The 115343-nt window shown below is 68.3% G+C and carries 84 protein-coding genes and 1 pseudogene (2 of these 85 cut by a window edge); 39 read left to right on the forward strand and 46 right to left on the reverse strand.

What is annotated here, in order from left to right:
- From T333_RS28840 to T333_RS28875, 8 genes are all read right to left on the reverse strand, one after another.
- Positions 1–400, reverse strand: the start of a protein-coding gene (locus T333_RS28840) for an alpha/beta hydrolase (protein WP_357254960.1). 563 nt of this gene lie to the left of the window's left edge; the window shows 400 of its 963 coding nt (coding positions 1–400); its start codon is at positions 398–400; its stop codon lies beyond the left edge, outside the window.
- Between the two features lie 76 nt (positions 401–476).
- A complete protein-coding gene (locus T333_RS28845) occupies positions 477–983 on the reverse strand; it encodes a GNAT family N-acetyltransferase (RefSeq protein WP_496426455.1) in 507 nt (168 codons plus the stop codon).
- Positions 984–1064: 81 nt separating this feature from the next.
- The gene (locus tag T333_RS28850; RefSeq protein ID WP_496426456.1) at positions 1065–2528 is read right to left on the reverse strand and encodes an NCS1 family nucleobase:cation symporter-1; all 1464 of its coding nucleotides are present in this window, start codon (positions 2526–2528) and stop codon (positions 1065–1067) included.
- A 26-nt stretch (positions 2529–2554) separates the two neighbouring features.
- Positions 2555–4063: a CoA-acylating methylmalonate-semialdehyde dehydrogenase gene (locus tag T333_RS28855; RefSeq protein ID WP_496426457.1), complete on the reverse strand. Its 1509-nt coding sequence runs from the start codon at positions 4061–4063 to the stop codon at positions 2555–2557.
- A complete protein-coding gene (locus T333_RS28860) occupies positions 4060–5388 on the reverse strand; it encodes an aspartate aminotransferase family protein (RefSeq protein ID WP_496426458.1) in 1329 nt (442 codons plus the stop codon). Before T333_RS28860 ends, T333_RS28855 begins: the two co-directional genes overlap by 4 nt.
- Positions 5385–6410: a TIGR03842 family LLM class F420-dependent oxidoreductase gene (locus T333_RS28865; protein WP_355002614.1), complete on the reverse strand. Its 1026-nt coding sequence runs from the start codon at positions 6408–6410 to the stop codon at positions 5385–5387. Before T333_RS28865 ends, T333_RS28860 begins: the two co-directional genes overlap by 4 nt.
- Before the next feature lie 9 nt (positions 6411–6419).
- On the reverse strand, positions 6420–7841 hold the full coding sequence (hydA, locus tag T333_RS28870) for a dihydropyrimidinase (protein ID WP_496426459.1): 1422 nt from the start codon (positions 7839–7841) through the stop codon (positions 6420–6422).
- 13 nt (positions 7842–7854) lie between these two features.
- Entirely contained in the window at positions 7855–8703 is an 849-nt protein-coding gene (locus tag T333_RS28875) for a nitrilase-related carbon-nitrogen hydrolase (protein WP_496426460.1), read from the reverse strand.
- A 105-nt stretch (positions 8704–8808) separates the two neighbouring features.
- On the opposite strand from T333_RS28875, the gene T333_RS28880 reads away from it, so the two are divergent.
- Positions 8809–10185 (forward strand): aminotransferase-like domain-containing protein, encoded by a 1377-nt coding sequence (locus tag T333_RS28880; RefSeq protein ID WP_496426461.1) that lies wholly within the window; start codon positions 8809–8811, stop codon positions 10183–10185.
- A gap of 40 nt (positions 10186–10225) precedes the next feature.
- Here the strand turns inward: T333_RS28880 and T333_RS28885 are convergent, their stop codons facing one another.
- Positions 10226–10675, reverse strand: coding sequence for a DUF6463 family protein (locus T333_RS28885; RefSeq protein WP_496426462.1), 450 nt, complete (start codon positions 10673–10675; stop codon positions 10226–10228).
- A gap of 71 nt (positions 10676–10746) precedes the next feature.
- On the opposite strand from T333_RS28885, the gene T333_RS28890 reads away from it, so the two are divergent.
- Positions 10747–11313, forward strand: coding sequence for a TetR/AcrR family transcriptional regulator (locus T333_RS28890; protein ID WP_496426463.1), 567 nt, complete (start codon positions 10747–10749; stop codon positions 11311–11313).
- 96 nt (positions 11314–11409) lie between these two features.
- On the opposite strand, the gene T333_RS28895 is transcribed toward T333_RS28890, so the two are convergent.
- Positions 11410–12048, reverse strand: a complete 639-nt coding sequence (locus tag T333_RS28895; RefSeq protein ID WP_496426464.1) for a hypothetical protein — start codon at positions 12046–12048, stop codon at positions 11410–11412.
- Positions 12049–12085: 37 nt separating this feature from the next.
- Positions 12086–12985: a LysR family transcriptional regulator gene (locus T333_RS28900; protein ID WP_496426465.1), complete on the reverse strand. Its 900-nt coding sequence runs from the start codon at positions 12983–12985 to the stop codon at positions 12086–12088.
- A gap of 121 nt (positions 12986–13106) precedes the next feature.
- On the opposite strand from T333_RS28900, the gene T333_RS28905 reads away from it, so the two are divergent.
- Positions 13107–14528 (forward strand): MFS transporter, encoded by a 1422-nt coding sequence (locus T333_RS28905; protein ID WP_496426466.1) that lies wholly within the window; start codon positions 13107–13109, stop codon positions 14526–14528.
- Here T333_RS28905 and T333_RS28910 read toward each other — a convergent pair.
- Positions 14515–15129 carry a nucleotidyltransferase domain-containing protein gene (locus tag T333_RS28910; RefSeq protein ID WP_496426467.1) on the reverse strand — a complete coding sequence of 205 codons (615 nt, stop codon included), beginning with the start codon at positions 15127–15129 and terminating at the stop codon, positions 14515–14517. The genes T333_RS28905 and T333_RS28910 overlap by 14 nt on opposite strands.
- A 153-nt stretch (positions 15130–15282) precedes the next feature.
- On the reverse strand, positions 15283–16158 hold the full coding sequence (locus tag T333_RS28915) for a LysR family transcriptional regulator (RefSeq protein ID WP_357254984.1): 876 nt from the start codon (positions 16156–16158) through the stop codon (positions 15283–15285).
- Between the two features lie 79 nt (positions 16159–16237).
- Here T333_RS28915 and T333_RS28920 point away from each other — a divergent pair, with 79 nt between their 5' ends.
- Together T333_RS28920 and T333_RS28925 are read left to right on the forward strand one after the other, a co-directional pair.
- The gene (locus tag T333_RS28920) at positions 16238–17155 is read left to right on the forward strand and encodes an EamA family transporter (RefSeq protein ID WP_496426468.1); all 918 of its coding nucleotides are present in this window, start codon (positions 16238–16240) and stop codon (positions 17153–17155) included.
- Complete coding sequence (locus T333_RS28925; protein ID WP_496426469.1) at positions 17152–17403, forward strand: NAD-dependent epimerase/dehydratase family protein; 252 nt, start codon at positions 17152–17154, stop codon at positions 17401–17403. Before T333_RS28920 ends, T333_RS28925 begins: the two co-directional genes overlap by 4 nt.
- A gap of 15 nt (positions 17404–17418) precedes the next feature.
- Here T333_RS28925 and T333_RS28930 read toward each other — a convergent pair whose 3' ends face one another.
- Positions 17419–18207: an FkbM family methyltransferase gene (locus T333_RS28930; protein WP_496426470.1), complete on the reverse strand. Its 789-nt coding sequence runs from the start codon at positions 18205–18207 to the stop codon at positions 17419–17421.
- Positions 18201–42638 carry a non-ribosomal peptide synthase/polyketide synthase gene (locus T333_RS28935; RefSeq protein WP_496426471.1) on the reverse strand — a complete coding sequence of 8146 codons (24438 nt, stop codon included), beginning with the start codon at positions 42636–42638 and terminating at the stop codon, positions 18201–18203. The genes T333_RS28930 and T333_RS28935 overlap by 7 nt, the downstream gene beginning before the upstream one ends.
- A gap of 1135 nt (positions 42639–43773) precedes the next feature.
- Between T333_RS28935 and T333_RS28940 the strand changes: the two genes are divergently transcribed.
- On the forward strand, positions 43774–44112 hold the full coding sequence (locus T333_RS28940) for a histone-like nucleoid-structuring protein Lsr2 (protein WP_355002629.1): 339 nt from the start codon (positions 43774–43776) through the stop codon (positions 44110–44112).
- Between the two features lie 70 nt (positions 44113–44182).
- Here the strand turns inward: T333_RS28940 and T333_RS28945 are convergent, their stop codons facing one another.
- The 5 genes from T333_RS28945 to T333_RS28965 form a co-directional block, all read right to left on the reverse strand.
- Positions 44183–44647 (reverse strand): ATP-grasp domain-containing protein, encoded by a 465-nt coding sequence (locus tag T333_RS28945; RefSeq protein ID WP_357254996.1) that lies wholly within the window; start codon positions 44645–44647, stop codon positions 44183–44185.
- A 133-nt stretch (positions 44648–44780) separates the two neighbouring features.
- Positions 44781–45251 (reverse strand): GNAT family N-acetyltransferase, encoded by a 471-nt coding sequence (locus T333_RS28950; protein ID WP_357254998.1) that lies wholly within the window; start codon positions 45249–45251, stop codon positions 44781–44783.
- A gap of 106 nt (positions 45252–45357) precedes the next feature.
- Positions 45358–46512 (reverse strand): DJ-1/PfpI family protein, encoded by a 1155-nt coding sequence (locus tag T333_RS28955; protein WP_357255002.1) that lies wholly within the window; start codon positions 46510–46512, stop codon positions 45358–45360.
- A gap of 83 nt (positions 46513–46595) precedes the next feature.
- Positions 46596–47534, reverse strand: a complete 939-nt coding sequence (locus T333_RS28960) for a GlxA family transcriptional regulator (RefSeq protein WP_357255004.1) — start codon at positions 47532–47534, stop codon at positions 46596–46598.
- Between the two features lie 90 nt (positions 47535–47624).
- Positions 47625–48188: a PadR family transcriptional regulator gene (locus T333_RS28965; RefSeq protein WP_357255006.1), complete on the reverse strand. Its 564-nt coding sequence runs from the start codon at positions 48186–48188 to the stop codon at positions 47625–47627.
- Positions 48189–48313: 125 nt separating this feature from the next.
- On the opposite strand from T333_RS28965, the gene T333_RS28970 reads away from it, so the two are divergent.
- From T333_RS28970 to T333_RS28985, 4 genes are all read left to right on the forward strand, one after another.
- Positions 48314–48730 carry a nuclear transport factor 2 family protein gene (locus T333_RS28970; protein WP_357255008.1) on the forward strand — a complete coding sequence of 139 codons (417 nt, stop codon included), beginning with the start codon at positions 48314–48316 and terminating at the stop codon, positions 48728–48730.
- Positions 48727–50214, forward strand: coding sequence for a phytoene desaturase family protein (locus tag T333_RS28975; protein ID WP_355002636.1), 1488 nt, complete (start codon positions 48727–48729; stop codon positions 50212–50214). Before T333_RS28970 ends, T333_RS28975 begins: the two co-directional genes overlap by 4 nt.
- A gap of 13 nt (positions 50215–50227) precedes the next feature.
- On the forward strand, positions 50228–51364 hold the full coding sequence (locus T333_RS28980) for a 2Fe-2S iron-sulfur cluster-binding protein (RefSeq protein ID WP_357255011.1): 1137 nt from the start codon (positions 50228–50230) through the stop codon (positions 51362–51364).
- Positions 51365–51431: 67 nt separating this feature from the next.
- Positions 51432–52238, forward strand: a complete 807-nt coding sequence (locus T333_RS28985) for an SGNH/GDSL hydrolase family protein (protein ID WP_496426472.1) — start codon at positions 51432–51434, stop codon at positions 52236–52238.
- Positions 52239–52322: 84 nt separating this feature from the next.
- Here the strand turns inward: T333_RS28985 and T333_RS28990 are convergent, their stop codons facing one another.
- On the reverse strand, positions 52323–52541 hold the full coding sequence (locus T333_RS28990) for a hypothetical protein (protein WP_355002639.1): 219 nt from the start codon (positions 52539–52541) through the stop codon (positions 52323–52325).
- A gap of 140 nt (positions 52542–52681) precedes the next feature.
- Here T333_RS28990 and T333_RS28995 point away from each other — a divergent pair, with 140 nt between their 5' ends.
- Entirely contained in the window at positions 52682–53392 is a 711-nt protein-coding gene (locus T333_RS28995) for an alpha/beta fold hydrolase (RefSeq protein ID WP_496426473.1), read from the forward strand.
- Here T333_RS28995 and T333_RS29000 read toward each other — a convergent pair.
- Complete coding sequence (locus tag T333_RS29000; RefSeq protein ID WP_496426474.1) at positions 53374–53925, reverse strand: RsbRD N-terminal domain-containing protein; 552 nt, start codon at positions 53923–53925, stop codon at positions 53374–53376. The two genes, T333_RS28995 and T333_RS29000, sit on opposite strands and share 19 nt — an antisense overlap.
- Positions 53926–54210: 285 nt before the next feature.
- Between T333_RS29000 and T333_RS29005 the strand changes: the two are divergent.
- A pseudogene (locus T333_RS29005) lies at positions 54211–54426 on the forward strand (GMC oxidoreductase); the annotation flags it as partial.
- Complete coding sequence (locus T333_RS29010) at positions 54423–56129, forward strand: aldehyde dehydrogenase family protein (RefSeq protein ID WP_496426475.1); 1707 nt, start codon at positions 54423–54425, stop codon at positions 56127–56129. The pseudogene T333_RS29005 and the gene T333_RS29010, both read left to right, overlap by 4 nt.
- Before the next feature lie 139 nt (positions 56130–56268).
- Here T333_RS29010 and T333_RS29015 read toward each other — a convergent pair whose 3' ends face one another.
- Positions 56269–57246 carry a glycosyl hydrolase 53 family protein gene (locus tag T333_RS29015; RefSeq protein WP_496426476.1) on the reverse strand — a complete coding sequence of 326 codons (978 nt, stop codon included), beginning with the start codon at positions 57244–57246 and terminating at the stop codon, positions 56269–56271.
- Positions 57247–57618: 372 nt separating this feature from the next.
- On the opposite strand from T333_RS29015, the gene T333_RS29020 reads away from it, so the two are divergent.
- The 5 genes from T333_RS29020 to T333_RS29040 all read left to right on the forward strand — a co-directional run bounded on the left by T333_RS29020 (position 57619) and on the right by T333_RS29040 (position 63698).
- On the forward strand, positions 57619–58143 hold the full coding sequence (locus T333_RS29020; protein WP_496426477.1) for a helix-turn-helix transcriptional regulator: 525 nt from the start codon (positions 57619–57621) through the stop codon (positions 58141–58143).
- Positions 58144–58152: 9 nt separating this feature from the next.
- Complete coding sequence (locus T333_RS29025; RefSeq protein WP_496426478.1) at positions 58153–59019, forward strand: helix-turn-helix domain-containing protein; 867 nt, start codon at positions 58153–58155, stop codon at positions 59017–59019.
- Positions 59020–59146: 127 nt separating this feature from the next.
- Entirely contained in the window at positions 59147–60157 is a 1011-nt protein-coding gene (locus T333_RS29030) for an alpha/beta hydrolase (protein WP_496426479.1), read from the forward strand.
- On the forward strand, positions 60154–61986 hold the full coding sequence (locus T333_RS29035) for an ABC transporter ATP-binding protein (RefSeq protein WP_496426480.1): 1833 nt from the start codon (positions 60154–60156) through the stop codon (positions 61984–61986). Before T333_RS29030 ends, T333_RS29035 begins: the two co-directional genes overlap by 4 nt.
- Complete coding sequence (locus tag T333_RS29040) at positions 61983–63698, forward strand: ABC transporter ATP-binding protein (RefSeq protein ID WP_496426481.1); 1716 nt, start codon at positions 61983–61985, stop codon at positions 63696–63698. The genes T333_RS29035 and T333_RS29040 overlap by 4 nt, the downstream gene beginning before the upstream one ends.
- A 9-nt stretch (positions 63699–63707) precedes the next feature.
- Here the strand turns inward: T333_RS29040 and T333_RS29045 are convergent, their stop codons facing one another.
- A complete protein-coding gene (locus T333_RS29045; protein ID WP_357255033.1) occupies positions 63708–64226 on the reverse strand; it encodes a hypothetical protein in 519 nt (172 codons plus the stop codon).
- 82 nt (positions 64227–64308) lie between these two features.
- Here T333_RS29045 and T333_RS29050 point away from each other — a divergent pair, with 82 nt between their 5' ends.
- Together T333_RS29050 and T333_RS29055 are read left to right on the forward strand one after the other, a co-directional pair.
- A complete protein-coding gene (locus T333_RS29050) occupies positions 64309–65580 on the forward strand; it encodes a saccharopine dehydrogenase family protein (protein WP_496426482.1) in 1272 nt (423 codons plus the stop codon).
- 30 nt (positions 65581–65610) lie between these two features.
- Positions 65611–65778 (forward strand): hypothetical protein, encoded by a 168-nt coding sequence (locus T333_RS29055; protein WP_496426483.1) that lies wholly within the window; start codon positions 65611–65613, stop codon positions 65776–65778.
- Positions 65779–65787: 9 nt separating this feature from the next.
- Here the strand turns inward: T333_RS29055 and T333_RS29060 are convergent, their stop codons facing one another.
- Positions 65788–66708, reverse strand: a complete 921-nt coding sequence (locus tag T333_RS29060; RefSeq protein WP_496426484.1) for a universal stress protein — start codon at positions 66706–66708, stop codon at positions 65788–65790.
- A 269-nt stretch (positions 66709–66977) separates the two neighbouring features.
- Here T333_RS29060 and T333_RS29065 point away from each other — a divergent pair, with 269 nt between their 5' ends.
- Positions 66978–67649, forward strand: a complete 672-nt coding sequence (locus T333_RS29065; protein ID WP_496426485.1) for a maleylpyruvate isomerase family mycothiol-dependent enzyme — start codon at positions 66978–66980, stop codon at positions 67647–67649.
- Between the two features lie 4 nt (positions 67650–67653).
- On the opposite strand, the gene T333_RS29070 is transcribed toward T333_RS29065, so the two are convergent.
- Positions 67654–68106, reverse strand: coding sequence for a pyridoxamine 5'-phosphate oxidase family protein (locus T333_RS29070; protein ID WP_496426486.1), 453 nt, complete (start codon positions 68104–68106; stop codon positions 67654–67656).
- A 351-nt stretch (positions 68107–68457) separates the two neighbouring features.
- On the opposite strand from T333_RS29070, the gene T333_RS29075 reads away from it, so the two are divergent.
- Both T333_RS29075 and T333_RS29080 read left to right on the forward strand, forming a co-directional pair.
- Entirely contained in the window at positions 68458–69456 is a 999-nt protein-coding gene (locus T333_RS29075; protein ID WP_496426634.1) for a zinc-binding alcohol dehydrogenase family protein, read from the forward strand.
- Between the two features lie 117 nt (positions 69457–69573).
- A complete protein-coding gene (locus T333_RS29080; protein WP_496426487.1) occupies positions 69574–70599 on the forward strand; it encodes an Acg family FMN-binding oxidoreductase in 1026 nt (341 codons plus the stop codon).
- Positions 70600–70719: 120 nt separating this feature from the next.
- Here T333_RS29080 and T333_RS29085 read toward each other — a convergent pair whose 3' ends face one another.
- The 3 genes from T333_RS29085 to T333_RS29095 all read right to left on the reverse strand — a co-directional run bounded on the left by T333_RS29085 (position 70720) and on the right by T333_RS29095 (position 73312).
- Positions 70720–71199: a nitroreductase/quinone reductase family protein gene (locus tag T333_RS29085; protein WP_355001175.1), complete on the reverse strand. Its 480-nt coding sequence runs from the start codon at positions 71197–71199 to the stop codon at positions 70720–70722.
- A gap of 3 nt (positions 71200–71202) precedes the next feature.
- Positions 71203–71799: a PadR family transcriptional regulator gene (locus T333_RS29090; RefSeq protein WP_496426488.1), complete on the reverse strand. Its 597-nt coding sequence runs from the start codon at positions 71797–71799 to the stop codon at positions 71203–71205.
- Positions 71800–71974: 175 nt separating this feature from the next.
- On the reverse strand, positions 71975–73312 hold the full coding sequence (locus tag T333_RS29095; RefSeq protein WP_496426489.1) for a wax ester/triacylglycerol synthase family O-acyltransferase: 1338 nt from the start codon (positions 73310–73312) through the stop codon (positions 71975–71977).
- Positions 73313–73473: 161 nt separating this feature from the next.
- Between T333_RS29095 and T333_RS29100 the strand changes: the two genes are divergently transcribed.
- From T333_RS29100 to T333_RS29110, 3 genes are read left to right on the forward strand one after another with little or no spacing between them, the layout of a single operon-like run.
- Positions 73474–73644, forward strand: coding sequence for a ribbon-helix-helix domain-containing protein (locus T333_RS29100; RefSeq protein WP_355001178.1), 171 nt, complete (start codon positions 73474–73476; stop codon positions 73642–73644).
- Between the two features lies 1 nt (position 73645).
- Positions 73646–73987 (forward strand): VOC family protein, encoded by a 342-nt coding sequence (locus tag T333_RS29105; protein ID WP_355001179.1) that lies wholly within the window; start codon positions 73646–73648, stop codon positions 73985–73987.
- Between the two features lie 11 nt (positions 73988–73998).
- Positions 73999–74838: a class I SAM-dependent methyltransferase gene (locus T333_RS29110; protein WP_496426635.1), complete on the forward strand. Its 840-nt coding sequence runs from the start codon at positions 73999–74001 to the stop codon at positions 74836–74838.
- Between the two features lie 23 nt (positions 74839–74861).
- Here the strand turns inward: T333_RS29110 and T333_RS29115 are convergent, their stop codons facing one another.
- Positions 74862–75341: a GNAT family N-acetyltransferase gene (locus T333_RS29115; protein WP_496426490.1), complete on the reverse strand. Its 480-nt coding sequence runs from the start codon at positions 75339–75341 to the stop codon at positions 74862–74864.
- A gap of 92 nt (positions 75342–75433) precedes the next feature.
- On the opposite strand from T333_RS29115, the gene T333_RS29120 reads away from it, so the two are divergent.
- The 4 genes from T333_RS29120 (at position 75434) to T333_RS29135 (ending at position 78047) form a co-directional block, all read left to right on the forward strand.
- Positions 75434–76087, forward strand: coding sequence for a PAS and ANTAR domain-containing protein (locus T333_RS29120; RefSeq protein WP_355001181.1), 654 nt, complete (start codon positions 75434–75436; stop codon positions 76085–76087).
- 252 nt (positions 76088–76339) lie between these two features.
- Entirely contained in the window at positions 76340–77041 is a 702-nt protein-coding gene (locus tag T333_RS29125) for a ubiquinone/menaquinone biosynthesis methyltransferase (protein ID WP_355001182.1), read from the forward strand.
- Positions 77042–77088: 47 nt separating this feature from the next.
- On the forward strand, positions 77089–77673 hold the full coding sequence (locus T333_RS29130) for a TetR/AcrR family transcriptional regulator (protein ID WP_357255049.1): 585 nt from the start codon (positions 77089–77091) through the stop codon (positions 77671–77673).
- Entirely contained in the window at positions 77670–78047 is a 378-nt protein-coding gene (locus T333_RS29135; RefSeq protein ID WP_357255051.1) for a hypothetical protein, read from the forward strand. Before T333_RS29130 ends, T333_RS29135 begins: the two co-directional genes overlap by 4 nt.
- 297 nt (positions 78048–78344) lie before the next feature.
- Here T333_RS29135 and T333_RS29140 read toward each other — a convergent pair whose 3' ends face one another.
- Complete coding sequence (locus T333_RS29140) at positions 78345–78554, reverse strand: hypothetical protein (protein ID WP_355001185.1); 210 nt, start codon at positions 78552–78554, stop codon at positions 78345–78347.
- A gap of 218 nt (positions 78555–78772) precedes the next feature.
- Here T333_RS29140 and T333_RS29145 point away from each other — a divergent pair, with 218 nt between their 5' ends.
- Together T333_RS29145 and T333_RS29150 are read left to right on the forward strand one after the other, a co-directional pair.
- Positions 78773–79345, forward strand: coding sequence for a TetR/AcrR family transcriptional regulator (locus T333_RS29145; protein ID WP_496426491.1), 573 nt, complete (start codon positions 78773–78775; stop codon positions 79343–79345).
- A gap of 39 nt (positions 79346–79384) precedes the next feature.
- Complete coding sequence (locus tag T333_RS29150; protein ID WP_496426492.1) at positions 79385–80251, forward strand: SDR family oxidoreductase; 867 nt, start codon at positions 79385–79387, stop codon at positions 80249–80251.
- A gap of 129 nt (positions 80252–80380) precedes the next feature.
- On the opposite strand, the gene T333_RS29155 is transcribed toward T333_RS29150, so the two are convergent.
- The 5 genes from T333_RS29155 to T333_RS29175 form a co-directional block, all read right to left on the reverse strand.
- Entirely contained in the window at positions 80381–80734 is a 354-nt protein-coding gene (locus T333_RS29155; protein WP_355001188.1) for a hypothetical protein, read from the reverse strand.
- Between the two features lie 21 nt (positions 80735–80755).
- Positions 80756–81253 (reverse strand): TetR/AcrR family transcriptional regulator, encoded by a 498-nt coding sequence (locus T333_RS29160; protein ID WP_496426493.1) that lies wholly within the window; start codon positions 81251–81253, stop codon positions 80756–80758.
- 156 nt (positions 81254–81409) lie between these two features.
- Entirely contained in the window at positions 81410–82240 is an 831-nt protein-coding gene (locus T333_RS29165) for a hypothetical protein (RefSeq protein ID WP_496426494.1), read from the reverse strand.
- A gap of 74 nt (positions 82241–82314) precedes the next feature.
- Positions 82315–84546, reverse strand: a complete 2232-nt coding sequence (katG, locus tag T333_RS29170) for a catalase/peroxidase HPI (protein WP_357255062.1) — start codon at positions 84544–84546, stop codon at positions 82315–82317.
- 33 nt (positions 84547–84579) lie between these two features.
- Positions 84580–84984 carry a Fur family transcriptional regulator gene (locus T333_RS29175; RefSeq protein WP_174554798.1) on the reverse strand — a complete coding sequence of 135 codons (405 nt, stop codon included), beginning with the start codon at positions 84982–84984 and terminating at the stop codon, positions 84580–84582.
- A gap of 401 nt (positions 84985–85385) precedes the next feature.
- Between T333_RS29175 and T333_RS29180 the strand changes: the two genes are divergently transcribed.
- A complete protein-coding gene (locus tag T333_RS29180; protein WP_496426495.1) occupies positions 85386–86879 on the forward strand; it encodes an alpha/beta hydrolase in 1494 nt (497 codons plus the stop codon).
- A gap of 45 nt (positions 86880–86924) precedes the next feature.
- Here T333_RS29180 and T333_RS29185 read toward each other — a convergent pair whose 3' ends face one another.
- Positions 86925–88247: a family 1 glycosylhydrolase gene (locus tag T333_RS29185; RefSeq protein ID WP_357255065.1), complete on the reverse strand. Its 1323-nt coding sequence runs from the start codon at positions 88245–88247 to the stop codon at positions 86925–86927.
- A gap of 394 nt (positions 88248–88641) precedes the next feature.
- On the opposite strand from T333_RS29185, the gene T333_RS29190 reads away from it, so the two are divergent.
- Positions 88642–89169, forward strand: coding sequence for a L,D-transpeptidase (locus T333_RS29190; RefSeq protein WP_355001194.1), 528 nt, complete (start codon positions 88642–88644; stop codon positions 89167–89169).
- 136 nt (positions 89170–89305) lie between these two features.
- On the opposite strand, the gene T333_RS29195 is transcribed toward T333_RS29190, so the two are convergent.
- The 3 genes from T333_RS29195 to T333_RS29205 form a co-directional block, all read right to left on the reverse strand.
- A complete protein-coding gene (locus tag T333_RS29195; RefSeq protein WP_355001195.1) occupies positions 89306–89641 on the reverse strand; it encodes a DUF3140 domain-containing protein in 336 nt (111 codons plus the stop codon).
- A 19-nt stretch (positions 89642–89660) separates the two neighbouring features.
- Complete coding sequence (locus T333_RS29200; protein ID WP_355001196.1) at positions 89661–89879, reverse strand: hypervirulence associated TUDOR domain-containing protein; 219 nt, start codon at positions 89877–89879, stop codon at positions 89661–89663.
- 71 nt (positions 89880–89950) lie between these two features.
- Entirely contained in the window at positions 89951–90619 is a 669-nt protein-coding gene (locus T333_RS29205) for a fasciclin domain-containing protein (RefSeq protein WP_355001197.1), read from the reverse strand.
- A gap of 159 nt (positions 90620–90778) precedes the next feature.
- On the opposite strand from T333_RS29205, the gene T333_RS29210 reads away from it, so the two are divergent.
- Positions 90779–91750: a MerR family transcriptional regulator gene (locus T333_RS29210; RefSeq protein ID WP_496426496.1), complete on the forward strand. Its 972-nt coding sequence runs from the start codon at positions 90779–90781 to the stop codon at positions 91748–91750.
- A 3-nt stretch (positions 91751–91753) separates the two neighbouring features.
- Here the strand turns inward: T333_RS29210 and T333_RS29215 are convergent, their stop codons facing one another.
- The 3 genes from T333_RS29215 to T333_RS29225 all read right to left on the reverse strand — a co-directional run bounded on the left by T333_RS29215 (position 91754) and on the right by T333_RS29225 (position 96296).
- Positions 91754–93208 (reverse strand): SDR family oxidoreductase, encoded by a 1455-nt coding sequence (locus T333_RS29215; protein WP_496426497.1) that lies wholly within the window; start codon positions 93206–93208, stop codon positions 91754–91756.
- A gap of 271 nt (positions 93209–93479) precedes the next feature.
- Positions 93480–94607 carry a metallophosphoesterase gene (locus tag T333_RS29220; protein ID WP_496426498.1) on the reverse strand — a complete coding sequence of 376 codons (1128 nt, stop codon included), beginning with the start codon at positions 94605–94607 and terminating at the stop codon, positions 93480–93482.
- 429 nt (positions 94608–95036) lie between these two features.
- Positions 95037–96296 (reverse strand): MFS transporter, encoded by a 1260-nt coding sequence (locus tag T333_RS29225; RefSeq protein WP_496426499.1) that lies wholly within the window; start codon positions 96294–96296, stop codon positions 95037–95039.
- Positions 96297–96423: 127 nt separating this feature from the next.
- Between T333_RS29225 and T333_RS29230 the strand changes: the two genes are divergently transcribed.
- Positions 96424–97092 carry an ArsR/SmtB family transcription factor gene (locus T333_RS29230; RefSeq protein ID WP_357255077.1) on the forward strand — a complete coding sequence of 223 codons (669 nt, stop codon included), beginning with the start codon at positions 96424–96426 and terminating at the stop codon, positions 97090–97092.
- A gap of 104 nt (positions 97093–97196) precedes the next feature.
- Complete coding sequence (locus T333_RS29235; protein WP_496426500.1) at positions 97197–98228, forward strand: endonuclease/exonuclease/phosphatase family protein; 1032 nt, start codon at positions 97197–97199, stop codon at positions 98226–98228.
- A 13-nt stretch (positions 98229–98241) separates the two neighbouring features.
- Here the strand turns inward: T333_RS29235 and T333_RS29240 are convergent, their stop codons facing one another.
- The gene (locus tag T333_RS29240) at positions 98242–98877 is read right to left on the reverse strand and encodes a hypothetical protein (protein WP_496426501.1); all 636 of its coding nucleotides are present in this window, start codon (positions 98875–98877) and stop codon (positions 98242–98244) included.
- A gap of 111 nt (positions 98878–98988) precedes the next feature.
- Here T333_RS29240 and T333_RS29245 point away from each other — a divergent pair, with 111 nt between their 5' ends.
- Positions 98989–102189 (forward strand): ATP-binding protein, encoded by a 3201-nt coding sequence (locus T333_RS29245; RefSeq protein WP_496426502.1) that lies wholly within the window; start codon positions 98989–98991, stop codon positions 102187–102189.
- Positions 102190–102292: 103 nt separating this feature from the next.
- Here the strand turns inward: T333_RS29245 and T333_RS29250 are convergent, their stop codons facing one another.
- Positions 102293–103612: a cytochrome P450 gene (locus T333_RS29250; RefSeq protein ID WP_496426503.1), complete on the reverse strand. Its 1320-nt coding sequence runs from the start codon at positions 103610–103612 to the stop codon at positions 102293–102295.
- 101 nt (positions 103613–103713) lie between these two features.
- Entirely contained in the window at positions 103714–104085 is a 372-nt protein-coding gene (locus tag T333_RS29255) for a hypothetical protein (RefSeq protein WP_496426645.1), read from the reverse strand.
- Positions 104086–104667: 582 nt separating this feature from the next.
- On the opposite strand from T333_RS29255, the gene T333_RS29260 reads away from it, so the two are divergent.
- A protein-coding gene (locus tag T333_RS29260) for an amino acid adenylation domain-containing protein (protein ID WP_496426504.1) crosses the window boundary here: on the forward strand, positions 104668–115343 show its 5' portion. The gene runs 7501 nt beyond the window's last position; only the first 10676 of its 18177 coding nucleotides appear in the window; it begins with the start codon at positions 104668–104670; its stop codon lies beyond the right edge, outside the window.

Genomic DNA, 115343 nt, shown 5'->3' on the forward strand with positions numbered 1-115343 from the left:
CGTACAGCACGATCGGACGGTCGTCGCGGGTGCTTTCGTAGGCGAGGAAGTCGGTGGTGAGCTGGATCCAGTCGTGATAGCCGGGCGCGGCGCCGTCGGCGACCTGGGTCAGGCCGTAGCCGAGGTTGTCGAGCGCGACGGTCTCGAAGCCGCGCTGGGCCAGCGTCGCGCCCGCGACCAAGCTCATCTGCCTGCCGTTGGTGCCGACCCCGTGGTGCAGCACGACCTTGGCGGGAGCGTCGGGCAGGGGATACCGGTCCAGGTGCACGTGATGGCCACGCCAGTCCCAGTACTCCTCGGCGGGCTCGTTGTCGCCGGTCAGTCGGAGGCGTTCGGGCAGGAACTGCTGTAGGTCGCGCCACGCCTGTTGATCGCGATACCACCGCGGACGCTCGCTCATGGCAACTCCTCGCTCACTCAGCTAAATTTTGGCTAACGACTGAGTTGGAGTGTATTCCAGCGGGCGATCTGGATCTTCACGCCGGGACGGCCGGATCCCAGGTGTATTCGTACTCCGGCAACTCGAACCCGGCCTCGAACCGCCCGATCCGCGCGTCCGTCCGTCGTCCGCCGCGCCGTTCGTAGAAGGCGATCGCGGCGGTGTTGTCGCGCAACACCTCCAGATACACAGCGCGGCGGGGGAATTCGGTCGCCGCCCACTTCAGACCGTGCTCGAGCAGGCGGCTGCCGATCCCGCGGCCACGACTGTCGGGCCGGGCGTGCAGGTTGTCCAGCAGCACCCGGCCGTCCGCCGTGGGAACGAGATAAGCGAAGCCGAGCAACGCCGCGGCATCCTCGGCGACGAACAGTCCCGGCGTCACCGCCTCGGTCAGGCGTCGACTCCAGAGCTCGGCCCGATCCGTCTCGAGCGGCCCGCTCAGGTACTCGTCCGGCATGATGCCCGCATAGGCCGTCCGCCAGCTCGCGGTGTGCAGCTCCGCGATCGCCTCCACGTCCCCGGCGCCGCCGCTCCTGATCGACATGCGGCCAGCATCATCGTCGCCGCCCGCTTTGTCACGTCGATTTCCGACCGCTCCCGCCGCGCCAACCGACCCGACTCATGATCACTCCGCGTGCGCGTCAGCGGGCACGGACGGGCGGACGGCGTCGAACGCGTACATCAATACCGCGCCCAGCGCCGCGCCGACGGGCCACGACAGCGCCGTCACCTCCTGGGAATCCGGAGCCAGCGCGACGATCACCGCCACCGTCCCCGAAATACCCAGCGCCGCCAGGGCTTTCGGGTTGAACCCGCGGGAGAAGTAGTAGCGCCCCTCCGCGGTGTCGGAGTACAGCTCGGCGACCGCCGTGCGCTGCCGCCGCACCAGGTAGTAGTCGACGATCAGGATGCCGAACACCGGGCCCATCAGCGCGCCGACCCCGCCGAGGAAGTAGATGATGAAATCCTGGTTCTCCCAGAGCTTCCACGGCATCACCAGGATGGACAGCACGGCGGTGACGATGCCGCCGGTGCGGAACGAGATGTATCGCGGTGCGGCATTGGAGATGTCGTAGGCCGGGGACACGAAGTTGAGAACCACGTTGATGCCGACAGTCGCCGTCGCGAACAACACCGCGGCCACGACCACCACGACATCGCTGTCGATGTCGGCGACCAGCTGCACCGGGTCGGTCAGCACCTTCCCGTACACCTTCAGCGTGGCCAGCGAGATGACGATCGACAGCACGACGAACGCGGTCTCGTTGAACGGGATGCCCCAGGCGTTGCCGCGCAGCACCGCCTTCCTGCTGGGCGAGAACCGCGCGAAGTCGGCGTAGTTGACGAGCGGACCCGCCATGAACGACACCATCAGGAAGGCGACGCCCACGAACGCGGCCACCGTCGCACCGCCCGACAGCGGCGCACCGGCACGGGCGTTGAAGTCGATGCTCCACTCGGCCTTGCCGAGAATCCAGATCGCCAGCGCGATCATGCCGATCCACACCGCGGGACCCGCGAAGTCCGAGGCCTTGCGCACCACTTCCATGCCGTAGTTGATGATCGCCAGCTGCACCGTCCACAGCACGAGGAACGCGATCCAGCCCAGCGTCGACAAGCCGAGGAAACTGGATTCGGTCCACGACGCCAACCCCGGCGACACCCGCAGCAGCAGCACCATCAGCGCGGTGGACGCCAGATAGGTCTGGATCCCGTACCAGAACACCGCGACGATCGCCCGCAGCAGCGCGGGAACGTTGGCGCCGAACACGCCGAACGCGGCGCGGGCGAAGACCGGGAACGGCACCCCGACCTTCTGTCCCGCGACGCCGACCAGATTGCTGCCCAACCACAGCACGAGCACGCCGGTGAACAGGGCGAGCATGGTCTGCCACCCGGTCATGCCGAGCGCGAGCATGCCGACGGCGAACCCGTAGCTGGCGATGCTGTGCGCCGAGGTCATCCAGAGACAGAAGATGTCCCAGGTACGCCAGGTCGCCGTCGCCTCGGTGGTGGGGGCCAAGTCGTCGTTGACCAGCGTGGAACTGCCCGGCGCGCCGTCCAGCGGCCGTACCCGAGTGTCTGTCATCGAGTGTCCTTCGTGCTTCGGTGGTGCTAACTGTTCCGCGGAAAACCGAGGTCTATGCCGCCGTGGCTGGGGTCGAGCCAGCGGGAGGTGATCGCCTTCTCCCTGGTGAAGAACGCGAATCCGTTGGGGCCGTATGCTTTCGCGTCGCCGAAGAGCGACGCCTTCCAGCCGCCGAAACTGTGGTAGGCCACCGGGACCGGGATCGGCACGTTCACTCCGATCATGCCGACGTGCACCTGTCGCTGGAAGCGCCGCGCCGCGCCGCCGTCGTTGGTGAAGATCGCGACGCCGTTGCCGTAGGGCGAGGCGTTGACGATCTCGACGCCCTGCTCGAAGCCCTCGACCCGCACCACCGAGAGCACGGGTCCGAAGATCTCGTCGCGATAGACCGCCGAGGTCACCGGCACCCGATCGATCAGGCTCGGTCCGAGCCAGAACCCGTTGGGGTCGCCGTCGACGGCGCTGTCGCGGCCGTCGACCACGACCCGCGCCTGGTCGGCGACGGCGGTGTCGAGGTAGGCGGCGACACGGTCGCGGTGCTCGCGGGTGATCAGCGGCCCCATGTCGCAGCCTCGGCGGCCGTCTCCAGTGCGCAGGCCGGTCATCCGTGCCGCGACGCGTTCCACCAGGTCGTCGGCGATGGTGTCGACCGCGAGCACCACGCTCACCGCCATGCACCGTTCGCCCGCCGATCCGAAGCCCGCGTTGACCGCCGCGTCGGCGGCCAAGTCCAGGTCGGCGTCCGGCAGAACGAGCATGTGGTTCTTGGCGCCGCCGAGCGCTTGCACCCGTTTGCCGTGCGCGCCCGCGGTCCGGTAGACGTAGTCGGCGATCGGGGTGGAGCCGACGAACGAGATCGCCGCGACCCGCGGATGGGTGAGCAGCGCGTCGACGGCCTCCTTGTCCCCGTGCACGACATTCAGCACGCCCGCGGGCAGACCGGCGTCGGCCGCGAGTTCGGCGAGCCAGTTCGCCGCCGACGGATCCTTCTCGCTGGGCTTGAGCACCACCGTGTTTCCCGCGGCGATCGCGATCGGGAAGAACCACAGCGGCACCATGGCCGGGAAGTTGAACGGACTGATGATGCCGACGACGCCGACCGGTTCGCGCACCGAGTACACGTCGATCCCGGTCGAGGCGTTCTGGCTGAACTCGCCTTTGAGCAGATGCGGCATGGACAGCGCGAACTCGACGACCTCGAGCCCGCGGGCGACCTCGCCCGCCGCGTCGGCGAGCACCTTGCCGTGCTCGGCGGTCAGGATGCTCGCCAGTTCGTCCTTGCGTGAGTTGAGCAGTTCCCGGAAGTTCAGCAGGAACCGGTGCCGGGTGGCGATGGAGGAGTCGGCCCAGCCGGGCAGCGCCGCCGCGGCGGCGGCGACGGCGGCGCCCACGTCCTCGGCGGTGGCCATCCGGACGCTGCGCTGCGCGACGCCGAGCGCCGGATCGAAAACCGGTGCGGTGCGTTCGGATTCGCCGGTCCACGGCTTGCCGTGGACCCAGTGGTCGACGATGTCGGTGGTCGCGGGATTCGTCATCGGATCTCCTCGGCTGGCAGGGCGGTCAGTACGTCACGCAGGATGGCGGCGCCCTCGGCGATCTCGGCCTCGGTCACCACGCAGGGCGGCGTGACGTGAATGCGGTTGTCGGCCAGGAACGGCAGGTAGCCCCTGGCGATCAGGTCGGATTTCACCCGCGCCATGGTGGCGGCCGACACGGGTTCGCGGGTGGCGCGATCGGCGACGAGTTCGACGGCCCAGAACACGCCTTCGCCGCGTACCTCGCCGATCACCGGGCAGTCGTCGGCCAGTCGCGCGAGCGCGGGGCCGAGCACGGTGCGGCCGATGCGTTCGGCATGGGCGACGATGCCCTCGTCGGCCATCACGTCCAGCGCGGCCACGATCGACGCCGCGGCCAGCGGATGCCCGCTGTAGGTGAGGCCGCCGGGGAAGACGGTGTCGTCGAAGGTGCGAGCGATCGCGTCGGAGATGACGACGCCGCCCACGGGGACGTAACCGGAGTTGACGCCCTTGGCGAAGGTGATCAGATCGGGCGTCACGTCGTAGCCGTCGAACGCGAACCACCGTCCGGTGCGGCCGAATCCGCACATCACCTCGTCGAGGATCAGCACAATGCCGTACCGGTCGGCGATGGCACGGACGCCGGCGAGGTAGCCGGGCGGCGGCACCAGGATGCCCGCGGTGCCCGGCACGGTCTCCAGCAGGATCGCGGCGATGGTCGCGGGTCCTTCGCACTGCACGACCCGCTCCAGGTGCCGCAGCGCGCGTTCGCTCTCCTCCTCGGGGGTGCTCGCCCAGAACTCGCTGCGATACAGGTAGGGGCCGAAGAAATGCACGTGGCCGCGCGCGTATTCGTTCGGCATCCGCCGCCAATCGCCGGTCGCGACGATGGCGGCGCCGGTATTGCCGTGGTAGGAGCGGTAGGTGGAGAGCACCTTGTCGCGGCCGGTGTGCAGCCGTGCCATCCGGATGGCGTTCTCGTTGGCGTCCGCGCCGCCGTTGGTGAAGAACACCTTGTCCAGACCGTCCGGCGCGAGGGCCGTGATCCGCTGGGCCGCTTCGCCGCGTCGCAGGTTGGCGGTGGCCGGTCCGATGGTGGCCAGGCGCGCGGCCTGGTCGGCGATCGCGGCCGTGACCACCGGATGCTGGTGGCCGATGTTCACATTGACCATCTGACTGGCGAAATCGAGGTATTCGCGGCCCGCGTGGTCCCACACCCGGCAGCCGCGACCGCCCGCGAGCACCACCGGCTGCAGCGCGGCCTGCGCCGACCACGAGTGGAACACATGGCTGCGGTCGAGTTCGTAGGCGCGCGCGTCCAAGTCGACGCGCACGGCGGTCATGCCGTGACCTTCGTCGCCGTAATAGCTTGCCGCAGTTGCGGAATGATGGTTTCGCCGTAGACGCGCATGGTTTCCTCTTTGTTGTCGTGTTGCAGGTAGCCCGCGAACTGATCGACGCCGAGGTCGGCGAGCCGTCGGAGTTTGGCGATGTGCTCGTCGGCGGTGCCGAGCAGGCAGAACCGTTCGACGATGTCGTCGGAGACGAAGTCGGCGTGCACGTTTCCCGCCCGGCCGTGCTGGTTGTAGTCGTAACCCGTTCGGTCCGCGATGTATTCGGTGAACGCGGGCGGCACCGCACCGCTGGCGCCGTAGCGCGCGACGATGTCGGCGACGTGGTTGCCGACCATCCCGCCGAACCAGCGGCACTGGTCGCGCATGTGCTTGCGGTCGGTGCCGATGTACATCGGTGCGGCCACGCAGATCTCGAGCGAACCGGGGTCGCGGCCCGCCGCCTCCGCCGCCTTCCGCACGGCGCCGATCATCCACTCGGCGATGTCGAGGTCGGCGAGTTGCAGGATGTAGCCGTCGGCCACCTCGCCGGTCAACGCCAGCGCTTTCGGTCCGTAGGCGGCCACCCAGACGTCCAGCGTCGAGCCGACGCTCCAGGGGAACTGCACGGTGCTGCCGCCGTATTCGACGGGTCGCGAGTTGGCCAGTTCCCTGATCACGTGGATGGATTCGCGCAGCGTGTTCAGTGTGGTGGGCTTGCCGCCGCCGACGCGTACCGCCGAATCGCCGCGCCCGATGCCGCAGATGGTCCGGTTGCCGTAGGCCTCGTTGAGTGTGGCGTACAGCGACGCCGTGACCGTCCAGTCCCGGGTCGCCGGGTTGGTCACCATGGGCCCCACCATGATTCGCTTCGTCTCGTGCAGGATCTGGCTGTAGAGCACATAAGGCTCCTGCCACAGCAGGTGCGAGTCGAAGGTCCACAGATGGCTGAACCCATGCGCCTCGGCCAGTTTCGCCAATTGGACGGTGCGCGCCGCCGGGGGATCGCACTGTAGTACCGCTCCGAATTGCATGGCGTCTCCTCAGATCAAGTACTGGCACGGATCGCGGCGCACGAACTGCCCGTCACCCTTGCGGCCGCGATACTCGCCGTCCGCGACCACGACCTTGCCGCGCGAGAGCACGGTGTCGACGCGGCCGTCGATCTCGTAGCCCTCCCACGCCGAGTGGTCCATGTTCATGTGATGGGTCTTGCCGAGGCCGATGGAGGTGTGGCCGTCCGGGTCGTAGACCAGGATGTCGGCGTCCGCGCCCGGTGCGAGCACGCCCTTGCGCCCGTAGAGGCCGAACATCCGGGCCGGGGTGGTCGAGGTGATCTCCACCCAGCGCTCCAGGGTGATGCGGCCCTCGACGACGCCCTGGTACATCAGGTCCATACGGTGCTCGACGGTGCCGATGCCGTTGGGAATCTTGGAGAAATCGCCGATACCCATGTCCTTCTGTCCCTTCATGCAGAAGGGGCAGTGGTCGGTGGACACCATCTGAAGGTCGTTGGTGCGCAACGCCTGCCACACCTGGTCCTGATGCTCTTCGCGCCGCGAGCGCAGCGGGGTCGAGCACACCCACTTCGCGCCTTCGAAACCGGGCGCGCCGAGGTTGTCCTCCAAGGACAGGTACAGGTACTGCGGGCAGGTCTCACCGAAGACGTTGCTGCCCCGGTCCCGAGCCGCGGCCAACTGGGCCACGGCCTGCTTCGCCGACACGTGCACCACGTACAGCGGTGCGCCGGTGAGATCGGCGAGCATGATCGCGCGGTGCGTCGCCTCCTCCTCCAGCTGCCAGGCGCGTGCGATGCCGTGGTAATAGGGGTCGGTCTTGCCCTCGGCCAGCAGTTGCTCGACGAGAACGTCGATGGCGGGGCCGTTCTCGGCGTGCATCATGGTGAGCAAACCGGTGTTCGCGCCGATCTGCATGGCGCGCAGGATCTGCGCGTCGTCGCTGTAGAAGACTCCCGGGTAGGCCATGAAAAGCTTGAAGCTGGTGATGCCCTCGTCCGGCATCCTGCGCAGCGCGGCCAGGGATTCGTTGTCGACGTCGCCGATGATCTGGTGGAACGAATAGTCGATCGCGCACTGGCCCGACGCCATCTTGTGCCAGGTGTCCAAGGAATCCTGCACGCGCTCACCGAACTTCTGCACCGCGAAGTCGATGATCGTGGTGGTTCCGCCCCAGGCGGCGGCCCTGGTGCCGCTCTCGAAATCGTCGGAAGCCGTTGTGCCGCCGAACGGCATCGACATGTGGGTGTGCGCGTCGATGCCGCCCGGGACGACGTACTTGCCGGTCGCGTCGATGACGGTGTCCACCGTTTCGGCCAGGTTCGCGCCGAGCGCCGTCGTGCCCGGCTCCAGCAGCGCGACGATGCGTTCGCCGTCGACCAGGATGTCGGCCGCGCCGCGCCCGGTCGCCGAGACGACCGTTCCTCCGGTGATCAGTGTGGTACCCATGGTCCCTCCTGGTTCAGGGCGCCACGATGGCGTCGTAGGAATCCGGTCGCCGGTCGCGATAGAACTGCCAGTCGCCGCGGACTTCGCGCACCAGGTCCAGATCGAGTTCGCGTACCACCAGTTCGTCGGTGTCGGTGGAGGCCCGCTCGCCGACGTAGCAGCCGCGCGGGTCGACGAAATACGAAGTGCCGTAGAAGGTCACGGCGTCGTCGCCGAACTCCTCCGTCTCCGTACCGATGCGGTTGTTCGCGCCGATGAAGTACTGGTTGGCGGCCGCCGCGGCGGGTTGCTCCAGCTCCCACAGTCGTTCGGACAAACCGGGTTTGGTCGCGGACGGATTGAAAACGAGTTCCGCGCCCGCCAATCCGTAGGCGCGCCAGCCCTCCGGGAAGTGGCGGTCATAGCAGATGTAGACACCGACCTTGCCCACGGCGGTGTCGAAGACGGGGTAGCCCAGGTTGCCCGGCCGGAAATAGAACTTCTCCCAGAAGCCGGACAGCTGCGGAATGTGGTGCTTGCGGTACTTGCCCAGGTAGGTGCCGTCGGCGTCGATCACCGCGGCGGTGTTGTAGAGCACGCCGGGCTGGTCTTCCTCGTACACCGGAAGCACCATCACCATCCGGTGCTCCCTGGCCAGTTCCGCGAACCGCTCCGTCGTCGGACCCGGCACGGATTCGGCGTACTCGTAGTACTTCTTGTCCTGCACGTTGCCGAAATACGGTCCGTAGAACAGTTCTTGGAAGCAGATGATCTGCACGCCCGCGGCGGCGGCCTGCTCGACGAAACCTTCGTGCTTGGCCAGCATCGACTTCTTGTCGCCGGTCCACGTCGCCTGGGTGATGGCGGCTTTGATTGTCGTCACCTGTCGATCTCCCTACCGAAGTTGGTTATGTTATCTTCGAAGGTAAACATTTCCTGAATATTTCAGTCGGTGCCGAAAGTGTAAATCTCGCGAGGTGATCGAGGCATGGAAACGAACGACCGAATCCAGATCGATGACCCCACTCCCGCGGGTATCGCGGGCGCCATCGCCCGGCTGATCACCAGCGGCGAGCTACGCGCCGGTGACCGGCTGCCCACGGTGCGGGAGCTGTCGAGCCGTCTCGGGGTCAGTCCGGCGACCGTGAGTCACGGCTGGCGGGCACTGGCGCAGGCGGGGCTGGTGGTGTCCCGCGGTCGGAGCGGGACGTTCGTCGCCGACGGCGGGGCCAGGGCGGGGTCCTCCCGGACCGACAGCATGACACGCGGCGCGAGCTCCGCCCGGCTGGACCTCTCGCTCGGCACGCCCGATCCGGCGCTGCTGCCCGAGATCGGATCGATCCTGTCCCGGCTGGCCCTGAACGCCGAGACCACCGACTACCACCAGGCGCCGGTGGTTCCCGAGCTCGGGCGGTTGTTGCAGGCGGACTGGCCCACCGGGTCCGGCGCGCTGACCGTCGTCGACGGCGCCATGGACGCGGTCGCCCGCAGCCTGCAGGCCGTCGTTCGATTCGGTGATCGGGTGATCGTCGAGGATCCCACCTTCCCGCACATTCTCGACTACCTGGAATCCATTGGCGCACAGATCGTTCCGGTGCGCATGGACGCGGAAGGGGTGCTGCCCGACGAGTTCGCGCGGGCGGTGGCCACCGGCGCGACCGCGGCGGTTCTGCAACCACGCGCGCAGAATCCCACCGGCGCGTCGATGAGCACCGAGCGCGCCGAGGAGCTCGTCGCGATCCTGCGCCGCGGCGATCACCGCTGCATGATCATCGAGGACGATCACTCCGGAGCCGTCGTCCCCGCCGAGGACATCAGCCTCGGCCGCTGGCTGCCCGACCGGGTGCTACACGTCCGCAGCTACTCCAAATCGCACGGTCCCGACCTGCGGATCGCGGCCCTGTCCGGTCCCGAGGAGATCATCGACCGGATCGTCGCCACTCGGGTCCTCGGGCCGGGTTGGACGCCGCGCATCCTGCAGCGCCTGCTGCACGAGATGCTTCGCGACGACACCGTCACCCGCACCGTCGACCACGCGCGCGAGCAATATCAGGTCCGCCGCCGCGCCCTCGCCGACGCGCTTCGGCATCACGGCGCCCGGCTCGCCGAAGGGCAGGGCCTCAACGCCTGGCTACCGGTCGCCGACGAGCGCACCGCCCTGATCCACTTGGCGGCCAACGGAATCCGCGTAGCCCCCGGCGGCCCCTTCTTCGTGGCCGATCGCGGTCATCCGGAAGCGGTGCGCGTGACCATCGCGCCGCTGTCGGGCGGCATCGACGAGGTCGCCGCCGCCCTCGCCTTGGCCGCCCGCCCGCGGCAGTCGGAGTACTTCTCGCTCGACCCGGGGTCTCGGGACGGTCGATAGCCTCCTCGCCACCGCCCGGCCGTGACGCTACCGGGCGACGTCAGGCCGGGTCCATCGTCCGCTCTCGTGCCGTGACCGACCGATCGCCCTGTCGCGCCGCCAAGACGACCAGGACTCCGGCGACTGTGCCGGCGAAGTACGGGGAGGGCACGAGAAGCACGCCGCCCACGGCACACCACACTGCCAAAGCCCAGCCGACCCAGGCGGGCACTGGCACGCCGCGCCGCGCGAGATGCCAAGTGAGACAGCCCAACAGAATCAACGGCACGGCGAAGCTGCCGGGACCGCTCCAGAAGGTCAGCGCGTTCTGCGTGGACGCGACCGTCTCCTCCTCGTCGGTGAGGCCGAGCGGGACGGCCGCCCACACTCCGCGATCCACCCAGTCGGTGATGTCGCTCCACGCGAAGAGTGCCAACAGGATGAGATGGCCGGTGCCGAGGACGATCATGATCCCGCTCGCCCAGCGCAGCAACGACTTTCCGGCGTTCATCGGTTCGCCTTCCCTTTTATACGGTACCGTACAGTTCGTTTGTACGGTACCGTATAAACGAGAGGCGATCAATGGAGGTGACCCCGATTCCCGCTGTGGCCCGCACGACACGCGCCCGCTGGATAGCGGCGGGTCTCGACGCGCTCGCCGGGGGAGGCCCCGACGCGGTCCGTGTCGAAACGCTCGCCGCCGCACTCGGAGTGACGAAGGGCGGGTTCTACGGGCACTTCGACGGCCGCGCCGCGTTTCTGGCGGAGATGCTCGACGAGTGGGAACGCCGCTGCACCACAGAGGTCATCGCCCAAGCCGACGCCGAGGGCGGCGACGCCGCCGAGCGCATCCGGCGCGTCGGCCAACTGACCTTCTCCGAGGACCTGCACCGGATTGATCTCGCGATCCGGGCCTGGGCCAACCGCGACGAATCCGTCGCGGCGCGGCTGCGGCGCATCGACAACAAGCGAATGGACTTCCTGCGCAAGATGTTCGGCGCCTTCCTCGACGATCCCGACGAGATCGAGGCGCGATGCATGCTGACCTTCGCGCTGGCCATCGGCCGCCACTTCATCGTCGCGGACCATCCCGGGTACACCAAACTCGAAGCGATTCACCTTGCCGGAGAACATCTTTTGCGTCCGTAGTGCCGCGCTGGTCTGCCGGGTTTCTTTTGGTGGACCCGCCTCGATGTAGCGGCGGTGGGCTGCGCCGCCGTCGCGGTACCCTCGTCCAGCTTCGGATCAGAATGGAAACTCGGCGTAGGCTCCTCCCGCGAACCACGACCTGGCGTGCTGACGCAACCGCCTGCTGTAAGCAGCGTGATCGAAAAGCGCTGTGTAAGTAGGAAATTCGGTACGGATGAGTCCCGCCCGGTCGGCCAGGTAGACATCGATGCCGGGATACATCAAACCGACGAACGGCAGGTCGTCGACGTCCAGGGCGAGGACGGGATACTCGCCCTCCGAATCCGTTTCGCCGACGGCGAGGATCCGGCGCGAGTCCGAGCCGCCCGGGAGAAGGAAGCACTCCTCGAAACGCTCGGCGAGCGAGGCATAACACTCGGCCCATGGCTCGCCGAGTTCGTCGCGGACCAGCTCGTCGAGCCGCCGGGGTGCGAAGCCGCCGTCCGTTCCGAACCAGTCGCAGCGCTCCAGCAGGCCGATGTCGAAGGCCAGCCACGCCCGCAGACTCGGCGACAACGGATGCCCGGAGGGAAAGACGGTCTCGGCCAACACATCCGCCGCCATCGGCCGCGGGGCTCCCGTCACCCACGGCACGTGCCGGTGTGGGAGCATGGAAGCTCCCGGGTCTTGCCGCACCGCCTCGATCACGCGCTCCACCAGAGGCGCTCCGTGCGCGGAGCTTCCGTCGATCACCATGCCGCGGAAGGTAGCAGGTCGCGCCGACATCGGTGGGTCAGTCGTCCTCGAAGTGGCACACCGCCGAGACGCGATCGCGCAACCACCGGTGCGCCGGGTCCGCGCCGAGCCGGACGTGCCACAGCAGAGAGATCGTCACTTCCGGGGCACGGAAAGGCAATTCGAACGAGCGCAGTCCCGCACGCAGGTTCGCCGTGTGCCGCCGCGGCACCGTGGCGACGAGGTCGGTGGCTCGCGCGAGCGCCAGCGCCGCGCCGAAGCCGTCCACGACGGTCACGACGTCGCGGCGGTGGCCGGTCGGTTCCAGCGCCTCGTCCACGAGTCCGGCGGTCAGTCCGCGACGGGAGACGTGCACGTGGCGCGCCGCGGCGTACCGTGCGGCGGTCACCTTCCCGGTGCCGAGGGGATGCTCGGCGCGGACCACGCCGATGAAGCGGTCGGTGAACAGTGGTTTGCTGAGCACATCCGGGGGCAGCGCGTTCTCGACGACGCCGGTTTCCAGGTCGACGACGCCCTCGCGTAAGGGCGCGGTGTCTTTCTTGGTCTTCTGAAGGAACCGCAAGCGCACGCCCGGCGCCGCCTCGGCGACCTCGGCAACCAGCGCGGGCCCGAATCGCTCGACGAACCCATCGCTGCCGCGCAGCGCGAAAGTCCTTCGCAGCGTGGCCAAATCGAGAGTTTCGACCGGCCGCAACACCGCTTCGGCTTCCTGGACGAGCCCGCGCACCCGTTCGCGCAACTCGACGGCACGGGGAGTGGGGACCAGGCCGCGTCCCGCCCGCACCAGCAACGGGTCTCCGGTGGCGCGCCGGAGCCGGGCGAGCGCGCGGCTCATCGCGGACGGACTCAGTGCGAGCCGTTCGCCCGCCCGCGTCACGCTGCCCTCCTCGAGCAGAACGTCCAGGGTGACGAGCAAGTTCAGATCGGGCCGCGCCATGCGGACAGGATCGCACACCTGGCGTCCGGTGCACAGTTGGCTTTACTTCTTTGCGTCTTCCGCCAGTTCGGAACGGAACCTACGTTCGAGGCACACCGTCGAAGCCAGGAGGAAGACCTTCATGTCCAGATCAGCAACACCTCCCGGCGTCGGGCACGAGCCGGTGGGCCTTCGCGCACCGAGCTGGGTGCTCACCGCACTCTCGCTGTCGATGCTGCTGCCGTCGCTGAGCATCAGCATCGCCAACGTGGGCCTGCCGTCGATGGCGGTGGCGCTGGACGCGTCCTTCCACGAGGTCCAGTGGATCGTGATCGCCTACCTGTTGGCCATCACGACGCTGATCGTCGGGGTCGGTCGGCTCGGCGACCTGGTCGGCCGCCGTCGGTTACTGGTGCTCGGTATCGCGGTGTTCACCGTCGCGACGCTGCTGTGCGGTCTCGCTCCGAATCTGGCGCTCCTGATCGCCGCGCGGGCGCTGCAAGGGATTGGTGCGGCGTGCATGATGGCGCTGACGATGGCCTCGGTCGGCGCGGTCGTGCCCGAACATCGCACGGGTAGCGCGATGGGGCTGCTTGGCACGATGTCGGCCGTCGGCACGGCGCTCGGGCCGTCCCTCGGCGGTGCGCTGATCGATGTATTCGGTTGGCGAGCGATCTTTTTGGCTGTCGTGCCGGTCGGGGCGCTCGCGCTGGCGCTCACCCTCCGGTTGCCTGCGGACAGTGCGTCGGGAACCTCGGCCCGGCGTTTCGACACCATGGGCACCGTACTGCTGGCCGTGACGCTGGGGGCTTATGCGCTGGCCGTGACCGCCGGGTCGTTCGGGCCGCTCTCGCTCGGCTTGCTCGGCGTCGCCGGTGCGGGTCTCGCGCTGTTCGCGGTCGTCGAGAGCAAGGTGTCGTTCCCGCTGCTGACCCTCGGGATGTTGCGCGATCCGGCGCTCGCCGTCGGGTTGACGACGAGTGCCCTGGTCTCGGCCGTCATGATGACGACCCTGGTCGTCGGCCCGTTCCACCTGGGCGGTGCGCTCGGTCTCGGCACCGCCGCGGTGGGGCTCGTGATGTCGGCGGGTCCGGCGGTCTCGGCGCTCACCGGCGTGCCTGCCGGGCGCGCCACCGACCGCTTCGGGTCGGGAACGATGGTGATCGTCGGGCTCGTCGGCATCATCGTCGCCACGCTGACGCTGTCGGTGATGCCCGTGGCGGCGGGCGTCCTCGGCTACGTGCTGCCGTTGGTCGTCTGCACCGCGAGTTACGCGACGTTCCAAGCGGCCAACAACACCGCGGTGATGAAAGATGTTGCCGCGCAACAGCGTGGCTTGGTGTCCGGGATGCTGAACCTCTCCCGCAACCTCGGTCTGATGACCGGTGCGTCGGTCATGGGCGCGGTCTTCGCGCGCGCCGCCGGAACGCGGGACATCACGACGGGTACACCGGCGGAGATAGCGCGGGGAACGCACTGGACTTTCGCGGTCGCGGCACTGCTGGTCGGTGCCGGTTCGGTGTTGGTTCTGATGCTGCGCAGGCCTCGGGCTATGTCGCGCTGAGTCTTTCGAGCCACGGGTGCCCGGGATGAATCCGCGACAGCCATTCGGCAAGCCGAGACTTCTGCGCTGGGTTCATCGCGGGGAGCACTCGCTGGAAGTCGGCTTCGTCCTTGTCGCGCTGCGCTTTCGCCTTGAAGAGCAGCGCGGCTTCGGGCGTCGAGTACGGGATGCCCTCGGCGGTGCGCAGAATCAGGTCTGCGTACGGCAGCGTGATCGCCGGGTCGCGGCGGCACACCCAGCGATCACCGATATGCGGTTCGCGAAACACGTCGAGGTGATAGCGCCCGGTCGCCGGATTCCGCAGCCAGGTCTGATGCTGATTCTCGGCTTCCGCGGGAAACGGCCACACCCGTCCGTCGCCGACGACATCCCACTCGAAACCGGGAAAAGCGGCGACAACCTCGCCGAATCGCTCTCGCGGAATACCGATTTCGAGATCGCTGTGTTCGCGAGCATCACCTCCGGTGAACAGATCGAGCGCCCACCCGGCGGCCACGTACCACGGCGCCGAGACGCCCGCCATACATTCCGCGACTTCGGTGGGAGTCCACGCCGCCCACAGTTCGGCGGCCTCCTCGGCCGAAAGCGGATATCCGGTCACCTCGAGCAGCCTACCGTTCCTTCGAGTAGTGGCGTGGCTCGAAGTCTGCCGACGACGACCCGTACGAGCCTCGCTCTCGAGAGCGCCCCCGTCTTGCGCCGCGCGGTTCGATTGGCCAACCGGCGGCTTCGCGTGCCCGGCTGGTGAACTCGCTCAGGTTGGGATGTCGAGAACCGAGAGGAACGCAGTCGCCGCCGGGGTGCGGGTGGACTGGCCCCAGATGGCGTACTCGACGCGGGCGGGAGCGTCGGTGATCTCGAGGGTGACGACGCCGGTGAGCCGTGGCGCGTAGGACGAGGCGAGCAGGGCGATGCCGAGCCCCTGCTCGACGAGCCGCGACATCAGCGAGTCCGCGGTGCTCACTTCGAAGGCGACGTCCCGGGCGAGACCGGCCGCGGCGAAGGCTTGGTCGGACTGGGCGCGTCCGGCTGTCCCGGCCGGCAGGTCCACGAACACTTCGGAAGACAGCCTGCGTAGGTCGACCGCGGGTTCGCCCGCGAGCGGATGGTCTGGCGCGACCACGGCGACGAGCCGGTCGCGGGCGAGTTCGTGGGCGGCGACACCCCGCGGTTGCGTCGTGGTCGGCAGTCCTAGGAAGGCCACATCGATAGCTCCCCGCTCGACCTGCTCGGTCAGCTCCTCGCTCGCACCGACCCGCAGGTTGACGCGCACGTGCGGGTACCGCCCGCGAAATTCGCGCAGCGCCGCGGGGAGATCGACCGCGGCGACAGTCGGAATCAGCCCTACGGCGAGTCGTCCGCGCACCTCGCCGACGGCGGCGGCGACTTCGGCGGCCGCGCGTTCGGCGGCGTCCAGACACTGACGCGCGGCCGGGAGGAACGCAGCGCCCGCCGGTGTCAGCCGCACCCGGCGGCTGGTGCGCTCGAACAGCCGCGCACCGAGTTCCCTTTCCAGACGGGCGATTTGGTGACTGAGCGCGGACTGGACGACCAGACACCGTTCGGCGGCGCGGGTGAAGCTGGTCGTCTCGGCGACGGCGACCACGTAGCGCATCTGCTGAAGCTCCATGAATCAATCGTGGATCACGATCGATGAAGTGACAAACATGTGTTGGACTCATTGATTGCCGCCGGGTGAGACTGCGAACGTGAAAAGTCCAGCAGTACAGGAGGTTTCCCTGGGAGGTGCACCGCGGGGAAATCTGCGGCGGACCGCCCTGACGGCGCTCGCCCCCGCGGCATGGGGCACGACGTATGTCGTCATCACCGAGCTTCTGCCACCGGGACACCCGCTGTTCGCGGGTCTCCTTCGCGCGTTGCCCGCCGGTGTGATCGCGCTGGCCATCACCCGGACGCTGCCGCGCGGCGCGTGGTGGTGGAAAGCCGCGGCACTCGGCGTGCTGAACATCGGCCTGCTCACCGCGCTGCTGTTCGTCTCGGCCGAACGCCTGCCGGGCGGCGTTGCCGCCACCTTGGCCGCGGCTCAGCCGCTCATCGTCGCCCTACTGGCCGTGGCTGTGCTGCACGAGCGTCCGTCCGCTTGGCGCCTCGCGTGGGGAGTGACCGGCGTGGTCGGCGTCAGCTTGGTGGTGCTCGGTCCGAGTGCGGCACTCGACTTCACCGGGATCGTGGCGGGTCTGGGCAGCGCGGCCTCGATGGCGTTCGGGCTGACCCTCACCAAGCGCTGGGGACGCCCCGCCGAAGTCGGCGCCACCGCATTCGCCGCGTGGCAGCTCACCGCGGGTGGCCTCTTCCTGCTTCCCGTCACCCTTCTCGTCGAGGGCCCGCCTTCGGCGATCGACCCGACCGCCGCGCTCGGCTACCTCTGGCTGGGTCTGGTCGGCGGTCTGATCGCCTACGTGCTCTGGTTCCGCGGCCTCGGCACCTTGCCCGTCTCCTCGGTCGCGGTTCTCGTCCTGCTCTCGCCGCTTGTCGCCGCAGTGCTCGGCGCGGTCCTGCTCGGCCAGACACTCGGTCCGATTCAACTCGTGGGGTTCGGGCTCGCGCTCGCCGCGATCGTCGCTGGACAGCTGCCCGAACCAACAACCGATAGGACACCCGAATGAAGATCGCCGTCGTCGGAGCCACCGGCATGGTCGGCTCGCGCGTCGTCGCCGAAGCCGCGCGCCGGGGCCACGACCAGATCGCGGTATTCCGGTCCCGGCAGCCCACCGCCCTGCCGCCTGGCGTGCCGGCGGGTACCTCCCGATTCGTCACGGGACGGTCGGTCGGTTCGATGAGCATGAAAGATGTTGCCGCGCAACAGCGTGGCTTGGTTTCCGGGATGCTGAACCTCTCCCGAACGTCGGTCTGATGACCGGTGCGTCGGTCATGGGCGCGGTCTGGTCGCGAATACCTCGTGTATTTCGGTTCCGACCAAGCGTGGATCCTGCTGGGCTTGCACCGACATGCCGTGCTGATCGAACAGTTCGCGGACTTCTCGCAGGCGATCCTCGATGTCGTGGATCTCGGCGACGACGGCGTGAATACGTCGCCAGTCCGTGTCGGTGATGCCGCGCAAGACATCCAACTCCGCGCGCTCGACATCGACTTTGAGCAAGCCGATCTCCCGGTCGCGGCAGTGTTCGTCGAGGATCGCCGAGACGGTGGTGACCTCGACCTGCAAAGGCACGCCTTCGTGCAGCCCGTTGGTGATGAGCCCGATGGCTTTGTCGTCCAGGCCACAGTTGCGCAAATAGATCCGGGTGGCTTGATCGTCCGCCTCGCGGTCGGCGAAGAAACCGGAGTTCGCCGAAGCGCGCGGGTACCAGGTGAATGCTTGGGTACCCGGGCTGGCGCCGACCGCGAGTTCCAGGGAGAGCCCGGCCGGGACATGCGCCGCGATGTTGCGGTCCAGGCAGCGATAGGTCATCGGCGCGGGCTCGACGGCGATGACCTGGATTCCGGGGCAGATATCGGCGAACATCATCGCGGTCAGGCCGATGTTCGCGCCGATGTCCAGGGCGATATCGCCGGGTCGAAGGTGTTCGGCTGCCCGCCGGTAGAACCCGTGTGCCGAGGTCGTCTCACCCCACAACATGCGGGCCTCGGCCGGACTGGTGCAGGTCACCGTTCTGCCGTCGTCGAGCCGCAGTTGCTGCAAAGCTGTGGTCAGCATTGTTCCATGAACCTCTCCAGGACGGGGCCGATCACGGCCAGGGCATGCGGATGGCTCAGCTCGAGGTGACGGGCGTCCACGACGACGTTGTGCACCTCTCCGCTGACGTAGGGCCGCCACGTGTGGACGAGCCCGTCGTGGTCCGGGTGGTCTTTCCCGGCGGTGAAGAACACCACATCGCCGTCGAACACCTCGGGCCGGTGCGCGGCGGATATCTGGCTCGCTGTCTGGAAGCTCTCCATCACCCGATCGGTCTGCTCGGCGCTGAACAGGCCGGTCGCGACCACCTGATCGCGGATGATGTGCCAAGCCTGTTCATGACTGCCCGCCTGCACGTCGTCGTCGAGGCCGAACAACTCTCGCCAGCCACCGAGCAGATCGGCCATCAGCTGTCCCGGTGCGGGTTGGTCGGTTGGCGCCGATTGCGGCGGCGCGTCGGCCGCGCAGTCGAGCAGGGCCAGCATGCCGACCAGGTCGCCGTCGCGTCGTAGCCGGACCGCCATGGCGTGCGCGATCTGACCACCCAACGACCAGCCGAGCAGGTGGTACGGACCCGCCGGTCGCACGCGGCGAATCTCGGCCACATACCGGTCGGCCAACTCGTCGACCGACCGCGCATCCGGCTCGCCGGATACGACGTGGGGATCCTGCAACCCGAACACCGGCCGATCCGGATGCAAATGTTCGACGAGGCCGCCGTAGAACCACGCCAGACCGCCCGCCGGGTGCACGGCGAAGACCGCAGGTTCTGTTCCGCTCCCACGCAGCGCGAGCAGCACCTTCATCCCGGAGTGGCCGTCCGCGTCGTCGGCCCGGCGCGCCAAGGTTCTCGGCGTGGCATCCTCGAACATCCAGGGCAACTCGATGGTCACTCCGCGCGCACTCGACTCGGTCACCGCCATGGTGGCCAGCAGGGAATTGCCGCCCAAGTCGAAGAACCCATCGGTCGCCCCGACCCGCGGCACGCCCAGGACCCGCGCGTACACCTCGGTGAGCACCTTCTCGGTGTGCGTGCGCGGCGCGACGTACCGCTGGACCGATCCCTCGAAATCGGGCGCGGGCAACGCTTTCCGATCCAGCTTGCCGTTGACCGTCAGCGGCAGATCGGGCAGGACCATGACCACCGAGGGCACCATGTAACTGGTCAGCACTTCGGCGGCGCCCGCGCGGACCTGCCCCGGATCGAGCCGCTGCCCATTGCTGCTGACGACGTAGCCGACCAGCTGGTCCACGTCGCGCTCGTGGCGGTGCACCGCCACGGCGGCCCGCGACACCGCAGGATGGCGCAGCAGCGCCGACTCCACCTCGCCCAGTTCGATCCGGTACCCGCGTAACTGCACCTGCGCGTCGGCTCGGCCGAGGTAGGTCAATTCGAGCCCCTCGGTGGTCTCGTGCCAGCGCCCGACATCGCCGGTGCGATACAACCGCCCGCCGTGTGGATCGAACGGGTTCGCCACGAAGCGGCTCGCCGTCGACGCGGGCGCTCGCAGGTAGCCGCGCGCGAGTTGCCCTCCGGCAACATAGATTTCGCCACGAACACCGACCGGCACCGCTTGCAGTCGGTCGTCGAGCACGTAAACCCGCAGCCCCGGTAGCGGCGTGCCGATCCCGGCGGCGTCCGGACTGTCGACCTCGGCGAAGGTCACGTGCACGGTCGTCTCGGTGATCCCGTACATGTTGACCAATCGCGGCGATCCGGGCTGATGTGCGGCCAACCATCCGGTCAACCGCGCCGCATCCAGCGCCTCGCCTCCGAAGACCACATACCGCAGCGCGAGATCGCCGCAGCCGCACCCGGATTCGCGGTATCGACGCTCGGCGTCGACGAATCCGTAGAACGCCGACGGTGTTTGGCTCAACACCGTGACACGCTCCCGCGCAACCAGTTCCACGAATGCCTCCGGCGACCGGGAGGTGGCGTAGTCGACGACGACCACGCGGCCCCCGCTCAGCAGCGCGCCCCACATCTCCCACACCGCGAAATCGAAGGCGTAGGAATGGAACAACGTCCACACGTCGTCGGGGCGCAGGTCGAATCGCTCGGTGGCGTGGGTGAAGAGCGTGACAGCTTCGCGATGGCTGACGGCCACTCCCTTCGGCGTACCGGTCGACCCCGAGGTGTAGATCACGTAGGCGAGGTTGTCCGGCCGCGCGGCCGCGGGTAGCGGGCGGTCCGCGACCAGGTCCGGGGCCGCTTCGATCAGGACCGTCGGCGCCGCGTATTCCGGTATGCCCGTCGCCGACTCGGCCGATGTCAATACCGCTGCGGGACGCGCGTCATCGAGGATGAACCGCAAACGCTGCGGAGGGTTGGCCATATCCAGCGGCAGATATCCCGCCCCCGCGCGCACCACCGCGAGCAGCCCGACGACCAGATCGAGGGAGCGCGGCAATGCCACCGCCACCAGGGTTTCCGGACCCACACCGTGTTCGGCGAGCCGAACCGCGAGCCGGGTCGCGCGCCGGTCCAACTCCGCATAACTCAGCTGCGACACGCCGTCGGTGACCGCGATCGCATCGGGCTGGGCCGCGACCTGGGCGGTGAACAGCTCGGCCAGAGTCACTTCCGCGACCGGACCGCCGTCGACTCCGGCGGCCGCGAGCACTTCGTGCCGCTGGTCGGGGTCCACGATGTCGATATCGCCCACCGCGACAGCGGGATTCGCGGTCGCCTGCTCGAGGATTCGGCTGAACGCGCGCGCGAAACGAGACATCGTCTGCTCGACGAACAGATCGGCGGCGAAGGTCAAGCGGCAGGCCATGCCGCTCGGTGCGCCCCCGGCGTCGAACTGTTCGACGAGTTTCACGTTCAGATCCGCGCGGGCCTGGTCGAAGCCTGCTTCGATCGGCTCGACGGTGAGCCCCGGCAGTTCCAACGTGGCCGCGCTGAGATCCTGGACGTCGAGGGTCACCTGATACAGCGGCATGTGCGCGGTCGACCTGCGCGGATTCACCACCTCCACGACCTGCTCGAACGGCACATCGGCGTGCGCGAACGCGGCCAGGTCCGTCTCGCGAGTGGCGGCGAGCAACTCCTCGAACGGCTGCCGGGCCGACACCCGTGACCGCAACACCAGCGTGTTGACGAACATGCCGATCAGCTCGTCGAGTTCGCGATCGCCACGACCGGCCACCGGGGTGCCGATCGCCACATCGTCCACACCGGCCAGCCGTGCCAGCAGTACGTTCAACGCGGTGTGCAGGACCATGAACACCGTGGCGTTGGCCGCGCGTGCGAGTGCCTCGATGCGGACATGCAACTCGGCGGACAGCTCGAAGTCGACCGTGCTGGCGCGCATGGACGCGACCGGCGGCCGCGGCAGATCGGTCGGCAGCTCGAGCAGCTCGGGCACACCGGCGAGGTTGTCGGTCCAGAATCGCAGCTGCCGGGAGACCAGCGAATCCGGATCGGTCTCGGCGCCGAGCACCTCGCGCTGCCACAACGCGTAGTCGGCGTACTGGATACGCAAGGGCGGCCAGTCCGGTTGCCTCCCTTGCCGACTCGCCTCGTAGGCCACTGCCACATCCCGTGCCAGCGGCATCATCGACTGACCGTCGGAGCAGATGTGGTGCACGCAGATCACCAGCACATGATCGCGTTCGTCGAGGGCGAACAATTCGGCTCGCACCGGTGGCGCCTTGGTCACATCGAAGCCCGCGGAGACCACCGCCGCCGCTCGTTCGAGCACCTGCCGTTCGTCGACCCGGATCGGGCTCAGCGCCGGCGCCACCTCGGCGGTGTCGACCATGACCTGCCCGGGCATTCCGTCGATCAGTGGGAACTTGGTGCGCAGCGACTCGTGCCGGTCGATGACCAGCGCGCACGCCTGCCCCAACGCATCGATGTCGAGTTCGCCGCGCAACCGGATCACCAGCGGAATGTTGTAGCCGCCGACCGAGGTGTCGAACTGGTTGAGGAACCACATGCGCTGCTGGGCCGGGGACAGCGGCACCCGCGCCGGGCGGGGGCGCGGTGTCAGCGGCACGGCGAGCCGGCGCTCGGCTTCGCCGAGACGCGCGGCCAGCTCGGCGACGGTCGGTGCGTCGAAGAGGTCTCGGATACCGAGGTTCACCTCGAGTGCCGTGCGCAATCGCGCGACCGCCCGCGTCGCGGAGAGCGAATTGCCACCGAGGTCGAAGAAGCTGTCCGTCGCGCCGACCGCGCCGATACCGAGGACTTCGCCGAAGACATCCGCGATGCGCTGTTCGGTCTCGGTGCGCGGGGCGATCCGTTCCCGTTCGTCGGGGAACCGCGGTGCCGGTAGTCCCGCCCGATCGAGCTTGCCGGTCGCGGTGAGCGGGAGTTCGGTCAAGGGCACGAGCAGATCGGGCACCATGTGCGCGGGCAGGCGCCGCCGGGCCGCGGCCTTGATGGCGTTCACATCGATGTGGCTGTCGCCGACCAGATAGCCGACGAGCCGATCGGTGCCGCTCACATCGGCGCGCGGCACGACCGCCGCGTGGTCGACGCCGGGACAGTCGGACAGTACGGTTTCGATCTCGCCGAGTTCGATGCGTTGACCGCGGATCTTGACCTGGAAATCGCGGCGACCGAGATACTCCACGGTGCGGTCGGTGCGCCAGCGGGCCAGATCGCCGGTGCGGTACATGCGCGAGCCCGGCGCGCCGAACGGATTCGCCACGAACGACCCGGCGGTGGCGCCGGGGCGGTTCAGATACCCGCGGGCCAACTGGATGCCCGCGAGATACAACTCGCCCACCACCCCGATGGGCACCGGCCGCAGCCACCGATCGAGGACGACGGCCTCGACGCCACGAATCGGCCCGCCGATCGTCACCACATCACCGGGAAGCAACGCGTCGTTGATCCCGGCCAGCATCGTGGTCTCGGTCGGTCCGTATCCGTTCGACAACCGCCTGCCCGGCGCCCACACCGAGATCAACTCCGGTGTCACCGCCTCGCCGCCCGCCATCAGCACACGCAACGAATCCATCCCGGCCGGCGTCATGGTAGCCAGCACACTCGGAGTGAGGAACGCGTGCGAAACCTTTTGCGTGCGAATGAGTTCGGCCAACTCGTCCCCGGCGAACGCGTCCGGCTCCGCGACTACCAGCACTGCGCCGCTGGTGTGCGCGAGCAGAACTTCCAGGAACATCGCGTCGAAACCGACGCTCGCGGCGTGCAGCACACGCGACCGGGTATCCACACCGAAGCGATCACGCAGGACGGCGGCGAAATTCGCCAGCCCCGCATGGGGGAGTTCGACGCCCTTCGGAATCCCGGTGGATCCCGAGGTGTAGATGACATACGCCGTGTCCTGGATCCGTGGCGTCCGCGAGCGCTCGGTGTCGGTGACGGCCGCCGCGGACTTCGCCGCGATGGCGGCCTCGGTGTCCGGATCGTCGAGGACCAGCGGGCGCACCACGTCGGGAAGCAGATCCCGGGACGCCGTGGCGGTGAGCGCGACCCGCACGCGGGAATCCGTGATCAGATGCGCGACACGCTCTGCCGGATTGCGCGGATCGATCGGCAGGAACGCCGCACCGGTTTTGGTCACCGCCCACAGGCTGGTGACGAACTCGATCGACCGCCCCAGCGCCAGCGCGACCTGATCGCCAGGGCCGACGCCCCACTCGATCAATTGCCGCGCCAGCTGGTTCGAGCGGGCGTCCAATTCGGCGTAGGACATCGTGCGCGGACCCGAAAGCAGCGCCGCCGCATCGGGATTCACTCGCACGCCCGCGGCGAACAACTCGGCAGCGAGCTGCGGCGTTTCCGGACTGCCGCCCGTCGCGGGCACCAGCTCGCGTCGCTCGGCTGCCGACAGCAGATCCACCGAATCCAGCCGCGCGAACGGATCGGTCGCGATCGCGCGCAGCACGATGTCGAACCGGGCGGCGAGACCGGACGCCGTCTCGTCGTCGATGTGATCCGGCTGATAACGCAGGCGAACCCGCAGGAGGTCGGTGTGGTGTGCCTGCACGGTGATCGGATAGTGCGCGGCGTCGCGGCCGTCCGCCGCGATCACTCGCATCCCGTCGACGTCGGCATCGCCGAGTCCGCTGCTGTCGACCGGGTAGGACTCGAACACGACGAGGGTGTCGAACAGGGCGACGGCATCCGCAGCCGCCAGGATCTGCGGCAGTTCGAGATAGTGGTGGTCGAGCAGTCGGGTGTTGTCGGCCTGCAGTCGGGTCAGCGTTTCGGCGATGGTCCGGTCCCGGCGGACGTCGGCGGCGACCGGAATCGTGTTGATGAAAAGACCGATCATCGACTCGATCCCGGGCACGTCGGCGGGGCGGCCGGACACCGTGCTGCCGAACACCACGGTGTCGGTGCCGAGCAAGTCGCCCACCACCACTGCCCACGCGAACTGCACGATCGTCGCCATCGTGACCGAGTGTGCGCGGGCGAAGTCCGCCAACTCCGCTGTCGTATCGTGATCGAGATCGATCGTCAGATCGATCGGGATGGTCGCGGACGTCTCGGTGTGCGCACCGGCGATCAATGTCGGCTCGGTGACGTGGCGTAGCGCGTCTCGCCAGACCTCGATGCTCGCGGTGCGATCACGGCGCCCGAGCCATTCCAGGTAGTCGCGGTAGGACGCGGCAGCGGGCAGCGACTGCTGCTGGGCGTCCGCGGCGTACAACCCGATGAGCTCACGCCACAGCAGTGGCAGCGACCAGCCGTCGAGCAGCAGGTGATGCGCGGTCACCAGCAGCCGGAACTCGTTCGGGCGCACCGTGATCAGCAGGAACCGCAGCAGTGGGGGATCGGCCGGATCGAATCCGGTGGCCCGCTCCGCGTCGATCACCTCGTTCAGGCCCACCGCGTCCCCGGACAGCGTGATGCTGCGCCACGACACCGCCGTATCGGTAGGAATCACCTGCACCGCAACGCCTTCCGCGGTGCGAGTGAAGGCGGCCCGTAGGTTGGGGTGGCGGGCGAGCAGGGCTCGCGCGGCGCGCTCGAGCCGGTTCTCGTCGACCGCGCCGGTCAGGGTGAGCGCCGATTGCGCGAGGTAGACGTCGATCCCGCCCGCGGCGATCTCGGCGTGGAACAGCAGCCCCGCCTGCAGCGGCGCCAATGGCCACACCTCGCTCAGCGGTCCGTACCGGTCGGCGAACTCGTCCAGTTCGCGCTGGGTGAGGTCCACGAGCGGAACATCGGTCCGCGACAGCCCCCAATCCTCGGTCGCCAGCGCCGCGATCGCGGTCATGGCATCGACCCATTCGCCGGTGAGTTCGGCGACGTCGTCGTGGTCGAGCAGCCGCGAGGCGTAGCCGACGTAGGCCGAAAGCCGCGGCCCGGCAGCGCCGTCGATGACGTTCACATCGAACGTGAGCACCGCCGCCGCCGGCATATCCGGATCGAAGGCGGCTCGGCGGTCGAAGGACTCGTCGGTGGGTACCCACGGCAGATCCGACAGTGTCGCGAGGTCGACGCCGACCCGGCCGAGATAGTTGAGACTGATCTGCGGTTCGGGCAGCGCGGCGAGCCGGTCGGCCGTGCCGGGATTCGAATAGCGCAGCAGGCCGTAGCCGATGCCCTTGTCCGGGATGGCGCGCAGCTGGTCCTTGACCGATTTCACCGCCGCGCGCAGGTCCGCTGGATCGGTGTCGCTCAGGTCGAACGCGACCGGATAGCGGGTGGTGAACCAGCCGACGGTTCGCGAGAGGTCGGCGCCCGCGGCGAGCTGCTCTTCGCGACCGTGGCCTTCCAGCAGGACCTTCATGCCCGCGTGCGCGTCGCCGCGACGGCTACGCCAGCGAGTCAGCGCCACGGTGAGCGCGGCCAGTATCACCTCTTCGACGCTGCCGCGCACGGCGCGGGGCACCTCGTCGAGCAACGGCGAGCTCACCTCGACCGGGAGCGACACCGTCAGCCCACGCACGGTCGCCTGCGTATCTCGCGTGGGATCCAGCTCCGCACGCCCGAGGAGCGGATCCGATGCCGAAGCGATCCGCTGCCAGAGTTCGACTTCCCCGGTTCGCTCGGCCGCCGCGGCGGTCAAGGCGTGCGCCCACCGACGCATGGAGGTCCCCGGAGCCGCCAGTTCGACCGCCCGGCCCTGAACGACTTGCTGCCAGGCGGACACGAAGTCGGGCAGCAGGATTCGCCACGACACCGCGTCGACGGCCAAGTGATGGATGACGATCAGTGCCCGGCCCTCGGCGTCCACACCGGACTCGGGCAGCAGGCACACGACGTGTACCAGCCTGCCCGCCACCACATCGAGCCGGTCGTACGCCGCGGCGGCCGCCGCTTCCACCACGGCGGTGAAACCGGCGCTGCCCGGAGCCTCGTCGGCGCCGAAGGTTCCCATCGAGACCGAATCGGCGGCCTCGGCGGCGCTCGGTGGCGGCACCTCCCAGCGTTGCCCATCGACCCGCGACCGCAGCACGTCATGGTGTTCGATGATCACCCGTACGGTCGAGACCACGTCATCGATACGCGCGTCACGCGGCAGACGTACCAGCATCGACTGCGCGAACCGAGCCGGCGCCCCTAGGCACTCGACGAACCAGGACACGATCGGCGTCCACGGAAGATCGCCCACCGCACCGCCGGGCAGCTCGACAAGGCTCGCCCGTTCGGCGGTCTGCGCGACCCGCGCCAGCCCACGAACCGTCTTGTGCTCGAGAATATCCCGGGCCGTCACGGTGATCCCCGCCGCCTTCAGGCGCGCGGCCAGCTGAATCGACATGATGGAGTCGCCGCCGAGCGCGAAGAAGGAGGTCGTCGCCCCCACCGTGGACACACCGGTGACGTCGGCGAAGGCCTCGGCGATGGTGTGTTCCAGAGGGTTCGACGCGGCGACGGCGACGTCTTCGGTGGTCTGGAAAACCGGCTCGGGCAATGCTTCCCGATCCACCTTGCCGGACGAGGTGAGCGGCAGGTGGTCGAGCACGGCGATCGTCGCCGGCACCATGTGTGCGGGCAGGGCGGCGGCCAAGTGATCGAGCACCGCGCTCGGTTCGACGACCGTCGCGGGTTCGGCCGTGACGTACGCGGCCAGCACCGGGCGCCCACCGGGGCCTTCTCGACTCACGGTGACCGCGGTGGCGACCGCCGGATGGGTCAGCAGCGCGGCGTCGATCTCGCCCAGCTCCACGCGCTGGCCGCGAATCTTGATCTGGAAATCGAGGCGGCCGACGTACTGTAGCGTGCCCTGCGCGGTCCAGCGGACGATGTCGCCGGTCCGGTACATCCGCGAACCCGGCGCACCGTGCGGGTTCGCCACGAACGAACCTGCCGTTGTCCCCGGCCGATTCAGATAACCGCGAGCCAGTGCGGCTCCGGAGAAGTACAGTTCCCCGGGCACTCCGATCGGCACCGGCCGCAGCCTCGCGTCCAGTACCACCGCCTCGGCACCGCGAATCGGTCCGCCGATGGTGAGCACCTCTCCCGGCTGCACCGGGTCGCTGATCGTGATCACGATCGTCGTCTCGGTCGGGCCGTAGATGTGGTGCAGCCGCCGCCCGGCCGCCCAGGCGGCGATCAGATCCCGTGCCACCTTCTCGCCGCCGACCGCAAGCATCCGCACCGAATCCACCTCGCCGGGCGACATCGTCGCCAGCACACTCGGTGTCAGGAACGCATGCGTCACCTGATGGGCCCGGATCAGTTCGGCCATGGCCGGGCCGCCGAGCACCTCCGGCGGCGACACCACCAACGCCGCACCGGCCGCATGCGCCATCAAGGCTTCGAGCAGTACCGCGTCGAACGCGGGCGCCGCGGCTTGCAGCACGCGCGAGGTGGCCGCTACCTGATAACGCTCACGTTGCTCGGCCGCGAAGGCCGCCAGCCCCTCGTGGGTGACCATCACACCCTTCGGTGTCCCGGTCGACCCCGACGTGTAGATCACGTATGCCGTATCCCTGATCCGAAGAGGGCGAGGGCGATTCGCGTCCGACACGGCATGGCCGGGCCGCGCGGTGATCTCGGAGGCGGTGCCCAGGTCGTCGAGTATCAACCAGCGGACGCCATCCGGCAGGGACGGCCGCGCGGCCGCGACGGTGACGCCGACCTCGGCACCGGAATCATCCAGCAGATATGCGATCCGCTCCGGCGGATAACGCAGGTCCACCGGCACGAACGTGGCGCCGGTCTTCGTGATCGCCCACATCGCGACGTGGTAGTCGGCCGAGCGCGGCACGACCAGTGCGGCGCACGTCCCCGGACCCACGCCCCAGGAAAGCAGCTGCGCCGCGAGCTGGTTGGCGCAGTGGTCGAGCTCGCCGTAGCTGAGCGTGCGGGTGCCGTCGATCAGGGCGATCGCCCCGGGAGTCGTCGCCACGGCCGAGGCGAGCAGATCGGGTAGCAGACGCGGCGCTGGGGCGTCACCGCCGCGCGCGGGGAGCAGCCGTTCGGCCTCCTCGTCATCGATCAGTGACACCTCGCCTATCGGGCGGGCCGGATCGGCGACGACCGCGTCCAAGACAGACACGAACCGCTCGGCCAGCGCTGCTGCCGAAGGTTCCACGAAAAGATCTGTCGCATAGACGATTTCACCATCGAGACCGGCCGGTCTGGTACCGTCGAGGCGTTCGTTCAGCAACACCGTGAGGTCGGTCTTGGCTTGGGCGACATGGGGATCGAGCACTTCGACATCGACGTCGGACAGCTGGAAACCGGCAGCCGCGGTGTTCTGCAACCCGAACAGCACCTGATACAGCGGCGTGTAAGCCGTCGACCGTGGCCGGTCGAGCACATCGACCAATCGCTCGTAGGGGAGATCCGCGTGCGCGAGCGCCTCGAGGTCGATGTCGCGCAACTCGGCCACGAATTGCCGGAACGACCGGTCGTCGCGGACCGGCGTGCGCAGCACCACCGTGTTGACGAACATGCCGACCAGGTCCTCGAGCGCCGGGATGCCACGGCCCGCGACCGGTGTGCCGACCGACACGTCGTCGGTATGCGCGGTGCGCGCCAGCACGATCGCGAGCGCGGCGTGCAGAACCATGAAGACGGTCACGCCCTCGCGACGGGCCAGCCGCACGACCTCCTCGTGCAGCCGCTGCGGGATGTCGAAGCGGACACTGCCGCCGACCATCGACATGGTCGCGGGCCGAGGGTGGTCGGTCGGCAGGTCGAGCAACTCGGGGGCGTCGCCGAGAGTATCGATCCAATAGGGGATCTGCCGCGCGATCATCGATGCGGGATCGTCCTCGGCGCCGAGGATCTCCCGCTGCCACAACGCGTAGTCGGCGTACTGAACCGGCAGGGGTTTCCAGTGCGGCGCAGAGCCTTGCACGCGCGCGTGGTAGGCGGCGAAGATATCGCGCGCCAACGGCGCCATCGACGCGCCGTCGGCGGCGATGTGATGGACGACCAGCACGAGGACATGCGCGTCGGGGCCTGTCCGATACAGCCGTGCTCGCAGGGGCACCATGTGCGCGACGTCGAAGCCCATCTCGACGGTCTGCCGTATCCGCTCGGCCAGCACGGTCTCGTCGGCGACCGGCTCCGGGTCCAGCGCCGAGCCGTCGACCACCTGCGCCACATCCCGCACGACCTGACATGGCTCGCCGCCGATTGGGGGATACACCGTCCGCAACGGTTCGTGCCGAGCCACCACATCGCCGAATGCCGCGCGCAGCGCCTCGACGTCGAGCGCGCCGGTCAACCGGGCCGTGAAACTGATGTTGTAGGCCGCCGAGGCGGTGTCGAACTGGTTGATGAACCACAACCGGCGTTGCGCCGTGGCCAGCGGGACAGTCGCCGGGCGTGGCCGCGCTGCGAGCGGAATCAGCGCCGCCCGCGGCCGCTGCGCCAGCCGTGCCGCCAAACCGGCGATCGTCGGTTCCGCGAAGATGTCCCGGATGCCGACTTCGACGCCGAGCGCTGTCTCGGACCGTGCGGCGATCCGAACGGCCGACAGGGAGTCCACACCGATTTCGAAAAGGTTCGCCCGCACGCTCACTTGCCTGGCACCGGTGACCGCGGCGACGATATCGACGAGTGCCGCTTCGCTTTCGGTGCGTGCCGGGACGAATTCCTCGCCGTCGTCGAAGGTAGGCGCCGGCAAGGCGGCGCGGTCGAGTTTTCCGTTCGAGCTGAGCGGCATGGCGTCGAGCACCTCGACGCTGGCCGGTACCAGATACGACGGCAGCAGTCGCGAAAGCCGCTCGCGGATCGTGCGCCCATCGGTCACCGCCGCGGGCGCTAGCGTCACATAGGCGACGATGCGTTCGGAGGTCGCGACGATCGCGGCGCGGGCCACCTCCGGCAGCGCGCACGCCGCCGCTTCGATATCGCCCGGTTCCACCCGCTGACCGCGCACCTTCACTTGGAAATCGCTGCGGCCCAGGTATTCCAGCTCACCGCTGCGCGTCCACCGCACCAGGTCGCCCGTGCGATACATCCGCTCCCCGGGCGCCCCGAACGGGTGCGCGAGAAAGGCTGCGCAGGTGAGGTCGGCTCGCGCGTGATATCCGCGCGCCACCTGCACACCCGAGACGTACAGCTCACCGACGACCCCGACGGGCGCCGGTCGCAGCCGCTTGTCGAGGACGTAGACCCGCATCCCCGCCACGGGCGCGCCGATCGGGACCGTCGCCGAGGTCCGCGCACCCGGCAGGCAGCGCGCGGCCGTGACCACCTCCGCCTCGGCGGGGCCGTACCAGTTCACCACCTCGGCCTCGGGGAATACGCGCAGCGCGGCGTCGACGGTGTGCTGTGCCAGCGCCTCACCGGCGACGAAAATCCGTCGGACGGAGCGCAATTCGGTATCGCCCTCGGATTCGAGCAAGACCTCGAGCATCGACGGCACGAAGTGCACCGTGCTGACGTCACGACTCGCGATCAGGTCGGCGAGGTAGGCCGGGTCCCGGTGCCCGCCGGGTTCGGCCACCACGATCTGCGCGCCGACCTGCAACGGCCAGAACAACTCCCACACGGCGATGTCGAAGGTGATCGGCGTCTTGTGCAGGACCGTATCGGACGCCGTGTGCGGCCACTGCTGCTGCGCCCACGCCAATTGACTCGTGGTCGCGGCGTGGGTCAGGGATACGCCTTTGGGAACCCCGGTCGAGCCGGAGGTGAACAACACGTAGGCCACGTTCTCCGGCCGCAGCGGCGCGAGCCGTTCCGCGTTTGTGATCGGGAGGCCGGACACTTCGGCGAGTTCGAGTCGATCGATGCGAACGGAGTCGAAACCGGCGGGCAGACCATAGTCGTCTGCCGAGGTGGTGAGCACCAGCAGCGGACGTGCCGTGCCGAGCACACTGGCGATGCGCGCACTTGGTTGGTCCGGGTCTATCGGTAGGAAGGCGGCACCCGCCTCGACCACCGCATACAGTGCGGTGACCAGCTCGATCGAACGCCGAACACAGACCGCCACAATACTTTCCGGCCTTGCGCCGCAGGAGATGAGCCGCCTCGCCAACCGGTTGACGCGGTCGGCGAACTCGCGGTAGGACAGCGCCTCGCCGTCCGCGAGCCGAATCGCCGGGGCCTCAGGGGTGCGTTCGACCTGGTCGGTGAAGGCGTCGACCAGGGTCCGGCCGACCGAGGCGGGGTCGCCGGTGTCGTTCCAGTGGTCGAGCACCAGCTGCCGCTCTCCGGCATCGAGCAGATCGATAGCGCCGATCGGCGAATCGGCGTCGGTCGCGAGACCGTCCAGCACGCGCACGAACCGATCGGCGAAACGCTGCGCGGAGTCGGCGTCGAACAGGTCGGTGGCGTAGGTCAGGCGCAGCGTCATGCCGCTCGGCTCGTTGTCGGGCCCGTGCTCCTCGGTCATCATCAGCAGCAGGTCGTAGATCGCGGCGCTGTCCCCGGGATCGATGGTCTCGATGGTGAGGCCAGGAAGTTCCACGTGCGCCCGCACCATGTTCTGGTAGGCGAGCATCACCTGGAACAACGGCGCGTGTGCCGTCGATCGTGCCGGATTCAGCACCTCCACCAGTTGCTCGAACGGCACGGCGGCGTGATCGAAATCCTCGATGTCGTTGTGCCGCACCGCGTCCAGCAGGTCGATGCCGGTCTGCTCGAGCCCGACGCGGGTGCGCAGCACCAAGGTGTTGACCAACATTCCGACGAGATGGTCGAGTGCCCGGTGCCCGCGACCAGCGTGCGGTACGCCGATCGTGATGTCGTCGCTGCCGGACAGCCGCGACAGCAGCACCGCGAGTGCGGTGTGCACCACCATGAACGTCGTGGCTTTGGCTCGCTGGGCCAACGCCTCCACCCGGCCTTGCAACTCGGCCGAAATCTCGACCCGCAGCACCGCGCCGCGGTGGGACTGCTCGACCGGGCGCGGCCGATCGGTCGGCAGTTCGAGCAGTTCGGGGATACCCGCCAGTCGGGTTCGCCAGTAGGCGATATCGCGGAACAGGGGCGAGTCCGGGGTGTCGGGCGAACCGAGCACCTCGCGCTGCCACAGGGCGTAATCGGCGAATTGAACGGTGAGTGGCGCCCAATCCGGGAGATTTCCCCTGGTCCGTGCCCGATACGCGGTCACGATATCGGCGGCGAGCGGTGCCACCGAATAGCCGTCACAACTGATGTGGTGCACGGCCACCGCGACCACCCAGGCCGTATCCGACAGCTGATACAGCGCGACCCGAAGCGGCACGCCCTTCGAGACATCGAACCCGGTGCTCGAGAACGCGGCCAGCCGGGGGACCAGCTCGCGCTCCGCGATCCGCCGCGGGGTCGGATCCAAGCCCGCGACGACGTCGGCCGCGTCCAGCACCACCTGCGTGGGCATGCCGTCGACGGGCGGATACATGGTCCGCAAGCTCTCGTGACGGGCGACGACATCCCCGACGGCCGCGGCGAGCGCATCGACATCGAGCGCGCCCTCGAGCCGAATCGCCAGCGGCACGACGTAACCGGGCAAGGCCGGATCGAACTGGTTGAGGAACCACATTCGGGCCTGCGCCGTCGACAACGGCAGGCGCGGCGGTCTCGGTCTCGGCGTCGGGTCGGGCAGCGCGGGCACCCCACGCAGCTGTGCGATCCGTTCGGCCAACTCGGCGACGGTGGGCGCCTCGAAGATCATCCGGACCGGCACGGTCGCATCGACGACGGCCCCGATCCGGCTCAGCGCGCGCGTGGCCACCAGCGAATTCCCGCCCAGGTCGAAGAAGTCGTCGTCCGCGCCGACCGCGGGCAGACCGAGCAACTCGGCGAAGACCTCGGCCACGACTTGCTCCACCAGCGAACGCGGTGCCCGGTAGCCGGCCTCGTGGTCGCTCGGCTCCGGTTCGGGCAAGGCCCGATAGTCGACCTTGCCGTTGGCCGTCAGTGGCACGGTGTCGATCCGGACGATCGCCGAAGGCACCATGTACGCCGGCAGCCGCTCCAGCAGGAAGCGTCGAATCTTTTTGGTGTCCAGAGCTTCCGGGGAGACAACATAGGCGACCAAGCGGTGCTCGTCACGGCCGGGACGCACCCGGGCGACGGCCGCGCTCACCTGCTCGTGCGCGAGCAGGGCGGCCTCGACATCGCCCAACTCGATTCGCAGTCCGCGGATCTTGACCTGGTTGTCGGCGCGGCCGACATAGTGCAGGGCGCCGTCCTTACCCCAGTGAACCAGGTCGCCGGTGCGGTAGAGGCGGGTTCCGCGGGCACGGTCGAACGGATCGGCGACGAACGTCGCCGCCGTCAGCCCTGGGCGCTGGTGGTATCCGCGGGCCAGCTGGATGCCGCCCAGATACAGCTCGCCGGTCACGCCCGCCGGTACCGGATGCAGTCGCGAATCCAGCACGTGAACGATCACATTCGGCTCGGGAACACCGATCGGAACGGCGGCGCCGTTCATCCCGTCGACCCCGTCGACGTGGTACGCGGTGACGCTGACCGCGGCCTCGGTCGGCCCGTACAGATTATCGATGCCCGCGTCGCTGACTTCCCGCAATCGCCTGACGGTTTCGGTGGGCAGCGGTTCGCCGATGCACAGCACTCGCCGCAGATCCGGGAAGTCGCGGCCGGTGGCCGTCTCCTGGAACACCGAGAGCAGCGACGGCACGAAATCGGCTGTCGTCACATGATGTTCGGCGATCAGCCGGGCCACCGCATGCGGATCACCGCTTCCGTCGGGGCCTGCGATAACCACTGTCGCGCCGGATACCAAGGGGCAGAACAACTCCCACACCGACAGATCGAAGGTGACGGGCGTGCGCAACAGCATGACGTCGTCGCCGAGGTGGTAGTGCTCACGCAGCCAGCGCAGCTGATTGACCACCGCGGCATGCGCTATCGCCACCCCCTTCGGTACCCCGGTCGAACCGGAGGTATAGATGACATAGGCCAGATTCTCCGGTCGCAGCGGCTCGAGCCGATCGGCGTCGGTCAACGGCGAGGGATCCTCGTGCGCGGCGCCGAGATCCGCGAGCGTCCATACCGGAACGTGGCCGGGCAGATTCGCGTCGTCGCCGGGACGGGTGAGCGCCGCCCTCGGCCGCGCTGCGGTCAGCACGGCGCGCACGCGCTCGCGCGGATGGTCCTGGTCCAAGGGCAGGTACGCCGCGCCGGCCGCGTGGATGGCATACAGCGTGATCAGAAGGTCGACCGAGCGCCGCATGGCCACGGCCACAGTGGTTTCCGGGCCCACACCGCGTGCGATCAACGCGCGGGCCAGCGCGTTCACCCGTCCCGCGAACTCGCGATAGCTGAGCCGCGCGCCGGTCTCGGCGTCGAGCACGGCGGTGTTGTCCGGCGTCGCCGCGGCCTGGGCGGCGAACAGGTCCGCGACTGTCGTCGACGGCAGTGGGGTCCTCCGCCCGGTCTCTCGCGCGACGAGCTCGCGCGCTTCCCGGGCGGTCAGCAGCTCGACGTCGCCGACCGGCTGGGCGGGATCGGCGACCATCGCCCGCAGCAACAGCACGAAGCGTTCGAACATGGAGGTGATCGTCGCCTCGTCGAAAAGATCCGTCGCGTAACCGAATTCGACGGCCATCTCGCCCGGTTCACCGGCGCGCGCCGTGGTGTCGACGAGGTTGAGATGCAGATCGTACTTGGCCACACTCGGATCGGCGGCCCGCGCCGACACCGTCATGCCCTCGAACTCCACGGTGGGTATCTCGATGTTGTGGAACGAGAATCCGACCTGTGTCAACGGCGCGTGCGCCGTCGTGCGAGGCGGATTCAGCACCTCCACGATCCGCTCGAACGGGATGTCGGCGTGGTCGAAAGCGGCCAGATCCCTCGCTCGCACCTGCTCCAGGACTTGCAGGAAGGACGCGCCGGGCTCGATGCGGGTGCGCAGCACCAGAGTGTTGACGAACATGCCGATCAGGCGCTCGAGTCCCGGCTCGGCCCGACCGGCTATCGGTGTGCCGACCGCGATGTCGCCGGTTCCGCCCAGCCGGGCCAGCAGTACGGCATACGCGGCGTGCAGCACCATGAAGACTGTCACGTCGTGGCTGCGGGCCAGCGCGACTATGTCGCGACCGAGGTCGGCGGGCAGCGTCGCCGACACCGTCGCGCCGCGGAACGATTGCCGGGCCGGGCGCGGCCGGTCGGTGGGCAGGTCGAGCACTTCGGGCAGATCGGCCAGTGCCGTGCGCCAATACTCGATCTGGGTGGCGGCCGGGGAGTTCGGCTCGTCCTCGGCGCCGAGCCATTCACGTTGCCACAGCGCGTAATCGACGTACTGCACGGGTAACGGTGGCCACTGTGGCGGCCGCTGCCGGACGCGGGCGTTGTAGGCGGTCACCAGGTCCGCGGCCAGCGGTGCGAGCGATGATCCATCGAAGCTGATGTGATGGACGATGAGGACCAGGGTGTGCTGCTCGCAGTCCTTGCGCAGCAACGTGATTCGGAACGGCACGTCGCGGGTGACGTCGAATCCGGCCGCGGCGGCCGCGGCGATGTGCGCCGCTATGTCGTCGGCCGCCACCTCGATCGGCTCGAGCATGGACATCTCGGCTCGAACCGGCACGATCAGCTGGTGTGGTCCGTCGTCACTGTCCGGATAGATGGTGCGCAGCGTTTCATGGCGGCTGAGCACATCGGCGATCGCCGCGCGCAGGGCGCGCACGTCGAGTGGTCCCGCCATGTCCACGACCAGCGCGATGTTGTACAGCGCCGAGCTCGTGTCGAACTGATTGAGGAACCACATCCGAGCCTGGGCGGGCGCGAGCGGAATCCGCGTCGGCCGCTCCCGCGCGACCAGCGCTTCTCGCCCGGGTGCCTCGATGGCCTTCAGAGTTTGCGCGAATGCCGCGAGGGTCGACGCGTCGAAGACGGTGTGCAGCGGAACGTCGACGCCGAATACGGCGCTCAGCCGCGCCGCCAGCCGCGTCGCCGACAGCGAGTTGCCGCCGAGGTCGAAGAAGTTGTCGAGCACGCCGACGCGATCGAGGCCGAGCACAGCGGCGCATACATCGGCGACGATCTGCTCGGCCGCGTCTCGAGGCGCGACGAATTCGGTCTCGGTGGTGAATACCGGCGCGGGTAACGCCGCGCGGTCGGCCTTGCCCACCGAGGTCAGCGGCAGCGAGTCGAGCATTGTCAGCGCGTCCGGAACCATATGCGACGGCAGGTGTTGTGCGGCGTGGGCCCGCAACTGCGCGATGTCGACGGCCTCGGCCGCCGGCGTGACGTAGGCAGCGATTCGCGGCCCGCTCTCCGTGGCCACACTGACCGCCACCGCCGCCGCCACGGCGGGATGCCCGGCGAGAACGGCTTCGATCTCGCCGAGTTCTATGCGCTGGCCGCGGATCTTCACCTGGAAGTCGGTGCGCCCGTGGTATTCCAGCGTGTGCTCGGGCGTCCAGCGGGCGAGGTCACCGGTACGGTACATGCGGGTACCGGGCTTGCCGAACGGATCGGCCACGAACGCCGAAGCGGTCTCCCCGGGCCGATCGAGGTAGCCGCGAGCGAGGTGGATGCCACAGAGGTACAGCTGTCCCGTCACCCCGACCGGTACCGGCTGCAGATTCTCGTCCAACACCAGGGCCGCGACACCGCGAATCGGGCCACCGATCGTGACGCGGGCATCGGTGCGCAGCGGGTCGCTGATCGCGACCATGATCGTGGTCTCGGTGGGCCCGTAACCATTGAACAACCGACGGCCCGGACCCCACACCGCCGCCACCTCCGCCGACACCGCCTCGCCACCGGCCACCAGATCCCGCAAGGAGTCGGCACCGTCGGGCGACATGGTCGCGAGCACGCTGGGTGTGATGAACGCATGCGAAACGCGCTGCGTATGAATCAATTCCGCCAATCGGTCACCGGCGAAGACCTCCGGTGGCGACACCACGAGCGCGGCGCCGTTCGGATGGGCCATCAGCAGCTCCAGCACCAGCGCGTCGAAGCCAGGAGCCGCAACCTGCAACACCCGGGCGGAACTGTCGATCCGATAGCGGTGACGTTGTTCGGCGGCGAAATTCGCCAAGCCCGTGTGCGTCACAGTGACGCCCTTCGGCTCACCCGTCGACCCCGACGTGTACACCACGTACGCCGCATTCGAGACCCGGCAGGGCCGGATCCGATCGGTGTCGGTCACGGAGCCGGAAGATTGTGCGGCAATGCGGATCTCGCTGGCCGGATCGTCCAGCAGCAACCGGGGTGCCGTGGGAGGCAACAGATCCTGGGTGGCCCGCGTCGTCAGCACCACCCGCGCCCGCGCGACCATGAGCGCGACACGCTCGGCGGGATTGCGCGGATCCACCGGGACGAATGCCGCACCGGCCTTCGCCGTCGCCCACATCCCGACCACGAGTTCCACCGACCGACCGAGTACCAACGCGACCTGGTCGTCCGGACCTATTTCCCACTCGATCAACAACCGGGCGAGCTGATTCGACCGGACATCCAACTCCCCATACGTCATCGTGCGTTCCGCGGCCACGATCGCCACGGCGTCCGGATTCTCGACCGTCAGCAACTCTGCCAGCACCAGCGGCTGCTCGGCAGCGCCGCCCGACGCGGGCACCAGCGCGGCTCGCTCCCGCGGTGACAGCACATCGATCACACCGACGCACTCGTCCGGATTCGACACGACCGACGCGAGGATCCGATTCAGTCGCCCGGCGAAATCCTCGATCGTCGCCCGATCGAACAAGTCCGTGGTGAAGTTGATCCGCAGTCCGAGATCACCTGCGGCGCTGGTGTTCTCGGCGACGGTGATGACGAGATCGACCTTCGCCGGTTGCGGTCCCGGATCCAGGACCTCTACGGTGAGCTCGGACAGTTCCAGGCGCGGGCGGTGCATGTTCTCGAAGGCCAGGTACACCGAGCACAGCGGGTCGCGCGCCGCCGACGGCATCGCATCGACCACCTCCGTGACATGTTCGTAGGGCAGATCGCTGTGGGCGAAGCCATCGATATCGATGTCTTTGACCCGGGCCAGGAACTCGGCGAACGGCTCGTCGCCGCGGACCTGGGTGCGCAGCGGCACGGTGTTGACGAACATGCCGATCAGCGGTTCCAGCACGCGCTCACCCCGGCCCGCGACCGGCGTCCCGATGGTGACGTCCGCCGAGCCCGACAACCGGGCGAGCACGACCGCGACCGCGGCGTGTACGACCATGAAGCTGGTGGCGTTCGCCGCGCGCGCCAACCGCTCGATCCCGGCGCGTGTCTCGGCAGGGACGACGGTGTCGACGACATCGGCGAGCATGGATCGGCGAGCTGGGCGCCGACGGTCGGCGGGCAGTTCGAGCACTCGCGACATTCCCGCCAATCGCGTTGTCCAATAACGCAGTTGGCGTGCGGCGAGCGAGTCCGGGTCGTTGTCGTCGCCGAGCACGTCGCGGTGCCAGATGGCGTAGTCGGCGTATTGCACGCTCAGCGGTTGCCAGTCCGGCGCGTATCCCTGAGACCGTGCTCGGTAGGCGGCCGCGAAATCCGCTGCGAGTGGTGGCAACGACGATCCGTCACAGCAGATGTGATGCAGGACGACGACCAAGGTGTGTCGGCGACGGTCGGTGGATGCGAACAGCGCGATCCGGATCGGCGGACGTCGGCGCACGTCGGTGCCGGTCGAGGCCAACTCCCGGATTCGGTGCTCCAGTTCGTCCGGCTCGGTGACTCGCGGGGTCGGATCGAGATCGGCGGCGACCTGCTCGGTGGGCAGAATCACCTGCGTGCCTCGACCATTCACTGCCGGGTACACGGTGCGCAGGGATTCGTGTCGTCGCAGCAGATCGGTGAGCGCCGAACGTAGCGCCGTGGCGTCGAGCTGTCCGGTCAGCTGCAATACCAGTGGAATGTTGTAGGCCGCCGAGGTCGGATCCGCCTGATTGATCAGCCAGATCCGATTTTGCGCCGGTGCCAGCGGGATCGGCTCGACGCGTGGCTGTGCCCGCAGGGCGGGGCGGCTGTAGTGCGGCCCGACGTCGATATGGGCGGCGAGCCGGGCGACGGTGGGATTGGCGAACAGGTCGCGCACCGATACCTCGGCGCGGGTCAGCTCGGCGATCCGGACCGCGGCGCTGGTCGCGGTGAGCGAATTACCGCCCAGTTCGAAGAAGTTGTCCAGCACACCGATCCGCGGGACACCGAGAACTTCGCCGAAGACCTCGGCGACGGTCTCCTCCGCGACGGTGCTCGGCGCGACGTACGCCGCGACCGAATCGATGACCGGTTCGGGCAGCGCCCGATAATCCACTTTGCCGTTGACGGTCAAGGGAATCGCCGGCAAAACGACGATGTGTGCTGGGACCATGTACTCCGGCAGCAACGACCCGACGTGCGCGCGCACCGCCTCGGGTTCGAAGACCGCTTCGTCGGTGGGCACGACATACGCGACCAGCCGAGCCGCTTCCGTCCCCGGCAGGTGCACGATGACCACCGCCGCCGCGACCGCGCTGTGACTCAGCAGCGCACTGCGGATCTCGTCCAGCTCGATCCGGAATCCGCGCAGCTGCACCTGCTGGTCGGCGCGACCGCGATATTCCAGCTCGCCCTTGGTATTTCGGCGAGCGACGTCGCCGCTGCGATACAGCCGCTCGCCAGGGCGGCCGAACGGATCGGCGACGAAGCGTCCCGCGGTCAATCCGGGGCGGTCGAGATAGCCGCGGGCCAGTTGGCCGCCCGCGACGTAGAGCTGCCCCCAGGCGCCAAGTGGCACCGGGCGCAGGTGCTCGTCGAGAATGTAGACACGCAACCCCGACAGCGGCGGCCCGATCGTGCTCGGCGCGCCCGGCACGGCGATATCCGGTGTCAGCTCCAGATAGGTGACGAACACGGTGGTTTCGGTGATGCCGTAGCTGTTGGCCAGCACGGGCAGATTCGGATTGTGCCGGTACCAGGTCGACAAACCGGCCGGGTCGAGCGCTTCGCCGGAGAGCACGACCAGCCGCAGTCCGAGCGCGCCGTCGGGCTCGCCCGCATCCGCGTAGCGCCCCCGGGCGGTGACGAATTGATCGAAGGCCGAGGGGGTTTGGCTGAAGACGCTCACCCGCTCGCGCGCCACCAGCCGCACCACGTAGTCCGGCGAACGCGTGGCCAGGCTGTCCACCACGACAACGCGACCGCCGGTGGTCAGCGCGCCGAAAATCTCCCACACCGAATAGTCGAAGGCGAATGAATGGAACAGTGTCCAGACATCGTCGCGGCGGATTCCGATGCCGGCACACGCGTTCGTCAAGTAGGTGGCCACCGCGCGATGGGTGATCGGCACACCTTTCGGCCGCCCCGTCGACCCGGAGGTGTAGATGACGTAGGCGATGTTGTCCGGACGCAGCGGGCGGAGGCGCTCGGAATCGGTGATCGGATGCGCGGTCTCGACTTCCTGCTCGTCGCCGAACAACACCACTCGGCCCGGATCTCCAGGCACCCGCTCGCGCAGACTCCGTGTCGTCACGACCGCGATCGGATCGGCATCGCGCAGCACGTAGTCGAGTCGATCGATTGGGTGCGCGAGATCCAGCGGGAGATATCCGGCGCCCGACTTCAATACGGCCAACGCCACGACGATCAGGTCGGCATCGCGCGGCATCGCGATCGCCACCAGCGATTCGGGCCCAGCGCCGCGGGCGATCAGCGTGCGGGCGAGCCGGTTCGAACGCTCGTCCAACTCGCCGTAGGTGAGGGCGATCGTGCCCGCCGTGACGGCGACCGCGGACGGGGTGGCCGCGGCCTGCCGGGTCAGCATATCGACGAGCGTCGCGGTGGTCGCCACGCCGTCGCGGCCGGCGAGCTCGCCGAGAATGCGCTGCCGCTCCGCGGAAGCGGCGAGCGGGATGTCGAGCACGTGGGTGTCGACGGGCGCGGCGATGATCTGCTCCAGGAAGTCGACGAATCGGTTGATGTGCATGTCGAGTTCGTCATGGCTGTACAGGTTGGCATTGCCGTGCAATTCGATGAGCAGGGGCGCATCGGACCCGGAGCGGTAGAGGTTCAGCTGCAGATCGTCCAGGGCGCCGGAGGTCAGGGCACGATAGCGACCCACCGCCGAACCGAGGCGAATCTCGGAATCGAAGAACAGGATGTTGACGATCGGGCCGAACGAGGTCGCGGCCGGGTCCAAGGCGGCGGAATCACGGCGAAGATCCTCGAAGCGGTAGAGCTGATGACGCATCGCCAGGACGAACTCGGACACCGACGCGCGAATCAGTCCTTCCACGGTGGTCGTCGCGTCCACGGTGAATCGGATCGGCACCATGTTCGCCAACATCGCGGCGGCATTGCGCAGTCGCATGGTCACCCGTCCGGTCACCGGCAGTGACAAGACGACGTCGTCGGTGTCGGTCATGCGGGACAGGAAGGCGGCAAAGGCGGCTCCGAGCACCTGTGCGGGCGAAGCATCCAGATCCTCGGCGAAACGGTCGAGCCCGGCGGTCAGCCGTGACGGCAGCCGCCGGCCGGCGAAGCGATCGTCCTCGCTCCATTTGGCGGTGCGACCGGACAGACTCGTGGTCGGCGGCAGATCCGCGACCTTGTCGAGCCAGTACGCCTTGTCCTTGTCGAATCGGGCGCCGGCGCGATACTCCTGCTCCATGGCGATGATGTCGGCCAGCCGCGCCGCCACCAGCGGGGCAGGCGGCCTTCCCTCGAGCAGCGCGTTGTAGTGCTCGGCCACCCGGTTCAAGCCGTTGAACGCGCCGTAACCATCGATCACCAGGTGGTGGGCGCGCCCGTACCACAGATACCGGTCCTCGCCCAGCCGGATCAGGCGTGTCACGGCGAGCCGGTCCCTGGCCAGATCGACGATCTTGGTGTTGTAGTCCCGCCGCATCCATTCCATCGCCGCCGCGTAGGGGTCGTCTTCGGCGCTGAGGTCGAGCAACGGTTCGTCGTAAACGAAGCTGTGATCGACGAATTGATAGGGGTGGCCGGCGGATTCGACCACACGGACCACGAGCGACTCGGATTCGTGGGCGGCAATGTTTACCGCCTTGGTGAACGCGGGGTAGTCTATCGGTCCCTCGATCTCGACGTAGTGCGCGATATTGACGTTCGGACCGCCCGGCAGGTTGTTAGCGAGCCACATTCCGTACTGCGCCCTGGAAAGCGGAATCAGATCCGGATCTCGGTCCGCAGACGTGGCTGAATTCGAACTCATCGTCTAACCCCTCCTAGAATTCCGGACACGAGAACAGCGCACAACAAAACCCCGCCCGTGCCCGGGCATTTCCTGAACGTCCAGATGCACTTACATACGCACTTCATCTGCATTGTGAATGGCAGCACGAAGCCGCGGCCGCTCCTCGACGGATACGGCTCCAGGTGTCGGCGCCTTTCAAATGTATTTCGACCCCCTGTCCCCCGACCCTGTCTACAACAACTGTGCAACAAATTCGTCGTGAGGCGGCACGACGATGCCACTGTAAACCCGTTGCGGCCGAAAAACACCTGGCCACGCCGGTCGTTGCGGAACCCGTTAGACGTGTCGAACTAAGTACGTTTTGTCCGAATTCAAATGCGATTCGTGTTGTCGGCTCCGCCGATCCCTGTGCCACACCGGGTTCGCGACGTCAACCCAATGTTCGACTCCGACCCGCTCGGCTGCCGCTTCGAACATAGATATGCCCCTTCGTTCGTTCGAAAAGACAACATGCTCACAACATTCCCGCGCCGATACGGTACGGGAACCTGATGCGGCCGCGGTGTAGGTAAACCCGCTGCACCGTACCCATTTAATGCTACTGAATACCTGCTTTCTTGTCTCGCACTCCATGCGAATCGATCGGCTAACGAATGCCCTGGGCGCGGCGAGCGGTGCGCGTACGCGACTCGAACACCGGCGCGCCCGATGCCGGTGAAATTGCGACGATGTATTTCGGCTGTCCCTTATCGGTGAGACGGTGGAGTGCGAATCACGCGTATGGGTTCCCTGCCGGTGGGCCGCGCCCTGAACCGCCCCGAAACCTCACTGTCCCACTACGGGCCGACCGGTGGACCCGGCCGCTACACCTGAACGCGCCTGGCGGAATCGGAGCAGGCCAGCGGCGGCCCTCCGATAACCCTGTTGCAGCGCAACAACTCACACCGGCACGCGTACGACGAGACGCGCCGAGCGCCGGGCTCCGAGCCACTGCCAGCGGCCTCGATTCTGCGGAGCGGAAGAACGCGCGTACCATCCTGCGTCTGGATGAGGGGTCCGGGACAGTGGCGGTTTCGCCCTGTCTGGTTTGCGTTGCTTTCCCGATTCGTCAGGGGACGGTCGGTCGGTTCAATGAGTTGGGAGTGGATGTTCGGTGGCACGCAAAGTGGTAGTCACGGTCGTCGATGATTACGACGGTCGCTCGCCGGCGGTGGAGACGGTGTCGTTCGGCATGGACGGTGTCGGCTACGAGATCGACCTGTCGGAGGAGAACGCGGCCCTCTTGCGGGAGGTGTTCGCGGAGTGGACGCCGTTCGGCAGGCAAGTCGGCCGGGTCGGGCGTCGCCGCAGCAAGCCCGTCGAGCCGAGCGGTGCGCGGAAGCCGGAGGCGGGCGTGGTCCGGAAGTGGGCTCGGGCGAACGGTTTCGAGGTGCCCAGCCGCGGACGTGTTCCGTCGGAGGTCGTCGCGGCGTACGAGAAGGCCGCTTCGTAGGGCGTCGGCGAGTCCGCCCTCCGCGGGTCGTCGCGGAGGGTCGGTCCCGTCACCGGCGGGTCGCCCCCGTTCAGGTGGTAGGTCCCCACTGCGCGGCTTCGACCAACTCGCGCCACCGCCGTAGCACCAGCTCCGTGTAGTGGTCCGCGGCAATGTCATAGGCGCCATAAAAGCTCTTTCGCCGCTCCGACGGCTTCACGAATACCGCTGGGGCGGACCCGTTCTCTACCGCGCGCTCGATCTCGCCCAGTGTCGACGTCCACACCCTGCGCCGGAGAAACTCCCGCAGGCTCTCCGGGTAGTCGTCGGGTCGCGGGACCGGGATGCGCAGCTGCCGCATGGCGCCGTGCATCGCGTCCATATCGCCCGCGATGAACGTCTCCGGTCCCAACGGCAACTGTCTGCGATGGATATGTTTGACGCTGTAGTACCGGACCGGGATCCCGCGCCGACCCAACCCTTCCGCGAGCAGCTTCTCCTCGTGCCGCATCGCACCGGATCCGGCGTACTGCAGGAACGCGACGCTGAACATCATCTTTCCGATCGACTGTCTCCCACGAAAAGTCAGGAGGGAAGTTACCGTCCGGCACCGACAAGCGCCGTCGATATTCGAGTACGGGAATCCGGGGTCGGGGGAGCGGTGATCCAGATCCGCGAGGGAAACGCGCTCACCAGCGCAGGACGGCCTCGGTTTCGTCGTCGACCAACTCACCGGTGGGTTCGAAGCCGAGCGCCCGGTAGAAGCCCTCCGGGCTGCCGGGGCCGAGGCCGTAGCTCGTGTAGAGCGTGTTGGTGCCACGCGCTTTCAGGTGCGCCACCAGGCTCTCGATCGCCCGGCGGCCGTATCCCTTGCCCTGGTGCGGGCCCGCGATCATGAAGCGCCACAGGGACACGCCGGGTTCGTCGAAGTCCATACCGAGGTCGAGCATGAGGAAGCCGACCGGCTCGTCGCCGGAGTAGATACCGCGAAACCAAGCGGCATCCGCGAAGTGCGCCTCGGCGATCGATATGCCGTTGTCGGCCACCATCTTCCGCTGCTCCGGCGACAGCGTCTCGCTGAGCTTACACACTTCGTACACGGTCTCCGCGGTGATCCTTCGCAGTTCCACGGTTCGCTCGGCGACGGCTGATGGGCTCACCCGCTCTTCGTACCCCACCACGCCCGCGGGTTCAACGGAATTTGCGAACCACCCGAGGCTGCCGGAACGGCTCCGTCTCTTCGGGAAGCCGGTGACGGCGGACGTCCTAGGGGTAGGGAGTGTCGCCCTTCGCACGTGTCGTCACGGCGCGCAGGACCGCGGGCGTGCAGCCGACGGCGATCGACACCACCAGCGTCAGAGCCGCCAGGACAGTTGGACGCCAGGGCCATACGGCGCCGTCGAGCTGTAGGTGAGCGTCCGGATACTCGGTGAACTTCGCGGCGACCCTGGCGGTGGCGCGATCGGTGTGCGCCGCGAGGTCCCGGAGCGCCGGGTCGAAGGCGAAGTCACCCGGACGGCGATCCGCTCCGGGGCGGATCTCCCGATCGACCTGCGCGGCCGTGTGCGCGAGAAGGGTGAGACCGTGGCGCGAGGTGACGTGCGGTGTATCGCCCACCGGGACGAGGTGCGCGGCGAAGGAGCTGCCCGCGTAGACCTCCAGCACCGCCGCCAAGTCCAGTTCGCCGACGCCGTCACCGAGTCGGACTCCGATCCGCGGTTGGAAGTACGGGAACGCCACACCGAGGACGTAGGGCAGATCGGACAGTCGCCTGCCGTGCGCCGGAATGTCGGTCGTCCCCTCCGGCGTCCAGCCGGGAAAGGCCACCTCCGCGCCGATCCGAGCGGCCTCCGGGCGGCCCGCGAGGCGTTCGACGACCTTCAGCGCGCCGACGACGCCGGAGGTGACACCCGCGGTGCTGATGACGTTCGCGTCCTCGACATAGCGTTTCCCCGCCACCCACCGGGTGTCGGGGTACGCGTCGGCGAGGCCGTCGATCGAATCCCAGAACGAGGTCGCGGTGCGATCGCGCAGCACCCCGCTCGCGGCGGCGAGCTTTGCGCCCGCGCAGACGCTCAACACCAGCGCGCCTTGACCGGACCGATTCGAAATGTATTGGCGCGCCGCGGATTCCTCGGGATCAGCGACGGCGGGCACGACGACGACATCGGCGGGCGGTGCGTCGTCGAACGTCCGGTCGGGGACGATCGTCAGCCCGCCGGACAGCGCGACCGGTGTGCGATGCGCCGCCACGGTGAACACGGTGAACCCCGCCGACCGCGCGAACACCTCGAACGGCGCCAGCGCGTCGGCCGCGACGGAACCGCGGTGCCCCAGTACGACCGCGACAGTGATGCGGCCCTCGGGGAGCGGACGCGGCGCCGGAACTTGCCCGGGAGCGATCGTGTAGTTGCGAGACATCGATACATGGACACCGATCGCGCATACGCCTGCGAAAGTCGCTGCGGCGAGGACGATTCCGAGCACTGCTGTCAGCCCCTTCCTCATCGCCGCGCCGCCGGAGTGGTACCGAATCGGGTCGCGTACAACCGGCGCAGGTGTCGCGCATCGCCGAACCCGCACCGCGCGGCGACGGCTTGCACCGTCAGATCCGTCTGTTCGAGCAGATTCGCGGCCAACTCCAGACGCAGCCGCTGGCGATATTCCAACGGCGTGATCCCGATCGTGGACTTGAACGCACGGCTGAGCCCGCGTGGCGAAAGATGGGCGATGGCAGCGAGTTCGGCGAGGGTGTGACTGGAGTCGAGGTTCTGGGCCAGATGGTCCTGTACCCGGTGCACCGCCTCGTTCAGGTGGGCCCGATCCCGCAGAAACGGACTGAGCTGGGCATGGCGACCGTCGCGCCGCAGATAGACCACCAGTTGGCGTGCCACGGCGGCGGCCAGCGCGGCGCCGTGATCACGTTCGACAAGGGACAGCGCCAGATCTATCCCGGAAGCGATTCCCGCGCTGGTGCTCACCGGCCCGTCGTGCACGTAGAGCACCGAATCCGCCACGCGCGCAGCGGGATAGCGCGCCCGCATCGCGTCGAGCAGCTCCCAGTGGGTGGTGCACCGCCGCCCGTTCAGCAGCCCGGCGTCGCCCAGCGCGGCCGCGCCGCTGCACACCGAGGCGAACCGCGCGCCGCGCTCGGCCTGTGCCCGCAACCAGTCGGTCACCTTGCGCGACACCGGCGGGCGGTCGCCTCGAAGGCGAGGCCCCGGAACGAGAACGAGATCGCCCGCCGAGGTCGTCGGTAGCGGCGCGAGGTCCGACAGGACCAATCCCTGGGCGGATCGCACGCTCGAGTCGGCGCCGACGTGCTCGATCCGGTAGGCGCCGCCCAGCACCGTCGCGGCGTCGAAGACCTGCACCGGACCGGCGAGATCGAGCAAATTCACCTGGGGGAGGACGAGGACGACCACTCTGCGCGCTGTACTCACCCGCCCAACGTAAGCAAGAAGACCTGCGCCGACGAGGGCTAACACGGCCGAACGGCGGACGGATCAGGCACTCCAGTGCGCTGGCCGCGCTCACGCGTGCGCGGCGATCCTCTTGTCGATCACGGAGAGCGCGAACTCGCTCCAGCGAATGTTCTCCTGTTCGAAGGAGATTCCGCGCAGCAGCGTGAGATAGGGGCCGACCCGCTCGGCCTCCTCGAGGTACGCCTGCTCGCTGCGGCCGGCCAGCAGGCGGGTGCGCAGCCGCTCGTAGCGGGCCAGCTTGGCTTTCGACCACTCCAGTTTGTCCAGGACCGCGGCGCGCACGGCAGGCGCGTCCTCGACGTCCATGCCCTGCACCTTCACCATCATCTCGTCGCGAATGGCGGTGGGTTTGGGGGGCGCTTCGATGAATTCGCGCAGGACCGCTCGTCCGGCGGGGGTGAGGGCGTGCAGGCGCTTGTTGGGACGGCGTTCCTGCTGCACCACCCGGGTCTCGATCAGGCCGTCGGCCGCCATGCGCTCGAGTTCCTTGTACAGCTGCTGCGGGGTCGCCATCCAGAAGTTGGCCACCGAGGCGTCGAAGCCCTTGGCCAGGTCGTAGCCGGAGGCCTCGCCTTCCAGCAGGGCCGCGAGTACCGCGTTACGTAGCGCCATCAGCCCAAGATACCAGCAGGAATGACTAGACAAATAATTTACTAATCATCTCTGGACAACTATCCGCAGGATCATTATCGTCCATGGACGTAGTACTCAACTAGTTGCATATGAAAGGTGGGGACATGCATCCCTTCCGGGCAGCCGTGGAGGCCCGCGACGAGGCCGCCATCGAGGCACTGCTGGCCGACGACGTCGTGTTCACCAGTCCGGTGGCGTTCAAGCCGTATCCGGGCAAGGCGATCACCGCGGCCATCCTGCGCGCGGTGATCCGAGTCTTCGAGGACTTCCGCTACGTCCGCGAGATCGCCGACGCCGACGGTCACGACCACGCCTTCGTGTTCGAGGCCACGGTCGACGGCAAGCAGCTGACCGGCTGCGACTTCCTGCACTTCGACGAGGACGGGAAGATCGACGACTTCATGGTCATGGTGCGCCCGCTCTCCGCCGCGCAGGCCTTGGCGGCGCGCATGGGGGAGCAGTTCGAACGCATCGAGGCCGAAGCCACCGCGCAACTCCAGCGAGAGGCGACCGGCGCATGACCGACTACGACGCCATCGTCGTCGGTGCGGGCAACGCCGGTCTGACCGCCGCGGCGACGCTGCAACGCGCGGGCGCGCGGACCCTGCTGGTGGAACGCCACAACATCCCCGGCGGATGTGGCACCTCGTTCCGCCGCGGCCGGTTCGAGTTCGAGGTGGCGCTGCACCAGCTGTCCGGTGTCGGCGTCGAGGGACAGCCGATCTCCTTGCGCGAGGGATTGTTCCAGCAGCTCGGCATCGCCGACAAGCTGGAGTTCGTCCAGGAGCACGACCTCTACCGAGCGGTGATTCCCGGGCAGCTGGATCTGACCCTGCCCGCCGACTGGGATGCCGCGATCGACGCCATCGAGGCGGAGTTCCCCGGCAACCGCGATCGGGCGGCGAAGTTCTTCGAACTGCTGAAGCAGGTGAGCTTCTGGCAGATAGCCGCCATGCGCGGCATGCCGGTCGAGCAGATCGATCCGGTGCTGTTCCGGTACGGGCTGCGTCCGCTGAAGGACGTGCTGGACGAATACTTCGACGACGACCGCATCAAGGTCGCGCTCGGAATGTATTGGACCTACCTCGGCCAGCCGCCGTCGAAACTGCGCTTCCAGGACCTGGCGTTGACGCTGTTCGCCTACTTCGAGTTCAAGCCGTGGCACGTGCGCGGCGGTTCGCAGGCCATGTCCACCGCCATCCTGGACGCCTTCCTCGCCGCGGGCGGTGAAGTGCGGTTCAACACCGGCGTGGCGGCCGTGCTCACCGCGGGCGGCCGGGTGCTCGGCGTGCGGCTCGACGACGGTACCGAAGTGACCGCGCCCGACGTGGTGTCGAATGCCTCGCTGCCCACCACGTACGGAATGCTCGAGGGCATCGATATGCCCGCGGCGGTCCGAGAAGACTTGGCGACCAGGCGAATCGGCGTCTCCGGGTTCGTGCTGCACATGGGCCTGGACGCCACTCCCGCGGAGCTGGGCTTCACCACGAGCACCACCTTCGTCAACATGGACGCCGACGACGATCGCACCTACGACGCCTGGCGCTCGTTCGAACCCGCGCGTGGAATCTGCGTCAGCTCTTACGATGTAGCACCGATCGGCTTCGCGCCGTCCGGCGCCACCCACGTCAGCTTGATGACGCTGCAATACGCGGACATCTGGAGGAACGTCGCCCCCTCGGAGTACGCGCGCACCAAGTTCGCCTACGCCGAGACTCTGCTCGACCTGTGCGAGACCATCACCCCCGGCATCCGCGACGCCATCGAGGAGGTCGACGTCGCGACGCCGTTGACGATGATGCGCTACCTCGGCCACCCGGGCGGCGCGATCTACGGCTACGACCAGGACGCCACCGAAGGCTGGCTTTTCCGCGACAGCGAACGCCGAACCCACGTTCCCGGACTGCATCTGGCCGGTTCCTGGGCCGGTATCGGCGGATTCCAACCCACACTCGAGGCGGGCGCCCGCGTCGCCCGCCGCCTGCTGCGCACCAAAGCCGCCTGAACGGAGCATTCTCGTGAAACACCCCTTGGCCGAACGATTCGACGGCGCGAGCGAGATCCTCGCCGAGATCGACTCCCGCATCTCCGACACCCGCGATCACCTCGCCGAAACCCGGGCCACCGTCGACGCCTATCACCCCAAGCGGCTGCGGCTGGCGGTCACCGCGATCATCGATGAAACCCCGACTACCAAGACTTTCCGGCTGACGAGTCTCGACCGAGTCCCGCTGCCGCCGTTCCTGGCCGGGCAGTACGTCAACGTCTTCTTCGACGGCACCAGCCGCCCGTACGCCATCTCCTCCAGCCCCACCCGGCTGGATCACTACGACCTCACGGTCCGCCGGGTGCCCGGCGGCCGCGTCAGCAACCTGCTCATCGACACCGTCGAAGTCGGTCGAGTCCTCACCACCACCGGGCCGATGGGCACTTTCCATCACAACCCGCTCTTCCACGGCGACGACGTCGTGTTTCTCGCGGGCGGTTCCGGTGTCGCGCCCGCCATGAGCATGATCCGCGAGATCGGCGAGCTCGGCCTCGACCGCACCTTCCACCTGATCTACGGCTCTCGCGATGCCGCCGACGTGATCTTCCGCGACGAACTGGACGCGCTTGCCGCCGGGCATCCCGGCATCGACGTCGACCACGTCATCGCCGAGCCCGACGCCGAATGGACCGGCGCCACCGGGTTTCTCACCGCCGACACCATCGGCTCCCTCGCGGGCACACTCGACAACCGGATGGTCTATGTCTGCGGCCCGCAAGCCCTCTACCCCTACGCCCTCACCCAGCTGACCGCGCTCGGCCAGCCGCGCAAGCGCATCCGCTTCGAGGCCAACGGTGCTCCGAACGATCCCACCGCGCAACCGCATTGGCCTGCGGAGGCCGATCCGGCAGGCGAGGTCACCGTCACCGTCGGGACTGTGTCCTTCCGTACTCCCCGCAATCGTCCGTTGCTGGACGCTCTGGAGGACAACGATCTTCGTCCGGAGGCGGCGTGCCGCTCGGGCGAATGCAGTTTGTGCCGAGTGCGCGTCGTGAAAGGTCGGGTACACACCGCGGAGGAGGCCAAGCTCCGCCTCTCCGACGCGCAGTTCGACTACACCCACTCCTGCGTCGCCTATCCGATCAGCGATGTGGAGCTCGACCTGTGAGCGCGAGCAAGATGGCCGAGCTGTCGCACCGGTGCGAGGACGAACAGCGGCGCGGGAAGCGTGCCGCATGACCGCCTATTCGCGCTATGTCGCGCTCGGCGACAGCCAGACCGAAGGCGTCGGCGACGGCGACGACCGGACCGGACTGCGCGGTCTGGCCGACCGTCTCGCCGACCGGCTCGCCGCGATCGAACCGGAACTGCGCTACGCCAACCTCGCCGTGCGCGGCAAACTGGCAGGCCAGGTGCGCGCCGAACAGCTCGACGCCGCACTGGCGCTGCGGCCCGACCTGGCCACCGTGGTCGCCGGGTTCAACGACCTGCTCCGCCCCGGATTCGACGCCGACGAGGTCGCCGGACACCTGGACGCGATGTTCGCGGCGCTGACCGGCAGTGGCGCGGTCGTCGCCACGCTGACCTTCCCCGACGTCGCCCGCATCACCCCGCTCGCGCGTCCGATCAGCGGGCGGGTCACCGCGCTCAATCAGCGCCTTCGTGCCGCCGCGGAACGGCACGGCGTCATCGTCGCCGACACGACCCCCTACGCCGTCGTCACCGATCCCCGCCTTTGGAGCCCGGATCGGCTGCACGCGGGCCCGATCGGGCATCAGCGCATCGCCGACGCACTGGCCTACGCTCTGCGCCTGCCCGGTGCCGACGACCGCTGGACCGAAGCCCTGCCGCCGCTGCCCGCCCGCGCCGCGCTGTCCACCGCCGCGAGCGAATTACGTTGGGCCGCGACCTTTCTCGGTCCCTGGCTCGGGCGACGGCTGACTGGACGTTCCTCCGGCGACGGCCGCACCGCCAAACGCCCCGACCTGCTGGCGGTTCGGCGCCGTATGGACGCCGCGACCACCGATCGACCGCGGGCGTGATCACGGCGACCGTCCATGCCGTGGGGCGGTTCCCCGAACACGAACTGATCGTCGGCTCGGGCGGCGATACCGGGTCGATCGGCGCTACTGGGCGAGGTTCGGGCGCCGCTTCGCGCGGTACGGCAGCGCGAACATGTACAGACCGGTGCCCATGAGCAGGAAGAGCGGGGGCAACGGCAGGTAGAACAGCCAGACCGCGGACTCGGTCAGCCCGAGTGCGGCGGCTATGAAACAGAGGACGACGGTCGTCGTGAAGACGATGGACGTCCAGCGGTGCAGCTGCCGGTAGCGCTTGTTGTTCATCGGTATCTCCCTTTCCGCGCACGATCGAATCGGTGACGACTGCCCTGGCGGACGTCACCGTACTCGTGCGTTGGTCGATTCGCGGCGATAAGGTCGAGGCGGCGAGACCGGTGCTTTCGCCAGGGGGTGGAATGCGATCGATGAGGGTGCCCGCGGATGACGGGTCCTTGCTGCATGTCGGTGTCACCGGACGTGGGCCGGATGTCGTGGTGCTGTCCGGTGGGCCGGGGTGCGTTCATTACCTGGAGGACGACGCGCTGGCGCCGCGTGGGATGCGGGCGTGGTATCCGGAACCGAGGGGTGTCGGGCGGTCCGAGGGCGGACCACACGATCTCGCTCGGGCGGTCGCCGATCTCGAAGCGGTGCGGCGGGATGCGGGTGTCGACAGGTGGGTGGTGCTTGGCCATTCCTGGGGCTCGGATCTGGCGGTGCGTTACGCGCTGGATCATCCCGACCGAGTCCGTGCCGTGGTCGGCGTCGCGGGGCGCGGCTTGCAGAAGGACCGCACCTGGTCCCAGGTGTACGAGTCCTTGCGACATGTGGAAGACGACATCGAAATCGACTGGGAACCAGGCGTTCACGCCGCACTGAGTGCGTCGTTCGTGGAGTGGATCCACGAACCCGATCTGCTGCGCAGACTGGCCGACTCCGACGTCGCCATGACGTTCCTCGCCGCGCAGCACGACATCCGGCCGTCGTGGCCGCTGCGGCAGCTCGCCGCCTTGGTCCCGCGCGGCAGGTTCGAGGAACTGCCCGGTGTCGCGCACAACCTGTGGTCGACCGATCCGCACGTGTGGGTCGACGTCGTCACGAGAGTCTGCCGCGCGCAGGTTCAGGGGTTCGCGGTGTGATCGGCGTCCATGAGGCGGGCCGCGCGCAGGGCGATGTACAGCTCGGCGGCCGCCTTGGGGTCGGCGCACCGGCGGTGCACACGGTCGGCGAGGTAGTGCTCGTAGGAGTCGGCGGCCGCGCTGGAGTAGTCGTCGACGAGCCGCCAGATCTCCGAACCCAGCGCGGGCAGACAGTCCTGGGTGCTCGGCGCGGCGCCGCGCAACGATCGCTCCCAGATCAGCCGACCGGCGAGCCGGTACGCGTGCAGCAGCGCCGCGAGCGGTATCCCGAGCTCGGCTTTCAACCGGCCCGCGACTATCGCCGGATGCAGGCGCCGCGCCGCGGTGCCCGACAGCTGACCGAGGAGCGCGGCGAGATTGTCGTGGACCGTGCTGTGCAGCTGCTGATCGGTCAGCGATGTCGATTCCGCATAGATCTCGTCGCCGACGCGGATTCGGTCGACCAGGTCGTCGGTGAGCTGGTCGAGCTGGTCGAGCAGATCGCGGGCGAGTAGCTCGGCCCCCTCGGGCACCGATCCGATCACCGTCGTCATGCACCGATGATACGTACCGCCGTGAGCGCCGTGGATGTGCTGCAGCACATCGCGGGGCGCGGAATCGTTGGCTGCGGCCCATGGCGCGCCACCTCGGACTGATTGCAGGATCGACCTCGAAAGTGACCTGGGCCATACGTGGGCCGGGTCGATGGTGAATCGAGAGAGGTGCCGATCGTGTACGACTACGTCGTCGTAGGCGCGGGGTCCGCCGGATCCGTGCTGGCAGCGAGGCTGTCCGAGGACCCGGCCGTCCAGGTCGCGTTGATCGAGGCGGGCCGCACCGCACAGACGCTCTACCACCCCACCTCGACCTGCGCGATCGGCGCGGTGGTCGATCCCCGGCTGCGCGTGTTCGGCCTGCGCGGCCTGCGGGTCGCCGATGCCTCGGTGATGCCGAGCGTCGTGCGGGGCAACACCAACGCTCCGACGATCATGATCGGCGAGAAGGCCGCCGCGATGATCGCCGAGGAGCTCGAATCGGAAGGATCCGCACGATGACGATGACGACGGCACAGGAGATCGACTCGGCGATCGCGGCCCTGCGACTCGGCGAGATCGAATGGAGCAGGACACCCTTGCGCGGCCGACGGCAGCTGCTGGAGGAGATCCACGCCGCCACAGCGGAATTCGCGCGGGAATGGGTGGAGACCGCCGCCGGGATCAAGGGTCTGGCCGCGGACTCCCCGCTGCTCGGCGAGGAATGGGTCAGCGGCCCGTACTCGCTGCTGACCGGCGCGGCCGCTCTCGCGGAATCGCTGGCCGCTCTCGAAGACGGCGCGAGTCCGGTCGACGGATATCGGATCCACGAGGCGCCCGGCAACCGCACCGCGGTCGACGTCTTCCCGGCGAGCGGCTTCGACCGGTTGCTGCTCAACGGTTTCAGCGCTCAAGTGTGGTCGAAGCCCGGCGTGGACGCCGCCACGGTGCGGGCGCGCGCCGGACTGGGGCAGCGCACACCCGAACGGACCGGCGGCATCGCGGTGGTCCTCGGCGCGGGCAACATCTTCTCCATCGCGCCGCTGGACGTGCTGTACCAGCTCTACGCGGACAACAGGGTCGTGGTGCTCAAGCTGAACCCGATCACCGACCCCTTGCTTCCGGTCTTCGAGAAGATCTTCGCTCCGGCCATCGCCCGCGGTTTCGTGCGGATCGTCACCGGCGGCGCCGACATCGGCACCGCACTGGTGCACCACCCCGACGTCGAGTCGGTGCACATGACCGGCAGCGCGCTGACCCACGACGCGATCGTCTTCGGCGCCGGAGAAGACGGCGCCCGGCGCAAGGCCGCGCGAAAGCCGTTGCTGAACAAGCCCATCACCAGCGAGCTCGGCGGCGTCTCGCCGACCATCGTGGTGCCGGGCCGATGGTCGCGCGCCGATCTGCGGTTCCAGGCCGAGCACCTGGCGACCCAGCGACTGCACAACAACGGCTACAACTGCGTCGCCGCCCAGGTGGCGGTCGTCAGCGCGGACTGGCCGCAGAAGCAACAGTTCCTGGACGAGCTGCGAGCCGCCATGAACCGCGCGCCCGCGCGCAAGGCCTACTATCCCGGATCGGCGCAGCGGGTGGCCGCGGCACGAGCCGAATACCCCGAAGCGCAAAAGCTCGGCGCGCACGGTGAACGCACGCTCATCACGGGTCTCGCGCCGACCAAATCGGAACCCGCGCTGCATACCGAGTACTTCGCACCGGTTCTCGGGGTCATCGAGATCCCAGGAACCGCGGCGGAATTCCTCGCCGAGGCGGTGCGAGTGTGCAACGACGAGTTCGAGGGGACGCTCGGGGCCAACATCATCGCCCATCCTCGGACGATGAAGTCCTTGGGCGCCGATTTCGACACCGCCGTCGCGACACTGCGCTACGGCACCGTGGCGATCAACGCTTGGACCGGCCTCGGCTATCTCACGGCCCGGGCGAGCTGGGGCGCCTTCCCCGGGCACAGCGTCCACGACGTGCAGAGCGGAATCGGCGTGGTGCACAACGCGTTGCTGATCGCCGACCCCGAACGCACCGTGGTCCGCGGACCGTTCCGGCCGTCGCCGCGCTCGGTGCTGCACGGTGAGTTCACGCTGTCGCCGAAGCCCCCGTGGTTCGTGACGAACCGCACCGGCGCCACCACGCTGCGCCGGTTGACCGATTTCGCGAAGAAGCCCAGCGTGGCCGCCCTGCCCGGCATCTTCGCTTCCGCGCTCCGCGGTTAGGCGTACCTCCGCCTTCGCTCGGCGATGCGTAGGCGGAGCACGGACTTCGTCCGACAGCGCCCGTCAGGCGACGCGACACCCACGCTCGGCCGACACGGTGAGACACCGTGTCGGCCGAGTCGTGACCGATCTATTCCGGTCATGGGCGGCGGGTCAGAGTTGTTCTCCGAAAGCCGCGAGGGCTGGGAGGGGGGCGCCAGCGGGGGTCGAAGAGGGCGTGGGCGCGGAAGTAGTCGACGGAGGGTTCGACGCTGTCGTCGAGGAACCACGCTCCCCACCAGAACAATCCGCATCCGGTCGACAATTCCCGCACGGTGGACAGGGCGGAACGAAGGTATTCGTGTTGGCCGCGGGTGTCGAACGGGAACTCCCGCTCGGTGTCGGTGTAGACGCGGTCGTGGCCGACGATGGGACGGAAGGGGTATGCGGTCTCGCCTATCAAGAGTCGTTTGTCCGGTCGCGATGAGCAGAGCGCTTCGAGTTTGCTCAGACGCGCGATCGTGGCGTCGTCGTGGGCCAGCGGGTAGAACGACAGCGAGGCGGCGTCGTAGTCGAGGTCGAAATGGTCGGCATACCGCAACCACCACTCCGCGCCTTCGGCATCGGCGCCCCGGTCGAGATGAACGGAGACGAGTGCGGAGTCGGTGGCTTCCCGCGCACCGGCTGTCGCCGCGCGCAGGATTTCGGACAGGATCACCCACTGATCGGCCGAATTCCACTCGCGCCCGTCGTCGGCTGCGGGATGTAGCCGCGCGCCGCCGCGTGGGTCCTGCCCCGGTTCGGCCCAGAGCATCCCATTGGTGATCTCGTTGCCGATCTGGACCATCGCCGGCCGAATTCCGTGCCGCAGGAATTCGATGAGGACATCCCGGGTGTAACGCCGGACTTCCTCGATCAGCGAGCGAATCGGCAGCGCGGCCCACGATCTGGGCTTGACCTGTGTGCCAGGGTCGGCCCAGGTGTCGGAGTAGTGCAGCGTGAGACACACCGCGAGCCCGGCGGATCGGGCCGCCCGCGCCAGATGGATCGCACGTGCCAGGTTCATCGGCGACCTGTCGTCCACCCAGATGCTCAATCGCACGCTGTTCACACCGTGCTCGGCGAGCGTCGTCGTCACCGCGGACGCTCGCCGATCCGGACAGTGCGACACATCGACTCCGTGGAAAACATCGGACACGCACCGGGATTGGTGTCGTGCCGCGGAATCTCGGAGCGGCTCGGTCGCGGCGGGTTCCACGTTCGGATAGCCGCCCGATCCATATGTCCCGTCGTCGAAATCCAGACCGAGAAGGAGTCGGCAGCTGAACCTGGCACGCGGATGACGACTGTTCCCGATACTCGATTCCGCCCCGGCATGGCGCACGACAGCGGGAACGAGACGGTACGCGTCGAGCCGCACATGTGACGCGCCTCCAACGCCGCCCAAGGACCGAAGTCCCGGACGGCTTCGCCGTATTCGGGATCATCGAGATTCAGGGTGCGTCCGTCGGTGGCCGGCCACCGCTTGCTGCGGCACTACGCGCGGACCCGGGACCGGACGCCGCTGACGATGGACGAGGTCGCCGACGACCGCTGGTGGAAGGGCGAGGCCTACCGGGCGGGCAAGGACGCCATCGGCATCGACCGCCAGCTCGCGCTGCCGCTCGGCTCCGCACCCGGACGGATCCGCGGGGTCATCATGAGCCGCAGCGGACGCGGTTTCAGCGAGCGCGACCTCGAATACGCCGCGCTCGCCCGTTCGCTGCTCGACACCGTCGAAGCGCACGAGGCCGCGGCTTTCGCCCGCCCCGCCCTCGCCGATCCGGCCGACTACAAGATCACGCCGAGGGAGCGGGCGGTGCTGACGCTGCTGTGCGAAGGTCTGACCGCGCACGCGATCGGCACCAGGCTGGGCATCAAGCCGGCGACGGCGACGAAACACACCGAGAACCTCTACCGCAAGCTCGGCGTGCACGATCGTGTCGCGGCCCTGCGCAAGGCCCACTACCTCGGACTCGTCCCGCCGCCCTCGTAACATGGCGGCATGCGCGCTGTCGATCCGGTTCCCCACGCCGCGGAGTTGTGGGACATCACGGTCCCGGCACGGCCGGGCCGGATCGCCGGGGTGAGTATGGCCGGATTCCGCGGCCGGACGAAGAGCCCCGTAGACATGCAGGTGGTCCCTTACCCGTCGCTCACCGTGGCCATCGACTTCGGCGACGGCCTGCTCGTAGACGAGTCCAGTGGCCGGCGGTTTCGCGGCGGTATCGTCACCGGCCTCGCGCCCGACAGCGTTCGAGTGGGCGGGCGCGATATCGACTGCCTGCAGATTCGGCTGTCTCCCTCGGTCGCGCACGCGGTGCTCGGCGCGGCTTCGGAGCTGAGCGGGACGGTGGTCGGCCTCGACGAGCTCTGGGGCCCCGACGCAGGACGAATCCTGGAGCAACTGCACGCCGCCGAGTCGTGGGACGAGCGGTTCGCGATCGCGGAGGCCGCGCTCCGACGGCGGCACGGGCTGGGCCGGGTGGTCGACCCGCAGATCGAATTCGCCTGGCGGCAAATGGTATCGAGTCGAGGCTCGGTTCGGGTCGAGCGGCTGGCGGACGAGATCGGGTGGAGCCGTAAGCGGTTGTGGTCGCGGTTCCGCGCCCAGGTCGGTCTCACGCCCAAGCGCGCCGCTCAGCTGGTTCGTTTCGATCACGCGGCGCACCGCCTCGCCGCGGGGCACAGCGCCGCGCTGGTGGCGGCGGACAGCGGCTATGTCGACCAGTCCCACCTCCATCGGGACGTCATGGCCTTCGCCGGTGTGACGCCCACGGCCATCGCGGCCGCGCCGTGGTTGGCGGTCGACGACGTCGCGTGGGCCGACCCCGATCGGATCGGGACTCGCGGCGCGGCTCTTCGGCGCTGACCACCAGAGCGGAACATTTCTCCAATACACGCGGCGGCGCGCCCGGCGATGCTGGCAGTCGTACCCGGCGCGGGGTGCTGTCGAGCCGCGCGCCGGGACGGCAGGCGAGAAGCCCATGGGAGGAAACATGAACGACGTCACCGGCACCGAACGGCTGCCACTGGGTATCCGGCTGCTGCACGCCCTGGCGAAGGCGCCCGACCTGGCGACGATGACCGACGAGGAACTGGCCGCTTTCCGCGAGGCGGAGAACCGCAAGCGGGCCTCCCGCGCCGCGCGGGTGATCACCGGATTTCCGGATCGCGGCGTCACCATCGGCTGGCGCGACGTGAAGTTGCCCGATCGGACGATCCAGGTCCGGGAATATCGGCCGTCGCGCGGAGGTGCGAACCTGCCGCTGGTGCTGCACGTGCACGGCGGCGGATACGTCGGCACCGCGGCGCAATGCGATTGGGCGAACAGCCATTTCGCCGCACGCCTGCCCGCGGTCGTCGTCTCGGTCGAACACCGTCTGCTCGCTACCGGGACGCCGCTGGCAGCCGCCGTCGACGACGGTTGGGAGGTGCTGCTGCACGTGGTGCGGCACGCCGCGGAATGGGGAATCGACCGGGACCGCGTCGCGATCGCCGGTGACAGCACCGGTGGTCTGATCACCGCCGTCGCGGCGATCCGCGCCAAGGAGTCCGACCTGCACCTCCGGGCGCAGGTATTGGTCAATCCGGCCACCGATCTGACCGAGACGATGTTCGACTACGACTCGATGACCAGGTACGCGGACAGCCCGACCCTGAACACGGCGCGCCTGACGTTGTTTCAGCGGTTGTCCGTGCCACCGGGAACGAATGCCCGTGCCGTGTCGCCGCTGCGCGCCGACGACCTGAGCGGGTTGGCCCCGGCGCTCGTGGTGGTGCCCACCGTCGACCCGCTGGCCGATCAGGGCCGCCGGTACGCCGAACGGCTGCTCGAGTCCGGTACGCCCGCGCGGCTCACCGAACATCGCGGCGCGCCGCACGGGTTCCTGGCCATGCCCGGCGTGGTGCCGCAGGCGAAGGCGGCGCGTGCGGAGATCACCGAGTTCCTCCTGGATCACCTCGTCGAGTCACAGACCGTCGCGTCGAGGAAGACCGTCGGGCGATGACCGCGACCGAACCAGTCGAGGCGAGTGAACGTTCCGCACCGCCACCGAAGGTTGCTTCCGCGCCGGCGCAGAGCATCGTGCGGTTGCTGCGCCCGTACCTGGGCGGTTTCGCCGCCGTCGTGGCTCTTCAGGTTCTCGGCGCCGTCGCCGGTTTGGCTCCGCTGCTGGCGGTCGCGGAATTGGGCCGAGTCCTGTTGTCGCCCGGCCCGATCGATCACGACCATGTCTGGTTCGTGGTGGTCGCGGGCGCGGCCGGTTTACTGGTCCGGCTGCTGTGCACGGCCGCGTCGGCGGGGATCGGACATTTGCTCGACGACCGGGTGCAACTGTCGTTTCGCAGGCAGTTGGCCGAACGGCTCGGCCGGGTTCCGCTCGGCTGGTTCGCCCGGCGCCGGACCGGTGAACTGGCGAAGGTGGTGGGGGAGGACGTCAGCGCCGTGCACCCGTTCATCGCCCACACCCCAGGCGAACTCGTCTCGGCCTTCGTGGTGCCGCTGGTGTCGCTGATCTACCTGTTCACCGTCGACTGGCGGCTCACGCTGATCACGCTCGTCCCGGTGCTGCTCGCGGTCGCGCTCGTCCCGCTGATGATGACCCCGACCCGGCTGCGTGAGCAGGCGGATTTCGACGCGGCGATGGGACGGATCGCGAGTTCGGTCGTCGAGTTCGTGCAGGGGATCGCGGTGGTCAAGGCGTTCGGCGGATCCGGGCGCGCGCACCGCAAATTCGTCACGGCAGCCGACGATTTCGCCGACATCTTCCTGCGGATGGTGCGCGGTCTCGCCGGAGTCGCCGCCGGAATGCAGGTGGCGCTGTCGCCGCCGTTCGTACTGCTCGCCGTGCTGATCGGCGGTACGGCGCTGATCACCTCCAGTGGTATGGCCCCGGCCGATCTGCTGCCGTTCCTGCTCCTGGGACTGGGACTGACCGCACCGGTGGCGGCCCTCGGTCACGGTTTCGACGACATGCAGGCAGCCCGGCGCGCGGTCGACCGGATCCGGGACGTGCTCGCGGTGCCGTCGCTACCAGAGCCCGCGCATCCCGTCGCGCCGCAGGGGCACCGGGTGGAACTGCGCGACGTTCGATTCGGCTACGAAGACGGTCACGAGGTGCTGCGCGGCATCGACCTGGTGCTCGAGCCGGGGACGGTCACCGCGCTCGTCGGGCCGTCGGGCAGCGGGAAATCCACGCTGGTTCAGCTGTTGCCGCGGTTCTTCGACCCGACCCACGGTTCGGTCGTTCTCGGCGGCGTCGATCTCCGCGACCTCGGCAGCCGGGAGCTCTACCGGACGGTCTCCTTCGTCTTCCAGGACGTCCGGCTGCTGCGCGCGTCGGTCGCGGACAACATCGCGCTGGCCGTGCCGCACGCCGACCTCGACGATGTGGTGCGCGCGGCTCGGCTGGCGAACATCCACCAACGGATTCTCGAACTGCCGCGCGGCTACGACACCGTGCTCGGTGAAGACGCCGGACTGTCCGGCGGTGAGGCCCAACGCCTCTCGATCGCCAGGGCGCTGCTCGCCGACGCGCCCGTCCTGGTGCTCGACGAGGCGACCGCGTTCGCCGACCCGCAGACCGAACAAGCCGTGCGCCAGACCCTTTCGACGTGGGGTGGCGATCGGACGATCCTGGTGATCGCCCATCGACTGGAAACGGTCGCCGACGCCGACACCGTCGTGGTGCTGGAGAACGGATCGATCGTCGAGCGCGGCGAACCGGCCGAGCTGCTGGCGCGGAACGGAAAGTTCGCCGCGCTCTGGCAATCCCAGCGGAGCGCCGCGCACGCGAACTCCGCCGATGACACACCGCTAGGAGAGTGGCCCCGATGATTCGAATGCTGTTGCGGGTGCTCGGACCCGAGTACGCCCGGCCGGTGCGGCGCACCGTGGCCCTGATGACGACGACCGCGATCCTCGAGGGTCTGTCCTACGCGCTGCTGGTTCCGGTGCTGCGAGCCCTGTTCGGCGACACCCCGGCGGACGCGTGGCCCTGGCTGATCGCGTTCGGAAGCGTGGTCGCGGTCTACGCGGTGCTGCGCTATGTCAGCGATCTGTCCGGTTTCCGCGGCGGGACAACGCTGTTGCGTGGCGTCTACCACCGGCTCGGCGATCACCTGGCCCGGCTGCCCATCGGCTGGTACACGGCGGGCCGCGTCGGGGAAGTATCCGTGCTGGCCAGTCGCGGTGTGCTGCAGGCGATGAGTGTCATCGCGCATCTGCTGGCGCCGCTCGTCTCCGCCGCGGTGACGCCGCTGACGATCGTCGTCGTGATGCTCGCCTTCGATTGGCGCCTGGGGTTGGCCGCGTTGGCGGCAGTGCCGATCGTCGCGGCGACGCAGATTTGGACCGGACGCTCGACGGCCGCGGCCGATGCCGATCGTCACGAACGCGACAAGGAGGCGGCCGGCCGAGTCATCGAATACTTGCAGGCCCAGCCGGTTCTGCGCGCGGGCGGCCGGACCGTCGAACGCTTCCAGCTGCTGGACGACTCGTTGCGTGAAGTCGGGCGCGCGTCGCGCAGGCAGACGTTGTCGACGCTGCCCGGTGTCGTGGGCATGGCGCTCGTGGTGCAGGCGATGTTCAGCGCGCTGCTGGTTCTCGGCGCCTACCTCACGCTCGGCGGAAACATCGGCGCCGCAGAGGTTTTGACGATCCTGGTGCTCGCCGCCCGCTGCGCCGACCCGCTGCTGTCGCTGGCCGACATGGGTGGCCGGCTCCGTAGCGCGCGCTCCGAGCTGACAAGGCTCGAGGCGGTCTTGCGCACCGAGCCGCTGCCGGAACCCAGTGAACCCGTGCGGCCGCGCCGCCACGACCTCGAGTTCGATTCCGTCGTCTTCCGGCACGGCGACCGCACCGTACTCGACGACGTGTCGTTGACCCTGCCCGAGGGACAACGACTTGCCGTCGTCGGCCCGTCGGGCGCGGGCAAGAGCACGCTGCTGCAATTGCTCGCGCGGTTCTACGACGCGGACGCCGGTGCGGTGCGCGTGGGCGGGGTGGACGTGCGCGCGATCGACACCGAGGACTTGATGGCGCGGATCGCCATCGTCTTCCAGGACGTCTATCTCTTCGACGGCACGATCGAGGAGAACGTGCGCTTCGCGCGTCCCGACGCCGACGACGCCGAGGTGCGCGCGGCCGCGTCCGCGGCGCGACTCGACGACGTCATCGAGCGCCTGCCCGACGGCTGGGCCACCAACGTCGGCGAAGGCGGCGCGCTGCTGTCCGGCGGTGAGCGCCAACGTGTCTCGATCGCCCGAGCCCTGCTGAAGAACGCGCCCATCGTCCTGCTGGACGAGGTCACCTCCGCGCTGGACCCGGTGAACGAGGCGGCCGTCCACGCGGGGATCGAACGGCTGATGGCGGGACGGACGGTGGTGATGGTGGCCCACCGCCTGCGGACCGTCCAGCGCGCGGACCGCATCGTCTTCTTGGACGGCGGCCGGATCGTGGAGGACGGAAACCACGAGGAACTGCTGCGGCTGGGCGGGCGCTACGCGGATTTCTGGGGAGTGTCGATGGCGCCGGTCGTGAGTGGATGAGTCCCGAGGTCATCCGAGAGGTGGCCGCGGGCGCGCAGGCGGCCGGAACCGGCGCCGCGCGAAAGTAGTCGTCTCCCAACGCAGGACGACCAGCGACATCGTCGACAGGACAACGGTCGCGACTCCGAGTACGAACCAGAACCGCACCCAGGTGGGCGGAATCGGCAGCAGTACCACGGTCACACCCCCGGCCACGAAAGCGCCGAGACGTACTCGGCGTTCGTCTCGCCGCTGCTCGCGCAGCCGGGTCGAAACCGGTGTGGCCGAGCGCCGCAGCCCGTGCGTGATCAGCGCACGCCAGCATCGCAGCCGCAGCGCCAGCGCGCCGAGCAGCGTGGCCAGCCCGAGCAGCTGGGCCCATTCGGGTACCGCGCCCGCGGTCGCGGGCGTGAAGGGCAACGTCACCGAGCCGACGATGATGCCGCCCCACGCCTCCGCTGCGACAAGCTTGCGGGTCGGACGCGGTGGGTGGGGGCCGTTCGCGCCGCGGTGCGGTGCGCGTCGACCGGCCGCGAGGCGGGCGTTCATCTGTTCCTCCTAGGAAATAGTGATCATGCTACATTCGATCGTATAAGAAACGAACGATTACAGTTTGATCGTAGGAGGCTTGATGCGTGTTCTCGCACTGGGCGGGTCGGGGGCAATGGGAGCGGCGGCCGTCCGAGCGGCCGTCACGCTGCCCGGCGTGGCCGAAATCGTTGTGGCCGACCGGGATCTCGGCGCGGCTCAGCGGCTGGCCGCCGAGTTGAACGGGCGCGGCGCTGTCGTTCGCGCGCGCCGGGTGGACGTGACCGAGGCCGATGATCTGCACGACGCGCTGCGCAGCGCCGACGTGGTGCTCAATACGGTCGGGCCCTACTACCGTTTCGGCTTGTCGGTGCTGCGGGCCGCGATCCGTGCCCGGACGCACTATCTCGACATCTGTGACGATTGGGAGCCGACGTTGCGGATGCTCGAACTCGACGCCGCGGCCCGCGACGCCGGGGTGTGCGCGATCATCGGCGTGGGAGCCAGCCCCGGGGTGAGCAACCTGCTGGCGGCCCGCGCGGCCAGGGGGCTCGATGCCGTCGAAAACGTCTACACCGCATGGCCTGTCGACGTCCCCGAGGCCCTCGACACCGCCGAAGTGCTTGGCGCGGGAGGCGAACCGCCCGCTGCCGCGGTGCACTGGATGCAGCAGATCAGCGGCGCCATCACGGTCGTCCGCGACGGTCGACTGGCCGAGGAGGCGCCATTGCGCGCGGTCACCTTGGCGCTGCCCGGTCGGCGCCGCGGCACCGCCTACACCGTGGGACACCCCGAACCGGTCACCCTGCACCGCTCTCTCGCGCCCTCCGGGGATGCCGCGAACCTCATGGTCGTCACACCGGGCACCGCGGCCTACCTGGATGTGCTGCGCACCGATATCGACAAGGGCAGGCTGACCAACGAGTCCGCGGCGCGGGAATTGGCCGCACCCAGCTCGCGCCGGACGCTTCGCTCCATCCTGCGCGCCGCCCGTTTCGCCTCCCACGGCACCCTGCCGCCGTTCTTCGCCGCCGTCACCGGCCGCGCGGGAGACGAACACCGCACCGTCCTCGCACATCTGGCCGACAGTGCCGAAGTCGACCGGTTCACCGCCGACATGGCCCGGTTCACCGGCATCCCCTTGGCGCTGGGCCTCGCCCAACTCCTCGACGGCACGTCACGCGCAGCGGGGGTTCACCCACCGGAAACGATCATCGATCCCGAACGCTTCTTCACCGATCTCGGCATCCACATCGGTTCGAGCTCGACCGAGCGAGTGGTCAGCGTCGAACAGTCGTCCAGCGCTACCCTCGCCGACGACGGTAGCGCGCGGTCGGCTCCGCAACCCGGTTCAGGAGTTCCCCATGGAACGTGACCACGGTTCACCTCGAGTTCGGGAGACGACATGACCACCAAATCCGCGCTCGTCACCGGAGCCTCCTCCGGCATCGGCGAGGCCACCGCCCGCATCGGCGCCCGGCCACTGATCTTCCTGAAGTGGCTGCTGCCCGACCGCGCCTTCGACGCGATCATGACGCGCGCCGCGGGCGTTCGAGAGCACAAGCCGCGATAGTCGCCGTGGTCAGTCCGCGTGGGCGACCAGCACCGGGCAATGGGCGTGCTGGACGAGGTGATTGCTGGTCGAGCCGAGCAGCAAGCCACGGAATCCGCCGCGTCCGCGGCTGCCGACGACGACCAGTTGCGCGCTCTTGGACCATTCGATCAGCTGTTTGCGGGCACCGGACAGATAGACCCGGCGGGTGACCGCGACGGAGGGATATTTCTCCTGCCAGCCCGCCAATCGTTCCGAAAGCAGCGCGTGTTCGGCGGTTTCCAGCTCGGCGATCGGGATCTGGAGATAGCTGGTTCCGGCGAACTGTCCCTCCGACAAGTCGCTCCAGGCGTGCACGACCACCAGTTCTGCGTCGCGCGCACACGCTTCGTCGAACGCGGCCTCGATCGCGGGTTCACCGATCGGGCTGCCGTCCACACCGACCACCACCGGGCCGCTGCGCCGGACCTGCTGCTTGACGCCGTTGTGGCGCGCGACCACGATGCGTCCCTTGCCCTGGCTGGCCACCGCAAGCAGGGTCGAGCCCAGGTGCGCGAAGGATCCGACCCCGGGAGTCGCGCCGAGCACGACCAGATGCGCTGTCGTCGACAATTCGATGAGCAATGCGGCGGGATTGCGGTCGGACAATTCCGTGGCGACCTCGAGATCCGGGTGCGCCTCGCGGGCGATCCGCTCCGCGCTCGTCAAAGCCTGTCGCCCGTGGTCGCGCAGGTGCTCGACGACCGAGGGCACCAGCACCTCGTAGGACCCCAACACCGCGCGGGTGGCGGCGAGATCGTAGCCGTGCACGACGATCAGACGACGTCCTCGATCGGCCGCGGTCTGGGCGGCCCACGCCACGGCGTGCGCGCAGGCGGGCGAGCCGTCTGTTCCGACCACCACTGCCGCCGAGGCCATTTCGTGTACGTCGTGTCGGTGTTGGCCGGTCATGGCTGCTGCCTTTCAGTCGAATCTGGAAGCCCCGCGCACCGGCGGGGCTGCTGGCCGCCGCGGAAGCGCCGCCCACGATCGTCAGTATCGATCGGCTCGATCCACCGAACCCAGGGCCAATGGGCCTCGGCCGAAAGGCTGAATGGCACACGCGGTGGACCGATGAATTCGCGCGAGCGGAATCGTCTGAATCCGAGAACGACCCGGGCGGACCGGGACGTGGATCGACCACACCGCCGGCTCTGCCGGCCACGAGCGAAGGGAAGCCCGTGTCGAATGTCGTGTCCAGCGAGGACCTGTTGGCAATGGCGCACGCCGAACGCGCCGCGTTGGCCGAGGATCTCGCCGCACTGGACGACCAACAGTGGGCCATGCCCTCGCTGTGCGGAGATTGGGTGGTCGAGGAGGTCGTCGCGCACCTCACGGCGGCGGCGAGCATCGGCCGGGCGCGCTGGCTGATCAGCGTCGTCGGCGCCCGCTTCGACTTCGATCGGCACAACGACCGGCGACTGGCCGAGCACCGCGGCGCCGACCCGGCCGAAACCCTCGAACGGTTCCGTTCGATCGTCACGAGCACCACGGCCGCGTCGGGACATACCGCGGCATGGCTCGGCGAGGTGATCGTCCACGCCCAGGACATCCGGCGTCCACTCGGACTGCCCCGCACGCCCTCGGTCGCGGCGTGCCTGGAAGTGGCCCGTTTCTTCGCCGCCCGCGATTTCACCGTGCCCAGCCGCAGCCTCATCGAGGGCCTGCGCCTCGAAGCGACCGACAGCGCCTTCGCCACGGGCACCGGCCCGCTGGTCCACGGAACGACCCTCGCGCTGACCATGGCCATGGCGGGAAGGCACACGTACTGCGACGACCTCGCCGGTTCCGGCCTGCCCACGCTGCTTTCCCGCTGTTCACCGCGTAAGTCAGCGCCTCGCGGCGAAGACTAGGCGACTACCCGTTGTGGGCGGGCGCGCCGCCGACGAGTCTGATGCCGGAGACGAGTGTCGGTTCGATCTCGATCACTCCGTCCATGGGGGAACCGATCCAGGGGTGGAGGGTTCGTTGGTAGTGGGCGGTGCGGGCGGGGTCGGTGATCGGGCGGGCGATTCCGGTCACGACCACCGACCAGCCGGTGTGGTGGTCGATGTCGATGTCGTCGGCTTGGTAGGCCACGACGATTCCGGAGCGGCTGCGCACGGTGGTGGAGAATTGTGCGGCGAGTCGGGTGCGCACGATGAGCAGGTTGTTGTCGAGTAGGTGGTTGACGGGGCGGATGGCGGGCAGTGCGTCGCGGGTGTAGACGACGCGCCCGAATGGCGCCTGCGCGAGCAGAATCAACGCTTCCTCGCGCGTCAATTCGCTGACGTTGCGGTCGGTTCGGTCGACGGTGGGGGAGCCGCTCACCGTCGCGTGCCTTGTCCGATGGCGCGGTGCCGAGTCGGGCGTGAACGCCGTGCGGCTGATCTCACCGTGGCGGTCGGTTCGCAAGGTCCCACGTGCTGCCCTATCCGTGCGCGAGTGTGTTCGATGTTCCATGTCATCAGCTCGGCCGCGCATTTCGTCAGGGCCGAAGGTCGCAGGCCTGGAGGACCAAGGGTTTCGGAGCCCGCGCCGGACAACCCGCGTTCGGTCGTCCAGGTGAGGCCGACGCACGACCGGGCATACCCGGCACATGCGGGACTCTCTCGATGTCCGGACAGCGCGCACGATGGAGAGCACAACCGAGAGGAGCCTGTCGTGGGAGCACGGCATTCGATGCGGGCGTGGCGGGTGAGCACGCCGGGTTCACTGGACAGCCATCCCCTGGGAATGGCACACGAGCCCATCCCCGAACCTGGGCCGGACGAGCTGCTGGTACGGGTCCTGGCGTGCGGGGTGTGCCGTACCGATCTGCACGTCGTTGAAGGTGACTTGGCCGTCCATCGCCCCGGCGTGGTCCCCGGGCACGAAATCGTCGCCGAAGTACTCGCCGTCGCGGCGGGCCGCGACGATCTCGCGATCGGTGACCGAGTCGGCATCCCCTGGCTGCGCCACACGTGCGGGGTGTGCCGGTACTGTCACCGCGGCGCGGAGAACCTCTGCCCGCACTCGCGCTACACCGGATGGGACGCCGATGGCGGATACGCCGAATACGCCACGGTACCAGCGGATTTCGCGCTGCGTCTACCGGCGGGCTATACCGACGAGCAGGTCGCGCCGCTGCTGTGCGCGGGCATCATCGGATACCACGCGCTGCTGCGTGCGACACTGCCCGCGGGCGGTGTGCTCGGCATCTACGGGTTCGGTGGAAGCGCGCATCTCACCGCGCAGGTCGCGATCGCCCAAGGCGCGCGGGTACACGTGATGACCCGTGGCGCGGCGGCGCGGGACCTCGCCCACACTCTCGGCGCGAGTTCGGTGCAGGGCGCGACCGACGTCCCGCCCGAACCCCTGGACTCGGCCATCCTGTTCGCTCCCGCCGGAGAACTGGTCCCTGTCGCGCTGGAAGCCCTCGACGCCGGTGGCACTCTCGCGCTGGCCGGAATCCACCTCAGCGACATACCGCCGCTGAACTACCAGCGCCACCTGTTCCGGGAACGCCAGCTACGCAGCGTCACCTCCAACACTCGGGCCCACGCCCGCGAATTCCTCACCTTCGCCGAACGACACCACCTGCACGTCTCCACCCACCGCTACGCCCTCGATCGCGCCGACCAGGCGTTGAACGATCTGTCCCACGGCCGCTTCGACGGAGCCGCGGTTCTGATTCCGTAAGCGCGGAATTGGGGAGTTGCCGGTCATCCCCGCGTTCGCGGCGATGTGACCATCGGCCCTCGAAGAGCGGCACAATTCCCGTCTCGGCGAGGCCCGCGCCCTGGGGACACTGGATTCATGACCGACAGCACAGCGACTCCCGCATCCTCCGTGCCGGATATGCCCACCCTGCTGGCGGCGCTGCGACTGGCCGTCCGCGCCCCCTCGGTACACAACACCCAGCCGTGGCGCTGGGAGTTCGACGGCACCCGGCTGCACCTGTTCCGCGACGACGATCGGCTGTTGATCGCCGCCGACCCGCAGGGACGCCAGCTGGTCATCAGCTGCGGCGCCGTCCTGCACCACCTGCGCACCGCGCTGGCCGCGCGCGGATGGCACACCGACACCCAGCGCGTGCCGGTGCCGACCCGCCCGGAGCTGCTGGCCACGATCGGCTTCCGGCCCTGGCCCGACCCGCCGCCCGGGGTCCTCACCCGCGCCGCGGCCATCGAGCGACGCCGGACCGACCGGCTGCCGCTGAACCCGCCACCGGGCTTCGGCGAGCTGGTGCACGCCGCGCGGATGCTGCTCAGCCCGCACGAGGTCGAGCTCGACGTCCTCGACGACAGCGCCCGCCCGCTGCTGGCGGCCGCTTCCGAGCACGCCGGGGCCAACCGCCGCTACGACATGGAATACCAGACCGAATTACATTGGTGGGCAGGGCATTCCGGGGCTCCGGAAGGGGTGCCCGCCGATGCGCTGGCCTCCGAGGCCGAAGCTTCCCACGTACCGATCGCTCGCAAGTTCCCCTCCGCGTCGCATTTCGATCGCCGCGGTGACCTCGACGACCAGGCCGCCTTGCTGGTGCTCAGTTCGCCCGGGCACACTCCCGCGGACTGGCTGCACGTCGGCGAGGCCCTGTCCGCGCTGCTGCTGGAATGCGCCTCCGCCGGGTTGGCGAGCTGCGCGCTGACCCACATCACCGAACTCACCTCGGCGCGCGAATCGATCCAGTCGGTGCTGACCGGCGCGGGTATACCGCAGGTCATCATTCGGGTGGGCGCCGCACCCGCGGACACCGCCGCATCCGCGCCGACGCCACGTCGGCCGATCGAAGAAATCCTTACCATCCGCGATACCGCCGCGCATTCGCCAGGAGGTTGAGGTGTCGGCTCCGGAGCCGGGGTGACGGCGGTCGGTCGTCGTCACCCCGCGCCCAGTTCCCGTCCTGCGAAAAGCGCTGTGCGATAGGGCGCTCCGAGTCGAGGTGCTGACCGACCGCTGTCACCGCCTGGAATCGGCAGGCGCCTCCGCCGCGCGCGACGGTTCGATCCGAAACACCGGGCAGCGCGGCGCGGCCGCGGCGAACGCGTCCGGGTCCGCGGACTCGACCGCACCGGCGTTCAGCATGAACCGCACTCCGTGCGGCACCTTCCGCGGGAATTCGCGCAACACCGCGGCACGTTCGGAGATCGGCAGCTCGATCAGCGAAACCCGCTGTTTCCGCCGCCCTTTCGCGAGCACGCCCCAACCCGCGGCGCGCGCGTTGCGCACCCAGTCCGCGTCGTCGAATCCCCCGACCACGTACGTCACGCCGTCGACGGTCAGCGGCGAGACCGGGGTGGTACGCAACGTTCCGGTCTTCCGGCCGGGCACCGAGAGCACTCGCATGGTGCCCAGGGTCAAGCCGACGCCTTGCAGTGCGATCACCATCCGGTTGAACGGCTTCAAGCGCCGCCGCATGCGATCGTTCTCGCTGGTCATGATCTACTCCTCGTCACTTTCGGTGAATTCGTTCTCCGGCCAGGGCATTCCGTCGTCGATATCGCGAGCTACTCCGTCCAGCCACGCGATCTCCGCGGCACGCACATGCTGGAGGTACTCGGCCTCCAACAGCACCGCACGCGGCAGTCCGGTCGAGTGCTCGTCCAGCATGCGGGCGGTATCGGTGTGGTCCTCGCGCAGTCGTCGCGCACGTCGGCGCAGCAACTGTGCCGCCGCTGGCGGTGCGAGCGCGGGTAGGTGGGCCAGCGCGGCGACGAAACGTGGATATTCGTTCACCGGTTCGGCGAGGAACCGCTCCAGCAGCTCGTGCAACATCTGCCGACCGGGCTCGGTGATCTCGTACACCGTCCGCTCCGGTCGAGACCCCTCGCGCGCCGTACCGGCCTGTCGCACCAGCCCCGCCCGTTCGAGGCGGCCGATCGCGTCGTAGAGCGAGCCGCCGCGCATCTTCACCACGTCCTCGACGTGCCGCTCGCGAATGGCGATCTTCATCTCGTAGGGGTGTCGTGGCTGCTCGGCCAGCATGCTCAGCACCGCCATCGTCAGCGGCGTTTGCAGCGCGCGCAGTTCTCGGGCCACCGGTGTCCTTTGGTCGAGTTCGGCTAGTCGAATTCGACTATATAAGAACGCACGGCGTTCGGCATCCCTCGCGAACAGGCGGCCGCCTGCCTCTTGTCGACGAAGTCGCCCGTGCGCAGCCGGATTGCGGCATGTGTGGTCCTCGCTGGGTCACCCGGCGACACCGTCGCGGTGGCTAGGGACAGCTGTCCAGGAGCCGGTCGACGGTGGTGGTGATGGTCTCGGCGAGCAGGTCGAGGTCGGGGGTGGTGTCGTAGTCGCCGGTGATACCGAAGCCGAGGTGGTCGCGGTAGCTCAGGATCGCGATGGAGGTGCGCAGTCGCATGGCGATCGGCGCGAAGGGGAACATTTCCAGGACCTCTTGGCCGTGGAGCCGCAGGGTGCGGGTGGGGCCGGGCACGTTGGTGGCCAGTCCGGCGATGCTGTGCTGCGGGAAGCGCAGTGCGGTGCGTACCGCCCAGGCCAGCGGTGCGAAGGGTATCCATTTGGCGAGCGAGAGAATCGAATTCGCCGCGCCCGCTTCGCCGCTGGCCTTGTGCTTGTTCAGGCGCCGGTGCACGGTGCGCAGTTGGTCGAGCGGGTCGTCGAGTTCGGTCGGCAGCTGCGGCAGCATGGCCGAGACCCGGTTGTCGAGCACGCCGTCGGCGTCGGTGGTGCGTACCGATACCGGTGCCAGGATGCGGACGGTCTCGGTGTCGGGTTGTTCGTCGCGGGCGAGCAGCATCGCGCGGAACGCGGCGGTCACCGCGGCGAGCGCGACGTCGTTGACCGTCACGTCGAACGCGGCGCCGATCTGTTTGACCTGTGCCAACGACACCCGGGCGACGGTGTAGCGGCGTTGGCGCCCGATCGGTCCGGTCAGCGAGGACCCGCTCTCGGGCACGATCGCGTTCCACGCCAGCGGCGCTGCCGCGCGTACCGTGCGCAGCAGCGCCGCCGGCGCCTGAACCGGCAGTCGCAGTCCCTCGGCGAGCAGCGCCCGCCAATCCCGGCCGCGGTCGGCGCCATTGTCCGACTGGTGGCGGTTCGGGGTCGGGGAGTCGGAGGGGGGATCGCAGAAGCGTTGGAACAGCGAGATGCCAGAGACGCCGTCGAGCATGCTGTGGTGAGCGGTGAGAATCAATGCCCAGCGCTCACCGGCCAGGTGTTCGACCACGGTGCAGCGCCACAGTGGGTGGTCGCGGTCGAGTCGCTGCTCCATGACGGTGGCCACCAGCTCCCACAGTGCCGGTTCGTCGCACGGTTGCGGCAGCGCCGCCCAGCGCAGGTGATGGCCCATATCGAAGTGCGGGTCGTCGACCCACTGCGGCGCGCTCAGATCCCAGAGGGCCCGCCGCAGGCGCTGGCGCAGGCGCGGGTTCACGCTGATCCGTTCGGCCAGGTGCGCGGTGAATTCCGCACGCGGGCCGGGACTTCCGCGCAGGATCGCCACCGCCCCGATGCCGAGGCTGACGTGTTGATCGACGTCTTCGAGTTCCATGAATCCCGAATCCAACGGACCGAGCTCACTCATCCGACCATCCCATCCCGATCTCGTCTCTCGCTGCTCATTCCTCGCGTACCCGCTCGGCGCGATCCAACCCGATTTCGCCGAATCGGCGTGGTCGCGGATCGGTCTCGCGGCGGCGCTAGCAAGCTAGTAAGCTAGTAAGCTAGCGTGCTAGCATTTGTCCCGTGGGCGACGAGGATGTGAAGCAGTTCAACGTCTACCTGCCGATCGGACTGATCAAGCAGGTCAAGTTCCAGGCGATCGAGTCGGGAATGTCGCTGTCGGCGCTGGTCGCCGAGGCGCTGCGCGCCTACCTCGACGACACCCACCCGAAGACATCGCCGGGAGAGGATTGACATGAAGACCGAAGGCATCGAAGCCGTGTTCCTGGAGACGCACAACTGGGGCAAACAGGCGAGATTCCTGCGTGAACTGGGATTCGAGGTCGAGTTCGAGACCGGCCACAGTTCCGGCCAGTTCCGCAACGGCGACGGCCCCTATGTCTTCGTGGCCGAGGTTCCGCCGACCAGCGAGCCGCGGACGCTGTTGGTTCTGAAAGTCGCCGACACGGCGGATCGCCCCGGTGGCGACGTCGAGATCGTCAACGAGTTCGAGCCGACCCATTACGGCACCCAGGAGATGACCGTCCGCGACCCCGACGGGCGACTGTGGAATCTGCAGGCGCCGGGCAAGGAGTGAGTGCTGTGCCGATCATCGCTCCGGATCACACCGCGGTCCGGGTCGCGCTCTGGCGGGCCCTGCACGCGGAAATCGATGCGCCGCCTCGCGTTTTCGACGACCGGATCGGTCTGCGGCTGGCCGCCCCCGAGGACGGCTGGCGGGACCGCCCCGATATGGATCCGCGGACGACGAGCCCGATGCGCGCGGGGATCGTGTCGCGTGCCCGCTTCCTCGAGGATCTGCTCGCCGAGCGGATCGACCGCGGCGTGGATCAGTACGTTCTCCTCGGCGCCGGGCTGGACACCTTCGCGCAGCGCCGGCCCGAGCTCGCCGCGCGGCTGACGGTGTTCGAGGTCGACCAGCCCGGCACGCAAGCGTGGAAGCGGCAGCGCCTCGACGAGCTCGGATTGGGCGTTCCGGACGGATTGCGCTGGGTGCCCGTCGATTTCGAGGTCGACTCGTGGTGGGAGCGGCTCCTCGCCGCCGGTTTCGATCCGGGTCGCCCCGCGGTCGTGGCCTCCACCGGCGTCTCCATGTACCTCAACAGGGAGACGAACATCGCTACCCTGCGCCAGCTTTCGACGCTCGCGCCGGGGTCCTCGCTGGCTGTGACGTTCATGCTGCCACTCGAACTCGTCGGCGCCGAGGAGCAACGGATGCGCCGGTTCGCCGAGCAGGGCGCCCGAGCCTCCGGCACCCCGTTCATCAGCTTCTTCCGGCCCGACGAAATAGTGGCGCTCGCCGAGGAGTCGGGTTTCGCTTCAGCCGAGCACATTTCGTGCGAGGAGCTGACCCGCCGCTACTTCGCCGACCGCACCGATGGACTGCGGCCCGCGGAGTCGGAGCAGATTCTGGTGGCACGTACCTGACCGACTCGCTTTCGCTGGTTCTGTCATGGTGACAGTCGTGCCGATGAGGGACCGAGCGTGCGGACGAACGTCACCATGTCGCGTCCCGGACCGTTGTAGTCGGCGGTCCGGTCGTGGACGACGAAACCCATTGCCGCGTGGAAGGCGATCGAGTTCGTATTGCCGGGGGAGGTGATCGCTTTGATCACCGTGCGTCCGTCCGCGCGAGCGTCGGCGATGAAGCGCTGGTACAGCCGCCGTGCCAGCCCGCCGCCGCGCAGCTGCGGATGCACGCCGACGAAATGGATGTAGGCCTCGGCTGGGTGATCGGGCGAGCGGAAGCCGACGAGGAACCCGGCCAGCGCACTGTCGCGTTCCGCGATCAGGCTGGTGCCCGCGAAATGATCGAAGAACAGTCGGGGCAAGGACGCCGAAACCGTTCGGCCCCACCAGGAATCGACGACCGCGACGACAGCGTCGTAATCGTCGGCCGTCGCCGGTCGCAATCGCGCATCATCCACCACGAACGTCGATTCTGTCAGCCCATCCCGAACGAGCAGTCCGGCAGTCGGCCCCGGTCCACCCGCTCGCGGCGCACGGCGGCGATACTTTCCGGGTGACAGAAACAGCCGGGCTCCATGCGGTGGACGCCAGCCCCGAGCAGCCGCCCCGGGCCGGGAGTTTCCGCTTCTGGTTCGCCGACCAGCGCTGGGAATGGTCCGACGAGGTCGCCGCCCTGCACGGGTACGCCCCGGGCACCGTCGTCCCGACCACCGAACTGCTATTGGCGCACAAGCATCCCGACGACCGCGCCGAGGTCGCCGACACCCTCGTCGCGGTGGTGCGGACCGGTCAGCCGTTCTGTAGTCGGCACCGGATCATCGACACCGCCGGGGTCGAGCACCACGTGCTGGTGGTCGGCGACCAGTTGCGCGATCACACCGGTGCGCTGGTCGGCACCGCGGGCTTCTACGTCGACGTCACCGACAGCGTGGACGAGACCCGGCGCGCGGTCCTGAACGAGGCGTTGCCGGAGCTGGTGGAGGCGAGGGCGGTGATCGAGCAGGCCAAGGGCGCGCTGATGCTGGTGTACGGGATCAGCGCCGAGCAGGCGTTCAATGTGCTGGCCTGGCGTTCCCAGGAGACGAACACCAAACTGCGCATTATCGCCGAGAAAATGGTCGGCGCGCTGCGCGATTTCGGCGGCGGTTCGGTGAGCACCCGCACCCGGTTCGACCACCTGCTGCTCACCGTGCACGAACGCCCCTGAGCCACAGGGCCGGTCGCTCTCGGCCCGGCATCGTCGGGCCGGGCCGACTGTTCGACCGCCCCCGGCGATGCCCCGTATCAGAGCGGCACCCGCCCGCTGCTGGGTCGGCACCCGCGGCCACGGCCGATGACCTGTCTCGATACGCTGTTGTACGCCCGGTTCGGACTCCGCCGACTTCTGTTGGCCAGCGCCCTATTTCGGCTACGTCGACAGGTCCGGTCGCGAGTCCGAAAGATCAGCAGTGGAGACCGAGTGACCATCGACAAGAGCAAAGGCGCCGAAGTACACGGGATCTTCGAGAAGATCGCCGGATACTACGACCGGATGAACTTCCTCATGACGCTCGGCAGTCATGGACGATGGTGCCGCGAAGTGGCCGAACGGGTCGCGCCGCCCGCGGGTGGACAGCTGTTGGACATCGCCACCGGGACCGGCGTGATCGCTTTGGAATCCGCACGGCGGTATCCCTCGGTCACGGTGACGGGCGTCGACTTCTCGGAGGAGATGCTGGCGCGCGCCCAGACCAAGCCCGGTGCGCAGTCGGTTCGATGGCAACGCGCGGACGCGGCTCGTCTGCCGTTCGACGACGAGACATTCGACGGGATCACCGAAGGCTATCTGCTCAGGAACGTCGAAGACTTGGAAGGCGTGCTCCGCGAACAGCACCGGGTCCTCAAGCCCGGCGGCCGGATCGTCGTCCTCGAAACGTGTCCGCCGAGCGGGCCGGTGAAGCCGATCGTGGAGTGGGGGATGCGCCTCGTCGTTCCGCTGCTCGGCCAGATCGTGGCTCGGGACCGGTCGTCCTATACCTATCTCGAATCCAGCACGCTCGCCTTCGCCGCACCGGAGCGCCTCGCCGAAATCCTGCGGGGGCTCGGCTTTCACGACATCGGGTGGAGCAAGAAGTTCCTCGGCACCAACGTCGTCCTGTGGGCCACCAAGTCGAGGGCGTGACGGGCCAAGTGGTGATTACCAAACGGGTAGACCCGTAAGGTAATCGCATGAGCACGCAGACAACGGCCGGGCGACCGCGCGACGAGCGCACCCACCGGGCCATCCTCGATGCCACCGAAGGACTGGTGATCGAATCCGGTTACGCGGCGGCCTCGGTCACCGCGATCGCGTCGCGCGCCGGAGTCGGCAAGGACGCGATCTATCGCCGCTGGTCGGGTAAGCCGGAACTGGTCTACGAGGCGCTGTTCACCACCGTCGACACCGGTCCGGTGCCCGACACTGGGACGTTGGGCGGCGATGTCACCGCTTTGACGGCCGCGTTGATCGCCGAGTTCAGCACACCGGCCGCGGTCGCCGCGTTGCCGGGGCTACTGGCCGATTTCGCCGCCGACCCGCAGCTGCGTTCGCGGGTGCGCACCGCGTTCCTGGCTCCGGCCAAGGCGCGCATGGTGGAGGTCTTCGACCGCGCCCGGGGGCGCGGGGAGCTCGATGGCGAGGTCGATGTCGAGCTGGTGCTCGACACGTTGGCCGGTGCGGTGTTCTTTCACCTCGGCCTGCTCGGTGAGCCGGTGACCGAGACGTTGGCCGATCAGCTCGGCCGCATCGTGACCACCGGGATCGGTGCGCGATGAACGGCTGGTTGCTGGGCGCGGGCATCGCCGCGGCCGCCGTCGCGGCAGTGCACGTGATCGCCGGACACGTCGACCCGGTGCGACCGCTGCTCGACAGCGCGCTACCGGACGTCCCGAAGCGGACGATGCACGTCGTATGGCATTGGGTCAGTGTCGATCTCGTGCTCACCGCGATCACCCTGATCGTGTTGGCGGTGGCCGAGCCGTCGGGCACCGAGCTGGTCGCGCTGCTGACCGCTCTGCATTTCGCCGCCTACTCGGTGGTTTTCGTGGTCATCGCGGCCGCTCTACCGGGACCGCGACGGCTGCTAAGGCTTCCCCAGTGGATCCTGTTGGCTCCGATCGCCTTGCTGGCCTTGGTCGGCGCCGCGTGACCGCCGCGCCTTCGGCGGCCACCGATTCTGCGCTGCGCCGCGCCGAGATCGATCGTCCCCGGGCGCGGCACCCAGCGCATCGCGACCGATCCCCATATCGTGCCCGAAGCGACGAGCTCTTGGAGGGGTCGATTTCGACCCGGCCTCCGAACGGGGCTTCGACCCGGCGATCGACGAGCTGTCCCCTGCGGTGAACACCACCCACGGCTATCAGCCCGACCTCGTGGCCCTCTTCCGCTGCGCGGCCCACTGAGACGAGGACGCCTGAGCTTCGGGGCGCCGAGGCGGGGATCGAGCTCAGCTGTCGGTGGCGTGGATGTGCGGGGTGGGTTGCTGCAGTCGCCAGCCGCCGCCTTTGCAGTCGGCGGGCAGCGGGGGTAGCCGGTGTCCGGCGACGTCGGTGCTGAACCGGTGCCCACACGAAGTCGGACCGCAGCACTCGTAGATCCCGCTGGCCGGGGCCTTCTGGCCCGGCTTGAAAATCTCGTTCTCCTGGAACTTCGTCATACTCCGCCGATACCCGGCAACCCGTTTCGTACACCGGCCGCTGGACGACGACGGCATGTCGGTGGCAGGCCCGAAGGCGCTGGTGGATTTGGCACGGCGCCTTGAAACCGGCCATCGCCTTGCGTGGTGTTACTTGGTCGAGTAATTTCTTACTTGTGCGAGTAACGGACGGCTCCGAACCTCTGTCTCCGGCGGCCGCGGAGCGGCGCAGGCAGATCGTGGCCGCGACGATGGAGGTGCTAGCCGAGTTCGGCTACGCGCAGACGTCGTTCGCGAAGATCGCGAAACACGCCGGTCTGAGCAGTACGAGGCTGATCTCCTATCACTTCAGCGGTAAGGAAGACCTGATGCGCGCCGTCGTGGTGGCGGCGAAAGACGCTGCGGTGGAATACATTCAGCCGCGCATTCTGGCCGCGTCCGGTCATCGGGCGCAGCTGGCGGCCTACATCACCGCGAACATGGAGTTCATGCGAGACCGAACGACCGTCCTGCGCGCGCTGATCGAGCTCAACAGCAATGCCCGGGCGGCGATCGGCGAGCCGTTCCTCGACGACGCGGGCGCCGACTCGCCGCTGCCGCCGCTGGAAGCAGGTCTCCGCGCGGGCCGATCAGCAGGCGAATTCGGCGATTTCGATGCCCATGTGATGGCGGTGACGCTGCGCGCGGCCATCGAGACCATCGCGATCCGCTATGCCGAGGGGCAGGTCAGTGATGTCGATTTCTATGCGGCGCAACTCGTTACGTTGTTCGATCGGGCGACCGCTCCGCAGCCCGCACGCGCGACCGACTGACGTCGAGAAGTCCGGAATATTCGAACCGAAAGGGAGCCAATGAAACTGGAACCAGGACAGGTAGCGGTGGTGACCGGCGCCGCCAATGGCATCGGTCGGGCCGTGGCGCAGGCGCTGTGCGACCGCGGGATTCGAGTGGTGCTCGCCGACATCGATGGCGAGGCCGTCGCGAAGGCCGCCGACGAGCTCGGCGCCGAGACCCTCGCGGTGCCGACGGATGTCGCTGATCCGGAACAAGTTCAGCGACTGGCCGATGCCACTGTGGAGCACTTCGGCCGAGTCGACCTGGTGTTCAACAATGCCGGAATGGGTGTGGGCGGACCGATCTGGGAAGTCGCGCCTGACGACTGGCAGCGGGTCTGGGCGGTCAATGTGCAGGGCGTCGTCAACGGGATGCGTGCCTTCGTCCCGCATTTCATCGCGGCGGGGCGCGGTCATGTCGTCAACACCTCGTCCCTGGCGGGCGTCACGGTCGGTCTGCTCAACGGCCCCTACACCGCGAGCAAGCACGCGGTCGTCTCGCTGACCGAGGCGCTACACGGCGAGCTGGCCGTACTCGCGCCCGGGGTCGGCGCCACGGTGGTGTGCCCGGGGCCGGTCGACACGCAGATGCTGCGCGGTCTCACCGACGGCATCGGCTCCTTGCTCGGCGATGGCGGCGTCCCCGCGCAGCCCACCGAAGGATGGTTGGGCACGCTCACCTCGGAGCAATGGGGGCGGCTCGCCCCTGGATTCGGCGCGATCACCCAGCTGGCGAGCGAGGCCATGCCCGCCGCGCGGGCCGCGGAGATCATCCTGACGGCGGTCGAGGCCGATCGTCTCTACGTCACCACCCACCCGCACTGGGCGACGCAGGCCAGCGACCGGGTCGCGAAGATCGTGGCCGATATGCAGGCATCCGCGTAGTTCGCTGCCGGTTCCGGGCAGCGGGCGCTCCCTCGCCGAGGCGGTCGTCTCCGCACGTGTCACAACCGCTCGGAGGCCATCTCGGCGAGGGTGCGGGCATGCCCGCCGGGCGTCAGCTGCTAGGAAAACTCAACGAGCACAGGCCTTTTCGATCAGCCCGACCACATCGGCGGGGTTGTCGACCTGGACCACCAGCCGTGCGTACCGCTCGTCGGCCAGTTCGATGACCACGGCCTTGTCGGGATCGCGAACGTCCCAGAACACGCGTTCCCCGTCGATGTGGAAGGTCCCCGCCGTGATCACCCGGGGGAAGTGCGTCCCAGGCGCGCGAATACCTTTGCGCTCCTTGATGATTCCGGGGTCGACGGTCGCGCCGCGGACGTTCGCCAGCGGGATCACCAGGCGACTCTTCAACGCCCACAGCTTGTCCAGGCCTTCCATGCGGACCACCAGATCCCTGCCGTCGATGCTGACCTCGGCCATCTCGTTCTCCTTCGTTCGTATCTATCGATCGGTCTGTGTTCGTCCGGTGAACTCGTCCGCGATGCGGGCCACGTCGTCACCGGCGCGGGCGCGCAACCGAAGTCCCAGCAGTGTCGCGGTCGACAACGCTCCGTCGCCCAACGCCGCGGTGACCGCGTCGAGTTCCGTGAACGCGCCCGTCACCTCGGCGGCGACTTCCGGATCCGCGGCACCCTGCTCGATGGCCGCCATCAGTAGTAGATCCAGGCTGCCGATCCCCTCGGAAACCACTGCGGCGCAGAGGATTCGCAGAGGATCATCGGCGGCTGCGATCGCGACCAGGCTCTGCTTGCGTGCCGCTCGCAACGCCCGCAGATACAACCCGCGCTTGCTGCCGAAGGTGCGATACAGGCTGTGGCGGTGCACGCCGAGGTGGCCGACGAGGTCGTCGATCGACACGGCGTCGAACCCCCGCCGGGCGAACAGTTCCGCTGCCGACTCGACAACAGCTACCTCATCGAATGTTCTCGGTCGCGCCATGTCATCACCCTACCGAGTTTGGGAACAACTAGTCAAGAACGATAGTTCCCAAACTCGTGTGTGGGCGTTCGACCCTCGGTCGACGCACGTGAGAACCGTTACGAGGCCACTTCTAGAGGAGGCGGCGCGCCCGGCTCATGACGGCCGCGTCGGCATTCACCATCCGCCGTCGAACAACGCCAAGAGCGCCGGTCCCGGATCCGCCACGGTGGTCGTGTTCGCGACGACGACAACGATCGAGGCCAGCGACGACAGCGCGGCGAGAACACCGAACGATCCCAGTACGCGCCTCGCTCGCGTGTCGGCCGATCTCGGGAATCGCTTCCACGCCACCACACTCAGGCCGAGCAGAACGATCGCCACGACCGTGGCGATCACGGCCATCGCCACGTGATAGAGCGAGAAGTCGCTGATCATCACCGCCAGCGCAGGGGAAGTTTCGCCATTCCCGCTCACCGACTCGGCGAGTTGCTGCCTGACTCGAGCGCGTGTCTCGGCGTGCTCACTGTCGGTGTCGCCGCCCGTCAGCATCGGCAGCAGCGAGGCATAGGGCGCCACCGCACCTTGGACATTGGCCATCACCGCCAGCAGCGAGAACACCGCGAGCGCTGTGACGACCACCCCGGCCGACGCGAAGGCGGCATTCCTGCCCGCGCCGAGACCGCGGCCTCGAAGAAATGCCCGCCACAGCAGAGCGCCGAGCGCGACGAGCACGATCAGCAAGAGCGCGGCGATCACTCCCTTGGCCACGTGGTACCGAAACCAGTAATCCACAACGCTTTCCAAGGCCGGGGAGAAATCCGGGTCGCCGGAACGCCAGTACTCGACGAACGCCGCGCGGAAAGCGGCGCGGAGATCGCGCTCGTCGGCGAAATCGCCCGCCAGCGCGCGCGGAGCGACGACGAACGCGGTCGCGAGGACCACGGCGAGAGCGCCGAGCGCACCGAGTGCGCGACCGAATCGTGACGGGGCCAAAGGTGCGGACAAGAGACTTCCTTCGGTTCGAACAAAGGAATCCCAGGCCGACCCCGAAGGGTGGGCCTGGGATTCATTACTACAACTCAGCGGAGGTCGAAGCGATCGTTGTCGACCACCTTGACCCACGCCGCGACGAAGTCGTTCACGAACTTCGCCTGGGAGTCCTGCTGCGCGTACACCTCGGCGATCGCACGCAGCACCGAATGCGACCCGAAGATCAGATCATTGGCGGTCGCCGTCCACTTGGATTCACCGGAGCGCCGGTCGGAGCCCTCGTACACGTTCTCCGCCGACTCGGACGCCTTCCACTCCGTGCCCTGGTCGAGGAGGTTGACGAAGAAGTCGTTCGTCAACGTGCCCGGCCGGTCGGTGAAGACGCCGTGCTCGGTGCCACCGTAGTTGGCGCCGAGGGCGCGCAGGCCGCCGATCAGGACGGTCAGCTCGGGCGCCGTCAGATCGAGCATGTACGCCCGGTCGACCAGCAAGCGCTCCAGCGGAGCCTTCTCGCCGATTCGCACGTAGTTGCGGAAGCCGTCGGCCCGCGGTTCGAGCACCGCGAACGACTCCACGTCGGTGTTCTCCTGCGACGCGTCGGTGCGTCCCGGTGTGAACGGCACCGTGACGTCGTGGCCCGCGTCCTTGGCGGCCTTCTCCACCGCCGCGGACCCGGCGAGGATGATCAGGTCGGCCAGCGAGACCTTCTTGCCGCCGGACGCCGAGCTGTTGAAGCGCTGCTGGATCTGCTCGAGCACGGGCAGCACCTTGGCCAGCTCGGCCGGTTCGTTGATCTCCCAGTTCTTCTGGGGCTCCAGCCGAATCCGGGCGCCGTTGGCGCCGCCGCGCTTGTCGGTGCTGCGGAAGCTCGCCGCCGACGCCCACGCGGTCTTGACCAGCTGCGCGACCGACAGGCCGGACTCGAGAACCTCGCTCTTGAGGGCCGCGATGTCCTGCTCATCGATCAGCTCGTGGTCGACGGCGGGCACCGGGTCCTGCCACAGCTGCGGTTCGGCGACCCACGGACCGAGGTAGCGGCTGATCGGTCCCATGTCGCGGTGCAGCAGCTTGTACCACGCCTTGGCGAACGCCTCGGCGAGTTCCTCCGGGTGCTCCAACCAGCGACTGGTGATCTCGCGGTAGATCGGGTCTTCCCGCAGGGACAGGTCGGTGGTCAGCATGGTCGGGGTCCGCGCGGGGCCACCGAACGGATCCGGGATCGCGCCCTCGCCCGCACCGTCCTTCGGCTTCCACTGCCAAGCACCGGCCGGACTCTTGGTGAGCTCCCACTCGTAGCCGTACAGGTTCTGCAGGAAGCCGTTGCCCCACTTGGTCGGGGTGGCGGTCCAGACGACCTCCAAGCCGCTGGTGATGGCGTCCTTGCCCTTGCCGGTGCCGTGGGCGCTCTTCCAGCCCAGGCCCTGCTGCTCGAGCGGGGCGGCTTCGGGTTCGGCGCCGACCAGCCCGGCGTCACCCGCGCCGTGGGTCTTGCCGAAGCTGTGGCCGCCGACGATCAACGCGGCGGTCTCCTCGTCGTTCATCGCCATGCGGCCGAACGTCTCGCGGATGTCGCGCGCGGCGGCCACCGGATCGGGCCTGCCGTTGGGCCCTTCCGGGTTCACGTAGATCAGGCCCATCTGGACCGCGCCGAACGGACTCGCCAGCTCACGATCGCCGCTGTAGCGCTCGTCGCCGAGCCAGGTGTCCTCCGGGCCCCAGAAAACCTCTTCGGGCTCCCAGATGTCGGGTCGGCCGAAGCCGAAGCCGAAGGTCTGGAAACCCATCGACTCGAGCGCCACGTTGCCCGCGAACACCAGCAGGTCGGCCCACGAGATCTTGTTGCCGTACTTCTGCTTCACCGGCCACAGCAGTCGGCGAGCCTTGTCCAGGTTGGCGTTGTCCGGCCAGCTGTTGAGCGGCGCGAAACGCTGGGCGCCCTGACCGCCGCCGCCGCGTCCGTCGGCGATGCGGTAGGTGCCCGCCGCGTGCCAGCTCATCCGGATGAACAGGCCGCCGTAGTTGCCGTAGTCGGCGGGCCACCAGTCCTGCGAATCGGTGAGGACCGCCGCGACATCGGCCTTGAGGGCCTCGACGTCGAGTTTCTTGAACTCTTCCGCGTAGTCGAAGTCCTCGCCGAGCGGGTTGGACTTGGAAGAGTGGGCGTGCAGCACCGAGACATCGATCTGCTCCGGCCACCAGTCTTTGTTGGAGCGGGGGCGATGTTCGGTCTTCTGCGTGGGGGAGGGGATCGCCGGGTTCTCGGTCTCGCTCGTGCTTCGAGTACCGGTGTCCGGAGCGGGTGGACGACTATCTGATGTCACGACATTCCTTCCTGAATGAGGTGCGGGCTGCGATCAGGGACGTTGAGATGCGGCGCAGTCGGGACACAGACCCCAGTAGATGACCTCGGCCTCGTCGATGGCGAAGCCGTGGTCCTCGGATGCGGTCAGACAAGGGGCATGGCCGATCGCGCAGTCGACATCGGCGATCGACCCGCACGCCCGGCACACGACGTGGTGGTGGTTGTCGCCGACCCGCGACTCGTAACGCGCCACGGAGCCGGACGGTTGGATGCATCGGATCAGGCCCGCGGCGGTGAGCGTGCGCAGCGAGTCGTACACCGCCTGGTGCGACACCGCCGACAGGCGCGAACGCACGGCACGGATGATCGAATCCGTGTCGGCGTGCGGGTGATCGTGCACCGCGCCGAGCACCGCGACTCGCGGAGCGGTCACGCGGAGCGAAGCTCCCTGCAGCATCTGCTGGAATTCCTCGGCAGTGTGCACGGACGAAAGTCTTGTCCGTTTTCTGGAACGAGTCAAGCATTTGTCCGCGGGAGGTCCGTCCCCCGACTCGATCGTGCGAAGGACGGACCGCTTCCCCGACGGCCGCGGAACGCCGCCACGTTCGCGGGCCGACTAGACCCTAGCCGCCGACCCCGGAATCGGCGTGCATCGACACCTCTCGGGTCGAAATTCGTCGAATCCGTTGTGCCCCTGCTCTCGGTTTGTGGCAGCCCCGCCGCGCGTATGACAAGATCGCCCGGTTCGTCGAGCTGTGCGCAGGAGGCTTTCGCTTGGATCTACGCTTGGGACCCAACAGATCTCATCGGATCCGGCGTGCCGTGCTGGCACTCGCGGTCGGGGTAGGAGTACTCGGTGTGCCCGTGTCGGCGTCCGCGGAGGACGTCGCCGACTCCTACATCGATCGCCTGTCCGAGGCGGCGGAAACCCCGGCGCTGCGGTGGTCCGACTGCCAGGACGGCTTCCAGTGCGCGTCGGCGAAGGTGCCGCTGGACTACAACCAGCCGCACCAGGATCAGATCGAGTTGGCGGTGATCAAACTGCCCGCCGCCGATCCGAGTCGGCGCATCGGCACCCTGTTCGTCAACTTCGGGGGTCCCGGCCCGTCCGGGGTGGATCGCCTACGGGAACGGGCGCGGTGGCCGTGGCTGTTCTCCGATGAGCTGCGCTCGCGGTTCGATGTGGTCTCCTGGGACAGCCGAGCGGTGGCCCGCAGTGCGGCGGCGCGCTGTTTCCCGACGGTGGACGAACAAACGGCGTTTCTCGGCGCCAGCCCCCAAATGCCAACGACGCCAGGCGAAGAGGCCCCGTTCTACGACTGGTCCAAGGAGTTCGCCGACCGCTGCGGGCGGCACGCCGGTCCGATACTGAACCACGCCTCGACCGCCAATACCGCGCGGGATCTGGAACTGTTGCGCCGCGCCGTCGGCGATCCGAAGCTGACCTACCACGGCATCTCCTACGGCACCCAGCTCGGCGCGATCTACGCGAACATGTATCCCAGCCGGGTGCGGGCGATGGCCTTCGACGGATCGATGGACTTCGAGGGCAACGTCAACGGGCACAACGGGCAAGGCACGACGGTTCCGCTGGACACTCGGCAGGGCGTGGCCGACGCGATCGCCGCCACCTTCGACGCGTTCCTGCGACAGTGTTCGGCGGCCGGGCCGCGGTGCGCGTTCTCCTCCGGCGATCCGAGGGTCAAGTGGACGGTACTCGCCGAGCGGGCTCGCCTGGCGCCCATCAGGCTCGACGACCAGACGTGGACGTACGCGTCGGTCCTCGATACGGCGGCGAGTCTTGCGCAGCCGTCCACGTTCCCGGACCTCGCGGCGCTGCTGCAGAGGTTGTTCGACGCGGGCACCACCGTCCGCGGATTGCTGCCGGTCGCGCGCGGCGAGTCCTACCTGGGCAACCGCACCGAGGCGTACCACGCGATCCAGTGCGCCGACAGCGTCGTGCCGACCGACGCCGAGGTCTACAGTCGTGCGGCGATAGCGGAAGATCTGCGGGTGCCGCATTTCGGGCGGATCCCAGTGTTCGGCAATACGACCTGCGCGTTCTGGCGAGGTCACGACGCCGACCGGTACACCGGACCGTGGAACCGCCGCACCGCCGCGCCGATCCTGGTGCTCAACAGCAGATTCGACCCGGCCACCCCGTTGGCCGGCGCCTTCGCCGGCGCCGCCCAGCTGGCCGACGCCCGGGTGGTGGTCATCGAAGGCGCGGGCCACAGCAGTATGTACGTGCCGAGCACCTGCGCCGAGCGAACCAAGCGGGAATACCTGTTCACCGGCGAACTTCCACCGGACGGCACCGGTTGCGCGGTCGACAAGTCGCCTTTCGACTGACCGGTGCGCCTGGTGCGATCACGTGTTCGTGTGCGCACGGGCGGTCTAGTCGGTTAGGCCGACCGTTTGATCGCAGCTTTCCGGCGGGTCCACCAGTTCGCATTCGGCCGGGGGACGAGTCGGCCGGTAGCCGGTCGGGACGCCGCCGGATCGGATGATCGTGCGGTAGGTGTCGACGGCGTCGGTCGGTCGGCGGGTGAGCGTGGGATCGGTGCGGACGTCGACGGTGTAGAGGCCGAAACGGGGTGTGTAGGAACCCCATTCGTAGTTGTCGGTGAGGCTCCAGTAGTTGTAGCCGATCAGGTCGATGCCGTCGGCCTTGGCGCGCTGCAGCCAGTAGACGGTGTCGCGGAGGTGTTCGGAGCGGGTGTAACCGTCGGCGCGCGGGCCACCGTTCTCGGTGGGCATGCCGTTCTCCACGACGTACAGCGGACGGTCCGGGAACAGGCGCGAATAGTGCCGCAGCGCGTAGTAGATGCCCTCGGTGCGAATCGGCAATTCCCAGATGGCCGGACCCTGGTTCGAACCACCCTGCACCGACTGGCCGGACTCCGGCAGCACGGCGAAATAGTAGTCGACGCCGATGAAGTCGAGCTTGTCCGCGATGCGGTCGACCATCGGCTGGTTGACCTCGGTCTCGGCGCCCGCCACGTAGCCGAGGTTGCTTGTGACCTGTGCGTCGGGCACGGCGTGGTGGATGATGTCGTAGATCGTGTTGTGGGCCTGGGCCATTCGGTCCAGCATCACGGGCGCCTCATCGACGGTGATGGCGCCGATCCGCAGCTCGGTGCCGACATACGCGGCGGGCTCGTTGAAGGTGACCCACAGCGGGTTGCGAGAGGCATAGCGGTCCACCACCTTTCGCATAGTGGTCAGCCAGTCGTCGACGATGCCCGGATTGCGCCAGCCGCCGCGATCACTCACCCAGCCCGGATACACCCAGTGGTCGAGAGTCAGCATCGGCCGCATCCCGGCCGCGACGATACGGTCGATCACCTCGTCGTAGAACCGAAAGGCCGCCGCGTCCCAGATTCCCGGTTCCGGCTGGAGGCGGGCCCACTCGATCCCGATCCGGTACACCTGGACACCGAGCCGAGCGGCCAGATCTATGTCGGCGGGATGGCGCTCGAGGAAGTCGACCGAATTCAGGTACTCGTCCCCGGCCTCGCCCGAGTCGATGTAGCGGGTCCAGTTGCTGTCGGGCGCGTGCCCCTCGGACTGGAAGCCGGATGACGCGACTCCCCAGAGGAACTCGTCGCCGAACGGCGCGACGGTCGCGTGCGCCGAGGGGGCCGTCCCCGGCGCGAGCGCCACGGTCGCGATCATGGCGAGGGTGACGAGGGCGTATCCGCACTTCCGTGTTCGCATGGAGCTCCTGTCTCCGTCCGGAACCACTCGGTTGTGCACGCACCGCACAAGCTCGACCGCAACCGAGCCCGTGCCGCTGATCCGTCACTGTAGCTGTCGGATAGCTAGCCCGTCAGCGTAGCTGTCGGATTGCTGTATTTCGGCGCGCCACGCCGTATCGCCCGGCGGACAGGCCAATCACAAAATTCTGAAAATGGCAATCACGCGACGCTATCGAGATCGACTCGGTTGCCTACCGGTCGTGCCCGATTTGCCACGTTGGGGTCCAAAGCCACTTCAGAATGATCAAAAACACTTTCAGGTCAGCTCGGACTCTCGTGTCGCCCATGCGCGTCCCCTCGCCCCGCGAGCGGCACGTCCAACTACCCGGGTGAGGGAAAGGCAGGTCTGATTCATGAAGTGCCAGAGTCGATTCCGCCCGGTGGCGCGGATCGCGTTGCTGATCGGCGCGGCGGTCACCGGCCTCGCCGTCGCGGCCCCGGCGATGGGTGAACCGTTGTGGCCCGGTGGACCGGACATCCCGGGCGTGCCCCCGCTGGTCCTGCCGCCGCTGGTGCCGCCCGCACCGGTGGTGGCGCCGTGTACCGCCGAGGCGGCGCGCGGGTGTATGCGCCTGTCCACGAACGAGGCGTGGCTGATGGACAACGGGCGGGTTACCTACGGCCCCACGCCGATTTCGCACGGCAGGGCGGGCTTCCGCACCCGGGTGGGTGTCTTCGACGTCGACTTCAAGCGGGAGGATCACTGGAGCACCATGCACCACGTCTGGATGAAGTACGCGGTCTTCTTCGACGGTGACATCGCCACGCACATCGGGCCGATCGAAGAGGAGTCGCACGGGTGCATCCGCATGACACCCGACGGTGCGCGCGAATTCTTCGACTACCTCTCGCCCGGCGACATCATCGAAGTCGTGCCGTAACGACGCTTTCCTGGAAGCGCTGCGGGGCAACAACTTTCCGGCTTTCTGCGGACGCGTTCAACCTCGACCTCTGTTGACCGCGAACCGGCCACTGCGGCAACCGGATTCGACCCCGGTTGCATGGTGGCAGGATCGGTCATCGCTTCGTGGGGTCGTGCCCCCAGTTCATCAACGAGTAGCGCCACTTGCTGTCCTGCGCGTCGCCGGAGGGGCGTTGCGCGAGATGGCGGTGCGCATAACCGACGACCTTGCGCATGTGCGCGTAGTCGTCGTCGGTCAGATCCGCCTTCTTCTTGTTCAAGATCTCGATGATCCTTCGGCCGCTGGCGTGTCCGGTGGACTCACCGCCGCCCTCGGATTTTTGCCCCACCGACTTCGACTCGTCGGTGTCGAGCCATCGGCCGAGTTCTTTCGCCGTCATGTTGACGGTCGCATCGAACTCCTCGCGAGCCTTGTCGTCGTCTCTCGTCATAACGAATCGACTCTTTCGTTCAGTCGTCGCGGGGACGTAGGGCGTCGGGTTTGTGTACCGCGTCGCGGTCGGACTTCTCGCTGCGCACCCGGTACTGCGGATCCTGTGCGGACGCCCGGACCGTGCGTCCTGCTGCCTCGGTGTCGGAGGTGATCTTCTCCTCCACCGTGCCCTTGGCGACGCTGCCGTGGCTATCCCATTCGACCTTCTCGCCTTTACGGAACCTGCGCTTGGTCATCGGTTCGCCTCTCGCTCGATCGCGTGTGCCCGGCGCGCCTGGTGGGTTCTTTCTGCGCGGTGCTTGGTGGGTCAGCTCGTCGGTGGCATCAGTACCGCATCGATCAGGTACACCGTCGCGTTCGCGGTCTGGACCCCGCCGCAGAGCACCTCGGCGTCGGCGACCTGGATGTCGTCGCCGGATCGTGTCACGGTGACCTCGGAGCCCTGCACCGTCTTATGGGTTCCCGCGACCTGGTCCGCGGCGAGCCGACCGGGCACCGCATGGTAGGTCAGCACGGTCGTGAGCGCCTGAGCATCGGTCTTCAACGATTCTATCGTCGCCGGATCCACCGCGGCGAACGCGTCGTCGACGGGGGCGAAGAGCGTGAAATCGCCGGAATTGAGGGTATCGACGAGGTTGACCTGCGGGTTCAGCTGCCCGGAGACGGCGGCGGTCAATGTAGTCAGCAATGGACTGTTCGACGCCGCGACGGCAGCCGGTTCTTGTGCCATGCTCGCGACGGAACCGGGTCCCGTCGGGACTTGCTCGGCGTACGCCGCACAACCCGGCCCGACCAGTCCGGCGGCCGGATCGCCGCTCGGCGTCGTTGTGCCCGGTGCTGTCGCCGCCGTTTGCGTCGGTGCGGTGGTCTGCTCTGCGGTCGACGCGGAGTCCGTGTCGTCATTCGTACAGGCCGCGGCGGACGCGACCGAGAAAGTCAGCAGGATCGTCGCCAGTACGGCTTTCGTGTTGTTCATGTCCTTCACCACTTGTGTCGGGGCGGCTGGTCGCCGCGAGTGCCGTCGATTCGTTCCCCTCGCGTCTTTCGCTTTCGTTCAGGCCAACGATACCACTAAACGATGCACTAACGATGCATACTGGAGGAGACGATTCCTGCCAGTGAGAAGAGTGGGTTCGTGACTCCCAACGGTGCGACACCTGGATCCGACCCGGCGGCAGCGCGCCCGACCGGTCGCCGCCCGCGGTCCCGAGCCCGAATACAGGACGGACGGCGCGAGCTCGGGCCCGCGGACCCCGCTTCCGAGGTGCTCGGTTACTCGGTGCGCGCGGTAGCCGATCGCCTGGGCATCCCGACCGCGACGCTGCGCAGCTGGAATCGCCGCTACGACATCGGCCCCAGCCGTCACGAGCCCGGAAAACACCGCCGCTACGGCGAATCCGATATCGCGGCACTGCAACGGATGCTCGCGCTGATCCGCGCGGGTGTGAGCCCGGCCGGCGCGGCGGCCGTGGTGACCGAGCGGCGGCGGACCACGGCCGTCCGCGGGGATTGGGAGCCGCTGTCGACCGCCGCGTTCGCGCTCGATGCCGAAGCCTTGTCGGCGCTGCTCAACGCGCATCTACTCGCCTACGGTGTTGTCGACACCTGGAACATGCTGTGCCGCCCCGTCTTCGCGGCGATCGTCGCACGGCAGCTCGCGGGCGAGGCGTGCATCGACGTCGAGCACCTGCTGTCGTGGTCGACCACCGCGGCCCTGCACAGCTATGTCCCGCCCACCACGCCAACGAAGGCGCACGCCGCGGTACTCGCGTGTACAGGCGGTGAGACGCATGTACTCCCGCTGGAGACCTTGCGCGCAGCGCTTGCCGAGCGCGGCGTGCGCGCCTGGATGCTCGGCGCCGATGTGCCCACCGCCGCTCTCGCCGATGCCCTCGCGCGCACCGATTCCTGCCCCGACGTGGTGCTCTGGTCGCAGCACGAATCCACGGCGCTCACATCGGCGGTGCGGGCATGCGCGGCGGCAGGCGCCCGAGTGTTCGTCGGCGGACCGGGCTGGGACTCGGTCGTCCTTGCGGCTCGGGCCACTCCGGTGACCACGCTGGCCGACGCGGTCGATCGGATAGCCGGTCCTCGCGACCGACCATAGGCGTTACGCCGCTTCGGCTTTCGCCGTGATGTTGCGAGCCATACCGCCGAACACGACGGCATGGAAGGGCGCTATCGAGTGCCAGTACGCATGCCCGGCCAGTCCCCGTGGTTCGAACACCGCGCACTGCCGGTAGCGCGCGCCGCCTTCGGCTGTCGGCGTGACGGACAGTTCGAGCCATGCCTGTCCGGGAAGAAGCATCTCGGCCCGCAGTCGAAGCAGCCGAGGGCGTTCCAGTGTTTCGACGCGCCACCAATCCAGAGCCTCACCCTGGTGGAGTTTGTGTGGATCCCGGCGCCCGCGACGGAGACCGGCACCGCCCGCGATTCGATCCAGCCATCCGCGAAGCGCCCACGCCAGGGGAAACGAGTACCACCCGTGTTCCCCGCCGACCGACTCGATCACCGACCACAGGACCTCGGGATCCGCGGAAGTCGATAGTTCGCGGACGTCGCGGTACAGGGAGCCGCCCGACCAATCGGGGTCCGTCGGCAGTGGATCCGACGGCGTCCGCGGGGGACTGGCATCCGACCACCGGGTCGGGACGTCGAGGTCTCGAATTCTGGTGAGTGCCAACGAGATCGCCTCGCGGAACGGTATCGGCCCCGCTGGCGGGTCCGGGATGAGGTGCGCTATCGAGTGGTCGGCGCAGGCGACGTCGTTGATCAGCGATTCCATCAGGGGAACGGCGATCGCGCGCGGTACCGGTGTCACCAAGTTGACCCACTGGCTGGACAACCAGGGCGTCAGCAGTGGTACCGGGATGACGATCCGGCGAGGCAGCTGCGCGACCTCGGCGTACGTTCGCATCATTTCTTCGTAGGTGACGATGTCCGGGCCTCCGATGTCGAAGGCGCCGGTCCGGTCCGGCGTCAGGTCCGCACCCCGCACCAGGTAGTAGAGGACGTCGCGGACAGCGATCGGTTGAACCTTGCTCCGCACCCACCGCGGCGTGACCATGACGGGTAGCCGCTCGGTGAGGTAGCGAAGGATCTCGAAGCTCGCCGAGCCGGACCCGATGACTACACCGGCCCGCAGAACCAGCGTGGGGACGGGAGAGGCCAGGAAGATCCTGCCGACTTCGGCGCGTGATGCGAGGTGGCGCGAAAGGGTTTGCCCCGTGGGGGTGATGCCGCCGAGGTAGATGATGCGACCGACCCGCGCCGCCGCGGCGGCGGCCGCGACCCGAGTGGCGGCCGCGCGGTCGATCTCGCCGAAATCCGCTCGGTCGAGCGAGTGGACCAGATAGTAGAGCACCTGCTGATCGGCGACGCAGCGGCGAACGTCCTCGTCATCGAGGACATCGCCGCGCAGGATCTCGACCCGATCGCGCCACGGTGCGTCGGCGAGCTTCCCGGGGTTGCGCGCGACTACCCGGACGGTATGACCGGCGCGAAGAAGCTCGGGAACCAGACGGCCGCCGATATATCCGGTCGCCCCGAATATCACGCATCGCATGTCCGCACCTCGCGTCTCCGGGAGTGCACCGCTCGTGCGTCGAGTACCCCGTTGCCCGCACACAACACGCCGGTGTGCTGCATCGAAATTGCATCGTTAATCGTACGCCAGCGGTCCACCACACCGGAAGGCCAGTGGCGAGACGGGTGCGTTTCTGGCTGCCACCGATGCCGGGTCGTAGGAACAGCCGGGGCACATCAGCGGGGGAGGCGGAAGCCGAGCAACGACTGCGTGGACGAACACGCTGCCCGCACGCCGCGGCCGCGTTCCGCTACTGCGGACGCAGGACCAGCACGGTGATCTCGCTCGGTGCGAAGACCCGCAGTTGCGGCCCCCAGAAGCCGGTTCCCCGGCTGGTGTAGAGCTGGGTGTCGCCGTGGCGGCTCAGTCCCGCGACAACGGGCTGCTCGAGCCGGACGAGATAGTGGAAGGGCCAGATCTGGCCGCCGTGGGTGTGGCCGGAGATCTGGAGTGCGACACCCGCGGCCACGGCGTCGATGATCTGCCTGGGTTGGTGGGCGAGCAGCACGACCGGCGTGTCGGGGTCGGCACCGGCGAGCGCGGTCGGCAGGTCCGGGCCGTGACCGGTCAAGCCCACGCCCGTCGGGTCATCGATACCGGCGATCACCAGCTGATCGTCGCCGCGGCGCACCGTCACGTGCTGATTGCGCAGCGGTTGCCAGCCGAGCGAACTCATGTGGTCGATCCAGCCTGGCGCGTCGCCGAAGTACTCGTGGTTGCCGGTGATGTAGAACCGGCCGAGCTCGGCCTCGACCTTGCCGAGCGGATCGACCTGCGCGTGCCGCTTCGCCACCGAGCCGTCCGCGAGATCACCCGCGTGGCAAGCGATATCGGGACGTTGCGCGTTGACCACCTCGACAACGCGCTCCGACCAGCGCAATCGGTCGAGCGCGGCGAAGTGGGTGTCGGTGACGACCACTAGGCGCAGGCCGTCCAGCGCCGGACCGAGTCCGGGGATGGATACCTCCACGGTGCGAACCCGCGGCACCCGCCGTGCTTCGACCACGCCCCACACCACGAGCGCGGCGGAGGCGGCGAACACGCCCGCGGCGACGATCCGGGAACGGGCCGGATCGTCGACACCGGCCACGGCGAGCCCGAGGCGTGCGAGGTTGCCGAAGACCGACCAGCTGAACACCACCCACATCACGCCGAGCAGCGTGTCGCCGACGATCGAGGCGGCATCCGACTGCCCGTGTCCGTGGCCGAGATACATCGCCGCGGGCAGGCAGCAGAACGTCAGGGCGGCCAGCGCCGAGCCGAGCCAGAACAGCGAGCCGGTTCCCTGGGTCGGCGCCGCCACCAACGTCCACCACGGCAGCGAGATCAGCAGGGCCGGAACAGCCAGGAACAGGACCAGGCGGGGTACATACTTCAAGAGGGTTCGTCCTCGCGCGCGAATGAAGCGCGCGGTCCCTCACCCGGCGCCATGAACGCTTCCGACGATAGCAGCGGTCATCACCCGCCGAGGCGCTCGACGGCGAGGGGGAGATCTTTGTCACCGCGACCAGTTTCGTTCGCCCTGGCGCGATCCCACAGATCGCGACAAACGGGTTGCCGGACTTGATCTTTCGAATGGCTCGAATCAGGTCTCAGCGACGGGAGCGGCGCGTTGACTCAGCGGGGATGATCCGATCCCAGGTCTTGCCGTGCGCGTTCCGCGATCTCGTCGACGCTGGTGTCGTCGAGGAACTTGTCGATCGCCGCGATGCCCGCGGCGGCGACTCGGCGCCACTCGGCTGCTCGTCCATGAGCCCAAGCTACGTCGCGCGAGGTCGTCGAAGGGACAGGCGCGCCACCCGAATGGCTATCTCGATGCCGACCGGCTGAACCCGGTGAACGCCGCGATCGGCACGACCGCCAGCGCGAGCACGCCACCGGCGAGAGCCAGGGCCGGATAGCTGGTCGCCGCGACCATCAGCCCGGACCCCATGCCGCCGGTCGCTCCAGCGACGGCGATCGAGACATCCACCGCGCCTTGGGTTTTGGCGCGGGTGGCCAGCGGCACCGTGTCGGTGATGATGGCCGTGCCCGCCACGAGCCCGAGATTCCAGCCCAACCCCAGCAGCGTCAGCGCGAGCGCGAGCAACACCATGGAGTCGCCGGGTGCGGCGGCCGCGAGGAGTCCCGCGGCGAGCAGTGTCACCCCCGACGCGGCGGCGACAGGTAGGCGACCGTAGCGGTCGACGAGCCAGCCGGACAGCGGCGAGGGCAGGTACATGGCGCCGACGTGGATGGCGATCACCAGCCCGGCGGCGGCGGTGCTGTGGCCGTGGGCGTGCATGTGGACCGGAGTCATGGTCATGATCGCCACCATGACCAGCTGCGTCAGCGCCATGACCAAGCCGCCCGCGGCGATGCCCTTGCCGGAATCGTCGACAGGCGCCGTCTGTGTGGTCGCCGCATCCGTCGTGCCCAGTTCCCGTGCCAGCAGTAGCGGGTCCGGCCGCAGCGACACCGCGAGCACGAGCGCGGCCAAGGCGTAGGCCGCCGCGGCGAGCAGGAACGGCCCGGCCAGGTAGGGGATGCCCAAGCTCTGGGCCAATCCGCCGGTCGGGGCGGCGAGATTCGGGCCGATGACACCGCCGAGAGTGGTCGCGACCAGCACGGTGGACACGGCGCGACCCCGGTGCGAAGCGGTGGCCAGATCGGCTCCGGCGTACCGGGCTTGCAGGTTGGTTGCGGTGCCCGCGCCGTAGACGAACAGCGCGATGAACAGCAGCGCCAGGTTGTTCAGCACGGCGGCGGCGATGACGCCGAGGCTGCCGATCGCGCCGGTGAGGTACCCGGCGGCCAGACCGGGACGGCGCCCGCGGGCCTGGGAAAGACGTCCGACGGCGACGGCGGCGAGCGCGGAACCTGCGGTGAACAGGGCGCTGGGCAGTCCGGCCAGGCTGGTGGAGTCGAGCATGTCCTGGGCCAGCAACGCGCCGACGGTGATTCCGGCGGCCAGTCCCGCGCCGCTGAGGATCTGCGCGGAGACCAGGACGATCAGGATGCGGCGCTGCGCTCGTGCGGTGTCGGGGAGCGGGGTGTCGGAGGTGAGGCTGGTGGTGCCGGTGGCCACGAGAAGGTCTTCCTGGTGAGCCGCTGTCGAGCGGGCGGGCAAGCGGTGGCGAATACAATCGCCATGTTCGATGTTGTTCCAAGGAACTGTGGAATAAGCTATTCCAAAGAGTATTGGAGAAGCAAGCGTGAGCGAGTCGTCCGGTCCCAAGGCCGCTCTGTTCGACCAGGTCGCCCGCGTCGGCAAGGCGCTGGGCAACGGTCGCAGACTGCAGATCCTCGATCTGCTCGCCCAGGGCGAGCGCACGGTCGAGGCGATCGCCACCGCGACCGGCATGAACCTGACCACCGCCTCGGCGAACCTGCAAACGCTCAAATCCAGCGGTCTGGTCGAGGCGCGACGCGACGGAACCCGCCAGCACTACCGGCTTGCCGGAACCGACGTCGCTCGCTTGTTCGCGCTAGTGCAGAGCGTCGCCGAAGCGCACCTCGCCGACGTCGCCCTCGCGGCCGCCGCCGCGCTCGGCTCTCCCGAAGACGCGATCACCCGCGACGAACTCATCCGCCGCCGCGACGCCGGGGAGATCATCCTCGTCGACGTCCGCCCCCACGAGGAATACGACGCCGGGCACATCCCGGGCGCCATCAACATTCCGCTCGCCGAACTCGCCGCCCGACTCGCCGAGCTGCCCGCCGACCGGGACATCGTCGCCTACTGCCGCGGTGCGTACTGCGTCATGGCGCCCGACGCGATCCGCATCGCGCAGCAGTCCGGTCGGGAGGTCAAACGCCTCGACGAGGGAATGCTGGAATGGGCGTTGGCCGGACTACCGGTCGAGAAGGCCTCGATCGAGTAGTCGACTACGCAGGGCAAGGCCCTGCGTGGGCGGCATGATCGGATGAGTCAACGCACCATTCGGCCGCGCGGTAACTCGACCGATCGATTTCGAGGGAGTGCGCGATGAACCTGAATCGTTTCAGCGTCGCCACGTTCAACATGTTCAACCTCCAGGACCCCGGACAACCGATGAATCCGGGTCAACGTCCCTGGACGGAAGTGGAATTCACGCGGAAGGCGGATTGGATCGCGGGTCAGCTCACCACGCTGGACGTCGACATCGTGGGTCTACAGGAGGTGTGGAGCAAGACCGCGTTGGAGAAGGTGGTCGCCGCCGGGGGATTGGAGGCGACCTACGATGTGCTCGCCGATCCCGCGGACGGCTCCCGGATCATCTGCGCGGCGCTGGTCCGCAAAGGCCTTCTGCACGGCGATCCGCAGTGGATCGCGGACTTCTCCGAGGCGGTCCGCCTGGAATCCACCGACGATCGAAACGACCCGCAAGCACCGCAGATCCGGGTCACCATCGACCGGTTCTCCCGACCGGTACTGCACTTCAGCGTCGAACTGCGGGACGGTCAGCCGACCGAGGTGTTCGTCGTCCACCTCAAATCCAAGCTGCCGACCAGTTTGGCGGGCGAGCAGTGGTTCCAGGATGATCCGGACACCTTCAAGCCGCATCAGCTGGCGCTGGGTGCGGGGCTGTCGACAATTCGCCGCACCGCCGAGGCGGTGGCGCTGCGCGTCCTGCTCACCACCGCGATGAAGGGCACCGCGACGCCGGTCGTCGTGCTCGGCGACATCAACGACGGCCAGCACAGCAACACCGCCAACATCCTGACCGAGCAGCCCCGCTACCTGGTCGGGGACTCGCTGGGCGGCGTGGACAACGGCCTCTACACCGCCCAGACGTTGCAGGAGTACCGCGATACCCGCGACGTCTACTACACCCACGTGCACCAAGACATTCGCGAATCGCTCGATCATGTGCTCGTCAGCGAACAGTTCTACGACAACAGCCGCAAACGCGTGTGGCTGTTCGACGGGCTCACCATCAACAACGACCATTTGAATTTCGAGAACCACCGCGAGAGCGGCACCGGTGACCACGGACTCGTGAAAGTCGGGTTCGCGTTCAAACCCGCCCGCCCGTGACAATGGGCTTCCGCTAGCGATCCGAGTCCTCCGCCCACCGCCGCAATCCGCCCGGCCACCGCAACATCAGCACACCGATCGCGGCGACGACGATGCCGCGCGGCGCCTCGTAGAGGAATCCGGTGAGGCCTTGGGTGGGCGGAACCGGCAGGAAGAAGCCGAGCCCGGCGACCAGGGTGAGTATCGCGATCCAGCGGGGCACCGTGCTGTTGCGCAACATGCTCCCGCCCATCAGGCCCAGCCCGGCGAGCAGGACGACAGCGCCGATGATGTTGAACAATTCGAACGCCGTGGTGTCGATCATGTTGTCGTTGCCCGCGATCAGGTGCGCGGTGCCGGAATCAGCCGCGAACGGGTAGGCGACGAACAACTCGACGGTGAGGTGACCGGCCGCGGTGACGACGTTGGCGAGCAGGTAGCAGATCAGGCCGACGAATCCGGCCGTGCCGAGTCTCGGTCGCATCCACGCGTACATCCCGGGCAGGCCGAGGATCAGCAGAACGGTTCCGATGCCGAGCAGGATCTGCGCGAGCGGCGCGCCGGGGCTGGTGAGCGCCTCGACCGAATGGCTCTTGCCCGCCACGATCGGATGCAGTGTGCCGCCCGCGATGCACAGGGGGCCCGCGAAGGCCAGTGCGGCGCCGCACATCCGCAGTACAGTCTCGCGAGAGGGGCCGATGGCCCGAGTTTCGCCGGTGGTGTGGGTTGGTAGGAGTGCTTGCGTGTGTGTCATGGGCCAAGGGTCGACCAGGGCGCTGGTGTGACGCTGGTGCGCGGCGGGTCCGAGGACGACCGCCCGGCCATCTCGGTGCTCGGGCCGCTGGAAGTGCGCGGCCCGGACGGCGCCCGCCTCACCATCCCGGCACGCAAACACGCCGAGCTCTTGGTGATTCTCGCGGCCGAACGCACCGCCCGGAGCGCGCCGTACCTGTGCGAATTGCTGTGGCGGGGCAGCCCGCCGGAGAGCGCACTGGTCACGCTGCAGGGCTACGTCTCACGGTTGCGCCGGACGTTGCGGCCACTTCCGGAATTCCGGATCGAGACCAGTCCGAACGGCTACGTGCTGCGGTGCGGTGGATCCGGCACCGACCTCGACCTGCTCGACGTGCTGTCCAGGGAAGCACGCGCGGCGCACGCCGACGGTGACGTCGGACGAACCGTCGATCTGCTCGAACGCGCCTTGCGCCTGTGGCGCGGTGAGGCGCTCTGCGATGTCGACGATGTCGCCGAACTCGCTCCGGAACGGGCGCGTCTGGTCGAGCTGCGATCGGAACTCGTCGAGATGTGCGCCGAGGGTTTGATCGTGCTCGGACGCGCCCGGCACGCGGTCACCCTGCTCACCGACGAATGCGAGCGGCATCCACAGCGGGAAGGAACGGCACGGCTGCTGGCGCTGGCGCTGCGCGACTGCGGACGGGTCTCCGACGCCCTCGACGTTCTCGTTCGACTGCGCCGCTCGCTGCGGGAGGATCTCGGGCTCGATCCCGCGCCCGACACCGTCCGGGTCGAGAACGAGATCCGCACTCCGGCCAAGCCCGCGGCGGCCCCGGCGGAACGGTCGGTCCTCGTGGGACGTGCGGACGTCGCCGCTGTCTTGAATCGTGCGTGGAACCGGTCCCGGCAGGGACTGACCGTCGTGACGGTGCGCGGCGCACCCGGCATCGGCAAGACGGCCGTCGTCGAGGACGCCATACGGCGCCACGGCGAGGTGGCCTTCTTCACCGCGGGGATCAGCGGGACGGGCGCCTCGGCGTTGGCGACGCTGATGCCGTGGCTGGATCAGGCCGCGCTGGCCGGACGCGCCGTGCCCGATGTCCCCACACCGCGCGCGCTCGCCGCGCTGTTCGCCGAGGTGGCGCGGGAGACCGGACATCTGGTCGCGGTCATCGACGACGTGCAGTGGGCCGATCCCGATTCGGTTCGGATGATCGCGGCGGCCATGCGGGTGCTGCGCGCCCACCCCGTGCTGCTGCTTCTGACGGTTCGCCCCGAGCCGCTCCCGGCGGAGGTGAACTCGCTCCAGTCCGCGGGCACTCACGTCGTGGTGGACCTGCCTCCGCTGTCCGCCGCGGCCGTGGACGAGTTGGTTCGCAACGATCTCGGTTCGGTCGGTCCGGAGGTGCGCGATCAGATCATCGACTCGAGCGCCGGTAGTCCGTTCGTCGCGGCGCAACTGTGCGATCTCGTTCGCGCGGGCCGCCCGTTGGACGTCAGCGGCTCGGCCCCTGAGATCACGACGGCGAAGCTGTCCGCAGTCTCGCCCCCGGCGCGAGCGCTAGCCGAGGTGCTGGCCGTGATCGGTACGCGCGCGTCGATCGGACTGGTCGCGGCCGCCGACGGCGAGCCACGGTTCGACGATCGGATCGGTGAGCTCGTCGCCGCACGGGTCGTCTCGCTCGAGGACGGCACTATCGCCTTCGAACACGACCTCGTGCGCGATGCCGTGCTCGCCACCATCGGTGAAGTGCGGACGGCGCTGCTGCACAAGCGAATCGCGGACGCGCTGGCCGATCTGCGACCCGGTGCGCTCACGGCGCAGGCACGGCATCGCAGTGCCGCCGCCCTCGATTCGCTGGATCCTGCTGCCGCGCACGCTTGTTCGGTCGCGGCGCGAGACGCGCTGCGGCGGGACGCGCTCACCGAGTGCGCCGAACTCGCCGCGCGCGGGCTCCGGCACGCCGACCCCGGTGACGCGGAGCTGCTGATCGAGCTGGATCAGCTTGCGGGGCAGGCGCATCACCGTCTCGGCCACTACGACGCGGCCGCCGTGTCTTTCGACCGGGCCGGTCGGCGCTGCGCCGAACGCCGAGATTGGTCCGGCCTGGCGCGGACCGCATTGCTCGCCGCACCGCGTGGTGTAGCCGGATACTTCTCCGGATACGGTGTGGTGCACGCTGGTTCGTCGGCGCTGCGGGCGCAGGCACTGGCGCATCGTCTCGATCTCGACGCCGAGCTGGTCGCCGCGGCGGAGGCGATCGAGGCCGCGGACCGCGCGATCCACGGTCTGCCAGGAGATTTCGACGCGCTGGCCGAGGCACGGGCGCGCAGCGCGGCAGGAAGCCGATCGTGGCCGCAGGTACTGCTGGCCGAGTTCCTGTGCACGTGGGGGCCGGCAACCGTCGCCGACCGACGCAAGATCGCCGAGGAACTGGAGGAACTCGCGGGCCACGACCGCACGGCGCGGGCGACGGCGGTCCACCTGCGCCGCGTGTGTGCCCTCGAGACGGGCGATATGCGGCTGGTCCGTCGGCTGTCTGCCGAATTCGCCCGGCTCGCTTCCGCCGACGACATCGACCTCGCGGCCACCCAGCTGTGGTGGCAAGTGATGCTCGCCGTGCTGCGTGGCGACTACCGGGAGTCGCAGGCGCTCATGACTCGCTTCGCCGACGCTCTCGGCGCGGTCGACGATCACGCTCGGCTGCTCGCCGAAGTCTCTGCGCTGACCAGCAATTCGATCGAGCTGTGGCATCGCGGACGGCTCGGCGAGGTACTCGCCGAAGTGGACCGGATGGCTCAGGACTTCGACGAGGACTTCGCGCTCGTGGTCGCGATGGCATCGGCGGAGGTCGATGATCACGAGCGCGCGCTGTCGACGATCGAGTCGATCATCGCCCTGCCCGGGCGGCTGCACGGCCCGCGCCTGGTGGTACGGGTGCCGCTGCTGATCGAAGCGCTGCTCACGGTCGGTCAGCGCGCGCCGGAGCAGCGCGACCGGGTGGTCGAGCTCACCGCCGAACTCGAACCGTTCACCCAGGGGTGGGGCGAGACATTGATCGTGCAATGGCCGGGGCTGGTGTGTCTCGGGCCGTCCGGGCTCTACCGCGGTACCGCCCGCGGCATCCTCGGACTTCCCGGCGCGCGCGAGGAGGTGATCGCCGCGCGGCACCGGGCGCGCCTGCTCGGCGCGCGGCCCTATGAGTCGCGCGCCGAGGACCGCCTGACGCGGTGGCCGTTCGCCTGAGCCGTCGCGGCCGGACTTCTGCGGGCCTGGTCGCGACTTCGCCGCCTGAGATTGTGCGAGGTGCGGCGGTCGTTCGCCAGCGCGTCTTCGCCCCGAGCGACATTCACCGTTCTGATCCCGCAACCGGAGCGGACCGAGAGCTGAACTGCCCAGAGCCGGGTTCCGAGTTCACCGCCTGAATCTCCGGCAGCGGTGGCGATTCCGGGAAGGTGACGGGCAGGGCGGTCAAGGCTCGGTGGAACGGGCCTGGGCGCCAGGTCAGTTCATCGGGCGGTACCGCAAGTCGTAGTTCGGGCAGGGCGTCGAGAAGTTGATCGATGGCCTCCTGGGCGATCAGGTATGCCATCGAACTAGCCGGGCAGACGTGCGGCCCGGCACCCCACGCCAGGTGAGATCGATTGCCCGCGTACTGATCCGCTTTGATCTCCGGGTCGTTGTTGCAGCCCGCTATGCTGATGACGACAGGTTGATGCGCGGGCAACCACACGCCGTCGATCAGAATCGGCTGGCGCGGAAAGCTGATGCAGAAGTTCGCCATCGGCGGATCGTCGAACAGCACCTCGTCGAGTGCGTCCCGGGTGGACAGACTCCCGCCGAGTACGCTCCCGCCGAACCGTTCCTCGGTGAGGATCAACAGCAGGGTGTTGATGACCAAGTTCTGTTGGGGCTCGATGCCCGCTCCGTACAGCGTGCCCAATTGATGCACCATTTCGGTGTCACTCAACCCCGCCGGATGTTGCAGCATCCGCGTCGTGACGTCATCGCCGGGCTCGGCGCGCTTCAGCTGGGTCAGTTCCAGCAGTGCGCCGATGAGCATCTGGTTGCCCTGTTCCGCGTCGGCGCCCTCGAACACGGCGGCCATCCCTTTTGCGGCGCGGGCCGCGATCTCGGCCGGTGAGCCGAGCAGGGCATTGAGCACCCCGAAGGCGAGCGGAAACGCGTACTGGCGCACAAGATCCGCGGAGCCCTCGGTACAGAAGGAATTGATGAGCGGCACCGCGAGCGCCGCGACCGTGGCATGCAAACCGTACTGATCGACCTGATCCAGACCCGCGGTATTCGTCTTCCGATACCTCGCATGGTCGGCGCCCGCGTTGCGCAAAGCGTTCGGCCGCCACTGCATCATCGGCAGCACTGGACAGTCCGCTGGAATGTTCTGCTGCCATGCTCGCGGGTCGGCCGGAAAATGGTCCGGGTCATTGAAGATCCGGACCGCGGTGTAGTAGCCGATCACCAGGGTCGCGGGGATACCCGGCGCCAAGTCCACCGGCACCAAAGACCCGTAGCGGTCGCGCATCTCGCGATAGACCCGGTGCGGGTCCGCCGCGAACTCCGGCGAATACAGCGGCACCCGCGGGCCGTCGGTATCGATGGGCGAATCGCGCGCGGACCTGCCGTGCGTTGCGGACGAGGACATCGTCATCGGAGATACTCCAGGTGATCTGACAACAAGCTCCGTGAGCCTAGACAGTCGGCGGGCGTTGCGCACCGAAACGATGCACAACCACATCACTTCGGCCACATTCACGGCATCCGCCTTGCTCGCCGGTCAGTGGATTGCGTCGCTGTCCGGGGTGGGCGAGGGGCGGTGGTGTCGCCTGCTCGCGACGATGGCCAGGGCGGCCAGTCCATCCGAGCGGGTTCGCGGCGCACCAGCGTCAGCGTGCCCACCACCGCCAGTGCCGCGAACACTCCGCGCTCTGTTTCCATGATCGTGAAGGCGGCAGTCAGGTACTGGTAGGCGCGCTCGGAGCCAACACCCTTGAAGATCGGCAGCAGCAGATCGTTGATGCGCGCCGCGAGTTCGGCATCCGCGCCGGGCCGCGGGCTCGAAGTGCCCCATAAGCCCTGCCTTCCGACGTTTCCCAGCTGGTCACCGAGATGTGTCGGGCGCACGTGAAAACGCCCAGCCGAATTGTGGCAGGCGGGAGCTCGCGGGGCAGTCGTAAGTGACTGGCTGTCAAGGAGCATCGCTTGTGCTCGATGCGCGAACTAAAGGAGTGCTTTTCGATGAACAAGCCCGCGATTTCACCACACGGTGCAATAGCACCGCGCGGAGGAACCGGCGTATGGGATCGTCCTAACCGGGACTGCTCACAGCAAGCGATAGCCAACTCATTGCTGCCTCTCGGTGTGAACTGCTCCTTCGTGCTCGCGGGACATTTGATGCCAGGTTACGGTCGTCTTGACCTTGTGGCAAGATCTTGCGCTATATTTGCTGCGAGACGCTGTATCGTATCCAAAACTGTGACCTCAGTCCTGGGGCTCGCGCCGCAGGTGAACTGACTATGGGGCGGATGACGGAGACGTCCGGCCGGCGAGACCGCTGTCGGCGATCGGTTGCCGATCGTCATGATTTTCCTGAGCATGCATTCCGGTTGTCGTAACCACGTTGCAAACTTCTAACAATCCGATATAGGCAACCTTACGGCAATACAACTGAGCTCCTGAAATGAACGATATCGTCGGAGGTTCGAAATGGGCCGAAAGCGTGGCATCGATGACAGTCGGGACCGATCGAAACGGTCGGAGATCAGCTCATTCCGTTCCTCCGGACATCGGGAAAAGGATTCCGGAGCGCACTCCAACGGTAATGGATACGCGCGACGTCCGTCGTCCGGCATCCTTCCACTGACCGCGGCCCAGCGGGGAATCTGGTTCGCTCAGCATCTAGCGGAATCGTCGCCGATATCGGTGGCCCAATACGTCGAGATCGTAGGCGATTTGGACGTGGAATTGCTCACCGAGGCCTGCCGAACCGCCAGTCGTGAGTTCGGCTCGGGGCATCTGCGCCTCATCGAGGTCGATGGAGAGCCGCGTCAGTTCATCGACCAGGAACGTGGCGGTCAGGTCTCGGTAATGGATTTGCGCCGACACGCCGATCCGGTTGCGACCGCGCGCGAAATAATGGTTCAGGACTATTCTGCTCCGCTGGACCTATTGCGTGACGACCTCATGGCGAGCATTGTGTTCCAGGTCGGCGCGAACCATTTTCTATGGTATCAGAGGGCGCACCATATCGCGCTCGACGGATTCGCCGCCGTCACCATGCTGCACCGGATAACCGCGCTGTACAACGCGTGGGTGAACTCCGAGGAAGCGCCGCCGTGTATGGCGCGGGATCTCGGTGTCGTCGTCGAGCAGGATCTGGCGTACCGGGGTTCGGAGCGTTTCGACAACGACCGCAGATACTGGTCGGAGCATCTGGCGGACGCGCCTCCCCTCGTCAGCCTTTCCAGCCGCATGGGCAAGGCCACCATTCATCCGACGCTGGTCAGCGACGAATTGCCCGAGGCCACAGCGCATCTGCTGGAAAGCGTCGTGCTCGGAAACGGCACGAGCGTGACACCGACCATCGTCGCGGCGTTCGCCGCCTATCTCGCGCGAATGACCGGGAGCGACGAAGTATTGCTGAGCCTCCCGGTTTCGGGTCGGCACTCCGCTGTGCTGCGCCACTCCGGGGGAATGGTGGCCAATGTCGTCCCGCTGCGCGTGCGGGTCGCGGGCCGCAGTGTGGGTGAGCTGATCGCCGCGGTGCTGAGTGAGCTGACGAGTGCGCTTCGGCGGCAGCGTTATCGCCAAGAGGACATCTTCCACGATATGGGAATCGCGCGCGACGAGGCGGCGTCCTTCGGGCCGGCCGTGAACCTCATGATGGTCGAGAACGAGGTCGTGCTGGGTGAGACGACAGGCCGCCTGCACGTCCTCACCTCGGGCCCGACCGCCGACCTTTTCGTCAACATCTATCCGGGTGCGGGCAAAGACAGTACGCACATCGACTTCCAGGGCAATCCGAATGCCTACAGCCCTGAGGAACTCGCCGGTCACCACCGCCGCTTCCTGATGTTCCTGCACGAGTTCCTGGCCGGGGGAGCGGGCTGTCCGATCAGCAGGCTGCCGCTGCTGGAAGCACAGGAACGGTCCGCGCTGCTGCCGGTGCGGGGGCCCGGGGGGGTCGAAACACGGCTGCTTCCAGAGATTCTGACTGAGAGCGCCCGCCGGAATCGTGGTGCGTGCGCGATCAGCTCGGCCGGGCGGACGGTGACGTATGGCGAGCTGGACACCAGATCCTCCCAGCTGGCCCGGAATCTGATAGCCCTGGGTTGTGGGCCGGATACGGCGGTCGCGATCATGCTGTCCCGCTCGGTCGAATCGGTCGTGGCGACGTGGGCGGTCGCGAAATGCGGTGCGGCGTTCGTCCAATTGGATCCCGAGTACCCGTCGAAGCGGATAGACCACATCATCGCCGACAGCGGTGCGACAGTGGCGATCACGGTCGACGCCCTGCGCGGGCGGCTCCCGCGACAGATACATCGGGTGGTTCTCGACGACCCCGCGACCCTCGGGGAATGCGACGCTGCGAGCGGGCCGATCTCCGACGAAGACCGTATCCGCCCGCTACGGCCGTCCAATATCGCCTATGTCACCTATACCTCGGGTTCCACCGGGAAGCCGAAGGGCGTCCAGGTCACCCACACCGGCCTCGCGAATCTCGTTGCCGACCGCGCCGCCACGTACGGTATCGACACGAAATCCCGCGTGTCCTATGCCCTCTCGCCGAGTTTCGACGCCTCGCTGGAACAGTTTCTGACCTGCTTCGCGAGCGGATCCACGCTGGTGATCGTGCCGCCCGAAGTGACAGGCGGTGCTCCGCTCACGCGCCTGCTCGCCGACGAGCACGTGACCCACCTGACGCTGACCCCCGCCATGCTGGCGACCGTGGACCCGAGTCCGGCGACCGACTTGCGGGTGGTCGTGGTCGGTGGCGACGTCTGCCCGCCGCACGTCGTCGAGCGGTGGACCCAGTCGTTGTCCATGTACAACGAATACGGTCCCACCGAAACCACCGTGACCGCTCTCGGCGCCGGGCTGAGACCCGGCCGCGCCCAGACGGTCGGTGGCCCCCTCCGTGGCGTCGCGGCGATGGTGCTGGACCGAACGCTCCAGCCGGTGCCCAAGGGCACCGCGGGCGAGTTGTACCTCGCCGGACCGGGATTGGCCCGTGGCTACAGCCGACTGCCCGGCGAAACCGCCGCCCGGTTCGTCGCCGATCCGTACGGCGACGCCGGCGAGCGGATGTACCGCACCGGCGACATCGCGCGCTGGACCGGCGACGACGCCGAGATGACGCTGGAATTGCTGGGGCGCGGCGACTTCCAGGTCAAGATCCGCGGTTACCGGATCGAGCCGAGCGAGATCGACGCCGCGCTCACCGCCCACGAGGACGTGGATCTCGCCGTCACGGTGCCGGTCCGCAACAACGTCGGCACGACCGTACTGGCGTCCTACGTCGTCCCGGTCGGTGGCCGTCGCGTCGATCCGCTCCTACTTCAGCGCTTCGCCCGCGATTCGCTGCCGCCGCACATGGTCCCAGCGGTGATCGTCGCGCTGAACGCCCTCCCGGTGAACGCCTTCGGCAAGGTCGATCGCCGCGCCTTGCCGAAGCCCGAATTCGGGACCGCGCCGGTCGGCCGGGCGCCGGCCACGGTTCGGGAGAAGACGGTCGCACGGCTTTTCGCCGAGGTGCTCGGCGTGCCTCGGGTCGGGGCGGACGACAGCTTCTTCGCACTCGGCGGCGACAGCATTCTGTCGATCCGGCTGGTGGCGCGGGCCAAGGCCGAGGGCTTGAGCTTCTCCACCCAGGATGTGTTCGTGCACAAGACCGTCGCGGGCCTGGCGGCCACGGCGACGGAAGCCGTCGACACCCTCGAGTTGGCCGAGCTGCCCGGTGCCGGCGTGGGGCCGATGCCGCTGTCGCCGATCATGCGCGCGATGCTCGATCGGGGTCACTACGACCGATTCGCGCAGGCCGCGCTCGTGCAGCTGCCCGAGGGGGTCGACCGGGCGGGTCTAGTGCGCGTCGTGGGATCCCTGCTGGAGCGCCACGACATGTTGCGCGCGGTGCTGCGCGGCGGCGATTCGGTCGATCCGTACGTCGAGGTGCTCGATCGGGAAGCCGTCGACCCGGACGCCGCGCTCGTCGACGTCTGGCTCGATCGACGTGACGCCGCCGAAGTCGATCGCCACCTGCAGAAAGCGGCGGATCGATTGGATCCCGGCAGTGGTGTGCTCGTGCAGGCCGTCTGGATTCGGGATCGCGACCGGTCCGGACCCGACCTGATGTGGCTGGTGATCCACCACCTCGCCGTCGACGCGGTGTCCTGGCGCATCATCCTCGCCGACCTCGCGCAGGCTTGGTCGCGAATGTCCAGCGGCGCACCGCGTTTCGGACAGGTCAGCACTTCGTTCCGGCGCTGGGCGCACGGCCTGGTCGTGCAGGCGCCGGGCAGGCGGTCGGCGGAACTCGAACACTGGAAAGACGTGCTCGAGCGCGGCGATCAACTTCTCGGCTCGCGCCGTCTGCTGCCGGATCGTGACGTCGGAGCCACGGCCGGCCGGGTTCGTCAGCGCATCCCGGCGGCGGTCGCCGAGGCGGTGCTCACCACCATTCCGGATCGCTTCCATTGCAGCGCCAACGAACCGCTGCTCGCGGCCTTGGTACTGGCACTGAGTGAGTGGCGGCGCAGGCGTGGTGCGGTGGCGGCCGCCGGAGAGTTGATCTCGCTGGAGGGACACGGCCGCGAGGAGCGGGCCGTGCCCGGTGCGGATCTCAGCTCCACGGTGGGCTGGTTCACCACCCGCTTCCCGGTCCGGATCCACTGGGACAACATCGATCTCGATGATGCGCTGGCCGGTGGACCGAGTGCGGGACACGCGATCAAGCAGGTGAAGGAGCAGCTGCGTGCGGTGCCGGACAACGGCATCGGCTATCAAATGCTGCGTTGTCTCGATCCCCAGGGCAGTGCCGAGCTCGGCGGTCTGCCCGAACCGCAGATCAGCTTCAACTACCTCGGGCGGGTGGGCGCCGCTGAGCACTCGGGGCCGTGGGCGCCCACCACCGAATTCACCGCGCTGACCGCGACGAGCGATCCGGCGATGGCGCTGGCCGCCGTCCTCGACATCAACGCGATCGCCGAGGAAGGCAGCGACGGACTCGAACTCGACACGACCTGGGAGTTCGCCTCGCAGGTGTTGAGTGGCGAGGAGGTCGACGAACTCGCCGGGCTGTGGGCTCGGGCACTGCTGGCGCTGGGCGAGCACGTCCGATCCGACACCACACCGGGCTTCACTCCCTCCGACTTCCCGCTGACCACGGTGTCGCAGCACGAAATCGACGGCTGGCTGAGGGAATACCCGTCGATGACCGATGTGTGGCCGCTGACCGCCCTGCAGTCCGGGCTGCTGTTCCATACGATCTACGACCGAGACGGCGACGACGGCTACATCGTGCAGGCGGCGCTGACCTTCGCCGGGCACGTGGACACGGAGCGGATGCGGCGGGCCGCGCAGGTGCTCGTCGACCGCCACGACAGCCTGCGGACCGCGTTCGTCGAGAGTGCCGACGGGCCACGGCAAATCGTGTTGCGCGATACCCGGGTCGAGTGGAGCGAGTCGAGTGTCAGCGATGTCGCCCCGCAGGCGGAAGCGCTTCGGCGACTCGCGGCCGAGGCCGCGGCTCCGTTCGACCCGGCTCACCCGCCGCTGGTGCGTTTCCACCTCGTGCGTACCGGCGTCGATACTTTCCAGCTGCTGGTCACCAACCACCATCTCGTGCTGGACGGCTGGTCGATGCCTCTGCTGATCCACGAGTTGCTCGCCTTGTACGCCTCCGACGGGGGTACCGCCGACCTCGCGCCCCCTCGTTCGTACCGAGAGTATCTGCGGTGGTTGCAAACTCGGGATCGCGCCGCCGCGATCGCCGCGTGGCAGGAGATGCTCGCCGGAATCGACAGTCCGACCCGGGTCGCGGGCGGGCCGGATCGAACAGCCGCCGCGGACGCCGGTGAAGTCGGCATGAACCTGGACGCCGCGACCACCGCCGCGATCTTCGAGCTGGGGCGCTCGCACGGCGTCACGCCCAACACGGCCCTACAGGTGGCGTGGGCATTGCTGGTGGCCGCCATGACCGGACGGTCGGACGTGGTGTTCGGCAATACGATGTCGCAGCGCCCGCCGCAGCTTCCGGACATCGAGCGCATGGTCGGGCTCCTGGTCAACACGCTGCCCGTCCGCGTCCGGCTCGAACCCGACGAGACCGTCGGTGACCTGCTCGTCCGTGTGCAATCCGAGCAGGCCGCGATGCTGGATCACCAGTACATCGGTCTGGCTGAGTTGCAACGGGTCATCGGAATCACCGATATGTTCGACACCGCGACGGTACTCGAGTCCTATCCACTGGGCCGAGAACTGTTGGCACGCGATCTCTCCGACGCCGGTTTGCGGCTCGTCGAGGTCGACGCCCACGACGCCACGCCGTATCCCCTGAGCTTGCAGGTGACCCCGCCGCGGTCGGGCCGCGACGGACGACCGGACGTCGACGAGCCCGACACCTACACGGTGACACTGAAATTCGCCACCGACCGATTCGATGCGGACGAGGCCCGCACACTGCTCGAACGATTCGAGCTGCTGATCGGGCAGATCGTCATGGACCCCGCCCGGAGGGTGTCCGACGTCTCCTCGTACCGGGATTCCGAACGCGCGGAGCTGCTTTCGGTACGCGGCGAGGACCCGGCCGCGGCGCTCGTACTACGCGACATCCTGTCGGGGACCGCGCGGAGGTATCCGGACGCTGTGGCAGTCCGGTGCGGTGACTCCACGTGGACGTATCGTGAGCTGGAGCGTCGCGCCGACGCGTTCGCTTGCCTGCTGGCGAGCCACGGTGCACGGGCCGAGTCGCTCGTCGCGCTGGCCGTGCCCCGTTCGGCCGAACTGGTCGTCGCGATCTGGGCGGTGGCGAAGACCGGCGCCGCGTTCCTGCCGGTGGATCCCGGCAATCCCGCCGCGCGGATCGGGGAGTTGTTGTCCGACTCGCGGACCGGCCTCGGCGTGACGACCAGCGCTGTGGCACAGCGGCTTCCGGACACTGTCGACTGGTTGCTGCTGGACGCTCCGGCTTCGGACGGTCATGATGGTCTACCCCATCCGGCCGATACCGGCCGATTGTCCGCCGACAACGCGGCATACGCGATCTATACGTCCGGATCGACCGGTGCGCCGAAGGCGGTCCAGCTCAGCCATCGAGGCCTGGCCGACCTGGTCGCGGCACACGTCGACGCGTTCGGTGTGGATACCGATGCGCGGGTGTTGCAGGTCGCGTCGCCGGGATTCGACGCCTGCCTGTCGGAGTTGCTGTTGGCGCACGGCAGTGGCGCCTGTCTGGTCGTGGCGCCGCCGGAGGTGTACGGCGGGACCGATCTCGAGGAACTGATTCGGTCCCAGCGGGTTTCGCACGCGATCCTCACCCCGTCCGTGCTGAACACGATGGATCCGTCCCGGATTCCCTCGTTGACAACGCTCGCGGTCGTCGGCGAAGCGACCGGGCCGGAGACCGTGCACCGGTGGGGCGCCGGGCGACGGCTGATGAACCATTACGGACCGACCGAGTGCACGATCTGGGCGACGGGGTCGGATGCCCTCGTACCCGGCGAACCGGTGACGATCGGTGGCCCGATCCGCGGTGCGTCCGCGCTGGTTCTCGACACCTGGCTGCGACCGGTGCCGGTCGGTGTCGCGGGCGAACTCTACGTCGGTGGGCCCGGACTCGCCCGCGGGTACATCGATCGACCGGGCGTGACGGCGTCGCGCTTCGTCGCGGACCCGCGATCCGCTCGCGGCGAGCGGATCTACCGCACCGGTGATTCCGTGCGCTGGGTGCGCGGACCCGCCGGGTTGGCGCTGGAATTCCTGGGCCGCTGCGATCAGCAGGTCAAGGTTCACGGGCTGCGGATCGAGCCGGGGGAGATCGATGCCCACATCGCCCGGCACCCGGACGTGGCGAGTGTCGCCACCGTCGCGGTGCAAGGCACTTCCGGTGAACCGGTTCTGGTGTCCTATGTCGTGTCCGCGCCGGGCTCCGCCGTGGATGTGGCGGCGATCGGCGACGATCTCGCGGCCAGGCTACCCCGGTACATGAATCCGGCGGCGATCGTGCGGCTCGACGAGATGCCGTGCACGCCCACGGGCAAGATCGACCGGAAAGCCCTGCGGCAGCGCCCTTTCGCTGCCGACGCCGCGGGCGGTCGATCGCCGTCGACGCCTACCGAGCAGATCGTGGCGCGACTCTTCGCCGATGTACTCCATCTCGACACGGTGTCCGCCGACAGCAACTTCTTCGCGCTCGGCGGGGACAGCATCGTCTCGATGCGGCTGGTGGCACTGGCGAGATCCGCCGGACTCACACTCACACCGCGAGATGTGTTCGAACACAAGACGGTTGCCGCGCTCGGCGCACTGGCGGACGACATCGCCGCCCCGGTGGCGATCGAGGAACCCCCGCGGCGCCCGACGGCGGACCGCTTTTCGGGGCATCCGCTCGTCACGCTGACCGAACACGACCTCGATCGGCTGGAACGCCAGTACCCCGGCTTGTCCGACGTGTGGCCGTTGTCGCCCATGCAATCCGGGATGCACTTCGACTCGACGTTCGACCCGGGTGCCGGGGACAACTACACCGTCCAGACGATGATCGGATTGTCCGGCGCGGTCGACGGTGAGCGCCTGCGGCGTGCCGCCCAAGCCGTGGTCGACCGGCACGACATCCTTCGGGCCGCCTTCGTGGAGACGGCGAGCGGGCCGTGCCAGGTCGTGCTGGACCATGCCGAAATCCCGTTCCGCGAGGTAGATCTCGCCGATGGTGTCGACGCGGGATCGCCCGCCGACCCGGGCGCGATCGCCGCGGCCGACGCGGCGGCGGGATTCGACCTGTCGGCTCCTCCGCTCCTGCGCTTGACGCTGATCCGGCTCGACGCGCGGTCCTTCCGGCTGCTCGTCACGAACCACCATGCGATCCTGGACGGCTGGTCGATGCCGTTGCTGATGCGAGAACTGCTCGACTACTACGGATCTCCCGCGCGTATCGACTCCGCCGGTCCCGCTCCCTCCTACCGTGACTATCTGTCCTGGCTGGCTCGGCAGGACAGCGCCGCGTCCAAAGCGGCATGGGCGCAGGAGCTTTCGAAGGTCGACGGACCCACCCGGGTGTCCCGCGAAGCCTCGTCGGCGGGCTCGGTCTGCGCCGCCGAGGTCGCGGCCGAACTCACGGCGGATCGATTCGCGGAACTCCGTCTAGTGGCGGCGGAGACGGCCGTCACCATCAACACCGCGGTGGCCGCGGCTTGGGCGCTGAATCTGCGTGTATCGACCGGCGAGACCGATGTGATGTTCGGCGCCGCGGTGTCGGGCAGGCCTCCGGAGCTGCCGCTGGTCGATCAGACGCTCGGAATGTTCCTCACCACGATTCCGGTGCGAGTCCCGCTGCGACCCACCATGACGGTGCGCGAGTTGCTGACCGGCATTCAGGCGCGGCACGCCCGCATGCTGGAGCATCACCATATCGGCCTACCCGAGATTCACCGCAGCGTCGGCCTGCCCGAACTCTTCGACACCGTCATCACCTTCCAGTCGTTCCCCATCGACCGGACGGCGCTGCAGGAACTCGTCGATTCGGCGGGCTTGCGGGTGGACGAACTCAGCGGTGTGGACGCGACGCCGTACCCGCTCAGCCTGGCCGTGGAACCCAAGCAGTCCGAGGACGGCGAGGTACAGGGGCTGCGGATCACCCTCCGGTTCCACGAGCGCGCGTTCGACACCGCCTCGGCGCGCCGGATTCTCGATCGCTTCGTCGAGCTGCTGTCCCGGATCGCCGCGAACGCGGACGTGCGGCTCGGCGAGCTCGCCGGGGAATCGGGTCCGCTGTGGCCGGTTTCGGTTGCGGAAGCGGCGATTCCAAACACATTGGACGGCATACTCGCCGCCTCCGCTGCCGCCGAACCAGACGCGATCGCCGTGCGATGCGGTGCGGCTGCCATGACCTACCGGCAGCTCGACGAGCGATCCACACGTCTGGCTCGGATCCTGCTGTGGCACGGCGCCCAGCGCGGACAGGTCGTCGCCTCCGTGCTTCCGCGATCCCCGGCGGCGACGCTGACCCTGTGGGCCGTGGCCAAGACCGGCGCCGCCGTACTGCCGATCGATCCGATCCTGCCGGCGGAGCGTATCGAGTTCTTGCTGTCGGACTCGAAAACGGTTGTCGGACTGACCGATGCGTCGACCAGGAAGCATCTCCCCGAGTGCGTCGACTGGCTGGTCCTCGACGAGGAGCAGACGCACGACACCCTGGACTCGGTCTCTGGCTCGCCGATCACCGATGTCGAACGCGGCGGGCCGATTCGGCGGGACCAGATCGCGTACGTGAGCTACACCTCCGGGTCGACCGGAACGCCCAAGGGCGTTCTCGTCAGCCATCGCGGCTTGGCCGAGATCGTCGCGGCGCAGCGGCGAATACTCGGCGTCGACCCGGCGTCGGTGGTGCTGCAGGTCGCCTCGCCCAGCTTCGACGCCTCGATCTTCGAGTCGTTGATGGCGCACGGCTCGGGCGGCCGGCTCGTCATCTCACCCGCCGATGTCTACGCCGGGCCCGAGCTGGCGAAACTGATGCGCCGCGAGGGCATTTCGCACGCGATAGTGACACCCTCGGCGCTGGCGACGGTTCCGTGCGATGGTCTCGACGGGTTGCGCGTGCTGGCCGCGGCCGGTGAGCCGGTCGGGCCGGAACTGGTCGATCGGTGGGCGCCGGATCGCGCCATGATCAATGTCTACGGGCCGACGGAATGCACGATCTGGGCTACCTCCGGCGACGCTCTGACGCCGGGCGCCGCGGTCACGATCGGCAGGCCCGTCGGCACGGTCGCGGCCGTTGTCCTGGACACCTGGTTGCGGCCCGTGCCACCCGGTGTCGCGGGCGAGCTGTACCTGTTCGGCCCCGGCGTTGCCGATGGGTATGTCGCCAAGATGGCGTTGACCGCGGCGCGGTTCGTCGCATGCCCGTTCGGGGAGCCGGGCCAGCGCATGTACGCGACCGGCGACATGGTGCGCCGCACCGCCGCCGGCGAGATGGAGTTTCTGGGGCGCAACGACTTTCAGGTGAAGGTGCGCGGCACCAGGATCGAGCTGGGGGAGATCGACGCGGTGCTGGGCGCGCGTGCGGATGTGGCATACGCCGTCACCGTGCCGCGCAGTGACGAGGGGCGATCAACGCTGCTGGTGTCCTATGTCGTGGCCGCGACCGGGGCGGAGGTGTCGGGCGAGGAGTT

The organism is Nocardia sp. CNS-044, from assembly GCF_059570515.1.

Bases quoted from the DNA above. Each gene is read 5' to 3' on its own strand.
- T333_RS29175 (WP_174554798.1), bottom strand. From the start codon at position 84,984: ATGCTGCAGGGAGCTTCGCTCCGCGTGACCGCTCCGCGAGTCGCGGTG.
- T333_RS29010 (WP_496426475.1), top strand. From the start codon at position 54,423: ATGACGATGACGACGGCACAGGAGATCGACTCGGCGATCGCGGCCCTG.
- T333_RS29150 (WP_496426492.1), top strand. From the start codon at position 79,385: ATGAAACTGGAACCAGGACAGGTAGCGGTGGTGACCGGCGCCGCCAAT.
- T333_RS29215 (WP_496426497.1), bottom strand. From the start codon at position 93,208: ATGCGATGCGTGATATTCGGGGCGACCGGATATATCGGCGGCCGTCTG.
- T333_RS29080 (WP_496426487.1), top strand. From the start codon at position 69,574: ATGACCGACAGCACAGCGACTCCCGCATCCTCCGTGCCGGATATGCCC.
- T333_RS29025 (WP_496426478.1), top strand. From the start codon at position 58,153: ATGCGCGCTGTCGATCCGGTTCCCCACGCCGCGGAGTTGTGGGACATC.
- T333_RS28850 (WP_496426456.1), bottom strand. From the start codon at position 2,528: ATGACAGACACTCGGGTACGGCCGCTGGACGGCGCGCCGGGCAGTTCC.
- T333_RS28925 (WP_496426469.1), top strand. From the start codon at position 17,152: ATGAAGATCGCCGTCGTCGGAGCCACCGGCATGGTCGGCTCGCGCGTC.
- T333_RS29000 (WP_496426474.1), bottom strand. From the start codon at position 53,925: ATGACGACGGTGATCGGATCGGTGCCCGAGGGGGCCGAGCTACTCGCC.
- T333_RS28995 (WP_496426473.1), top strand. From the start codon at position 52,682: ATGAGGGTGCCCGCGGATGACGGGTCCTTGCTGCATGTCGGTGTCACC.
- T333_RS28890 (WP_496426463.1), top strand. From the start codon at position 10,747: ATGGAGGTGACCCCGATTCCCGCTGTGGCCCGCACGACACGCGCCCGC.
- T333_RS29140 (WP_355001185.1), bottom strand. From the start codon at position 78,554: ATGACGAAGTTCCAGGAGAACGAGATTTTCAAGCCGGGCCAGAAGGCC.
- T333_RS28935 (WP_496426471.1), bottom strand. From the start codon at position 42,638: ATGAGTTCGAATTCAGCCACGTCTGCGGACCGAGATCCGGATCTGATT.
- T333_RS28985 (WP_496426472.1), top strand. From the start codon at position 51,432: ATGACCGCCTATTCGCGCTATGTCGCGCTCGGCGACAGCCAGACCGAA.
- T333_RS28955 (WP_357255002.1), bottom strand. From the start codon at position 46,512: ATGTCTCGCAACTACACGATCGCTCCCGGGCAAGTTCCGGCGCCGCGT.
- T333_RS29235 (WP_496426500.1), top strand. From the start codon at position 97,197: ATGAACCTGAATCGTTTCAGCGTCGCCACGTTCAACATGTTCAACCTC.
- T333_RS28930 (WP_496426470.1), bottom strand. From the start codon at position 18,207: ATGCTGACCACAGCTTTGCAGCAACTGCGGCTCGACGACGGCAGAACG.
- T333_RS29185 (WP_357255065.1), bottom strand. From the start codon at position 88,247: ATGCGAACACGGAAGTGCGGATACGCCCTCGTCACCCTCGCCATGATC.
- T333_RS29130 (WP_357255049.1), top strand. From the start codon at position 77,089: ATGAGCACGCAGACAACGGCCGGGCGACCGCGCGACGAGCGCACCCAC.
- T333_RS28860 (WP_496426458.1), bottom strand. From the start codon at position 5,388: ATGACCGCCGTGCGCGTCGACTTGGACGCGCGCGCCTACGAACTCGAC.
- T333_RS28905 (WP_496426466.1), top strand. From the start codon at position 13,107: ATGTCCAGATCAGCAACACCTCCCGGCGTCGGGCACGAGCCGGTGGGC.
- T333_RS29105 (WP_355001179.1), top strand. From the start codon at position 73,646: ATGAAGACCGAAGGCATCGAAGCCGTGTTCCTGGAGACGCACAACTGG.
- T333_RS29085 (WP_355001175.1), bottom strand. From the start codon at position 71,199: ATGACCAGCGAGAACGATCGCATGCGGCGGCGCTTGAAGCCGTTCAAC.
- T333_RS29075 (WP_496426634.1), top strand. From the start codon at position 68,458: ATGCGGGCGTGGCGGGTGAGCACGCCGGGTTCACTGGACAGCCATCCC.
- T333_RS29055 (WP_496426483.1), top strand. From the start codon at position 65,611: ATGACCACCAAATCCGCGCTCGTCACCGGAGCCTCCTCCGGCATCGGC.
- T333_RS29040 (WP_496426481.1), top strand. From the start codon at position 61,983: ATGATTCGAATGCTGTTGCGGGTGCTCGGACCCGAGTACGCCCGGCCG.
- T333_RS29030 (WP_496426479.1), top strand. From the start codon at position 59,147: ATGAACGACGTCACCGGCACCGAACGGCTGCCACTGGGTATCCGGCTG.
- T333_RS28970 (WP_357255008.1), top strand. From the start codon at position 48,314: ATGCATCCCTTCCGGGCAGCCGTGGAGGCCCGCGACGAGGCCGCCATC.
- T333_RS28975 (WP_355002636.1), top strand. From the start codon at position 48,727: ATGACCGACTACGACGCCATCGTCGTCGGTGCGGGCAACGCCGGTCTG.
- T333_RS28945 (WP_357254996.1), bottom strand. From the start codon at position 44,647: ATGATGTTCAGCGTCGCGTTCCTGCAGTACGCCGGATCCGGTGCGATG.
- T333_RS28865 (WP_355002614.1), bottom strand. From the start codon at position 6,410: ATGCAATTCGGAGCGGTACTACAGTGCGATCCCCCGGCGGCGCGCACC.
- T333_RS29160 (WP_496426493.1), bottom strand. From the start codon at position 81,253: ATGGCGCGACCGAGAACATTCGATGAGGTAGCTGTTGTCGAGTCGGCA.
- T333_RS29205 (WP_355001197.1), bottom strand. From the start codon at position 90,619: ATGAACAACACGAAAGCCGTACTGGCGACGATCCTGCTGACTTTCTCG.
- T333_RS29240 (WP_496426501.1), bottom strand. From the start codon at position 98,877: ATGTGCGGCGCCGCACTGGCCTTCGCGGGCCCCCTGTGCATCGCGGGC.
- T333_RS28855 (WP_496426457.1), bottom strand. From the start codon at position 4,063: ATGACGAATCCCGCGACCACCGACATCGTCGACCACTGGGTCCACGGC.
- T333_RS28965 (WP_357255006.1), bottom strand. From the start codon at position 48,188: ATGGCGCTACGTAACGCGGTACTCGCGGCCCTGCTGGAAGGCGAGGCC.
- T333_RS28900 (WP_496426465.1), bottom strand. From the start codon at position 12,985: ATGGCGCGGCCCGATCTGAACTTGCTCGTCACCCTGGACGTTCTGCTC.
- T333_RS29250 (WP_496426503.1), bottom strand. From the start codon at position 103,612: ATGACGATGTCCTCGTCCGCAACGCACGGCAGGTCCGCGCGCGATTCG.
- T333_RS29195 (WP_355001195.1), bottom strand. From the start codon at position 89,641: ATGACGAGAGACGACGACAAGGCTCGCGAGGAGTTCGATGCGACCGTC.
- T333_RS28885 (WP_496426462.1), bottom strand. From the start codon at position 10,675: ATGAACGCCGGAAAGTCGTTGCTGCGCTGGGCGAGCGGGATCATGATC.
- T333_RS29200 (WP_355001196.1), bottom strand. From the start codon at position 89,879: ATGACCAAGCGCAGGTTCCGTAAAGGCGAGAAGGTCGAATGGGATAGC.
- T333_RS29060 (WP_496426484.1), bottom strand. From the start codon at position 66,708: ATGACCGGCCAACACCGACACGACGTACACGAAATGGCCTCGGCGGCA.
- T333_RS29095 (WP_496426489.1), bottom strand. From the start codon at position 73,312: ATGAGTGAGCTCGGTCCGTTGGATTCGGGATTCATGGAACTCGAAGAC.
- T333_RS28915 (WP_357254984.1), bottom strand. From the start codon at position 16,158: ATGGAGCTTCAGCAGATGCGCTACGTGGTCGCCGTCGCCGAGACGACC.
- T333_RS29035 (WP_496426480.1), top strand. From the start codon at position 60,154: ATGACCGCGACCGAACCAGTCGAGGCGAGTGAACGTTCCGCACCGCCA.
- T333_RS28895 (WP_496426464.1), bottom strand. From the start codon at position 12,048: ATGGTGATCGACGGAAGCTCCGCGCACGGAGCGCCTCTGGTGGAGCGC.
- T333_RS28990 (WP_355002639.1), bottom strand. From the start codon at position 52,541: ATGAACAACAAGCGCTACCGGCAGCTGCACCGCTGGACGTCCATCGTC.
- T333_RS29045 (WP_357255033.1), bottom strand. From the start codon at position 64,226: ATGAACGCCCGCCTCGCGGCCGGTCGACGCGCACCGCACCGCGGCGCG.
- T333_RS29050 (WP_496426482.1), top strand. From the start codon at position 64,309: ATGCGTGTTCTCGCACTGGGCGGGTCGGGGGCAATGGGAGCGGCGGCC.
- T333_RS29190 (WP_355001194.1), top strand. From the start codon at position 88,642: ATGAAGTGCCAGAGTCGATTCCGCCCGGTGGCGCGGATCGCGTTGCTG.
- T333_RS28880 (WP_496426461.1), top strand. From the start codon at position 8,809: ATGGAAACGAACGACCGAATCCAGATCGATGACCCCACTCCCGCGGGT.
- hydA (WP_496426459.1), bottom strand. From the start codon at position 7,841: ATGGGTACCACACTGATCACCGGAGGAACGGTCGTCTCGGCGACCGGG.
- T333_RS28845 (WP_496426455.1), bottom strand. From the start codon at position 983: ATGTCGATCAGGAGCGGCGGCGCCGGGGACGTGGAGGCGATCGCGGAG.
- T333_RS29135 (WP_357255051.1), top strand. From the start codon at position 77,670: ATGAACGGCTGGTTGCTGGGCGCGGGCATCGCCGCGGCCGCCGTCGCG.
- T333_RS29155 (WP_355001188.1), bottom strand. From the start codon at position 80,734: ATGGCCGAGGTCAGCATCGACGGCAGGGATCTGGTGGTCCGCATGGAA.